Source organism: Streptomyces sp. NPDC030245, from assembly GCF_055572995.1.
On record NZ_JBVICF010000016.1, the window covers coordinates 115343 to 204830 of the forward strand.

Sequence of the window (89488 nt, forward strand, 5' to 3'; positions counted from 1 at the left end):
CTGATGTGCCGCACCACGGACATCAGGTCGGGCAGCAGCGCCTCGCGGAGCTTGTCACGCGCACCGGCGGGGATGTCGGTCCACTCGGCCGGGTCGTGCGCGTACCGCGCGAAGTAGTGCTGGGACAGCTGCTTGGCACGGAACGGCTTCTCGCCGATGGCGGCGACGGCTTCCTTGCGCTCGGCGGGCGTGAGGTCGGCGAGATGCCGCGGGGGCTTCTTGGCACCGCGGGGCGCGACAAAGGTGAGTTCTCCGGGTACAGGCATGGTCCTTCCAGTGTCGCAGACATACGACAAGGGGCTCGCCGCCCTGTGGACAACGAACCCCTCACGCGCATCTACGCAGGTCAGCCCAGGTGTCACCCGGAGCCGACGAAGACCACGAGCAGCAGCCAGACCACCGGCGCCGTCGGCAACAGCGAATCCAAGCGGTCCATGATGCCGCCGTGCCCCGGCAGCAGCGTGCCCATGTCCTTGATGCCGAGGTCCCGCTTGATCATCGACTCGCCGAGGTCGCCGAGCGTGGCGCTCGCCGCGACCGCGAGGCCGATCAGGAGCCCCTGCCACCAGCTCCCGCCGTCGATCAGGAACTCCATACACAGCGCGCCCGCGGCCATCGCGAAGGTGACCGCGCCGACCAGGCCCTCGCGGGTCTTGCCGGGGCTGATGCGCGGCGCCAGCTTGCGCTTGCCGAACCGCCAGCCGATCGCGTACGCACCGGTGTCGCTGACCACCGTCAGGAGCAGGAAGGTGAGCACCCGCCGCGGACCGTCGTCCGCGGCCAGCATCAGCGCCACGAACGTGGCGAGGAAGGGCACGTAGAAGGCGGCGAAGACGCCCGCCGTGACGTCCTTCAGATAGCCGTCGGGCGGCTCGGTCATCCGCCAGACCAGCACGGCGAGCGCGGTGAGCGCCATCGCGACCCACGCGCCCTCCGGCCCGCGCACGTACCCGGCGACGACCATCGCCGCGCCGCCCACCGCGAGCGGTACGAGCGGCGCCTTGATGCCCTTGCGCTCCGCCAGGCGGGAGGTCAGCTCCCACAGGCCCACCACGACGGCGACCGCTATGACGCCGACGAAGACGGCCTTCACGATGAACAGCGACGCGACGATCACCGCGCCGAGGCCCACGCCCACCCCTATGGCCGCCCCGAGATCCCGGCCCGCGCTCTTCTTCTGCGGTGGCGCCGGGGCGGGCTGCGGCTGTGGTGCGCTGGGCATGGGCTCCTGCGGAGGCTCGTCACGGAACAGGGGGCCGCCCATCCGAGTGGCCCCCCGGTCGTCGTCCTGGTCTCCGCCGTTCACGGGTACGTCGGGCACGATGGGCATGGGCTGCGTCTCAGATGGAAACAGCGCGTCCTGCGCATCGTACGCGGGACCTGGCGGGGTCGCCCCCTGACCAGGCCCCTGGTCGGGCGGCCCCCAATACCCGGCTCTGGGCGGCGCCTCCCAGGAAGAGTCGTTCACGGATCGGTTTCCTGATTCCTCGGACTCGAGCCTCGGCTCAGACTTCGAGCAGCTCGGCTTCCTTGTGCTTGAGCAGCTCGTCCACCTGGGTGGCGTACTTCGACGTGAGGTCGTCGAGGTCCTTCTCGGCACGACGGCCCTCGTCCTCACCGATGTCGCCGTCCTTGATCGCCTTGTCGAAGGCCTCCTTGGCCTTGCGGCGGATCGACCGGATCGAGATCTTGGAGTCCTCGGCCTTGGTCTTGGCGACCTTGATGAACTCCTTGCGGCGGTCCTGGGTGAGCTCCGGGAAGGTCACCCGAATGATGTTGCCGTCGTTGCTCGGGTTGACGCCGAGGTCCGAGTCCCGGATCGCCTGCTCGATGTTGCGCAGCGCGCTCTTGTCGAACGGGGTCACCACGGCCATCCGCGGCTCGGGCACCGAGAACGAGGCCAGCTGGTTGATCGGCGTCAGCGCGCCGTAGTAGTCAGCCACGATCTTGTTGAACATCGCCGGGTGCGCACGGCCGGTGCGGATCGCGGCGAAGTCCTCCTTGGCGACCACGACGGCCTTCTCCATCTTCTCCTCGGCCTCGAGGAGGGTCTCTTCGATCACCACTTGCTCCTGCGTGTCTTTGAGTGGCCCGGCTAGCACGGGGCGGCCGGCTGCGTCGCGTCTCTTTCCTGCACGGTGTCCGACCGGCAGGGCTTTGTCCATCCCTCTCAAGTGACGTCTCGCGCGCGTCCCTTGAGACTGGCCCAGGTCCCTCGGGTCAGGCCCGGTTTCCCTGGTCGCCCACGAGTGTGCCGATCTTCTCACCCTTGACGGCCCGGGCGATATTGCCCTCGGAGAGCAGCTCGAAGACCAGGATGGGCAGCTTGTTGTCCCGGCACAGCGTGATCGCCGTCATGTCGGCGACCTTCAGGTCGGCCGTGATGACCTCGCCGTAGCCGAGGGAGTCGAACTTCACCGCGTCGGGGTTGGTCTTCGGGTCGGAGTCGTAGACCCCGTCCACGCCGTTCTTCCCCATGAGCAGCGCCTCGGCGTCGATCTCCAGGGCACGCTGCGCGGCGGTGGTGTCGGTGGAGAAGTACGGCATGCCCATGCCCGCACCGAAGATGACCACACGGCCCTTCTCCAGGTGCCGCACGGCCCGCAGCGGGATGTACGGCTCCGCGACCTGCCCCATGGTGATGGCGGTCTGGACGCGGCAGTCGATGCCTTCCTTCTCCAGGAAGTCCTGCAACGCGAGACAGTTCATGACGGTACCGAGCATGCCCATGTAGTCGGAGCGGGCCCGGTCCATGCCGCGCTGCTGGAGCTCGGCGCCGCGGAAGAAGTTGCCGCCGCCGATGACGATGGCGATCTGGGCACCGTCACGGACGACGGCCGCGATCTCGCGGGCGATGGCGTGCACCACGTCGGGGTCGACACCGAGGCCGCCCCCACCGGCGAACGCCTCGCCGGAGAGCTTCAGCAGGAAGCGTCCGGCGACTTTGCCGTCGTCACTCTTCGAGTCGGCCTTGGTGGTCATGTGGTTCTCGCTTCTCTTACTAGGCACACATACGAAGAAGGCCACTGCCGGTGGGGTGTCGTTCGCATCCCATGCTCGGCAGTGGCCTCCTCGTCAGATCCTGCGGTCGTACGTCGCGCACGAGGACCGTGCGCGGGCGACCGCTGTCGACCCTAGCGGGGTCTACCGTCGATCGCGGTACGGACTCAGATGCCGACCTTGATGCGCGAGAAGCGCTTCAGGGTGACACCGGCCTCGGCGAGAACCTTCTCGACCGACTTCTTGTTGTCCAGCGCGTACGGCTGGCCGAGGAGGGTGGCCTCCTTGAAGAAGCCGTTGACGCGACCCTCGACGATCTTCGGGAGGGCGGCCTCGGGCTTGCCCTCGGCGCGGGTGGTCTCCTCGGCGACGCGACGCTCGGTCTCGACGACCTCGGCCGGGACGTCCTCACGGGAGAGGTACTTCGGCGCGAAGGCGGCGATGTGCTGGGCGATGCCCTTGGCGACGTCGGCGTCGGCCTTGTCCAGCTCGACGAGGACACCGATCTGCGGGGGCAGGTCGGGCATCGTGCGGTGCATGTACGCGGAGACGTAGGCGCCCGAGAACTGCGCGAAGCGGTCCAGGACGATCTTCTCGCCGAGGTTGGCGTTGGCCTCGTCGACGTACGCCTGGACGGTCTTGCCGGCCTCGATCTCGGAGGCGAGCAGCGCCTCGATGTCGGCCGGGGAGGTCTTGGCGATGTGGGCGGCGAGGTTGTTCGCCACGGCCTGGAACTTGTCACCCTTGGCGACGAAGTCCGTCTCGCACTTCAGCTCGACGATGACACCGGAGGTGTTGTCGTCGGCGATGAGGGAGACCACGGCGCCGTTCTCGGCGGAGCGGCCCTCGCGCTTGGCGACGCCCTTCTGGCCCTTGATGCGGAGCGCCTCGACGGCCTTGTCGACGTCGCCCTCGGCCTCGTCGAGCGCCTTCTTGCAGTCCATCATGCCGGCGCCCGTGAGCTCACGGAGCTTCTTGACGTCGGCGGCGGTGTAGTTCGCCATGATCGAAAATTCTCTCTCGAAGTCTGAAAGATCTACGGAGGTCTACGGGTGAACGGCGGGGGCCGACCGGGCCCCCGCCGTCAACTACCGAACCTGTGAGGTCAGGCCTGCTCGGCGTCCGCGGCCGGGGCGTCCGCGGCGGGAGCCTCGGCGGCCGGGGCGTCGGCGGCGGCCTCAGCCGGCTTCTCCTCGGCCTTGGGGGCCTCGGCGGCCTCCTCGGAGTCAGCCTTCTTCTCGCCCTCGAGCAGGTCGCGCTCCCACTCGGCGAGCGGCTCGCCCTGGGCCTTCTCGCCCGGCTTCGAGTCACCGGCGGCAACGCCGGAGCGGGCGATGAGGCCCTCGGCGACGGCGTCGGCGATCACGCGGGTGAGCAGGGTGACGGAGCGGATCGCGTCGTCGTTGCCCGGGATCTTGTAGTCGACCTCGTCGGGGTCGCAGTTGGTGTCGAGGATGGCGACGACCGGGATGTTGAGCTTCCGGGCCTCGCCGACCGCGATGTGCTCCTTCTTGGTGTCCACGATCCAGACGGCGCTGGGCACCTTCTGCATCTCGCGGATACCACCGAGGGTCTTCTCCAGCTTGGCCTTCTCGCGCGAGAGCACGAGAAGCTCCTTCTTGGTCAGACCGGAGGCGGCGACGTCCTCGAAGTCGATCTGCTCGAGCTCCTTGAGGCGCTGCAGACGCTTGTAGACCGTCGAGAAGTTGGTGAGCATGCCGCCCAGCCAGCGCTGGTTCACGTAGGGCATGCCGACGCGGGTGGCCTGCTCCGCGATGGCCTCCTGCGCCTGCTTCTTCGTGCCGACGAACATGACCGTGCCGCCGTGGGCGACGGTCTCCTTGACGAACTCGTAGGCGCGGTCGATGTACGACAGCGACTGGAGCAGGTCGATGATGTAGATGCCGTTGCGCTCGGTGAAGATGAAGCGCTTCATCTTCGGGTTCCAGCGACGGGTCTGGTGACCGAAGTGGACGCCGCTTTCCAGCAGCTCCCGCATCGTGACGACGGCCATGGCCGTTCTCCTTGAGATTCTCGGTTGTGCCGCGGGTGCCGGACGGCACTCGCGCCTGACGCCCCGGTGCGCCTTGCCCACGAGGGACCGAGGGGCGCTGACACCGGCTTTTCAGACCTGGTGTCGGGGCGTGCGAAGTCGACCCGGTGACCCGGATCGCCACAAGAAGTGTACGGGACCCGCGGGGCGGCAGGTGACGCCACCGCCTCTGACCGGCGAGGCCGTATGTGCCGGGTCGGTGACGCCGTCGGCCTCGGCCGGGAGACGGGCGCCGACCTCGTTCGGGTGACGGCGTTCTCCACAACCGGTCGGCCGTCCACAGATCCGGTCCATGATCCCCGCGGATCCGCCCGGCGAGGGACGGTTCTCACATGTCTCACCTGCGCCTGGAACTGTTGCTGCCGACCTTGGCGGCCCTGCTCGCGACCGTCCTGCCCCCGTCACCCTTCACTCCCGCCCCCGTCGCCGTCCCCACTCCCGTCCCCGCTCCTGTTCCCGCGGTGGCGACGACGTGGCCGGTGGGCGCCCGCCCGCCGGTCGTGCGCGGCTGGGCTCCTCCCGCCACCGACTACGGCGCGGGTCACCGGGGTGTGGATCTCGCCGCCCCCGTGGGCTCCGCGGTGCGGGCGGTGGCCCGGGGCCGCGTCTCGTTCGCGGGCCGGGTGGCGGGGCGCGGCGTGGTCGCGGTGGAGCTGACCGGCAGCGGGGACCCGCCCCTGCGCACGACGTACGAACCGGTGCGGACGACCCTGAAGAAGGGCGACAAGGTCACGGCGGGCGCCCCGCTCGGCTTCCTGGAGCCCCCGACGGGCCACTGCCCGGCGAGCTGCCTGCACTGGGGCCTGCGCAGGGCCGAGACCTATCTGAACCCCATGGCGCTGCTCCCGCCGTGGCTGCTGCGCCCCGGCCCCGCGCGGCTGCTTCCCGCGCACGGACCGCTTCCGCCGTGGCCTCCGCCGAGGGGTCCGTACGGAGGAGGGGTCAGCCCCGGACCCCTCGCAGCGCCATGGCCACGGCCGCTTCGGTGATGGCGTCGGGCCGCTCGGCCGCCCCGAGCTCAATGCGCCGCACCGCGGCGTCGACAATGCCCTGCAACAGCATCGCCGCCATCCGGGGCTGCTCGTGGCCCAGCTCGTCGAGCGCCTCGACGATCATCGCGATGAGACCGCCGTGCGCGGCGCGGATCTTCTCGCGCGCCCCCGCGTCGAGCTCACTCGCGGAGATGGCGACCACGGCCCGGTGCCGCCGGTCCCCCACCAGGGCCAGCTGCCGCCGCACGTACGCCTCGACCTTGCCCTCGGCGGACTCCGCGCCCTCCATCGCCGCCGAGACCTCGGCCGCCCAGACGGGGAAGTCGACCTCGCACAGCTCTTCCACCACGGCCGCCCGCGACCTGAAGTACTCGTACACGGAGGACCGGGCGAGCCCGGTGCGCTCGGCGAGTGCGGGGAAGGTCAGCGCCTCCGTACCGCCTTCGGACAGCAGGGACCGCGCGGCGTCCAGCAGGGCGCCGCGCTGCATCGACCGGTGCTCGGCCACTGAGGCCGCTCGAATCCTTGGCACAGCTCCACTTTACGGACGGGACGCCGCGCACGGGAGCGGCTGCCGCGCTCGCGCCGCCGGGCAGGGACGATTCAGCGCCCTCAGCGTCCAAAACTCGCCAGCTTCGCCCGCAGCTGGAGCACGGACTTCGTGTGGATCTGGCTCACGCGGCTCTCCGTCACACCGAGTACGTTGCCGATCTCGGCGAGCGTGAGGCCCTCGTAGTAGTAGAGCGTGACGACGGTCTTCTCGCGCTCCGGGAGCGTGTTGATCGCCCGCGCCAGCAGCCTGCGCAGCTCCCGGTCCTCCGCGACCTCCACGGGATTGTCGGCCGCGTGGTCCTCAAGCGTGTCCATCAAGCTGAGCCGGTCGCCGCCGTCGCCTCCCACGTGCAGCAGCTCTTCGAGCGCCACCACGTTCGCCAGCGACAACTGGCTGAAAACCGCGTGCAGTTCCTCCAGCGCGATCCCCATCTCCGCGGCGACCTCGCCCTCCGAGGGGGTGCGCCGCAGCTGCGCCTCCAGCGTGGCGTAGGCCCGCTCGACGTTGCGCGCCTTCTGCCGCACCGACCGGGGGATCCAGTCGAGCGCCCGCAGCTCGTCGATCATCGCCCCGCGGATGCGCGTGATGGCGTAGGTCTCGAACTTGATGGACCGCTCGATGTCGAACTTCTCGATCGCGTCGATGAGCCCGAAGACCCCGGACGAGACGAAGTCGGCCTGCTCGACGTTGGGCGGCAGGCCCACGCTGACCCGGCCCGCTACATACTTCACCAGCGGCGAGTAGTGCAGGATCAGCTGCTCCCGCAGCCGTCCGTCGCCCGTCTCCTTGTACGACCGCCACAACTCGTCCAGCGACGAGGGCGCGGGGGGCCGCTCCTGCTCGCCGCTACGGGCGGCGGGGGGAACCGCTGCCCGGTCGGACCCTGAGGTGTGCTGGGGCATTCGTCGCCTTGAGCCGTTCTGCCGTGAACTGGTGAGGTCGTGCGAGCCGGGGAGGTCGCGTGCGTCGGGGAGGTCGTGCGAGCCGGTGGGATCGCCGGTGGCGCTCGCGCCGGAGCGTTGGAGTGCGTGCGTGGAATGAATGAGTTCGTCCGTCTGGTTGCCTGTCCGTGTCGGAATCCTTGTGAGCGTAGCGTGACTGAAGTGTCGCAGTGAGCGAAGAGTAGGGGATCGCGCGTGCGCAGATACGTTCCGCTGGACACCTCTGGGAGTCGGATTCGTCGCGCTGCGTGACGGCGTCGACGCGCCAACTCCGCGAATTCCCAAGGTCGTCGGGGGTCATCCGTCCGGCGGAACACGCTCGGTCACGATTCACCTCCATCGGGGACGACCGACTCAAACGCCTGGCGTGTCAACTGCCAGCCATCGCCGTGTCGTTCGACGAACCCCAACGACTGAAGCTCGTACAGTCGCCCGATCGCGTCGTCCTCGGTCGTCCCGGCGCCGAGCGCCACGTCCCGCGCCCCGGCGCACCCCCGCGCGGGCAGCGCGGCCAGAACGCGCCGCACCCCGGAAGCGAGCAGGTCACGCGGCACGACGGGCCCTCGGCGGGCCGGCGCGAGCTCCCCCATGTCCCCGACCAGTTCGACGACTTCGGCGGCATCGGTGACGAGGACGCCGTCACCCCTCAGCAGTTCGTGCACACCGGCCGAGAGACCGCTGGTCGCGGGCCCGGGCACCCCCATGGTGAAGCGCCCCAACTCCTGGGCGCTGCGGGCCGTGGCGAGCGCGCCGCTGCGGTGGGCGGCCTCGACCACCACGGTCCCGCGGGTCAGCGCCGCGATCACCCTGTTCCGCAGGATGAACCGGCTGGGCGTCGGATGATCGCCCGGCGGCAACTCGCCGATGACGAGGCCCTGTTCCGCGATCCGCCCGATCAGCTCGGCGTGCCCACGTGGATAGGGCCGGTCGACCCCGCAGGCGAGCACGGCCACGGTTGCACCGCCGGCCCCGAGCGCCCCTCGGTGTGCGGCGCCGTCCACGCCGTACGCCCCTCCGGAGATCACGACCCAGCCGCGCTCCGCGAGCCCCGCGGCGAGGCCGGCCGCCATGTGCGCGCCGTACTCCGTGCAGGCCCGCGCGCCGACCACCGCCACCGACCGCAGCGCCCATATCCGCAGGGACGGCCGCCCCCGCACCCAGAGCCCGAGCGGGCGCGCGTCGCCCAGATCGTCCAGAGTCACCGGCCACTCCGCGTCGCCCGGACACACGAACCTGCCCCCGGCCTCCCGCACCACCTCCAGATCCCGCTCCGGCCGCACCCTGGCCGCCCGCGCCCGCAGTCCCTCCCACCGCCGCCGGGTCGCCCCCGGCAACCGCTCCCGCTCATCCCCTCCGCCGAGCCGCCGCAGCACCTCCCCGGCCCCGACCTCGCGCAGCCACCGCCCACCGACGGCGTCCCCCGGCTCCAGCACCCTGGTCAGGGCGACCCTGGCGAGCCGCTCCCCCTCCGGGGGCGGGCCGGCCGTCACGCCGGCGCCCCGATCGCCGTCGGCACGCCGCGGGAGATGCCCGTGCGCAGTTGCAGCGCCAGGGCGACGTCCTGGGCGAGGGGCCGGTCGTGGCCCGCCAGGTCCGCGACGGTCCAGGCCACGCGCAGGACGCGGTCCAGGCCACGGGCGGTCAGGAAGCCCCGCTCCAGATCCCCTTCGGCCGCGTCCAGCGCGCCGAGGGCGGCGGGCCAGCGGGTGCGCAGCGCGTGCCCGGGGACCTCGCTGTTGGTGCGCCACCCGGTGCCCGCCAGCCTGGCGGCCGCCCTCTCCCGGGCGGTGCGCACCCGGTCGGCGACGGTCCGCGTGGACTCCCCGCGTGTGCCGTACCCGGCAAGTTCGGACCGGGTGACGGGTTCCACCTGGACCTTCAGGTCGACCCGGTCGAGCAGCGGGCCCGAGAGGCGGGCCTGATAGCGGCGGATGACGGACGCCGGGCATTCGCAGCCGTCGCCCAGCAAGGTGTGCCGACCGCAGGGACAGGGGTTGGCCGCGAGCACCATCAGGAACCTCGCCGGGAGCCGCACCACCCCCGCACTGCGGGCGATCACCACGTGCCCCGATTCGAGGGGCTGCCGCAAGGAGTCCAGTGTCTGGCTGCTGAACTCCGGCGCCTCGTCGAGAAAAAGCACTCCGCGGTGGGCGAGGGAGACCGCGCCCGGCCGTGCGATGCCCTTGCCGCCGCCCACGAGGGACTGCATGGTCGCGGAGTGGTGGGGCGCGCAGTACGGCGCGGTGTCCACCAGGGGCCTGCCCGGGGGCAGCATGCCCGCCACCGAGTGGACCGCCGTGACCTCCAGGGACTCCTCCCTGGTCAGCGGGGGCAGGACGGCGGGCAGCCGCTCCGCGAGCATGGTCTTACCCGCGCCCGGCGGGCCTTGCAGGAAGAGGTGGTGGGCGCCTGCCGCGGCCACCTCGACGGCGGTTCTCGCCGCCGCCTGTCCGACGACGTCGGCCAGGTCCAGGCCGTGGGTGTCGTCCAGGGGGCCGCCGAGGCCCGTGCCGACGCCGGTGCCGGGCACGCAGAGCCCCGCGAGCAGCGGGTCGGGCCGCCCCGGCTCGTCCGGCTCCTCCTCCGGCACGGGCTCGTCGGTCAGCACCGCGATGAGCTGTCGCAGGCTGCGCACTCCGAGGACCGAGACGCCCGGGACCAGCGAGGCCTCGGCCGCCGTGCACTCCGGCACGACCACCTGCTCATACCCCGCGTCGGCCGCCGCGAGGACCGCGGGCAGCACCCCGAGGACCGGTCGCACCCGGCCGTCGAGCCCGAGCTCACCGATCATCACGATGTCGGCGAGGACCCTCGGGTCGATCCGCTCGGCCGCCCCGAGGACCGCACAAGCGACAGCCAGATCGAATCCGCTGCCGCACTTCGGCACCGACGCCGGGCTCAGTCCGACCGTGAGCTTCTTCTGGGGCCACTCCCCGCCCGAGTTGACCACAGCCGCCCGGACCCGGTCTCGGCTCTCGGTGAGGCTCTTGTCCGGCAGGCCCACCAGCGTGAACGCCGCGACCCCCGGCTCCAGATCGGCCTGCACCTCGACGACCACGCCCTCGACGCCGACCAGCGCCACCGAACACGTACGCGCGAAGCCCATCAGGCCACCCCCCGCGCGTGCTCGACCACGGGAACGCCGCGCTGTGGGATCAGCACACCGACCAGATCGATGCGGACTCCGCCGGGTGGTGGGCCGCCGCGCTCCTCGATCCAGCGCTCGGCGAGCCTGCGCAGTCGCTCCGCCTTGATCCGGTCCACGGCCGCCATCGGATGCTCGAACGGCGTGGAGCCGGGCCGGCCCGCCCTGCGCGTCTTGACCTCGCAGACGACGAGGGCGTCGCCGTCCATGGCCACGATGTCGATCTCACCGGTCCTGCCCGCGCGCCAGTTGCGCTCCAGGACCGTCATCCCTGACTCGACCAGCCGCCGCGCGGCCAGATCTTCGCCGTACCTGCCGATTGCCTTCCGTGCGTTCATGTCGGCACCACCTCCGGCACCCACGGTCACGGATCAGGCCGCACCTATTGGATCTTGGTGCACAACCCGGCGATTGTGGAGAACTCCGCCACCCCCGCGAGTGAACCGTGCCGCACCGGCCGTGGCGCCTCAGCTGCCCGGCAGTTCGAGATCGCTCTTGTTGAGCTCCTCGATGTTCACGTCTTTGAACGTGAGGACCCGCACCTGCTTCACGAACCGAGCCGGCCGGTACATGTCCCACACCCAGGCGTCCGCCATGGACACCTCGAAGAAGACCTCGCCCTGGACCGAGTGCACCTGCATCTCGTAGTCATTGGTGAGGTAGAAACGCCGCTCGGTCTCGATCACGTATTTGAACAGACCGACGACGTCGCGGTACTCCCGGTAGAGCTTCAGCTCCATCTCGGTCTCGTACTTCTCGAGGTCCTCGGCGCTCATGGCATGTTCCCCTTCAGCCGTGCGTCCCCCTATTGTGCGTCAGCCCCGCGAGCCCCTACACGATTTCCGTGTCGAGGATCTCGGGCCTGTCCGGGGGCCCCTCGTCGAGCAGTCTGCGCAACAGCCCGGCGAGTCTGGTCGGGTACACCGTCTCATGCGCCTCGGTCAGTTCACGGCACGTCCACCAACGTGCTCCGGCGACACTGCGCCTTTCCAGCTCCGTGAGGCCCTCGGCGACGGTCGCGGTCTGCGACGTACGCGCCAGGTAGTACCACTCGTCCTGGTCCCAGCGCCGCCCGGCGAACGGGAACGAGCACAGGCGCCGCCACAGCACCGGGCCGAGCTCGACGGCCGTGATGCCGGTCTCCTCCCGCAGCTCGCGCAGCGCCGCCTGCTCCCGCGTCTCGTCGCCCTCGACCCCGCCGCCCGGCGTGAACCACCAGTCGTCCGCCGGATCTCCGGGCTCATGGCCGTGGAGCAGCAGGATGCGGTCGTCCGGATCGAGCAGGACCACCCGCGCCACCCGGCGCGGCGGCCGCCCCGACAGGGACGGCGCCTCAGCCGACACTCGCGGCCTCCCGAGCACTGTCGCTGCCGCGTCGGCGGCCCATGAGCCTGGCCACCGGCCCGTACGCCGCGCCGCCCAGGACGAGGACCATGCCTGCCACGACGGCGATCACCAGCATGCGCAGCGGTCCGGGCTCCGAGATGCCGCCCGGCAGGTCCGCGAAGCCCTCGGGCCGTGCCAGCATGCCGTACCTGTCCGTCGGCCAGGCCACCGCGTCGACCCGCGCCTGCACGGCGTCGCGCGGCACCGACCCGTTCTGCCCGTCGTCCAGGTGGACGGTGGAGTCCAGGGAGCCGCTGCGCTCGTCGCCGAGCAGGAACAGGCGGCCCTTGGGAACCGTCGTGGTGGGGATGCCGGAGGCGGCGAACTTGTCCTTGGGGAGATACGGTTCTGCGATCTCCTTGCCGTTGACGGTCAGCTTGCCGTTCTCGCAGCAGGCGATCCGGTCGCCTCCTATGCCGACGACACGCTTGACCATCGGCAGGTCGCCCCAGCTCTTCTGCTTGAAGACGACGACGTCACCGCGGCGCACCTCGTCGCCGTCGATGCGCTGTGCGAGCACGCGGTCGCCCGAGCCGATGGTCGGCGCCATCGAGCCGGTGGGGACGGTGTACGGCTGGTACAGGACGGCGCCCCAGACGAAGCCGCCGAGGAAGAGCACACAGCCGAGGGCCACGGCGGTGCCCGACAGCGTGCTGCCGAGCCGTCCGCGGCCCTCGTCCGTGCGTTGCGTCCTGCTCATCCCAGTGCTCCCCCGTCTCGGAGACGACCCCGCCGCCCGTGCGTACGGACGGCGGAAGATCAGCGATCTGGGACGGCACCCTACCCGGCGGTACTGCCGCCAGAAACCCTCGCGGCCCGGGCTGCGGCCACCGTGAGCCGCCGTCGGCGCCACAGCACGAGCGGCACGGCACCCGCGAGTCCGAGGGCGCCCGGCGCCGCACCGGCGAGCGCGTTGATGCCCGGCTGGTCGAAGGTGTCGGGCTTGGGCAGCGTGGCCCAGCGGGTGGGCGGCCAGGCGATGACGATGGCGCGGCCCACGACATTGTCCACGGGGACGGCGCCGCCGCCGGGCTGGTTCTGGTGGTAGCGGGAGTCCAGCGAGTTCTGCCGGTGGTCACCCATGACCCAGATTTTGCCCTTGGGCACGGTCTTCTTGAACTGGCCGCCCTGGTCGTCGACGCTGCACGGGGTGTTGCCCGCGAAGACGTACGGCTCGTTCAGCGCCTTGCCGTTGACCTTCACCGGGCCTGTGCCCTTGCACTCCACGGTGTCGCCGCCGACCGCGATGACGCGCTTGATGAGGTCCTTCTCGTCGGCGGAGGGCATCAGGCCGACCCAGCCGAGGACCCGCTGGATCGCGTTCGGGTCGGGGGTGGGCTCGCCGTCCAGCCAGTGGCCGGGGTCCCTGAAGACGACGACCTCGCCGCGCTCGGGCTCGGAGCCGAACCACGGCGTCAGCTTGTCGACGAGAACGCGGTCCCCTTGCTGCAGCGTGTTCTGCATCGAGTCCGAGGGGATCGAGAACGCCTGGACCAGGAAGGTCTTGATGAGCAGCGCCAGGACCAGCGCGATGCCGATGAGGAGCGGCAGCTCCTTCCAGAAGGAGCGGGGCTTCTTCGGCTGCTTGGTGCCCTGTCCGCTCGTCGCCCCCTCACCGCCGTCGCCGCCGCCGTCGACGGCGTCATTCCCAGGGGCCGCACCGTCCGCGACGGCGTCGACGCCCGGCTCGTCGGATCGTCCCGGCCGCTCTTCGGGCCCCTCGTGTCCGGATCGTGCGCCGACCGCCAAATCCCCCACATCCACTCCTCAGTCCGTGCCGCCGCCTGCCCCAGATGCGATGCAGGCCCACCACTCCCATAACGAGCGGGAGTTCCGCAGGGGTCGGGAGCCGGATCAATCCGTATCGATCGCCGGGGGCCACCCTATGCGACGCTCCTGTGGCCCTGTCCGATCCCGCACGCGCGTCGGGAACCGACGCATATGTCTCCGGCTTCTCCAGTTTGCGCCAATGGCCGAAGGGCCAGGCGATGACGACGGCGCGTCCGACCACCTCGTCCTCGGAGATGGTGCCGCTGAACTTCTCGGAGCGGTGGAAACGCGAGTCGGCGGAGTCGCTCCGGTGGTCGCCCATCATGAAGAGGCGTCCTTCGGGGACCTTCACCTCGAACTCGAAGGCCGACGGCTTGTCCCCCGGGTGGATGTACGGCTCGTCCAACGGCATCCCGTTGACCGTCACCTTGTCGTTCTTGTCACAGCACTTCACGGTGTCGCCGCCGACGCCGACCACCCGCTTGATCAGGTCCCGCTCGCTGTCGGAGGGCAGCAGCCCGATCTGGGTCAGCCCTTCCTTGACCTGCTTGACGACCACCGGGTCGTCCTTCTTCTTGCCCTGTTCCTCTTCCAGCCAGTTTCCGGGGTCCTTGAAGACGACGACTTCGCCGCGCTCCGGCTTCGAGCCGAACCAGGGGGTGAGCTTGTCGACCAGGACCCGGTCGCCGATCCGGATGGTCTGCTCCATGGAGCCGGACGGGATGACGAAGGCCTGCACCAGGAACGTCTTCAGGACGAGGGCTATCAGCAGCGCCACGCCTATGAGGAGGGGTATCTCCTTGATGGCCGAACGCTGTCTGCGCCGCTTGACCTTCTTCGCGAGCTTCCGCCGCTCCGCCCGGCCCGGCAGTACGGGCCCTTCGGTCGGCCGGGACCCGGTGGGGAGCCTGGTGTCGGCGTGGTGGCCGGCGGCCCGTGTCCGCCCGCGGCTACCCATGCGCGCCGCCGGGTGCGGGCACGCGCGCGTAGCTGTCGGGGCGCTTCAGGGACGCCCAGCGGCCGATCGGCCAGACGATCCAGTCGGCCCTGCCGATGACCGCGTCGACGGGGATCATGCCGCCGCCGGGCTGCCCGAGGTGGTCGCGGGAGTCACGGGAGTCACTGCGGTGGTCGCCGAGGAGGAAGAGGCTGTCCTCGGGGACGACGACGTCGAAGGGCACCTTGGAGGCGGCGTCCCCGGGGTACAGGTACGGCTCGTCGACGGGCTCGCCGTTCACCTTGATCCTCCCCCGCTTGTCGCAGCAGACCACCCGGTCTCCCCCGGTGCCCACGACCCGCTTGATGTAGTCGGCATCTCCGAAGTAACCGCTGCCGTCGAAGACGACCGCGTCACCCCGCTGCGGCTCGGAACCGAAACGGTACGCCAACTTGTTGACGAGCACCCGGTCCCCGGAGCGGAACGCGGGCTGCATGGAGCCGCTCGGGATCTGGAAGGGCTGCACGACGAAGGTGCTGACCAGGAGGAGGGCTGCCGCGCACAGCAGGAACGTCAGCGTGAGCCGGCCGCCCGGCAGCCACTCGACGAATGACGCAAAAACGGAGCGCGACCGTTCCTCCGTCTCCTCGGATGCTTCGGCGACGTGCGGGACGTCTCCGGAATCGGAGGGTGTGGAGGAGCGGTCGCGCTCCGTGTGCTGTGCTTCGGTGTCCATCGGGGCCAGATGCTATCCGGCCCCGCCGCGGACCCGCGCGGGAGCTCAGCTCTCGCGCTTCTCCTTGATCTTCGCGGCCTTGCCGCGCAGGTCACGGAGGTAGTACAGCTTCGCGCGACGCACGTCACCGCGGGTGATGAGCTCGATCTTCTCGACGATCGGGGTGTGCACCGGGAAGGTGCGCTCGACGCCCACGGAGAAGGAGACCTTGCGGACCGTGAAGGTCTCGCGCACGCCGGCACCCTGGCGGCGGATGACTACGCCCTTGAACTGCTGCACACGGGAGCGGTTGCCCTCGATGACGCGGACGTGGACGTTGACGGTGTCACCCGGGCGGAAGGCCGGGATGTCGCTGCGCAGCGACGCGCTGTCGACGGAGTCGAGCAGGTTAGCCATGATCGTCTGCTTTCTTCACTGATGCCACAGGTCATCAGCGGAACGTGGTGATGAGGATTCGGTAGCTGATCGCGTCGGGCGGGCGTCATTCCCCCTGTGGCAGGGGCGCACGCTGGACGTACAGCAGCGGCCTATTCTTCCACGGCCTCGGGGTCTCGCCCAAATCGGCCGTCGGGCCCCGGCCGCCACCCCAGGATCGAGAGCATCTCGCGGTCCTTCTTGTCGAAGGCGGCGGGGTCGCAGCGCTCGATGAGATCGGGCCTGTTGCGGGTGGTGCGCCGGAGCGCCTCGTCCCGCCGCCAGCGGGCGATCTTGCCGTGGTGGCCGCTGAGCAGGACGTCGGGGATGCCGTGCCCGCGCCACTGGGGAGGCTTGGTGTACACCGGGCCCTCCAGGAGGTTGGCCATGGCTCCGGGGGCGAAGGAGTCGTCCTGGTGGGACTCGGCGTTGCCGAGGACGCCGGGCAGGAGCCTGGCCACCGCCTCGGTGACGACCAGGACGGCGGCTTCCCCGCCCGCGAGGACGTAGTCGCCGATGGAGACCTCGTAGACGGGCATGCGGGTCGCGTACTCGTCGGTGACGCGGCGGTCGATGCCTTCGTAGCGCGCGGGTGTGAAGACCAGCCAGGGGCGCTCGGAGAGCTCCACGGCGAGTTCCTGCGTGAAGGGGCGGCCGCTGGGCGTGGGGACGACCAGGACGGGCCCGTGGGCCCCCGCCTCGTACCCGTCCGCGAGCACGTCGTCGAGGGCCGCGCCCCAGGGGTCGGTCTTCATGACCATGCCGGGGCCGCCGCCGTAGGGGGTGTCGTCGACCGTGTTGTGCCGGTCGTACGTCCACTCCCTCAGGTCGTGCACCTGGACGTCGAGCTGTCCACGCGCGCGTGCCTTGCCCACGAGGGAGACGTTGAGCGGTTCCAGGTACTCGGGAAAGATCGTGACGACGTCGATCCGCATTACGCCTCGTCCCGGGTGGAGGCGATCTCGGCGCGGTCGTCGATGAGGCCGGGGGGCGGGGCGATGACCGCCCGCTGCTCCTCCAGGTCGATCTCGACGACGATCTCCTCGACGAAGGGGATCATCACCTCGCTGCCGTCGGGCCGCTCCACGATGAACAGGTCCTGCGAGGGCAGGTGCGAGATCTCGGTGATGCGGCCGACCTCGGTGCCGTCCTCCAGGACGACGTCGAGGTCCATGAGCTGGTGGTCGTAGAACTCGTCCTCTTCCTCGGGGAGCTCCGTGGGGTCCACCTCGGCGATCAGGAGGGTGTTGCGCAGGGCTTCGGCACCGGTGCGGTCGCGCACGCCCTCGAAGCGCAGCAGGAGACGGCCGCTGTGCACCCGGCCGGACTCGATGGTCAGCGGGCCGGCGGAGGCGGGGTCCGTGGCGAGTACGGCGCCGGGGCCGAGCCGCAGCTCCGGCTCGTCGGTGCGGACCTCGACGGTGACCTCACCCTTGATGCCGTGCGCACGGCCGATGCGGGCGACTACCAACTGCACTGCTTTTCTCCTCGTTCACGACTACGGGCCGGGGAAGGCCCTGAAGCCCTCCCCGGCCCGAGCCGGTGCTGCTGTGGTTCTACGAACCCGGTTCAGCGAACCTGGTCCACGTCGACGAGGTCGACGCGGACACCGCGGCCGCCGATGGCGCCCACGACCGTGCGCAGAGCGCGTGCGGTACGGCCGTTGCGGCCGATCACCTTGCCGAGGTCGTCGGGGTGGACCCGGACCTCGAGAACGCGTCCACGGCGCAGGTTGCGCGAGGCCACCTGCACGTCGTCGGGGTTGTCGACGATGCCCTTCACGAGGTGCTCGAGAGCCTCCTCGAGCATGCTCAGGCCTCGGTGGACTCGGTGGACGCGGCCTCGGCCTCGTCCGCCTTCTTGTCCGACTTCTTGGCCTTCTGGGTGATGGCCTCACCCTTGGCGTCGTCGCCCTCGAGACCCTTGGTGAAGGCCTCGAACGCAGCGCGCTTGTCCTTGGGCTCGGCGACCTTCAGCGGCGCCGGGGCGGGCAGACCCTTGTGCTTCTGCCAGTCACCGGTGAGCTTCAGGATGGCCATGACCGGCTCGGTCGGCTGGGCGCCGACGGACAGCCAGTACTGGGCGCGCTCCGAGTCGACCTCGATGCGCGACGGGTTCTGCACCGGGTGGTACAGGCCGATCTCCTCGATGGCCCGGCCGTCACGGCGGGTACGGGAGTCGGCGACGACGATGCGGTAGTGAGGCGAACGGATCTTGCCCAGACGCTTCAGCTTGATCTTGACTGCCACGGGAGTGGTGTCTCCTGGTCTTGACGTGGGTGGGCACAACGGTGATGCCGCGTGGGGTTGCGGTACTCGAGTGCCCGATGGACGCGTCAGCCGGAGGAGAGAGGGGTCCTGTGCGACTGTCGAGTACAGCTAGCCATTGTGCCATACGCCGCCGGGGCACCCGAACCCGGTCCGGGCGCCCCGCACCGGCTCAGCCCACGCCCACCCCGACCACTTCCGGGATCCGGAAGGGCTTGCCGCAGCCGCCGCACATGATGGGCGCCTGGGCCAGCACGGAGGGCACGACGCGGACGTTGCGCCCGCAGTCGCAGACGGCCTTTACTCGCACGCCTCCGCCGGAGGAGCCGTGCCGGGCGGCAGGTCCCCGGAAACTGCGTGCGGTGTCCGCCGTCGTCGCCGCGCTGTGCGCCTTCAGGGCGCGGTGCAGACGGTCGATCGTCGGGCGGTAGCGCTTCTTGGCCTCGGGGTTGAGCGTGACCAGCGAGAAGCCGCTGCTGGGATGTGGCTCCTCGGGATGGTCCAGGCCCAGCTCCTCGGCGATCGCGAGAAATCTGCGGTTGTGATAGCGGCCGGCGCGTGAGGTGTCGCGTACGCCGCGCGAGGCGGCGATGCCATGGACTGCCTCGTGAAGCAGTCGCTCGAAGGAGAGCTCGGCGCCGCAGGCGGACGACGACTCTCCGATCAGGGATTCGGGCGCGGCAAGGTCGGGCAGCTCGGGGTGGTGCCGCTGAATGTCGGCCCACGCCTGTGCCAGCTCTGCGGCGAGAACAGGTGGTGTCGTGCTCACGTCGTGACAACGAGCCGGATGCCCCGGGGGTTCCATTCCGGGGCATCCCAAATAATTTGCACGTACCCGTCAGTTGCCGTTGATGCGTCCGGACGAGGGCGGGTGCGCTGATCTGCGGAGAAGCCTCACAGCTCGCACCAAGCCGGTACGTAGCGGCGCGTACGCCCCAGCGCGTAGAGCAGCTCCTCGCGCCGGGGCTCGTGTTGCCCGGGGCCGCGCGCGAGCCGAGAACCGCGCGCCGGTACCGGAGCCGCGCTCCTCAGTAGGCGCGGGCGACAAGAGCGACGTTACCCGGGGTCTCATCGGCGTCCGGCACCGCCCCGTCCTCGGCGACCAGACACCGTACGGACACGGCGTGCTCGGCCAGCGCCGCCTCGCCCTCTTCGCCGAGCGCGGCCCACGGGAGGCGCGCCCAGCCGCCCGCGGCGGTGGCCTCCACGGCCTCGTCGACCGTGCGGACGTCCGAGGTGCGGGACTCGCGGCGCTCGCGGGCCCGGGTCAGGAGCAGCGCCTGGTCCTCTTCGAGGACGGTGGGCAGCAGGGCGGCGAGTGCGCCGATCGATACGGGTTCCTTGCCTCCCCTGATGCGGCGGGCCAGCATCGCGGTGCCGTTCTCCAGGTCGCGCGGGCCGACCTCGACGCGCACCGGCACGCCCTTCAGCTCCCAGTCCACGGCGCGCCTGCCGAAGGGGATGTCCGTGCGGTCGTCGACCTGGACGCGTACGCCCGCGGCCTTCAGGGTCTCGCCGATCGCGCGGACCTCGGCCAGTACGGCGTCATCGCCCTTGACGGCGAGGACGACGGCCTGGACGGGGGCGAGGCGGGGCGGCACGCAGAGGCCGTTGTCGTCGCCGTGCATCATCACCAGGGCGCCGATCAGCCGTGTCGTGCTGCCCCAGGAGGTCTGCCAGACCAGCTCCTGGTTGCCGTCCTTGGACAGGTACCTGGTGTGGAAGGCCTTGGCGAAGTTCTGTCCGAGTTCGTGGCTGGTGCCGAGCTGGAGAGCTTTGCCGTCGCCCATCATGCCTTCGAGGGTGAGGGTGTTGATGGCGCCCGCGAAGCGCTCCTTGGCGGTCTTGCGGCCGAGCACGAAGTCCATGGCGAGGACGTCGCGCATGAAGTCTCCGTAGACGTGGCGGTGGATGTGGGCGGCGAAGTCGCGGGCCTCTTCGTACGTCGCGTGGGCCGTGTGGCCCTCCTGCCAGAGGAATTCCGACGTACGCAGGAACAGCCGCGGGCGCATCTCCCAGCGGACGACGTTCGCCCACTGGTTGATCAGCAACGGAAGGTCGCGGTAGCTCTGCACCCACTTGGAGAAGTACTCGTTGACGATCGTCTCCGAAGTGGGGCGGACGACGGCCGGCTCCTCCAACTCCTTGCCGCCGCCGTGGGTGACGACGGCGAGCTCCGGAGCGAAGCCTTCGACGTGTTCGGCCTCCCTGGTCAGGTACGACTGCGGGATGAGGAGGGGGAAGTAGGCGTTCTGGGTGCCTGTCGCCTTGATGCGGGCGTCCATGTCCTGCTGCATCCGCTCCCACAGGCCGTAGCCGTACGGTCGGATCACCATGGTGCCGCGCACCGGGCCGTTGTCGGCCAGCTCGGCCTTGTTGATCAGGTCCTGGTACCAGCGCGGAAAGTCGTCCGCCTGGGGCGTGAGCACAGGTGTCTTGGCCATGGCGCGCATGGTAGAGGCGGGCTTCCGGAGAGTGCGCGTTTTTATCGTCCTGGGGGCGCACGACGGTGGAACACAAGCATTGGCCCACAACCTCTGGACTCCACGACGGATGCGGAGTTCTCTGGCATACGGGGGGAGTGCGAGCGCACTGCACGGGGGCGGACGAACCGTTTGGATTACGGCACGGCACTAACTCTCGGCTGATTGGGGCGCATTCGATGACACCAACACTCGCGCAGCCGCACCGCTCCCCCGCGGGCGCCACGCCCCGCGTGGACCGGTGTGCACGCGCGCGTGACTGGGCGGAGATCCAGGAACGGATGCTGGTTCCGCTCTACGAAGCGGTGTACGAACGGCTCGAAGTGGGTGGCACCACCCGGCTCCTGGGACTCGGCTGCGGTTCCGGACTCGCTCTGCTGATGGCGGCCTCGCGGGGGGCCGTGGTCACCGGCGTCGATCCGGCGCAGCCCGAACGGCTCGCTCTCGCGCGAGAACGCCTCCTGCCGGACGCCGCGGGGGAGACACGCGCGCGTACCGGCACACGTCTCATCGAGGGCGGGCCCGCGGACGCGGCGGACCCCGACCTGCCGGCGTACAACCTCGTCACCGCCTTCCAGCCGATCGGCTGCACGGCGGGCGACTCCGAAGGACTCTCCGGGCTCCTGGAGGCGGCGGCTCCGCTCGCCGGGCGCGGTACTCCTGTGGTGCTCGTCGGCTGGGGTCCTCCGGAGCGCTGTGCGACCTCCTCCGTGCTGCGGGTGGCGACGAAGCTCGCCGACCCGCTGCGCTCCACGGGCAGTTGGCGTCCCGCGCTCCGGGACGACCTGGAGGAGGTCGCCCACCGGGCGGGGCTCAAGCCGGACGGGTCGGGCCGGGTCGCGTGCCCCTTCGGGTACGCGGACGTGGAGAGCGCGGCACGCGGGCTGCTCTCGACGGGGCTGTTCGACGCGGCGGCGCGGGCGACGGACCAGGTGCAGGTGGACAAGGAGCTGACGGAGGCACTGCATCAGCATCGGCGCGGGGACGGGACGGTGTGGATGCCGAACGTCTTCCGGTATCTGATCGCTCTTACTCCTTAAACGTCCACTCCTTAGACGTCCACTCCTTGGTCGTCTACTCCTTGGTCATCCGTGTGATGCCCGCGATCCGGTACGCCGCGGCCTCCTCCAGCGTCTCGTTCTCCAGCAGGGCCGCGGCGAGCGCGTCCAGCTGGTCCCGGTGCTCGCGCAGTTGCCGGCAGGCGCTCTCGTAGCACTCGTCGACGATCCGCCGCATCTCGCCGTCGATCGTGTCGAGGGTCTGCGGGGCCGCCGCGAGCCCGTAGGCCTGCTGGGCGTCGTTGGGCAGGGCCGAGAGGCGGCCCACCCGGGCGCTCATGCCCCACCGGCCGACCATGCCGCGTGCGATGTTGGTGACCTGCTCCAGGTCGTTCTCGGCTCCGGTGGTGATGACTTCGTAGACGACGTGTTCGGCGGCCATGCCTCCCAGGGCGCCGATGATGCGGCCCCGGAGGTACTCCTCGGTGTAGGCGTATTTGTCGGAGTCCGGGGTCGAGAGCGTCACGCCCAGCGCGCGCCCGCGCGGCACGATCGTGATCTTGCGGACCGGGTCGGCGCCGGGCTGGAGCATGCCGAGCAGGGCGTGCCCGCTCTCGTGGTAGGCCGTGCGCCGGCGCTCGTCCTCCGGCATCACCAGGGGCCGTTCGGCGCCGAGCTGCACCTTCTCCATGGCTTCGGAGAGGTCGGACTGCGTGACCGTCGTCTGCTTGCGCTTGACGGCGATGAGAGCGGCTTCGTTGGCGAGGTTGGCGAGTTCGGCGCCGGTCATGCCCGGTGTCGTGCGGGCGACCTGGGCGAGGTCGACGTCGTCGGCCAGCGGGATGGGCCTCGTGTGGATCTTGAGGATGGCCTCGCGTCCTCCCCGGTCGGGCGGCGAGACGTTGACGACCCGGTCGAAGCGGCCGGGACGGGTGAGGGCGGGGTCGAGGATGTCGGCGCGGTTGGTGGCGGCGAGCACGATGACCCCCTCGGCGCCCGAGAAACCATCCATCTCGGTGAGGATCTGGTTCAGTGTCTGTTCACGTTCGTCGTGCCCTCCCATCCCGCTGCCGCCGCCGCGCGCGCGTCCGATGGTGTCGATCTCGTCGATGAAGATGATCGACGGGGCGACCTTGCGGGCCTCGGCGAAGAGCTCCCGTACGCGTGAGGCGCCCACGCCCACGATCATCTCGATGAAGCCCGAGGCGGAGGCCGAGAAGAAGGGCACGCCCGCCTCGCCGGCGACGGCGCGCGCGAGCAGTGTCTTGCCGGTGCCGGGCGGCCCCGCGAGGAGCACGCCGCGCGGCATCTTGGCGCCCATCGCCCGGTAGGCGTCGGGGTTCTTGAGGAAGTCGACGACGTCGTTGAGCTCGCCCTCGACCTCGTCGATCCCCGCCACGTCCTCGAACGTGGTCCGCTTCGCGCCCGGCTCCAGCTCGACCGGCTTGGGCGGCGTCTTGCGCCCGAGCATGCCGCCACCGCCGCCCATCCCCGCGCTCATGCGCCGGGCGATGAAGATCCACAGCACGACGAGCAGCAGCATCGGGGCGAGGGAGATGAGGAGGTTCGAGAGGAAGCTGCGCTCCTGTACGACGGGCTCGGCGGTGACGGTGACGTCGTGCTTGGTCAGGTCGTCCCAGAGCTTGTCGTCGGCGAAGGCGGGCCGCTGGGTCGTGAACTTGGTGTAGTTCCCCTTGTCCTTGCCGGGCTTGGGCTGCTCCTTCTTGAGCTGGCCCTGGATCGCGTCGCCCTTGGAGTAGATCTTCGTGACGTTGCCGGAGTCGACCTGCTTGCTGAACTCCGTGTACGAGATCGTCGGCTCGTCACCGTCGCTGAAGAAGGACAGCACGAGGTTGGCGATGACGAAGACGACCAGTGCCGTCACGATGAGGCCGCCCCAGCCGCCAGGCATCTTCTTCCTCTGCGGCGGCGTGGGGGCGGGCGGGGGCGCGCCCTCGGAGCGCCAGGGCGGGTCGGGGGCCTGGCGCGGCGGCACAGGGTTGCTCATATGCGGACGTTACGTCAGAAATCTGTCCCCGGCACTCGCTCCGGGCGTCGCCGCTCGCTCCGGGTATCAGCACTGGGCCCGGGTGCAGGGAACGCTCCGGATGCGGGGAGCGCTCCGGGTCCACGCAATGCTCCGCCTCCGGAAAACGTGCAGGGCGCCCCTCCACAGAGGGGCGCCCTGCACGGCATACGTGCTGCTCTCAGCCCATGAACTTCTTGAACTCGTCCGGCAGCTCGAAGTCCTGCGGGGCCTTGCCGCCCGGCAGGCCGAGGGCGCCCCCGGCCTGGGCGGCGGCCTCGCGGCGGGCGGCCTCCTCCTGCTCCTCCTGCTTGCGCTTCATCGGGTTGCCGGAGCGGCGCTTGCCCTTGGCCTGCTTCTGCTTCTTCTTCTGCTTGCCGGGGCCGCCACCCATGCCCGGCATGCCGGGCATGCCCGGCATGCCGCCGCCCTGGGCCATGCGGGACATCATCTTGCGCGCCTCGAAGAACCGCTCCACGAGGTTCTTGACCGCGCTGACGTCGACACCGGAACCCTTGGCGATACGGGCACGGCGCGAGCCGTTGATGATCGTCGGCTCCTGACGCTCGGCGGGCGTCATCGACTTGATGATGGCGGCCGTGCGGTCGACGTCCCGCTCGTCGAGGTTGTTGATCTGGTCCTTGATCTGCCCCATGCCGGGCATCATCCCGAGCAGCTTGCTGATGCTGCCCATCTTCCTGACCTGCTCCATCTGGGCCAGGAAGTCGTCGAGCGTGAAGTCCTGGCCCTTCTTGGAGGCCAGCTTCGAGGCCATCTTCTCGGCCTCTTGCTGCGAGAAGGTCTGCTCGGCCTTCTCGATGAGCGTGAGCATGTCGCCCATGCCGAGGATGCGCGACGCCATGCGGTCCGGGTGGAACGCGTCGAAGTCGTCCAGCTTCTCGCCGTTCGACGCGAACATGATCTGGCGCCCGGTGACCTGCGCGATCGACAGGGCGGCACCACCACGGGCGTCACCGTCGAGCTTCGACAGCACGACGCCGTCGAAACCGACGCCGTCGCGGAAGGCCTCCGCCGTGTTGACGGCGTCCTGGCCGATCATGGCGTCGACGACGAAGAGGACCTCGTCCGGGCCGACCGCGTCCCGGATGTCGGCGGCCTGCTGCATGAGCTCCTGGTCGATGCCCAGGCGGCCGGCGGTGTCGACGATGACGACGTCGTACTGCTTCGTCCGCGCGAACTCGACGGAGTCCTTGGCGACCTGCACGGGGTCGCCGACGCCGTTGCCCGGCTCGGGTGCGTACACCCCGACGCCGGCGCGCTCGGCGACCACGCTCAGCTGGTTGACGGCGTTGGGACGCTGGAGGTCGCACGCCACCAGGAGCGGCGAGTGGCCCTGCCCCTTCAGCCAGAGGCCGAGCTTTCCGGCGAGGGTCGTCTTACCGGCACCCTGGAGACCCGCCAGCATGATGACGGTCGGCGCGGTCTTGGCGAACCGGAGGCGGCGCGTCTCGCCACCGAGGATGCCGATGAGCTCCTCGTTGACGATCTTGATGACCTGCTGGGCCGGGTTGAGGGCCTGGGAGACCTCGGCACCGGCCGCGCGCTCCTTGACCTGCTTGATGAACGCGCGGACGACGGGCAGGGCCACGTCCGCCTCGAGCAGGGCGATGCGGATCTCGCGCGCCGTGGCGTCGATGTCCGCCTCGGACAGGCGGCCCTTGCCCCGGAGGTTCTTGAATGTCGCTGCGAGGCGGTCGGAGAGAGTATCGAACACGGCGGTCGCGAATCCTCGGGTCGGGGAAAGGGGACAGGTCGCCTTCCAGAGTATCTGGCGAGTGCGGGTACCTGGGGCGCCGGTCACGACTTCCCCGCCCCGGACGGGTGGTTACGGCTCGCCCTGCCCCGTACCGCCGGGGCAGCGGAAGAACAACAGGCGGCCCCCCGGACAGACCTAGCCCCGCAGCGCCTCCTCCACCCCCCGGGCCACCCCCGCGGCCCGCTCCCCCGTCAAGGGAGCCCCCTCCACACCCGTCACATAGAACGCGTCCACCGCATTCGCCCCCAGCGTCGACACATGCGCACTCCGCACCACCACCCCCGCCTCCTCCAGCGCGCGGCCGATCCGGTGCAGGAGGCCGGGTGCGTCCTGGGCCCGGACCTCGATCACCGTCGCGAGGCGCGAGCCCGCCGGCGCGACCGTCACCCGGGGCGGCGGCGCGACGGTGCCCCGGCGCCGCGGATACGCCGCCTCCCGTTCCGCCAGCCGCGCCTCGATGCGCAGCGAGCCGTCCAGTGCCCGTACGAGGTCGGCCCGCAACCGTGCCGCCTGCGGCAGCGACCCGTACTCCGCGGCGACCCGCCAGCTGAGCAGCAGCACCGACGCCCCCATGCCCGCCGGCAGCGTCACCTCCCGCAGCTCCGCCGTCCGCACGGTGAGCCGATGCAGCGCCAGCACCCCGGCCACTGAGGGCAGCACCCCCGGCTGGTCCGGCACCGCGACCACCAGCTCCACGCCGAGCGGCTCCGACCCCTCCCCGGCAGACTCCCCCGCCCCCTCCGCCCGCGTCCGCAGCGAAAGCACCGGCCCGCCCGTACGGAACGCCTCCACCGCCAGCCGTTCCTGCTCGGCCGTCGGCACCGCGTCCCCCTCGGCCGTCTCCTCGGCCACGTCCCCGGACAGCACGGCCGCCACCCGCTTCACGAGGTCGGCGACCAGCGCCCCCCGCCACGTCGACCAGGCCGCGGGCCCGGTGGCCAGCGCGTCCGCCTCGGTCAGCGCGTGCAGCAGCTCCAGCGTCCCCTCGGACCGCACCGCCTCGGCGACGCCCCGCACCGTCGCCGGGTCGTCGAGGTCGCGCCGTGTGGCCGTCTCGACGAGGAGCAGATGGTGGCGGACCAGGCACGCGACGACCGCCACGTCCGCCGGGTCGAAGCCGATCCGGGCCGCGACGTCCCTGGCGATGATCTCCCCGGCCACCGAGTGGTCCCCCGGCCAGCCCTTCCCGATGTCGTGCAGCAGCGCGGCGACGAGCAGCAGGTCGGGCCGTCCGACCCGCCGGGTGAGCGCGGACGCCCGCACCGCCGTCTCGACCAGGTGCCGGTCGACCGTCCACGTGTGGACGGCGTTGCGCTGCGGCCGGCACCGCACCCGCTCCCAGTCCGGCAGGAGCCGGGTGATGAGTCCCTCCGCCTCCAGCGCCTCCCACACGGGGACCGTGGGTCGTCCCGCGCCGAGCAGTGTCACGAGCTGTTCGCGTGCCTCGGCGGGCCACGGCGTGGGCAGGCTCCCCGCCGTGGCGGCCAGGCGCCGCACGGCGTGCAGGGAGAGCGGAAGCCCGGCCTGGGCGGCCGCCGCGGCGGCGCGCAGCGGCAGCACGGGGTCCCGTTCGGGCCGGGCGGCCCGGGCGAGCACGGCCTCCCCTTCGTGCTCCACGACCCCCTCGGCCAGCGGCGACCGCTCGGCCACACTCCCCCGGCCGTCCCCGCGGCCGCCCGCCCGGCCCGCCCCGCGGCCCCCGAGCATCGCCCGCAGCCGCGGCCGCCCGGACCGCGCCCGCAGCACGCGCCCCACCTCGCGCCAGGTGACGTCACCGGCGTACGAGACGACGCGCGCGGCCTCGTACACCTGCCGCAGCAGGGTGTCCGCGTCGAGCAGGCCCAGCTCGGCGGCGACCTGGTCCTGTTCCTGGAGGGCGAGCCGGTCGGTGGCGCGGCCCGTCGCCAGGTGCAGCGCGTCGCGCACGTCGAGGAGGCGCCGCCGGGCGTCGGCGAGTCCTTCGCGGGGCGCGTCCGCCAGCCACGACGCGGCGACGGCCCGCAGCGCGGTGACGTCGCGCAGCCCGCCCCTGGCCTCCTTCAGGTCGGGTTCGAGCAGATGGCCCAACTCACCGTGGCGCTCGGCGTGTTCGTCGCAGAGTTCGCGCAGCTCGGGCAGGCGTTTCGGCGCCTGGTTGCGCCAGTCGGCGAGCACGGCCGTGCGGAGCGCGGAGGTCAGGCCGAGGTCGCCTGCGACATGCCGCGCGTCGAGGAGGCCGAGGTGCACCTTGAGGTCTTCGCCCGCGGTCCTCCTGGCCTCCGCGGGTGTGCGGACGGAGTGGTCGAGGGCGATCCCGAGGTCCCAGACGGGGTACCAGAGGCGGTCGGCGAGCGCGGCCACCTCGGCCGGGTCCGCGCTCCCGTCGTGCAGGAGCAGGAGGTCGAGGTCGCTGCGCGGCGACAGCTCACCGCGCCCGTAGCCGCCCACCGCGACGAGCGCGGCGCCCCCGCCCCCGGCCCGGCTCCCCGCGTGGAAGAGCCCGGCCAGCCAGTCGTCCGTCAGTTCGGCGAGGGCGGAACGGCGCGGCGGCCCGGACCGCGACTTCTCCTGGAGGAGCCGCAGCCGGGCCGCCGCGTAGCCGCTGGGTCCGGAGTCTTCCGTTTCTGCTTCCGTGTCCACATCCACACTCGTCACCCAGCAGCTCCTGTTCAGTCCCGCTCAGTCCCGCACGTTTCCGTTCCGTCCCGCCCCGTCAGTTGTCGATCCCGCGCGCCTCACAGCGCGTCGGGCCCCCGCTCCCCCGTGCGCACCCGGACCGCCGTGTCGACCGGCACGCTCCAGACCTTGCCGTCCCCGATCTTGCCGGTGCGGGCGGCCTTCACGACGACCTCCATGAGCTCCTCGGCGTCGTCGTCCTCCACGAGCACCTCGATGCGGATCTTCGGCACGAGGTCGACGGTGTACTCGGCGCCCCGGTAGACCTCGGTGTGTCCGCGCTGCCGTCCGTAGCCGCTGGCCTCGGTGACGGTCAGGCCCTGGACACCGAAGGCCTGGAGCGCTTCCTTGATCTCGTCGAGCCGGTGCGGCTTGACGACCGCGGTGATGAGCTTCATGCGTCCACCTTCTTGTTCTTCCGATCCTGAGCCGCCTGCCCCGCCGTCGCGCCGGGGACCGGTCCCGGGACGGAGGTACGCGGAGCCGTACCGCCGCCCGCCCCGCTGAAGTCGTACGCCGTCTCGGCGTGTTCGACCTGGTCGATGCCGCCGACCTCGTCGTCCTCAGTGACCCGCATGCCGATCGTCTTGTCGATGAGGAGGGCGAGGACCGCGGAGGCGATCAGGGAGTACGCGAAGACCGCCCCGACGCCCGCGAGCTGCTTCCACAGTTGTTCGAGGCCGCCTCCGTAGAACAGGCCCTGCGCCTTCGACTGGCCGCCGCCGGTGGCGAAGAAGCCGACGAGGACGGAGCCCGCGACGCCGCCGACCAGGTGGACGCCGACGACGTCGAGGGAGTCGTCGTAGCCGAACCGGAACTTGAGTCCGACGGCCATGGCGCACAGCAGACCGGCGATGGCGCCGATGGCGATGGCGCCGAGCGGCGAGCAGGAGCCGCCGGACGGGGTGATGGCGACGAGGCCCGCGACGGCGCCCGACGCGGCGCCCAGCGTGGTGAACGCGCCGTGCCGGATCTTCTCGTAGATGAGCCAGGCGAGCATCGCCGCGGCCGTGGCGACCTGCGTGTTGACGAACATGAGCGCGCCGACGCCGTCGTCGTTGCCGAGCCACGATCCGGCGTTGAAGCCGAACCAGCCGAACCACAGCAGGGCCGCGCCGAGCATCACGAGCGGCAGCGAGTGGGGCCGCATCGGGTCCTTCTTGAAGCCGACGCGCTTGCCGATGACGAGGATGACGCCGAGCGCCGCGGCTCCGGCGTTGATGTGCACGGCCGTGCCGCCGGCGAAGTCGATGACGCCGAGCTCGAAGGCCCAGCCGCCGGTGCCCCACACCCAGTGCGCCACCGGGAAGTACACGATGGTGGCCCAGAGGGCGACGAACAGCGCCCAGGCGGTGAACTTGACGCGGTCCGCGAGGGCGCCGCTGATCAGCGCCGGGGTGATGATCGCGAACATCAGTTGGAAGACGGCGAAGACGTAGACCGGGATGGTGTAGCCGTCCCAGAGCTGGTTGATGCCGAGACCGCTGAGTCCTACGTAGTCGCCCTCCCAGCCGAGAAGGCTGCCGTGGTCGGTGCCGAACGCGACGGAGAAGCCGTACAGCACCCAGAGGACGGTGACGATTCCCAGGCTGATGAAGCTCATCATCAGCATGTTGAGGGTGCTCTTGACGCGGACCATGCCTCCGTAGAAGAAGGCGAGTCCGGGCGTCATGAGCATCACCAGGGCGGAGCAGATGAGCATGAACCCGGTATTGGCGGCAGACAGCTCGGGGGCGTCTGCGGCGATCGTGATGCCTGGGGGCATCGGCGTCTCCTCGCTGTGGGGCCGGTTGTGCGCCAGACATTGGCGCAGCGCGGTTTCGGCGGGGGCCCCTGGGTGTTTCGCCGCAGTGACGAAGAGGTCGTACGTGTTACGCGGCCATGAACTGGCGGGTCGCGCGGGGTGCGGTTGCCTACCCTGCGCGGGGCATGAGAACCGGCCGCGGCGGCCATCCGGCTGACCTGGCATGGGGGGAGCCGAGTCGGGCTGTAAGGGATGGTCCGGCCGCGGCCGGGGCCGGTCGTGCCGGGTTTCAGACCGCCTCCGCGGTCTCCGGCATCTCGATGGCGAGCCGCTCGGTGAGCTGGACGACCTCGGCGACGTCGCCGAAGTCCCGGACGGCCGTGTCGACGGTTTTGCGCAGGCGGGTGTTGACCCGCTCGGAGCGGACCTTCTTGGCGATGTCGAGGGCCTGTCCGGCGAGGACCGTGCTCTGCTCGGGCTCGCGTTGCAGCAGGTGGACGGTGGCTTTGCCGATGAGGTTCAACGCGTACGAACGCTGGTGCTCGGTGTCCGACTCGAAGAGCCGCACCGCGCGCTCCATGACGGGCTCGGCGAGCGAGGCGTAGGTGGGGCTGCGGCCTGCCACGTAGGCCAGGTCGCGGTACGAGTGGGCGTTCTCGCCGTTCAGCTCGGCCTCGGAGAAGAAGCGGATCCAGTCCGGCTCGGGCTCGGTGAAGTCCTCGGCGTCGGCGAAGGTGTCCTCGGCCATCCGCACGGCCCGCTTGCACTTGCCGGGCTGCCCCATGCTGGCGTACGCCCGGGCCTCCATCGCATACAGCATGGCCTGGGTGCGCGGGCCGGCGCAGTCCCGGCTGCCGTACTGCGCGAGGTGGATCAGTTCGAGTGCGTCCTCCGGGCGGCCGAGGTGGATCATCTGGCGGCTCATGCTGGAGAGGATGTACGACCCGAGGGGCTTCTCGCCCGCTTCCTTGGCGGCGTGCAGGGCGAGGACGAAGTACTTCTGGGCGGTGGGCTGGAGTCCCACGTCATAGCTCATCCAGCCGGCCAGCTCGGCGAGCTCGCCCGCGACCTTGAAGAGGCGCTTGGAGGTGGCTTCGGGCTGGGGCTCCTGGAGCAGGTCCGTCACTTCGTGCAGCTGTCCCACGACGGCCTTGCGCCGGAGCCCTCCCCCGCATTGGGCGTCCCACTGGCGGAACATCACCGTCGTGGACTCCAGGAGGTCCAGCTCCGGCTTGGAGAGCCGCGCCGGGCGGCGCGACACGGCGGGCTCGGGGTCCTGCCGCGGGGACGAGGGCGAGGGCACGAGCCAGCGCTGCATGGGCTCGATGAGGGCGGGCCCCGCGGAGAGCGCGAGCGAGGTGCCGAGGAAGCCGCGACGGGCGAGCATCAGGTCGCTGCGCGAGAACTCACTGATGAGGGCGACCGTCTGCGGGCCGGTCCAGGGCAGGTCGACCCCGGAGGAGGCGGGCGTGCGGTGGGCCGCGCGAAGGCCCAGGTCCTCGACGGCGACGACGCAGCCGAACCGCTCGGAGAACAGCTCCGAAAGGATGCGGGGAATCGGCTCGCGGGGATTCTCGCCGTCCAGCCAGCGGCGCACCCGCGAGGTGTCGGTGGAAATGTGATGAGCGCCCAACTGCCGCGCCCTGCGGTTCACTTGCCGGGCCAGCTCGCCCTTCGACCAGCCGCTGCGCACGAACCAGGAGGTGAGCATGGAGTTCGGGCGCTTCTCGGCGCCTGTGGCGTGCGTGCCGCCTCCACCGTTGCCGCTCACTGGAACGCCCCCATCCCTCATGACACTTGCGCGCTGTCCACGCCAAGCCCTAACAGAATGCCGCGCCTTACGGCCGCCCGTCCGGAGAATGTCACCCGTCGAACAGGAAACCGACTTGCCTCCGGCATACCCGCGAGTGCTCGAACTCCCAGGGTCATGTACCGAAAGTAATCCCACGATCACGCACCCGGCGAGGGCGATTGCAGAAACGCCACCATTCGCCACCCCTTCGAATGAACTCCCCTGCGTCGACAAGCGATTCACTTGACATAGGTCGACGGAAAGTGGGCGGAGCGGAGTACGCCGGGGCGCACAACGACTGGCGCACCACCGCGAATGCGTCGAGCGCCGCCTCAAGGACAGACGGTAACGAACCGATTCCGTGTCGTAACCGCTGTACGCGCGACACGTTGGAGGGGGCATGGGCTTCACGATCGGCGGCATCCGGGGAACCGACAGGCCCCGGACCGGATCACGGCGGCGCGGCCGCACATCGGACTGCACTGCGGTGGCGGAGTACACCGGCCTGTGGGGCTGGGCCGCGGTGCCCGGCGCGCGGGCCCTGGACGGCGCCTGCTCGTGCGGAGCCACCGCCTGCCCGGCCCCCGGCGCCCATCCGCTGGGCTTCGCGCCCGAGGTCCCGGCCGGGGCCACGCTCGACGAAGTGGCGGACGCCTGGGCGGAGTTCCCCGGCGCCGCCGTGCTGCTGCCGGTGGGCCGCGCCTTCGACGTGCTGGAGGTGGCGGAGGCCGCGGGGCGGCGCGCCCTGGTCCGGCTGGAGCGGATGGGCGTCCCGCTCGGCCCCGTGGCGGTCACGCCCGACGGCCGGGCGCAGTTCTTCGTCGCCCCCGGCGCCGCGGCCGGACTCCCCCAGCTGCTCTACCGCATGGGCTGGGACGGCGCCGACCTCGACCTGCGCGGCCTGGGCCGCGGCGACCACATCACCGCGCCCCCGTCCGACCGCGGCGGCCTCGGCCCGGTCCGCTGGCTCCGCTCCCCGGCCCTCGACACGGCGACGAACCCGCCCGAGGCGCGGCTCCTCCTCGGGACCCTGGCGTACGCGGCACACCGCTCCCCCGCATAGCGCCGCACGACGACGGCGCTGCCGCACCGAAGCCGAAGGGCCCCTTCGCATCTGCACCGTGCGAGGGGGCCCTTCACCTGCGTACGAGAGTCCGTGTACGACGCCTCAGTCGCCGATGAGCGCGTCCACGAACGCCTCCGGCTCGAACGGCGCCAGGTCGTCCGCGCCCTCGCCGAGGCCGATCAGCTTGACCGGCACGCCCAGTTCGCGCTGGACGGCGACGACGATGCCGCCCTTGGCGGTGCCGTCCAGCTTGGTGAGGACGATACCGGTGATGTCGACGACCTCGGCGAAGACCCGCGCCTGCACCAGGCCGTTCTGCCCGGTCGTGGCGTCGAGGACGAGCAGCACCTCGTCGAGCGGGGCGTGCTTCTCGACGACGCGCTTGACCTTGCCGAGCTCGTCCATGAGGCCCGTCTTGGTGTGCAGCCGGCCCGCGGTGTCGATGAGGACGACGTCCGCTCCCTCGGCGATGCCCTCCTTGACCGCGTCGAAGGCGATGGAGGCGGGGTCGCCGCCCTCGGGGCCGCGGACCGTGCGGGCGCCGACGCGCTCGCCCCAGGTCTGCAACTGGTCGGCGGCGGCGGCGCGGAAGGTGTCGGCGGCGCCGAGGACGACCGAGCGGCCGTCGGCGACGAGGACGCGCGCGAGCTTGCCGGTGGTGGTGGTCTTGCCGGTGCCGTTGACCCCGACGACCATCACGATGCCCGGCGTCTCCAGGCCGGACTCGGTCTTCACGGTGCGGTCGAAGTCCGTGCCCGCGCCCGTGCCGAGGAGCGTGATGAGCTCCTCGCGGAGCAGGGTGCGCAGCTCGTCGGGGGTGCGGGTGCCGAGGACGCGGACGCGCTCGCGCAGCCGCTCCACGAGCTCCTGGGTGGGCGCGACACCGACGTCCGCGGTGAGCAGGGTGTCCTCGATCTCCTCCCAGGTGTCCTCGTCGAGGTGCTCACGGGACAGCAGCGTGAGCAGCCCCTTGCCGAGCGCGTTCTGCGAGCGGGAGAGCCGGGCGCGCAGCCGGACCAGGCGTCCCGCGGTGGGCTCGGGGGTCTCGATCTCCGGCGCGGCCGGCGCTTCGACGACCGGCTCCTCGACGACGACCGGCGCGGTCGCCGACGGCTCGACGAGCGGGAGTTCCACCTCCTCGATCGTGCGGCGCGGTTCGTCGCGCGGCGTCTCGGCCTCGTCGCCGACCTTCGGTTCGGCGGGAGGGGCGGTGATGGTGGGCGCGGCGGGCGGGGCCTGCGGCGGCAGCTGCTTCTTCTTGCGGCTGCCGATCACGAGCCCGCCGAGCGCGCCGATCACGACCACGGCGATGACTACAGCAAGGATGACGATTTCCATAACCCGTCCAGTATCGGCCATGGCCCCCGGAGAGGCCCAGATTGTGTTTTCCTCCAAAGAACATATGCCCCGGGAAGGCACTACTCGGATTAAAGTACGATGGAGCTCTCTGCATCAACGCGCGTAGAGTCCATCGCGATCAACCCCCACCGACGGATCGCGACGATGCGAGCCGAGCGAGAGGCACGGACCCACCCCCATGAGCACCACCGCCGAATCCGAAGGCGCCCTCGAGACGCGCGGCCTTGAGCCCGTCCCGGACGCCGAGCGCACGGGCAAGACCCGCGAACTCTTCCCCACGTGGGTCGCGGCCAACATCAGCGTCCTGCTGCTCACCATGGGCGCCGGTCTGATCGTGTCCAACGGCCTGAACTTCTGGCAGGTCCTGGTCGTCGCGCTCGTCTCGCCCCTGCTGAGCTACGGCATGGTCGGCCTGATCTCCGTCGCCGGCAAGCGCGGCGGCTCGCCGGGCATGACGCTCTCGCGCGCGGTCTTCGGCCAGCGCGGCAACCTCTTCCCGGGCGCCCTGATCTGGGTGGCCCGCTGGGGCTGGGAGACGATCAACGCGGTCACGGGCGCGTACGCGATCATCACGGTCCTGGACATCTGCTTCGGTGTGAAGTCGAGCACCTGGCTGACCGTCGTCACGCTTGTCGCCTTCGTCACCTGCACGTTCCTGATCAGCGGCCTCGGCCGGAAGATCCTGCACATTTGCAGCACCTGGTCGACGTACGCCTTCGGCGCGTTCAGCGTGCTCGTGCTCGTCTACCTCCTCGCCGAGACCGACTGGTCCGCCGTCTTCGACAAGCCCGCGGGCTCCACCGCGATGATGGTCGCGGGCGTCGGCACCATCGCGGCGGGCGGCATCAGCTGGGTCCCCACCGGCCCCGACTTCACCCGCTACCTGCCGCGCAACGCCTCCAACAAGCCGCTGGTCGGCCACGCCATCGGCGGCGCCGGAATCGTCGTCGTGCCGATGGTCCTGATGGGTGCCGTCATGGCGGTCTCCGACCCCAAGCTCTCCTCGGCGCAGGACCCGGTCTCCTTCCTCGGCGAGCTGCTGCCGATGTGGATCGCCGTGCCGTACCTGCTGATGGCCCTCATCGGCATGCTGCTGATCAACTCGATGTCGATGTACTCCGCGGGCTTCACCGCCATGACGCTCGGCATCAAGGTCCCCCGCGCGTGGGCCGTCAGCGTGAACGCGATCATCAGCCTGATCTTCGGCTACATCCTGATGAACGTGGCGACGAGCTTCATGGGCTCGTTCATCTCCTTCCTCACCCTCCTCGCGGTCGCGTTCTCCGCCTGGATCGGCGTCTTCGGCATCGACATGCTGCGCCGCAAGACGTACGACGGCGAGGCCCTGATGGACACCAAGCGCACCAGCGCCTACTGGTACAAGGCCGGCTTCGCCTGGCAGGCCATGACGGCGTGGGCGATCGCCCTGGTGGTGGGCCTGCTCTTCACCAAGGTCGACTGGTTCAGCGGCCCGCTCGCCACGTCCTGGCCCGGCCGCCACGGCCTGGGCTGGCTGATCACGATCATCGTCGCCGCCGTGCTGTACGCGGTCCTGCCGAAGTCGCCGCTGGTGGAGAAGGACGCGGCGGCCGGCAAGGGCGGGGACGACACCGAGCTGGTCTCCGCCTGATCCTCGCCAACTTCCGTATGGGGTGACTCAACTCCCGTACGAGGGTATCCATCTGATTTCGCGTCAGCTAACGTCCCCCTTCGCCGCCCACGCACGGTGAAGGGGGACGTTTCCATGCCCGCCACAGTCGTACGTTTCAACCTCGTCGATCCCGCGGCGACGCCCGCCTCGCTGAGTGAGCGCTATCGCACCGCCCTGGAGATGGCCGCGTACGCGGACGACCGCGGCATCTCCACGGTCCAGACGGAGGAGCACCACGGCGCGGAGAACAACTGGATCTCCTCGCCCTTCACGTTCGCGGGCGCGGTCTTCGGCGCCACCCGGCGCATCTCGGTGACGGTGTCCGCGGTCATCGGGCCGCTGCACGACCCGCTGCGGCTCGCCGAGGACATCGCCGTACTCGACCTGCTGAGCGCGGGCCGTCTGGTCACGGTGGCGGGGATCGGCTACCGGCCGGAGGAGTACGAGCAGGCGGGGGTCGACTGGCGAAGCCGCGGAAAGCTCCAGGACGAGCTCTTGGAGACGCTGCTCAAGGCGTGGACCGGCGAGCCCTTCGACTTCCGCGGCCGCACGGTGCGCGTCACGCCGCGCCCCTTCACCCGGCCCCACCCGCTGCTGCTGGTCGGCGGCTCCTCGAAGGCGGCGGCCCGGCGGGCGGCCCGGCTCGGCCTGCCGTTCTTTCCGAGCGCCCACCTGCCGGACCTCGAGGCGTACTACAACGAACAGCTCGCGGCGCACGGCACCGAGGGCTGGACGATGATGCCCGCCGCCGAGACCCATCTGCTGCACATCGCCGACGACCCGGACGACACCTGGGCCAAGCACGGCGAGCACTTCCTGCACGAGGCCCGTACGTATGCCTCCTGGCAGTCCCGCGACATCCGCTCGGCGGTGAAGTCGGCGGCCACCACGGTGGAGGAGCTGCGCGCCGAGGGGGTCTACCGGATCCTGACGCCCGACGAGTGCGTGGCGTACGCGAAGGGCGGCGCCGAGAGCCTCATCCTGCATCCGCTCTCCGGCGGCATGCCCGTCGACGAGGGCTGGCGCAGCCTGCACCACTTCTGCGAAAACGTACTGCCCCGGCTGAAGGACAAGTGAGCACGAGTCCTTCGGCCGGGGCAGCTTCCTGAAGAGGAGGGGGCAGCGGGGGTTTAGCCCATCTCCTCCAGGGCCTTGCCCTTCGTCTCCTTGACGAACTTCATGACGAAGGGGATCGAGATCGCGGCGAAGGCGCCGTAGATGATGTACGAGCCGGTCAGGGACCACTCGGACATGCTCGGGAAGGTCTTGGTGATCGCGAAGTTGGCGAGCCACTGGGCGGAGGCGGCCACACCGAGCGCGGCGGCGCGGATGCGGTTCGGGAAGATCTCGCCGAGCAGCACCCAGACGACCACACCCCAGGACAGGGCGAAGAAGAGCACGAAGGCGTTGGCGGCGATGATCGCGGTCAGGCCCTGCGCGTTCGGCAGCGAGACGCTGTCACCGGAGCCGGTCTTGTACGAGAACGCCCACGCCATGGTGAACAGGGCCGCCGCCATGCCCGCGGAGCCGATGATGGCGAGGGGCTTGCGGCCGATGCGGTCGACGAAGATCATCGCGATGACCGTGCCGACGATGTTCACGATCGACGTCTCGAACGAGTACAGGAACGAGCTGGACGGGTCCTTGCCGATCGACTGCCACAGCTGGTTCGAGTAGTAGAAGATCACGTTGATGCCGACGAGCTGCTGGAAGACCGAGAGCCCGATGCCGATCCACACGATCGGCAGGAAGCCGACCTTGCCGAGCAGGTCCTTGAAGGACGGCTTGTGCTCGCGGTGCAGGCCACGCTCGATCTCGTCGACGCGGGCGTCCAGGTCGATGGAGGTGCCCTCGACCTCGCCGAGGACCTTCTTGGCCTCGGAGTGGCGTCCCGCCGAGATCAGGAAGCGCGGCGACTCCGGGATGATGAAGGACAGCAGGCCGTAGAGCAGCGCCGGGACGACCATGACGCCGAGCATCCACTGCCAGGCCTCCAGGCCCGCCAGCTTGCCGCGCTGGTCGCCGTCGGCCATGTTCAGGATGCCCCAGTTGACCAGCTGGGAGACGGCGATGCCGATGACGATGGCCGCCTGCTGGAACGAGGCGAGCCGGCCGCGGTAGGCGGGCGGGGCGACCTCGGCGATGTACGCCGGGCCGATCACCGAGGCCATGCCGATGCCGATGCCGCCGATGAGCCGCCACATCGTGAGGTCCCAGGCCGCGAAGGGCAGGGCCGAGCCGACGGCGCTGGCCGCGAAGAGGACGGCGGCGATCTGCATGCAGCGGATGCGGCCGATGCGGTCGGCGATGCGTCCGGCGACCGCGGCACCGACGGCGCAGCCGAGGAGTGCGGTGGCGATGATCCAGCCGAGCATGTTGGCGTCGACGTCGAAGCGGTGCTGGATGGCGACGGTCGCGCCGTTGATCACCGAACTGTCGTAGCCGAAGAGGAAGCCACCCATCGCGGCGGCCGCCGTAATGAAGATGACATGGCCGAGATGGTCCGGGTGGGCCTCTCTGGCTCCGGACTGGGGCGCCTGCGATGTGCTGGTCACGTGTACTCCTCGGGCCACCGGCAGCGCTGCCGGGGGTGGGGGCGAGCTCTTCAAGTGGCGCACAACTTCGCGCCGCCCACCACCTGAAGGTAAAAGCAACGTTGCAGAGACTATGCCTTCAAGTTTCGAAGTCAATAGGTGGGCTGCTGTGAGTTTGCGGGCACTCTGAGGCCGCTTGTGTTCAAGTCTTGAAGTTCTGAAGGGTGGGCTAGCGGAGGCGCTGGCTGATGACCTTGGAGACGCCGTCACCCTGCATCGAGACGCCGTACAGCGCGTCGGCGACCTCCATCGTGCGCTTCTGGTGCGTGATCACGATGAGCTGCGAGGCCTCCTGGAGCTCCTGCATGATGCGGATGAGCCGCTGGAGGTTGGTGTCGTCGAGGGCCGCCTCGACCTCGTCCATCACGTAGAACGGGCTGGGCCGCGCCTTGAAGATCGAGACGAGCAGCGCCACGGCCGTCAGCGAACGCTCGCCGCCCGACAGCAGCGAGAGCCTCTTGACCTTCTTGCCCGGCGGCCGGGCCTCGACGTCGATGCCCGTGGTGAGCATGTTGTCGGGGTCGGTCAGGACGAGCCGCCCCTCACCGCCCGGGAAGAGCCGCGAGAAGACACCCTCGAACTCCCGCGCCGTGTCGTAGTAGGCCTCCGTGAAGACCTGCTCGACGCGTTCGTCGACCTCCTTCACCACCTGGAGGAGGTCGGTCCGTGTCTTCTTCAGGTCTTCGAGCTGCTCGCTCAGGAACTTGTGGCGCTCCTCCAGCGCCGCGAACTCCTCAAGGGCCAGCGGATTCACTTTTCCGAGCTGCTGATACGCCCGTTCGGCTGACCTGAGCCGCTTCTCCTGCTCCGCGCGGACGAACGGCACCGGCTGGTTGCGCGGATGCTCCGGGTCGTCGGGCAGCTCCTCCCCGTCGGCGGGGGGCGAGGGCGGCACGGGCTGATCGGGGCCGTAGTCGGCGACGAGTCCCGCCGGTTCCACACCGAGTTCCTCCAGCGCCTTGGTCTCCAGCTGCTCGATCCGCAGCCTCTTCTCAGCCCCTAGTACCTCGCCGCGGTGAACGTAATCCGTCAGTTTGTCGAGTTCGGCCTTGAGGTCGCGGCCCCGGCCGCGCTCGGCGGCCAGCTCCCGCTCCCGCACCTCCTTGGCGCGCTCGGCGGCGGTCCGCTCCTCCTGCGCGCGTACGAGGGAGACCTCGACGTGGGCGAGCAGCTGACGCCCGCCGGACGCGACGGCCTCGGCGACCGCCGCCTCGTGGCGCAGCCGCGCCCTGCGCCGCTCGGCACGCGCGCGTGCCTCGCGCTCGGCCCGCACGGCGCGGTCGAGGGAGTCGGCGCGGCCCGCGAGGGCCTTCACCCGCTCCTCGTGCGTACGGGCCTGGAGCCTGGCCTCCATCTCGGTCTGCCGGGCGTTGGCGCCGTCGGCGGCGAGCCGGTCCCGCACGGAGGTGTCGGGCTCCTCGTCCGCACCGGACGGGGACGCCTCCTCGGCGACGGCGAGCCGCTCGGCGAGCTCCTCGGCCTCCTCGACGGCCTTGTCCAGCGCGTCCTGGGCCTTCGCCGCGGCCGCGGTGCTGCGCTCGGCCTCGCCCGCGGCGCCCCGCGCCTGCCCGGCGAGCCTCCCCAACTGCTGTGCCACGGAAGACTTCTCGCGGTCGGCGGCCCTGCGCCGCTCCCCCAACTCCTCGACCAGCGCGGCGCATTCCTTGCGCCGCTCCCCCGCGGCCCGCTGCGCCTCCGCCAACTCCTCGCACTGCGCCGCCAGTTGCTCCAGCTCGGCGGCGGCCTCGTCGACGGACGCCTGCACTTCGAGGAGGCTGGGCGCGCCGGCGGACCCGCCCTGCGCGAAGTGCGCCCCGAGCAGATCCCCTTCGGCGGTGACGGCGGTCAGCTCCGGGTGCGCGTAGACGAGGTCCTCGGCGTCCTCCAGCGTGCCGACGGCGACGATCCCGCGCAGCAGCCGCCGCACCGCGGGCATCAGCTCGTCGGGGCCCCGCACGAGATCGGCGACGTAGGGCGGCCCGCCGGGGCGCTCCTGCCGCACGTCCTCGGGGGCGCCGCCGAGCAGCAGCGCCGCCCGGCCCGCGTCCTGCTTGCGGAGCAGCCGGATGGCGTCGGCGGCCGTGCCGGGCCCGTGCACGGCGACGGCGTCGGCACCGGCGCCGAGCGCGGCCGCGACGGGCACCTCGTAGCCGGGGGCGACGGTGAGCAGGGTGGCGGCGGGGCCGAGCAGGCCGGTGAGCTGGTCCTTGGCGGCGAGCAGCGCGCCGGTGCCGTCCTTGCGGCGCAGACCGAGCGCGAGCGCCTCGTGCCGGGCGGCGACCGCGGCCCGCTTGCGCTCGGCGCCGGTCGCCGCCTCCCGCGCCGCGGTGAGCGCCGCTTCGGCCTCGGCGAGCTCCCGCTTCGCCGCGTCGTGCCGCTCGCCGAGCTCCGCGTCGTCCGCGCCGAGCCCGTCGACCTCGGCCTTGAGCTGCTCGTACTCCTCCTGGGCGGCGACCGCGCGCTCCGCGGCCTCGTCCCGGGCCACGGCGAGCCGGTCGATCTCGGCCTGGGCGGACGCGGCACGCGAGCGGGCCGCGTTGACCTGTCCGGTCAGCCGTGCCAGGCCCTCGCGCCGGTCGGCGATGGCCCGTGCCGCGTCCTTGAGGCGGCGCTCCTCGGCCGCCAGCTGCCGTTCCAGTTCGGCCCGGTGGGCGACCGTGTCCTCCAGGGCGTGCTCGGCGGCCTCCAGGGCGGCTTCGAGCTCGGCCTCCTGTTCGCGGATCCGGGCGGCCTCGCGCTCCATGTCCTCGGGGTCGCGGCCGCGCCGCTCCTCGGGGGGCGCGGCGGTGGCGCTCTTGACCCGGGCCTCCGCCAGCGAGACGGTGCCGCGCACGCGCTCGGCGAGCTGGGACAGCTCGTACCAGGTCTGCTGCGCCCGCTGAAGGCGCGGTGTGAGGCGCCGCACCTCCTCTTCCAGCTGGGCCTCGCGCTGCACGGCGGCCTTCAGCTCGGCCTCGGCGCTGTCCTTGCGCTCCTTGAGCGCGGCCTCGTCGGCGATCTCGGCGTTCAGCGCCGCGCGCAGCCGTACGAGGTCGTCGGCGAGCAGCCGCAGCCGGGCGTCGCGCAGGTCGGCCTGGATGACGGCGGCCCTGCGGGCGACGGCGGCCTGCCGGCCGAGCGGTTTGAGCTGGCGCCGCAGCTCGTCGGTGAGGTCCTGCACGCGCGCGAGGTTGGCCTGCATCGCGTCGAGCTTGCGCAGGGCCTTCTCCTTGCGCTTGCGGTGCTTGAGGACGCCGGCGGCCTCCTCGATGAACGCGCGGCGCCCCATCGGGTCGGCGTGCAGCACCCCGTCGAGCTGCCCCTGGCCGACGATGACGTGCATCTCCCGGCCGATGCCGGAGTCGGAGAGGAGCTCCTGGATGTCGAGGAGGCGGCAGGTGTCGCCGTTGATCTGGTACTCGCTGCCGCCGTTGCGGAACATGATCCGCGTGATGGTGACCTCGGCGTACTCGATGGGCAGGGCGCCGTCGGAGTTGTCGATGGTGAGGGAGACCTCGGCGCGGCCGAGCGGGGGCCGCCCGGTGGTGCCGGCGAAGATGACGTCTTCCATCTTGCCGCCGCGCAGCGACTTGGCGCCCTGCTCGCCCATGACCCAGCTGAGCGCGTCCACGACGTTCGACTTGCCGGAGCCGTTGGGTCCGACGACACAGGTGATGCCCGGTTCGAACTTCAGCGTCGTCGCCGACGCGAAGGACTTGAAGCCGCGCAGGGTCAGGGCCTTGAGATGCACGCCGTCGGACTCTACCTTTCGCTGACAGTTTCACCGATGAAGGTGCAGGGCACATCAGACGGTAAAGAGACCACGGTAAAGAGAGCAGCGTACGCCGGGGCACAGCAGGCCCGAGCCGGGCTCCGGGCAAGAAAGAAGGGACGCCGAAGCGTCCCTTGCAGATCTGGACAGGCGGCTGACACGACAGCCTGACCACTTGCTTAGTACGGGCCGTTGCGGAAAGGCGAGGCCCATGTGCTCGTCATCGGATAGGGATCAGGTGAGCGCAGGCTCCGCCTGGGGTACGTCGATGCTCTCCAGGAGCGATTCGTGAGAAGCGGCAGCCGCCAGCGCGTCGTTCTCCGCCTGGATCCGAACGAGCTCGGATTCCAGGTCCTGGACGCGCTGCTGGAGCCGTCGCATCTCGGCGAGGAGTCGCGGGTCGCTGCCGCCGACGTAACCGAGAAGCGCCTTTGCCATGATGGATGGTCCTCCACACTGAGTGACCGACCGAAGCGGTGTGGGTCGTGAGGGATTCGCACCCGCGGTGCTTGGCACTTGTTGTTTCGCTGGGTCTTGCTGGCCGTTCTCACATGCCAAACAGCTAAGGTGCGCGGGGCTTCCAGAGTCTCACCAAAAAGTTTGACGGTCAACACGATCACGCCCCGTATTGCCGGGCGGCCCGGGGGCGCGCGGCCTCTGAACGGGCGGCGCTGCTACTCCTTCGGGGCCCTGGGGGCGTGGAGATCATCCTTACCCGGGGAGCCTGCCACGGCAAGCCCTTCTTGGCAACCACCAGGCTTTTTCTGCCTCAGGCAGTTGCCCCGGACACACGTCCGGCGCCGTGGCACTCCGTCCCCACCGCGTTCGCGCCGGTCACGGTCAGCGGATGGCGAACGTCTCGTATATGCCACGCGGTGTGTCCCAGATCTCGGTGACACCGTCCACCCGCCCGGGTGTGTCGCCCTCGCGGAGCCAGTCGAGCAGCGCCTGGCAGCCGATCCGGGGCCCCTCGGCGACGACCTGCACGCGGCCGTCCTCCAGATTGAGAGCAAAACCACTCAGGCCGCCGATCTCCAGCGCCTTGGCCCGCGTGAACCAGCGGAATCCCACGGCCTGCACGCGTCCCCGCACCCAGGCGGTGAGTCGCACGTCATCGTTCATGGGTGCACGCTAACCGGCCAATTGCTCTGGGAGCACTTCGTCCCCATCCGTCATCGCGTACAGTCCCGAATCGATGAGCCTCACTCATACGAGTGAGTCACGTTGACCGCAGGACGAAAGGCCAGGAGATGGGACGCCACCGACGCTCCGGCGCCGGCCGCGCCGCCGCCACCCCCGAGGGACACACGGGGACGGTGTCGCACCGCCGCAGGGGCCGCGCCGCCGCCCCGGTGCGCACGGGGCTGCTCGGGGTCTCCGCGGCCGTCGCGATGGGCGCCGTCGCCGTCGCCGCGGGCGTGCTGCCGGGCAGCGACAACTATCGGCTGGGTGGCGGGGGCGAGCCGGGCGAGGTGCGTTCCGCGGCCGTTCCGACCGAGCTGGACGCCCAGGGCGGCTCGGGCGCCGAGGCCGACCGCGGCAAGCCGTCGCCGAGCCGTGGCACCCACCGCTCCGAGACGCCGCGGCCCACCCCCTCCAAGACCGCCCCGAAGCCCTCGAAGAAGCCGTCCGAGGAACCGTCGAAGCAGGCCCCGAAGAAGCCGGCCCCCGCGAAGAAGCCGACGCCGCCCCCGTCCCGTGCGCCCGAGGAGAAGCCGAAGGCTCCCCCGGCGGGCTCGCAGTCGTCGTCCGGCGAGAGCGCCGCGGAGGCCGCGGTGCTCACGCTGGTCAACCAGGAGCGGGCCAAGGCCGGCTGCCGGCCGGTGCGGGCCGACGACCGGCTCGCGGCGCTGGCCGGCGACTTCAGCGCCGACATGGCGGAGCGGGACTTCTTCGACCACACGGACCCGGACGGCGCGACGCCGTGGGACCGCGCGGAGAAGGCCGGCATACCGGACCTGGGCGGCGAGAACATCGCCCGCGGCCAGGCCGACGCCCGGTCCGTGATGGACGCCTGGATGAACAGCGAGGGCCACCGCGCCAACATCCTCAACTGCGACTACAAGACCTTGGGTGTCGGCGTGCACTTCGCACCGGGCGGCCCGTGGTGGACGCAGGACTTCGGCTTCTGAGCCTGCCGGGCAGGCCCGCCCCCGTCGACCCGGGCGCTAACTATTCGAAAGCGCTGTCCGGGCGTATCGTGTGGGCATGGAATCCACCGACCTGGCGTACGACGTGTTCTCCCGGCAGTGTCCGTCGCGGGGCACGCTGGAGCACGTCACCGGACGCTGGGGCGCCCTCACCCTCGGGGCGCTGCACGACGGCACCTTCCGCTTCAACGAGCTGCGCCGCCGCGTCGACGGCGTGAGCGAGAAGATGCTCTCCCAGACCCTGCACGCGCTGGAGCGCGACGGTCTCGTCCACCGCGACGCGCAGCCGACCAACCCGCCGCGCGTGGACTACCGGCTCACCCCGCTGGGACGCGAGGTCGCCGAGCGTCTGCTCGCCCTGATCCGCTGCGTGGAGGACCGGCAGGACGAGGTGCTGCGGGCCCGGGAGCGCTACGACGCGACGCGCGGCGGCCGCTGACAGCGCGGGCAGAAGTAGCTGGACCGGTTCATCCAGGGGCGCCGGCGGATCGGGGTGCCGCAGCGGCGGCACGGCTCGTTCTCCCGGCCGTAGGCGTCCAGCGACCGGTCGAAATAGCCTGATTCACCGTTCACGTTGACGTAGAGGCTGTCGAAGCTGGTGCCGCCGACGGCGAGGGCCGCGTGCATCACGTCCCGTACGTGGCCGAGGAGTTCGGCGGTGCGCGGGCGCGTGAGGGTGCCGGTGGGCCGTTCGTAGTGCAGCTTCGCGCGCCACAGCGCCTCGTCCGCGTAGATGTTGCCGACGCCGCTGATCAGCGACTGGTCGAGCAGCGCCCGCTTGATCGTCGTACGGCGGCGGCGCAGCGCGACGTGGAAGGCTTCGTCGTCGAACGCGTCGTCCAGCGGGTCCCGCGCGATGTGCGCGATGACGTCCGGGAGTCCGTCGGCGGTGTTGTCGTGGAGCGAGAGCCCGCCGAAGGTGCGCTGGTCGACGAAGCGGAGCTCGGTGCCCTGCGCGTCGTCGAAGCGGACGCGGATCCGCAGGTGCTTCTCGTCGGCGGCGTCGTGCGGCTGCACCAGCAGCTGGCCGCTCATGCCCAGATGGGCGAGGACCGACTGCGCGGAGTCGGCGAGCGGCAGCCACAGATACTTGCCGCGCCGCTGCGCGAGCCCGATCCGGTGCCCGGTCAGCCGGTCGCCGAAGTCGGTGCCTCCCGCCACGTGCCGCCGGACCGCACGCGGATGCAGCACCTGCACGTCCGAGACGACCCGTCCGCTGACCCAGCGCTCAAGGCCGCGCCGGACGACTTCGACTTCGGGCAGCTCGGGCACGGGGCTCCTCATCGGGTGTGCGGGGGCGGGGATCGGCAGCGTACCGCGTGACCTGCACGTGAGCCCCCGCGGGACCGAAGTCCCGCGGGGGCTCACGTGGAAAGAAAGGAAAGAAGGTGTCAGGCCGGAGCTGCGTCCGAAGCCGAGGGGGTGTCGGCGGTCCCCTCCGCTTCCGCCGCGGCCTCGGCGGCCTTGGCGCGCTCGTCCGCAGCCGCGCGAATGGCGCGCCAGGCGGACTCGGCGGCCTGCTGCTCCGCTTCCTTTTTGCTGCGGCCGGTGCCGGTGCCGTACGAGACGCCTCCGACGCGGGCGGCAGCAGTGAAGGTCTTCTCGTGGTCGGGGCCGCTCTCCGTGACGAGGTACTCGGGCACGCCGAGGCTCTCCGTCGCGGTGAGCTCCTGGAGGCTGGTCTTCCAGTCCAGGCCCGCGCCCAGGTTCGAGGACTTCTCGATCAGCGGGTCGAAGAGCCGGTGCACCAGCTCACCCGCAGCGTCCAGACCCTGGTCCAGATAGACCGCGCCGATCACCGCTTCAAGGGTGTCGGCGAGGATGGATGCCTTGTCCCGGCCTCCCGTGCCCTCTTCGCCCCGGCCGAGCCGGATGAAGGAGCCGAGTTCGAGGCCGCGGCTGACCTCCGCCAGCGCACGCGAATTGACCACCGCGGCCCGCAACTTGGCCAGCTGGCCTTCGGGCAGGTCGGGGTGGGTGCGGTACAGCGTGTCCGTGACGACGAGGCCGAGCACGGAGTCACCGAGGAACTCCAGACGCTCGTTCGTCGGCAGGCCGCCGTTCTCGTACGCGTACGAACGGTGGGTCAGTGCGCGCACCAGAAGGGCGGACTCGAGCTTGTACCCGAGCCGCCCTTCCAGAAGCGTGTGGGACGAGGCCGTTGTCTCCGCCAATTTCTTGGCGTCTTCCGCCTTCTTGGGGCTAGACACGGTGCCTCTCACCAGCCGCTCAGACCTCGAGGACCTGGCGCTTGTTGTAGGTGCCGCAGCTCGGGCACGCGATGTGCTGCTGCTTGGGCTCCTGGCAACGCTCACACGAAACCAGGGTGGGGACCGCAGCCTTCCACTGCGACCGGCGGTGGCGCGTGTTGCTGCGCGACATCTTCCGCTTCGGAACAGCCACGGCTACTTCTCCTGCTTCTCGTCGACGCCCGCTTCCGCTTCGGCGCCGCTCATCTCGTCCTTCTCGCCGTCCTGGATGGTGCCAGCGAGTCCCTGCAAAGCCGCCCAACGGATGTCGACGGCGTCATGGTGGTGGTCCGGGTCGTCCGCGAGCCGCACCCCGCACTGGGAGCACAGGCCCGGACAGTCTTCCTGGCACACCGGCTGCATCGGCAGTGCGAGCACCACCGCATCACGCAGCACAGGCTCGAGGTCGAACATGCCGTCCTCGAGAAAGAGCCTGCCCTCGTCTTCCTCGGCGTCGTCGGCCGGTTCCGCGGTGCGGCCCCGGTCGTCGGCGTCAGGGTACGAGAACATCTCCTGGAAGTCCGCGTCGAGCTCCAGCTCGAGCGGCTCCAGACACCTTACGCACTCCCCCTCGGCCGTTGCACGGGCGGTGCCTGTGACAAGCACCCCTTCCATGACCGACTCGAGCCGGACCTCCAGCTGGACCGGGGCGCCCTGCGGCACTCCGACGACCCCTTCGATACCGAAGGCGCTCGGCGGGCCGGGCGCCTCGATCTCGCGGGTCACCCGCTGCATGGCACCAGGACGCCGACCCAGCTCGTGTGTGTCGAACACGAGGGGGTTCCGGTGGTCGAGGCGCGTGCTCAGGGCTTCTCCTGCTTTCAAATCCGGGGAGTTCAAGGGGGCCACCGCACTGATGCCGCAAATCAGAGGCTCGGGTGGGCAGCCTGGGTCGCGGACGTATGCGCGACCGAAGAGCCAGGATACTTGACCTTTCGCTCTCGGCCCAATCCGGTCCGGGCGGCCGCTAGCGCCCCTGTTCGTACTGGCGCAGTTGCTCGGCGCTGATCATGGTCGTGTCGAAGAGGCTGGCCTCTTCCAGCGCGGCGGGGGCCTGCGCCGTCGGCGCCTCGTACCGGGGCTGCTCGTAGCCCTGCTGCGGGTAGCCGTACTGATCGTGCTGCTGGTACGCGTACGGGTCCTGCTGGCCGTACGGCTGCTGGTACGCGTACTGGTCCTGCTGCTGGTACCCGTACGGGTCGGGCTGCTGCTGCGGTGGCGCGTAGGGCTGCTGGGGCGGGATCGACGGGGCCTGGGCCGGGGGTGACTGGACCGGCGGCGTCGGGGTCTGGGCCGGCCGCGGCGGTACGGCCTCCGCGGGGCCCGCGAGGTCCGCCAGGTACTCCGCGTCGGTGGTGTGGCCCTGGGTGGCGGTGCCCTCGCCCAGAGTGCCGAGCTCGTCGGCGGGGGCCCGGCCGTGCAGGGTCTGGCGGCCGCGGCCGACGGCTTCGAGGGTCTTGGCGAGGACGGCCTCGAAGGCGGCGAGCTTGGCGTCCACGTACGCGTCGGCGTTGCGGCGCAGGGTCTCGGGATCGTGGCTGCGCTCGGGGGCGTCCTCGTCCTCGTAGCCGTTCTCGTCGAGGCCGGGTCCGGTGCCGAGGAGCTTCTCGCGGCCGCGGCCCACCGAGCCGAGGGTCTTGGTGAGGACGACCTCGAAGTTGGCGAGCTTGCTGTCCACGTAGTCGTCGGCCTCGACGCGGACCTCCTCGGCGGCCTGGCGGGCCTCGGCGAGGATGCGGTCGGCCTCGCCCTGGGAGCGGCGGGCGACCTCGGTGTCGGAGATCAGGGAGCCGCGCTCGGCGTGCGCGGACTCGATGATCCGCTCGGCCTCCTGGCGGGCCTGCTCGACCAGCTGCTCGCGGCCGCCGATGAGCTCCTGGGCCTGGGCGAGGGAGCCCGGCAGGGCCTGGCGCACCTCTTCGAGCATCGAGAGCAGATCGGCGCGGTTGACCACGCACGAGGCCGACATGGGCATGGACCGGGCGCTGCCGACCGCCTGGACGATCTCGTCGATCTTCTTCTGCACGTCCACCGTGTGCTCGCCACTCTCTACAGCTGGTTGGGAGACGGACGGGACGACTGTAAGGCCAGTGGCCGCCCGCCCGACACCGGGTGACGAACTGTCAGCGTCCGTGCGGGTGGGTCACTTCTTGCCCAGGCGTTCGACCAGGGCGTCGTGGACGATCGGCGGCAGCAGGTGCGCCACGTCGCCGCCCCAGGCCGCGACCTCCTTGACCAGCGAGGAGGAGAGGAAGCTGTAGGTGGGGTTGGTCGGGACGAACAGGGTCTCGACGCCCGAGAGGCCGTTGTTCATCTGGGCCATCTGGAGTTCGTAGTCGAAGTCGCTGACCGCGCGGAGGCCCTTGACGATGGCGGGGATGTCGCGCTGCTTGCAGAAGTCGACGAGGAGGCCGTGGAAGGACTCCACCTCCACGTTGCCGAAGTCGGCGGTGACCTGGCGGATCAGTTCGATCCGCTCCTCGATCCCGAAGAGGCCCTTCTTCGACTGGTTGATCATCACCGCGACGTGTACCACGTCGTACAGCTTGGAGGCGCGGGCGATGATGTCGAGGTGTCCATTGGTGATGGGGTCGAAAGACCCCGGACAGACGGCGCGGCGCATCGTGAGTCCCTCGCTCTCCGGTCCGGTCATGGCGCGATCACTGAGTCGTCGCACGTAGAGGCGGCGCGACCGTACCAAAACGTCCCTTCGCCGTAGCGACGGGACCTGAGGGCCTCGAAACCCTCCGGCCAGCCGAAGACACCGCCTCTTGTACTGCGTTCAACGGTGACGAGCGCGTCCTCGGTGAGCCAGCGTTCCGAGCGGAGTGTGAGCAGGATCTCCCGAAGATCGTCATCGGTGACCGCGTACGGCGGGTCGAGGAAGACCAGGTCGTACGGGGTGGTGGGGGCGCCGCCCCGGACGATCTGGGCGGCTTTGCCCGCCCGCACCTCGGCGCCGGGCAGGCCGACCGCCTTCGCGTTCTCGCGGATGGTGCGCGCCGCCCGGGCGTCGGACTCGACGAGCAGGGTGTGGGCGGCGCCGCGGGACAGCGCCTCCAGGCCGACGGCTCCGGAGCCCGCGTACAGGTCGAGGACGCGCGCCCCGTCGAGCGTGCCCTGGAGTGCCTGCCAGGTGGAGAAGAGGCCCTCGCGCGCGCGGTCGGACGTGGGGCGGGTGCCGTTGCCCGGCGGGACGGCCAGGCGGCGTCCGCCGGCCGTGCCGGCGATCACGCGGGTCATCTGATTCCTTCTGGCTGGACGGTGGTCACTCCACGATATGGCGTACGTCCGGGTCAGCCCTTGTCGAGGTACTGCTCGCGCTCCGCGTCGAGGAGGGCGTCCAGGGCGGTGCGCAGGGCGGGCAGGCGCTCCAGGTCGGGGTCGTCGGCGACCACGGTGACCGCCTCCTCGCGGGCGGCGGCGATGACCTCCTCGTCCTCGATGACGGCGAGCATGCGCAGGCTGGAGCGGAGGCCGGACTGGGCCTGGCCGAGGACGTCGCCCTCGCGGCGCTGCTCCAGGTCGATGCGGGACAGCTCGAAGCCGTCGAGTGTGGAGGCGACGGCGCCGAGCCGGCCGCGGGCGGGGCTGGCCTCGGGCATGTCGGTGACCAGGAGGCAGAGGCCGGGGGCCGAGCCGCGGCCGACGCGGCCGCGGAGCTGGTGCAGCTGGGAGACGCCGAAGCGGTCCGCGTCCATGATCACCATGGCGGTGGCGTTCGGGACGTTCACCCCGACTTCGATGACTGTCGTCGCGACGAGGACCTGGGTCTCGCCCGCGGCGAAGCGGCGCATCACCGCGTCCTTGTCGTCGGGCTGCATGCGGCCGTGCAGGACCTCGACCCGCAGCCCCTGGAGGGGGCCGTGCGCCAGCTGCTCGGCGACGTCGAGGACGGCGAGCGGCGGCCGCTTCTCGGCGGTGGCCTCTTCCTCCGCCTTCTTCTTGGCCTTCTTGGGGTCGGCGGCTTCGTCGGCGTCGTCGCCGATGCGGGGGCAGACCACGTACGCCTGGTGGCCGTTCTCCACCTCTTCGCGCACGCGCTCCCAGGCGCGGGCGAGGAAGTGGGGCTTGTCCTGGGCGGGGACGACGTGGCTGGCGATCGGCGAGCGGCCCGCGGGGAGCTGGTCGAGGACGGATGTCTCCAGGTCGCCGAAGACCGTCATCGCGACGGTGCGCGGGATGGGGGTGGCCGTCATGACCAGGAGGTGCGGGGGCTGCTTGCCCTTGCCGCGCAGGGCGTCGCGCTGCTCCACGCCGAAGCGGTGCTGCTCGTCGACGACGACGAGGCCCAGGTCGTGGAACTGGACCTTGTCCTCGATCAGGGCGTGGGTGCCGATGACGATCCCGGCCTCGCCGGTGACGAGGTCGAGCAGGGCCTGGCGGCGGGCGGCCGCGCCCATGGAGCCGGTGAGCAGCGTGACCTTGGTGGCCTGGTCGGCGCCGCCCAGCATGCCGCCCTCGGCCAGCTCGCCCATCATCTCCACGATGGAGCGGTGGTGCTGCTGGGCGAGGACTTCGGTGGGCGCGAGCATCGCGGCCTGCCCGCCCGCGTCCACGACGGCGAGCATGGCGCGCAGGGCGACCATCGTCTTGCCGGAGCCGACCTCTCCCTGAAGGAGGCGGTGCATCGGGTGCTCGGTCGCGAGGTCGTCGAAGATCTCCTTGGAGACCTTCTCCTGGCCCTCGGTGAGCGTGAAGGGCAGCTTGGCGTCGAAGGCGTCGAGGAGGCCGCCGGGCTTCGGCCTGCGGGCGACGGCGGGCAGCTGGGCGTCCGCGAACCGCCGTCGGGCCAGGGCCACCTGGAGCACGAAGGCCTCGTCCCACTTGAGGCGGTCGCGGGCCGCGGCGATGTCCGCCTTGGAGTGCGGCCGGTGGATCTTCAGGAGGGCCTCGGGGAGCGGGATGAGGCCGCGGCCGTCGCGGAGGGCGGGGGGCAGCGGGTCCTCGGCCTCCTGGGCGCTGGGCAGGACCATGTCGACCGACTTGGCGATCTTCCAGGACTCCAGCTTGGCGGTGGCCGGGTAGATCGGCAGCTGGGCGCCGGCCCAGGAACCGACGGTCTCGCCCGCCTCGTCGCCGTCGCCCCTCAGCAGTTCGTACGCCGGGTGGGCGAGCTGCATCTTGCGGTTGAAGACCGACACCTTGCCCGCGAACATCGCGCGGGTGCCGGGGAGCAGGTCCTTGTGCGGCTTGTGGATGCCGCGGCCGAAGAAGACGAGCTGGACCTGACCGCTGCCGTCGGTGATCGTGACCTCGAGGCGCTGGCCACGGCCTCCGTTGAACTTCAGGATGCGTGCGCTCGCGACCTGGGCGACCACCGTGACGTGCTCGTCCAGCGGGAGCTCGGCGAGGCGGGTGAGCTCGCCGCGCTCGGCATAGCGCCGGGGGTAGTGGTGCAGGAGGTCGCCGACCGTGTGCAGGTCGAGGTGCTCGGCCATCACCTTCGCGGTGGCGGGGCCGACCACTTTCTTCAGAGGTTCTTCGAGCGCAGGCACGAGATCCATTGCACACCACGGCACTGACAATGCGGTGCAGGTCCCCGGGATCCGCCCGGCTACTCCACGCCGATCAGCAGCAGCGCCGACTGGCGGCCGCCGCGGTAGACGACGGTGTCGACGGCCAGGAACGTCTCGCGCACGTGCTTCTCCAGCTGCTCCGCGACGGTGTCGGGCACGGACTCGCCGAGCACGAGCGTGACCATCTCGCCGCCCGCCGACAGCATCCGGTCGAGGACCGATGCGGCGGTGCGGGCTACTTCGGAGCCGATGACCGCGACATCGCCGTCGATCAGGCCGAGCACGTCACCGGCCTGGCAGATGCCCGCCATGGTCCAGGACTGCCGCTCGGCGACGGCCAGTTCGCCGTACCGGGTCGCGCCGGCCGCCGAGGTCATCGCGACGACGTCCTCGTCGAAGCGCCGGTCCGGCTCGTGCACGGCGAGCGCCGCGATGCCCTGGACCGGGGAGCGGGTGGGGATCAGCGCGACCCGCACGCCTTCCGTGCGGGCCTGTTCCGCCGCGGCGGCCGCGGTGTGCCGCAGCTCCGCGTCGTTGGGCAGGAGGACCACTTCGCGCGCGTGGGCCCGCCGGATCGCGTCGACGAGTTCGCCGCTGGCGGGCGGCTCCCCCACGCGCGTGGGCACGGTGGTCGCCCCCGCCTCCGCGTAGAGCCCGGCGAGGCCCTCACCCGGCACGACGGCGACGATGGCCCGCTGCGCGCGCTCCCGGGGCGGCTGGGCCGTGGTGTGTGCGTCGCCCACCCCGAAGTGGGTGATCCGGATGCGGTGGGGGCGGCCCGCCTCCACGCCCGCCTCGACGGCCGCTCCCGCGTCGTCGGCATGGACGTGGACGTTCCAGAGACCGTCGCCGCCGACCACGACGAGCGAGTCGCCGAGCCGGTCGAGCCGGTCCCGCAGGCGGGCGACGGCGGCGTCGTCCGCCTCCAGGAGGTAGATCACCTCGAAGGCGGGGCCGCCTTCCTCGCCCCGCTCCTCGCCGGGCGGGTCCTCACACTCGACGGCCTCCACTTCGACGGCCTCCACGCGCGCGTGGGCGGATGCCGTGCTCCTGGGGGCGACGGTCCGGCCCGACAGGGCGCCGACCAGCGCTCCCAGGACCGCGACGAGTCCCCGGCCACCGGCGTCCACCACCCCGGCGCGGCCGAGCACCGCCAGTTGGCCGGGCGTCGCGTCCAGGGCCGCGCAGGCTCCGTCGTACGCGGCCCTGGCCACGGCCCCGCAGTCCCCGTCCGCACCGGCCGCCGCATCGGCCGCCGCCGTGGCCACCGTCAGGACCGTGCCCTCGACCGGGTGGGCGACCGCCTGGTAGGCGGCCTCGGCGGCCTGCCGCAGGGCACGCTCCAGGGTCCGGCCGTCGGCGTGATCGGCACGGCTGGTGGGATCGGCGTGATCCACGTCACCTCGCGGGTCGCCGTCATCGGCTGCCCCGCCCCGCCCGCCCTCGTCGCCGCCGATGACCTGCGCCATGCCCCGCAGCAGTTGCGACAGGATGGTGCCCGAGTTCCCCCGGGCCCCGAGGAGCGCCCCGTGGGCCATCGCGCGCACGGTCTCGGCCAGCGAGGGAAGGGCCGGCTCATGGCCGGTGAAGGCCGCGTCGACGGCCTGTGAGGCGGACTCCACGGTCAGATAGAGGTTCGTTCCGGTGTCCCCGTCGGCGACCGGATAGACGTTGATGGAGTCGATCTCCTCGCGGGCCCTGCCGAGGGCGTCCAGAGCCAGCCGGCACCAGGCGCGCACCGCGACCGCGTCGAGGTTCTGCGGCACCTGTTCGCCTCCTTGACCATGCGGAATGGACGCAGCGTAGACCCACGGTGAACACGGGGCCGGGGGCGGGGGCCGGGCCGGTCGTGGTAGTTTCGTGGAACCGAAGCAGTCGTTGTATGCTGCTTCGGTTGCCCGATACGCATCGGGCCATTCCTCCTGGCAACGCCACTTCGATCATTGCACTGATCCCGGCATGCCGGGTTTAACCGTAAGTGCATCTGAAGTCTTTGGAGTGACCCGTGGCTGCCAACTGCGACGTCTGTGGCAAGGGGCCGGGCTTCGGCAACAACATCTCGCACTCGCACCGCCGTACGCCCCGTCGCTGGAACCCGAACATCCAGCGTGTGCGTGCCGTGGTGAGCGGGACGCCGAAGCGCCTCAACGCCTGCACCTCGTGCATCAAGGCCGGCAAGGTCTCGCGCTGACGCCAGCGCGGCCACCTAGCTGGTTGCTGAAGAAGCCGGTCCCCCAGGGGGCCGGCTTTTTCGTCTGCCCCCGTACGCGGGGCTGCCAGAATCTGGCGGATGCGCTTCGGCATCCTCGGCCCCCTCGACGTACGCTCCCCCGACGGCACCCCTGTGGACCCCGGCGGGCCGCGCCCGAGAGCGCTGCTCACCCTGCTGCTCCTGGATCCCGGCCGTACCGTCCCGGTGGCCGCGCTGACCGACGGGCTGTACGGCGACGAGCCGCCCGCGGGCGCGGCGAACGCGCTGCAATCGCAGATCTCCCGGCTGCGCAAGCGCCTGGGCCTCGCCATCGAGGCCACCCCCGCCGGCTACCGCATCGCCGTCCGTCCCGACGACGTCGACCTGCACCGCTTCGAACGGCTGGCCCGTGAGGGACGTGCGGCCCTTCGCTCCGGGGACCCCGCGCGGGCGGCCGGTCTCCTGAGGGAGGCGCTCGGCCTGTGGCGCGGGGCCCCACTCGCCGATCTGCCGGACGCCCACCCCCTCGCCGCACGCCTGGAGGAGACGCGCCTGGCCGCCGTGCAGGACCGCGTCGATGCGGACCTCGCGCTGGGCGGCGGAGCCGAGCTCGTGCCCGAGTTGCGCGGGCTGCTGGCCGGGCACCCGTTGAGCGAGCGGCTGCACGGACAGCTGATGCGGGCGCTGCACGCCGACGGCAGGCCCGCGGAGGCGCTCACCGTCTACGAGGAGGCGCGGCGCACCCTCGCGGACGAGCTCGGCACCGATCCCTCCGCCGAGCTGGCCGCGCTCCACCTCGAACTGCTGAAGGGCCGGGAGCCGGCACGGCAGCGCGGCGTGCCCGCGCAGCTGACGCGGTTCATCGGGCGGGCCGACGAGCTCACGCGGATCGGCGCCCTGCTCTCGGAGGCTCGGCTCGTGACGCTCACCGGGCCGGGCGGGGCGGGCAAGACCCGGCTCGCGGTCGAGGCCGCCCGCGCGCTGCCCGACGTCTGCTTCGTGGAGCTGGCTCCGCTCGCCGACGGCGCCCGGGTGACGTACGCGATCCTCATCGCCCTCGGGGTGCGCGACGGCTTCCGCGGCCAGGGCGGCGACGCCACGGAGCGGCTGCTCACCGCGTTGCGCGGCCGTGAGCTGCTCCTCGTCCTCGACAACTGCGAGCACGTCGTGGACGAGGCGGCCCGCGTCGCGGCGCTGCTCCTCGGGGCCTGCCCGGGTGTGCGGGTCCTCGCCACCAGCCGGGAGGGGCTGGGGATCACGGGGGAAGTCCTGTGGCCGGTGCCGCCGCTGGCCGCCGGGCCCGCCGCCCGGCTCTTCGCGGACCGGGCGGCCGCCGTGCGCCCCGACCTCGCGGGCCCTCGTGACGAGCACGCCCGACAGCCGACCGACCAGCACGCCCGACAGCCGACCGTCGAGCACACCCGGCGGCTGACCGACGAGATCTGCGCGGCGCTCGACGGCCTGCCCCTCGCGATCGAGCTGGCCGCGGCCCGTCTGCGCACCCTCACGCTGGACGAGCTCGCCGCCCGCCTCGGCGACCGCTTCCGGCTGCTCTCGCGCGGCGACCGCACGAAGGCCCCGCGGCACCGCACGCTGCACGCGGTCGTGGAGTGGAGCTGGGAACTGCTCGACGACGAGGAGCGGAAGCTGGCCCGGCGGCTGACCGTCTTCTCCGGAGGGGCCACGCACGAAGCCGTGGAGGCCGTCTGCGGGGTCCCGTACCCGGATGACCTGCTCGCCTCCCTCGCGGAGAAGTCGTTCCTCGACGTGACCGAGGGGCGCTACGCCATGTTGCGGACGATCCGCGCGTTCTGCGCCCGGGAGCTGGCCGCGGCGGGCGAGGAGGAGCGGCTGCGGGCCGCGCACGCCGGATACTTCCTGCGCCTGGCCGAGGCGGCCGAGCCCCGGCTGCGCGGCGGTGAGCAGCTGCGCGGCCTTGCGGAGCTCGACGCCGAGCAGCCGAACCTGGACGCGGCGCTGCGCCACCTGATCCGCACCGCGCCGCGCGACGGTCTCCGGCTGATGGCCGCGCTCGCCTGGTTCTGGCTGCTGCGCGGCCGCTACGGAGAGCGCAGGGAGCTGGCCGTCGACCTCCTTGCCGCGGTGGGCGCCGAGCCGCCGGACGGCCTCTTGGAGGAGTACGTCCTGTGTCTGATCAACACGATCGCGGGGGACGGCACCGACCCGGCCGAACCGGACCGCCTCGCGCGCGCGGACGCTCTGTTCGGCGACCTGAAGGGGCCGCTGCGGCTGCCGTACCTGGTGGTGCTGTGGTCGATCGCGGGCGGTCCGGCGCGGGGCATGGAGGACCAGGTGCGGGAGCAGGTCGACGGTCACCCCTGGGGCGTGGCCCTCCTCGATCTCGGGCTGGGGTTCCAGGACCTGTTCACGGGCCGTGCCGAGGCCTCGGAGGCGGCCTTCGCCCGGGCGCTGGAGGGGTTCAGGACGGCCGGGGACCGCTGGGGCATGGCCAACTGCCTCGATCCGCTGGGCATGTTCGCCGACTGGCGGGGCGAGCGCGGGCGGGCCCTCGAACTGCTCGACGAAGGGCTCGCGCACGTGCGGGAGTTGGCGGCGCCCGAGGAGACCGCGGACCTGCTGCACCGGCGCGCCACGGTCCTCATGCACGGGGGCGACCTCGACGCGGCGGCCGCCCAGTACACGCACTCCGCCGACCTCGCCCGGACCGTCGGCGTCCCCGACAAGGTGGCGACCGCGCGGCGCGGGCTCGGGGACGTGGCCCGGCTCCGCGGCGACACGGCACGCGCGCGTGCACAGTACGAAGCGGCTCTGGAGGCGTGCGCCGCCAACTGGTTCAGCCTCGGGGAGAGCGTGCGGATCCTGATCGGCCTGGGCCGCACCGCGCTCGCCGACTCCCGCGCGGCGGAGGCCGCCGACTGGTTCGAGCAGGCCCGGGTACTGGCCGCCGGCTCCGACGTGCGGGCCCCGGGCGTCGGCGGCGGCGCGCCCGGCACCGGAGAACTGGCCGAGGTGGCCGAGGCGTTGGCCGCCGTCGCCCCGGGCCCCGAGGAAGCCGTGCGGCTCCTGGGCGCCGCCCACGGCCTGCGCGGCACCCTGATCGCCGGTGACCCCGACGTCGTACCCCTCGTGGAGGCGGCCCGCGCGGAGCTCTCCCCCGAGGCGTACGAGAAGGCCTTCGAGGAGGGGCGGCGCCTGCGGTCGGCGGCGGTCAGGGACGGTGGGCCGAGGGCCAGGGACGGTGGGCCGGCGGTCAGGGAACGGTAGGCGGACGGTCAGCGGCCGCCGCAAGGCTTGCCGCATGACACATCCGACGCGTACGAACACCGAATCGGCCCCTACGAAGAGCCCGCGCCGCACCGCCACCCGCAGCCTCGCCCACTTGGACGTCCTCATCTCGGGCGCCAGTGTCGCGGGGCCCGCGCTCGCCCTGTGGCTGGCCCGCCACGGAGCCCGGGTCACGGTCGTGGAGAAGGCGCCCGCCCTGCGCGAGGGCGGTTTCGCGGTCGACTTCCGGGGCGATGTGCACCGCACCGTGCTGCGGCGCATGGGCATCTGGGACGAGGTCCACCGCCGTCAGACGCACATGGGCCGCCAGACCGTCGTGGACGCCGACGACACGGAGCGGGTGGCCCTGCCCGCGTTCTTCATGAGCGGCGACGTGGAGATCTTCCGCGGCGACCTCTCCAAGATCCTGTACGAGCGCACCGCGGACCGGGTCGAGTACGTCTTCGGAGACTCCGTCGCCACACTGACGGAGGACTCCGAAGGCGTCGACGTGACCTTCGACCACGGCGCGCCCCGCCGCTTCGACCTGGTCGTCGGCGCGGACGGGCTGCACTCGCACACCCGTCGTCTGGTCTTCGGTGACGAATCGCGGTACCTGCGCTTCCTGGGCCACTACGTGGCGGGCTTCGGCATCCCCAACCACCTCGGCCTCGACCGCACCGCCCGCCTCTACAGCGAGCCCGGCCGCACCGTCGTGATCAGCAACTACGACGGTGACCCGGACAGGGCGGGCGTGGGCCTGTTCTTCAGGTCCGAGCGGCTCGATCACGACCGGCACGACATCGACCGGCAGAAGAAGATCCTCGCCGACCGGTTCGCGGACATGCGCTGGAAGCACGCCCCCAAGGCCCTGGAAGGCCTGGAGAGCGCCGACGACCTCTACTTCGACGCCATCGCGCGGATCCACGTCGACCGGCTCTCCAAGGGCCGTGTGGTGCTCCTGGGCGACGCGGGGTACGGCGCCACGATGGGCGGCATCGGGACGGGCACGGCGCTGGTCTCCGCGTACGTCCTGGCCGGTGAGCTCGCGGCCGCCGGGGGTGACCACCGGGTGGGCTTCGCCGCGTACGAGGCGGAGATCCGCGACTACGCCAAGGGCTGCCAGAAGACCGCGGACAACGCGGGGCCCTTCCTCGCCCCGCCGACCGGGAAGAAGATCCGCAGCCGCGACCGGGCGTACCGGGTGCTCGGCTCCCGGCCGCTGGCGGGCCTCTTCAAGAAGCTGACGGAGAGGGCCGCGAGCGACCTCGTCCTCAAGGACTACGCGCCCGTGGACCGCCAGCCGTGATCCACCGGGCCGATCCCGCCGCCGAGGGCGAACCCGGCGGCGATCGCCCCCGTCACGTACTCCTTGGCCGCCGTGACGGCCTCCGGGACGCTCCGCCCCTTGGCCAGCTGCGCCGCTATGGCACTGGCCAGGGTGCAGCCCGTGCCGTGCGTGTGCCGGTTGTCGTGGCGCGGGGCGCGCAGCACGTGCTCTTCGGAGCCGTCGGTCAGCAGGTCCACGGCGTCGCCGCTGAGGTGGCCGCCCTTGATGAGCACCCACTTCGGGCCGAAGGCGAGGACGGCGGCGGCCGCGCGCCGCAGGCCGTCCTCCGAGTCGACGACGACACCGGTGAGTTGGGCGACCTCGTCGAGGTTGGGGGTCGCGACCGTGGCGACCGGGAGGAGTTTCGTGCGCACCGAGTCCAGCGCGGAGACCGCGAGCAGCGAGTCGCCGTGTTTGGAGACGCCGACCGGGTCGACGACCGCGGGGGCGTCCGTGCCGGCGAGCAAGTCGGCGACCTCCTCGACCAGTTCGGCCGAGGCGAGCATGCCGGTCTTCACCGCCTGTACGCCGATGTCGTCGACGACGCTGCGGTACTGGGCCCGCACCGCCTCCACCGGCAGCTCCCAGAAGCCCTGCACGCCCAGTGAGTTCTGCGCGGTGACGGCCGTGACGACGCTCATGCCGTGCGTGCCGAGGGCGAGCATCGTCTTCAGGTCGGCCTGGATGCCCGCGCCGCCGCCCGAGTCGGACCCGGCGACGGTGAGCACCCGCGGCGGCGCCGCGCTCACTCCGCGTCCCCGTTGTCCCCGAAGTGGTCCCAGCCCTTGCTGGTCCACGGGGCGCCGTCCACGGTCACCTGGGGCAGCGCGGAGGGGTTGAGGACCTCGCCGATGACCTTCCAGCGGGCGGGCAGCTTCACGTCCGGCGGGAACGTCGCGACGATCGCGTGGTCCTCGCCGCCGTTCAGCACCCACTGGAGCGGGTCGACGCCGACGGCCTGCCCGATGTCGTTCATCTGCGAGGGCACGTCGACGTCTCCGGAGCGGATGTCGATGCGCACCTTGCTGGACTCGGCGATGTGTCCGAGGTCGGCGATGAGGCCGTCGCTGACGTCCGTCATGGAGGTCGCGCCGAGACCGGCGGCCGCGGGGCCCGCGTGGTAGGGCGGCTCGGGCCTGCGGTGGGCCTCCACGAAGGCGCGCGGCGAGCGGAAGCCGCGGGAGAGCACCGCGTGCCCGGCGGCGGACCAGCCGAGCCAGCCCGTCACGGCGACGACGTCGCCGGGCTGCGCGCCCGCGCGCGTGACGGGTTCGTGGTTGCGCAGGTCGCCCAGTGCGGTGATCGCGACGGTGATGGTGTCGCCGCGCACGACGTCGCCGCCCACGACGGCGGCGCCCGCGACCTGGCACTCGTCCCTGAGGCCGTCCATCAGCTCGGTGGGCCAGCTCGCGGGGAGCTCCGCGGGCACGACGAGGCCGAGCAGCAGCGCGGTCGGCACGGCGCCCATGGCCGCGATGTCGGCGAGGTTCTGCGCGGCGGCCTTGCGGCCCACGTCGTACGCGGTGGACCAGTCGCGGCGGAAGTGCCGCCCCTCCAGGAGGATGTCGGTGCTCGCCACGACCCTGCGGTCCGGAGCGGACACGACCGCGGCGTCATCGCCCGGGCCGAGCCGTACGGCCGGTGTGGTGGTGAGCCGCGAGGTGAGCTCTCTGATGAGCCCGAACTCCCCCAACTCGCCCACGGATCCCTTCACCGAGTCTCACCATGCCCTTTCACGCTGCCCGGCCCCCGGTCGCGAGCCGTCTCTGTCATCGGTACGGTCGACGTGACCGTCGACTTCTGCTGTCCGTCCGCCATGATGTGCGCGCCACAGGTCACGCGGGTCTCCCCGTGACGAGCGGCGACGCGGTACCGTGGCGTCCCTTTCTCCCCCCACATGATCCTCGTGGCCGCCCTGGAGGTTCCGTGGTACAGGCGTACATCCTGATCCAAACAGAGGTCGGCAAGGCGTCGACCGTCGCCGAGCTGATCGGCAAGATCCCGGGAGTGATCCAGGCCGAGGACGTGACCGGACCCTACGATGTCATCGTGCGCGCGCAGGCGGACACGGTCGACGAACTCGGCCGCATGGTGGTCGCCAAGGTCCAGCAAGTGGACGGCATCACCCGAACCCTGACCTGCCCGGTCGTGCACTTGTAGCCCCCGTCTACCCTGGCCCGGTGAACCTCCCCCGTCTCCGGCGCCGCTGCCTCACAGGAACGTCCGCCCTCGCCCTGCTGCTCACGACGGCGGCCTGCTCATCTTCGGACGACGAGGCGTCAGTGGTGGTTCCGTCCCCGGCCGCGAAGGCCGCGGGACTCTGCCGGGACCTGCACGACAAGCTCCCGGAGAAGGTCGACGGTCTCGGCCGGACCGACCCCGGGCCGAAGTCCGAGCTGACCGCGGGGTGGGGAGACCCGGCGATCATACTGCGCTGCGGTGTGGAGCGGCCCCCGGAGATGATCGACCCCGCGTACGCCGGGGAGAACAGCGTGAACGTGAACGGTGTCGCCTGGCTGCTCCAGAAGCGCGACGACGGCTCGTACACCTTCACCACCGGGGCGCGCCTCGCCTACGTGGAGGTGACGCTGCCGGCGGAGCGGGCGGGGGGCGGCCTGAGTCCGCTCACGGACTTCTCCGCCCCCATCAAGAAGACCATCCCCAAGGGGGTCGCCCCCTGACGGGGGCGGCACCCTCGGGCGTGGGTCAGCGCAGGCCCGTGGAGCGGTTCAGGGCCGCCTGGATGAGGCGGTCCACCAGCTCCGGATAGCTGACGCCGCTCTTCTCCCACATCTGCGGGTACATCGAGATGGGCGTGAAGCCGGGCATCGTGTTGATCTCGTTGATCACGAACCGGCCGTCCTCGGTGAGGAAGAAGTCCGCGCGCACCAGGCCCTCGCAGGACGCCGCCTCGAACGCCTCGACGGCGAGCCGCTGGATCTCCGCGGTCTGCTCGGGCGTCAGCGGCGCGGGCACGATGCCGGGCGTCGAGTCGATGTACTTCGCCTCGAAGTCGTAGTAGTCGTGCGTCTGCACGGGCGGGATCTCGGCCGGGACGCTCGCGCGGGGGCCGTCCTCGAACTCCAGGACGCCGCACTCGATCTCGCGGCCGCGCAGCAGCGCCTCAATGATGATCTTGGGGTCGTGGCGCTGCGCCTCGGCGATGGCCTCGTCGAGACCGTCGAAGGAGTCGACCTTCGTGATGCCGATCGAGGAGCCGGCGCGCGCGGGCTTGATGAACAGCGGCCACCCGTGTTCGCCGGCGAACTCCGCGATGCGCTGCCGGGCGCCCGCCTCGTCCTGCCGCCACTCGCGCGGACGGATCACCAGGTACGGGCCGACGTTCAGCCCGAAGGAGGCGAACACCCGCTTCATGTAGTCCTTGTCCTGGCCGACGGCCGAGGCGAGGACTCCGGAGCCGACGTAGGGCACTCCGGAGAGTTCGAGCAGACCCTGGAGGGTGCCGTCCTCTCCGTAGGGACCGTGCAGCATCGGGAAGACGACGTCGACCTCGCCGAGCGCCTTGGGCACGGAGCCGGGCTCGCTGTAGACGACCTCGCGGTTGCCGGGGTCGACCGGGAGCACGACACCGCCCTCCACGGAGTCGGCGATCTCGGCGACGTTCGGCATCCGGCGGTCGGCGATGGCCATCCGCTCCGGCTCGTCGGCGGTCAGCGCCCAACGGCCGTCCGTGGTGATGCCGATCGGCAGGACGTCGTACTTGGAGCGGTCGATCGCGCGCAGCACGGCGCCGGCCGTGACGACGGAGATGCCGTGCTCCGAGCTGCGGCCGCCGAACACGACGGCCACACGCGGCTTGCGGAGCGGCTGCTCAGGGCTCTGGGGGAGGTTCTCGCTGCTCATATCGCGTTGAGAGTACCCGTTGGTACCGCAGGAGTCAGGCGACGCCCGTCAGCGGCGCTCCGGCTTGGCGCTGCGCGACATGAGGTCCTTGAGGGCGACCACCGGGGGCGTGCCCTCGTGCACGATGCCCACGACCGTCTCGGTGATCGGCATGTCGACGCCGTGCCTGCGGGCCAGATCCAGCACGGACTCGCAGGACTTGACACCCTCGGCGGTCTGCTTGGTGACCGCGATGGTCTCCTGGAGGGTCATGCCCTTGCCGAGGTTGGTGCCGAAGGTGTGGTTGCGCGACAGCGGCGACGAGCAGGTGGCCACCAGGTCGCCGAGGCCCGCGAGTCCGGAGAACGTGAGCGGGTCGGCGCCCATGGCGAGCCCGAGCCGGGTGGTCTCGGCGAGGCCGCGCGTGATGAGCGAGCCCTTGGCGTTGTCACCGAGGCCCATGCCGTCCGCGATGCCCACGGCGAGGCCGATGACGTTCTTCACGGCGCCGCCGAGCTCGCAGCCGACCACGTCGGTGTTGGTGTACGGGCGGAAGTACGGCGTGTGGCAGGCCGTCTGGAGGCGCTGCGCGACGGCTTCGTCCCGGCAGGCGACCACGGCGGCGGCGGGCTGCCGCGCGGCGATCTCACGGGCGAGGTTGGGCCCTGTGACGACGGCGATCCGGTCGGTGGGGACCTTCGTGACGTCCTCGATCACCTCGCTCATCCGCATGGCGGAGCCCAGTTCGACGCCCTTCATGAGGGAGACGAGGACGGTGCCGGGGGCGAGCAGCGGCGCCCACTCGGCGAGGTTGGCGCGCAGCGTCTGCGACGGCACGGCGAGGACCGTGAAGTCGGCCTCCGCTGCGGCCTCGGCCGGATCGGTGGTCGCCCGAAGGTTCTCCGGGAGCCGCACGCCGGGGAGGTAGTCCGGGTTGGTCCGCGTGGAGTTGACCGCGTCGGCGAGTTCGGCGCGGCGGCCCCACAGGGTGACGTCACAGCCCGCGTCGGCGAGCACCATGCCGAAGGCCGTGCCCCAGGAGCCCGTTCCGAAGACGGCGGCCTTCGCGGGCCGTGCCGCGTTCACGGGGGTCGCGGGGTTCGTCACTTGCTGTCCTCCGAGGTGCTCTCTGTGGTGCTGTCCGTGCCGCCCTGTGCGGCGCCGCGGCGCGCTGCCTTGCGTCGTTGTTCCTGCCGCGCCCTGCGCGGGTCGTACGGCGTCTCAGGGGCCTTCTCGCCCCTGACCTCCTCGAGGAGTTCGGTGATCGCGGCCATGATGGTCTCGGTCACCTCGCGCAGCACCTCGGGCGTCGGCTCCTTGTCGTAGAAGCGCGACAGGTCGACGGCCGGTCCCGCCTTCACCTGGAGGGTCTTGCGCGGGAAGAAGGCGGGCTTCTTGCTGTACGGCGGAAGAGCGAGGTTGGCGCCCCACTGTGCGACGGGAATCACCGGGCACTTGGTCTCCAGGGCGACCCGCGCGGCGCCGGACTTGGCGGTCATCGGCCACATGTCGGGGTCCCTGGTGAGGGTGCCCTCGGGGTAGAAGGCGACGCACTCGCCGCGCGCGATGGCGTCGACGGCGGCGCGGAAGGCGTCGAGCGCGTTCGTCGTCTCGCGGTAGACCGGGATCTGGCCCGTGCCCTTCATCACCTTGGCGACAAAGCCACGCTTGAAAAGGCCGTCCTTCGCCAGGAATCGCGGCACTCGCCCCGTGTTGTACTGGAAGTGCGCGTACGAGAACGGGTCGATATGCGAGTTGTGATTCACCGCGGTGATGAATCCACCGTCGGCCGGAATGTGCTCCATTCCACGCCAGTCCCGCTTGAACAGAACCAAGAGCGGCGGTTTAGCAATGACCGCCGCAAGGCGGTACCAGAAGCCGATTCTGCGGCGGGACACTCGGACACCTTCCTCCATGAACCTGGCCGGCCGCACAAGTGTCGCCCCAGGCTGCCGGTCTGTCGAGAACACCGTACGCCCACCCGTCCGCGGCCACCGCCCCTCGTCCGTGGGCAGGTCACAATGGGCCCGACGCGAAGGACGGAGCGCCCGTGCAATGGACCCTGGTCATACCCGTTAAATCGCTGGCGCGCGCCAAAAGCAGGCTCGCCGCCGCGTCCGGGGACGGTCTGCGCCCGGGTCTCGCCCTGGCATTCGCGCAGGACACCCTGGCCGCCGCGCTGGCGTGCCCGGCGGTGCGGGATGTGGCGGTCGTCACGGACGACCCCCTGGCGGGCCGGGAGCTCGCCGCGCTGGGCGCCCGGGTCCTCGCCGACGAGCCCGGCGGAGGCCTGAACACCGCGCTGGCGCACGGGGCGGCCCGGGTGCGCGCCGAGCGGCCCGACGCGGCCGTCGCGGCCCTGAACGCCGACCTGCCCGCGCTGCGCCCCGAGGAATTGGCCCGCGCCCTCGACAGCGCCGCCGCATTTCCCCGCGCATTCATGCCGGATGCCGCAGGAATGGGGACGACACTGCTGTGCGCGACGCCGGGGACGCAATTGCATCCCGCTTTCGGGGTGGCCTCAAGGGCCCGGCATTCGGCGTCCGGGGCCGTGGAACTGGCGCTCGACGGCGTCGATTCCGTACGCCAGGACGTGGACACCGGAGAGGACCTGCGGGCCGCCCTCGCACTCGGCGTGGGACCGCGCACCGCCGCGGCCGCGGCGCGCCTGCTCATCGCCGACTGAGTACGCTGCTTTCCATGCAGGCGACCGCGTACACGTACGACTCCGAGACCCGCAGCGGCAGTGTGCTGCTCGACGACGGGACTCCCGTCTCCTTCGAGGCGCCCGCGTTCGACGCGGGCGGGCTGCGGCTGCTGCGCCCGGGGCAGCGCGTGCGCATCGAGGTGGACGGCGAGGGCGACGCGCGCCGCATCACCCTGGTGACCCTCCAGACGTTCTGAGGAACCCGGCGCGGAAGTGCCGCGCCCGGGGCTCAAGCGCCGTCCGGGCGCACGACGCGGGCCGGGCTCCCCCGTGGGAGCCCGGCCCGGCGCGTGAGTGCCCTCGTGCCCCTACTTCTTGCGGGCCGTGGTCTTCTTGGCGGTCGTCTTGCGCGTCGTGGCCTTCTTGGCGGGCGCGGTCTTCTTCGCCGTGGCCTTCTTGGCGGCGGGCGCGGTCTTCTTCGCCGTCGTCTTCTTGGCGGCCGGCGTGGCCTTCTTGGCGGTGGCGGTGGCCTTCTTCGCCGGCGTGGCCTTCTTGGCCGTCGCCTTCGTAGCGGTCTTCTTCGCCGTCGCCGTCGCCTTCTTGGCGGTCGCCGTGGTCTTCTTCGCGGCGCCCGTCGTCTTCTTCGCGGTGGCCTTCTTCGCCGTCGCGGTGGTCTTCTTGGCGGCCGGCGTGGCCTTCTTCGCGGTGGCCTTCTTGGCCGCGGCCTTCTTGACCGTCGCCGAAGCGCCGCCGGTCAGGCTGCCCTTGGGCGCCTTCTTGACCGCGACGTCGTTCTTCGGGAGCTTCTTCGAGCCGCTCACCAGGTCCTTGAAGCCCTGACCGGCGCGGAAGCGCGGCACCGAGGTCTTCTTGACGCGCACGCGCTCCCCGGTCTGGGGGTTGCGGGCGTAACGGGCCGGGCGGTCGACCTTCTCGAACGAGCCGAAGCCGGTGACCGAAACACGGTCCCCGCCGACAACGGCACGGACGACGGCGTCCAGGACCGCGTCGACGGCGTCGGCGGCCTGCTGGCGGCCTCCGACCTTGTCGGCAATCGCTTCTACGAGCTGCGCCTTGTTCACGTCTTCCCCTTCGGAGACATTGCCGGAGCGAAATACTCCGGCTTTTTCGCACGTTAGGCAGATATATACCGCAAATCAAACACGAAACGGGCTAATCACCCTTGTGCCGCAACGAAGTGGCCCATCTCGGAACTCCTCGAAGGCCCGTTGAGGCTGCGACTCAGGGGTCTTGGGGGAATCGGCCCTCGTCTGCTTCGTCGAGGGACGCCATCAATCGCTCCAGACGCCTTGCCGCATCGGCGAGATCGTGTTTGGCCGCGGCCGTAATGACCAGCAGCTTCCGGGTCAGCGCCATCCGTACGCCCTCCGGGACTTGCAGTGCGCGCACTCGGGAGTGCGCTTCCTTCAGTTGGTCCGCGACGAGCCCGTAGAGCTCGAGTTGGCTGTCACGTCCCATGCACCGATTGTGCCATCTGGGGCGAGTTGTCGCCTCCGCAGGGGGTAACTGCCGCCGTCCGCCGCCTTCCTGAGGGTACCCCGTCGCGCCGAGTACAAGGGGATTTCCAGCCTCTTCTTCCGTCGCGGCCAAGGGAGTTGAGACCACCCGTTCAGGTCACCGGGCACCTCTCGGAAGGCACACACAGATGTACCCCCAACCGTCCACGATTGGGGGTACATCAGGTTGGTGCGGGGTGTTGCGGGCTGTCAGACCCGCACGGTCCGCGGCTTGTACGAGGGGCGCCCGGACTCGTACGCGGCGATGTCCGGCTCGTTCCGCAGCGTGATGCTGATGTCGTCCAGGCCGTTCAGGAGTCGCCAGCGGGCGTTCTCGTCGAGTTCGAAGTCGGCGGTGATGCCCTCCGCGCGGACCTGGCGGTCCTCCAGGTCGACCGTGACCTCCGCCTGCGGGTCCCGCTCCGTCAGCTCCCAGAGCGCGTCCACGACCTTCTGGTCGAGCACGACGGTGAGCAGGCCGTTCTTCAGCGAGTTGCCGCGGAAGATGTCGGCGAAGCGGGACGAGATGACCGCCTTGAAGCCGAAGTTCTGCAACGCCCACACGGCGTGCTCGCGGGAGGATCCGGTGCCGAAGTCGGGTCCGGCGACCAGGACCGTGGAGCCCTGCCGCTCGGGGCGGTTGAGGACGAACTCGGGGTCCTTGCGCCAGGCCTCGAAGAGCCCGTCCTCGAAGCCGTCCCTGGTGACCTTCTTCAGCCAGTGGGCGGGGATGATCTGGTCGGTGTCCACGTTGCTGCGGCGCAGCGGGACGGCCCGGCCGGTGTGCTTGGTGAATGCTTCCATGGTTATCGGACTCCGGCGGTCACGGGGGCGTCGGACAGGTCGGCGGGCGAGGCGAGGTGGCCGGTGACCGCGGTGGCGGCGGCGACCTGCGGGGAGACCAGATGGGTGCGTCCGCCCTTGCCCTGCCTGCCTTCGAAGTTGCGGTTCGAGGTGGAGGCCGAGCGCTCGCCGGGCGCCAGTTGGTCGGGGTTCATGCCCAGACACATCGAGCAGCCCGCGTGCCGCCATTCGGCCCCGGCGGCGACGAAGACCTTGTCCAGGCCCTCCTCGACGGCCTGGAGGGCGACCCGGACCGAGCCGGGGACGACCAGCATCCGCACGCCGTCGGCGACCTTGCGGCCCTCGACGACGGAGGCCGCCGCGCGCAGGTCCTCGATGCGGCCGTTGGTGCAGGAGCCTACGAAGACGGTGTCGACCTTGATGTCGCGCAGCGGCTGCCCCGCGGTCAACCCCATGTACTCCAGGGCCTTTTCGGCGGCGTGGCGCTCCGAAGCGTCTTCGTACGAAGCCGGGTCGGGGACGCTCGCCGAAAGCGGCGCTCCCTGGCCGGGGTTGGTGCCCCAGGTGACGAACGGCGCCAGCGAGGCGGCGTCGATGTAGACCTCGGCGTCGAAGACCGCGTCGTCATCGGTCCTCAACGTCTTCCAGTACGCGACCGCGGCGTCCCACTCCTCGCCCTCCGGCGCGTGGGCGCGGCCCTTCAGGTACGCGAAGGTGGTCTCGTCCGGGGCGATCATCCCGGCGCGGGCGCCCGCCTCGATGGACATGTTGCAGATGGTCATACGCGCCTCCATCGAGAGCTTCTCGATGGCGGAGCCGCGGTACTCCAGGACGTAGCCCTGGCCGCCGCCGGTGCCGATCTTCGTGATGATGGCGAGGATCAGGTCCTTGGCCGTGACGTCGTCGGGCAGTTCGCCGTCGACGGTGATGGCCATGGTCTTGGGACGGGCCATCGGCAGCGTCTGGGTGGCGAGGACGTGCTCGACCTGGGAGGTGCCGATGCCGAACGCCAGCGCGCCGAAGGCGCCATGGGTGGAGGTGTGCGAGTCGCCGCAGACCACGGTGGTGCCGGGCTGGGTCAGTCCCAGCTGCGGTCCCACCACGTGGACGACGCCCTGCTCGACGTCGCCCAGCGGGTGCAGGCGCACACCGAAGTCGGCGCAGTTCTTGCGCAGCGTCTCCAGCTGCGCCCGCGAGACCGGGTCGGCGATGGGCTTGTCGATGTCGAGGGTCGGGGTGTTGTGATCCTCGGTCGCGATGGTGAGGTCGAGCCGCCGCACCTGACGGCCGGCCTGGCGGAGGCCGTCGAAGGCCTGGGGGCTGGTCACCTCGTGCAGCAGGTGCAGATCGATGTAGAGGAGGTCGGGCTCGCCCTCGGCGCGCCGGACGACGTGGTCGTCCCAGACCTTCTCCGCGAGTGTCCTACCCATCGCTTTCCCTCCGACCGGCCGCTCGTGCCGGCCTCACTAGAGATCTGTTCGCCGACGCGCGTACCCCTCGTGCCGCACGTCGGCTGCGAAATCCGTTGGTCCGCGGATCGCTCGTACAGAGTGGCGCGTCTCGCAGAAAATTGAACTTGCGTTTCACAGAGTGAGACGCGAGTATCGACGCATGGACAACTCTAGCGGCGTCGGCGTTCTGGACAAGGCGGCCCTTGTCTTGAGCGCTCTGGAGTCCGGTCCGGCCACCCTCGCGGGCTTGGTCGCGGCCACCGGGCTCGCACGACCCACGGCTCACCGACTCGCCGTGGCACTGGAACACCACCGGATGGTGGCGCGGGACATGCAGGGCCGTTTCATTCTCGGCCCGCGCCTCGCCGAGCTCGCGGCGGCGGCGGGCGAGGACCGCCTGCTCGCCACGGCCGGCCCGGTCCTCACGCACCTGCGCGACGTCACGGGCGAGAGCGCGCAGCTCTACCGCAGGCAGGGCGACATGCGCATCTGCGTGGCCGCGGCCGAGCGCCTCTCGGGCCTGCGGGACACCGTCCCCGTCGGCTCGACGCTCACGATGAAGGCGGGCTCGTCCGCGCAGATCCTGATGGCCTGGGAGGAGCCGGAGCGCCTGCACCGCGGCCTCCAGGGCGCCCGCTTCACGGCCACGGCCCTTTCGGGTGTGCGCCGGCGGGGCTGGGCCCAGTCGATCGGCGAGCGCGAGCCGGGCGTCGCGTCCGTCTCCGCGCCGGTGCGGGGCCCCTCCAACCGCGTGGTGGCCGCCGTCTCGGTCTCCGGACCGATCGAGCGCCTGACCCGCCACCCGGGCCGTATGCACGCGCAGGCGGTCATCGACGCCGCCGGACGCCTCTCGGAGGCCCTGCGCCGCTCCGGCGGCTGACGCTCCCGGCGCCGGGAGCGCCGATCCACGCACAGCGCCGGAAGGAACTGCCTCAACGCCGCGGCAGCCCCTTCCGGCGCTTTTCTGTGCCTTACGCCATGTGCCCTTACGCCATGCGCCTTTACGACATGTGCCTCACGGCAGCCGGCGTCAGGCCACTGTCAGACGGTCGGCGGCCCGCTCCCCGCGCCGGGCGACCGGGAGGACGCCGGTGGCCGCGGCGAGTCCGAACGGCGGCATGTTCACGTACACCTGCTCATGGGCACCGGCCGGCACCACGAACGTCTCGTGCCAGAAGCCGACCTTGCCCCGCCCGTTCCTGAGGCGCCGGTTGAAGGCCGTCCACGCGGGCCGGTGGGCCTTGTCCGGTGCGGTCGAGTACGCGAGCAGCTTCTCCTGCGACTCCCAGTACTGGACCACGTACACCAGGCGCGGCCCGCCGAGCAGCAGCCGGTAGCCCAGCATTCCGCTCTCGGGGTCCCGCGCCAGCTCCCTCAGCATGCGGGGCATCGCCATGAAGACGGGCCACCAGCTGCGGACGGCACGGAACGCGTTGATGCGCATCCCGATGTGGAAGACGACCACGCCGCCCTCCGCCTCCGCGGTCATGCGTCCTTCGACCGGCTTGCTGCCCATGATTTTTCCCCCTCGTCCTGGCTCTTTCCGATGTTGGATAGTCGAACTATCCATGCTTGGATAGTGCCACTCCCCAAAGGGGGGCGCAAGAGGAGGCACCATCCGATGAAACTGGCGGAGCTGAGCAGGCTCAGCGGGATCCCCACGGCCACGATCAAGTACTACCTGCGGGAGGGGCTGCTGCCGCCCGGCCACCGCGTGACGGCGACGCAGGCCGAGTACGACGACTCGCATCTACAGCGGCTCCGGCTCGTGCGGGCGCTGATCCAGGTGGGGCGGGTGCCGATCGCGTCGGCGCGCGATGTCCTGACCGCCCTGGAGGACGAGTCCCTCGACCACAACTCCCGTCTGGGGACGGCGGTCTCGGCGCTGCCGCACGGCCGGGAGTCGACCGAGGACGACGCGGCGATGCGGGAGGCGCGCTCCACGGTCGACCTGCTGCTGGCCCGGCTCAACTGGGAACACACCCGTGACCGCCCGGACGACTCACCGGCCTACCGGGTGCTGGTGACCGCCGTCGCCACCCTGGCCCGGCTCGGATATCCGTGCGGCGTCGACGACTTGGCGCCCTACGCGCACGCGGGACGCCAACTGGCCGTGACCGACCTGGACTTGATCGAGCGGTACGAGACGCCCGACCGGCAGCTGGAGGCGGCGGTGGCGCTCACGGTGCTGTACGAGCCGGTGCTGCTGAGCCTGCGCCGCATCGCACAGGCGGAGGAGTCCACGAGCCGCTACGGGCAGTGGAGTACGGAGGAATGACGAAGGGGCCCTCCCTCGCGGGAAGGCCCCTTGCCGTTTCTGTACCCCCGACCGGATTCGAACCGGCGCTACCGCCTTGAGAGGGCGGCGTGCTAGGCCGCTACACAACGGGGGCGAGGATCTTGCGTCACCACACGATCCAGCTGGGCTACCAGGACTCGAACCTAAACTAACGGAACCAGAAACCGTCGTGCTGCCAATTACACCATAGCCCAATGTGGTCTAGACCATGTCTAGTACCTACAGTACCCCCGACCGGATTCGAACCGGCGCTACCGCCTTGAGAGGGCGGCGTGCTAGGCCGCTACACAACGGGGGCCCTAGCGATCCTGCATCAGTGACAGTGGGTGCGACCCGATCTGTCCCCGCGGGAAGGATCTGTACCCCCGACCGGATTCGAACCGGCGCTACCGCCTTGAGAGGGCGGCGTGCTAGGCCGCTACACAACGGGGGCATTGTGGATGAGATCCACAGGTTGCAGATGAGCTCTGCGAGCTGGCCTACCAGGACTCGAACCTAGACTAACGGAACCAGAAACCGTCGTGCTGCCAATTACACCATAGGCCATCAAAGCGCCACCCCGGGAAGGGGTTTTGTTTGACTTGCGCTTCCCGGCCGGACCTTTCGGCCCTCTCGGGCGGCGCAGGAAGAACATTACCCGAAGGTGGACGGCGCTCCAAAACGGGTATCCGCCCGCAGCAGCGCGGGGAGCTCGGAGAGGTCCCTGATGCGGTGGACGCCGGTGGGGCCGTCCCCCGCCGTGCCGCTGCGGTCGAGCCATATCCCGAGCAGGCCGGCGTCCCTGGCGCCCCTGGCGTCGATCTCCGGCTGGTCGCCGACGTAGGCGATCTCGGCGGGCGCGAGGCCCAGGTGGGCGCAGACGGCGAGGAAGGCCTCGGCGGCGGGCTTGGAGACGCCCAGGTCGGCGGCGCACAGCACGGCCTCGAAGCGGTCGCGGACGCCGAGGAGGCGCAGCTTGCGGTCCTGGACGAAGAGAGCCGAGTTGGAGAGCACCGCGTGCCGGTAACCGTCGGCAAGGGCGTCCAGGGTGGGGACGGTGTCGGGGAAGAGGGACCAGGCCGATTCGTAGTGACCGACGTAACGGTCGAACCAGGCGTCGGCGTCGGCGTCGCTCAGCCCCGGGGCGTCGAGGAAGTCCCGCACCCGGTCGCGGCGCTGCTCCTCGAAGGTCACCCCGCCGGCGCCGAAGCGGGCCCAGTGGAGCTCGGTGAGCTCCCGCCACCGGCCGAGGGCACGCTCGGCGGACTCGTACCGCTCCAGGAGCCCCTCGGCGGTGAGATGCGCGTGCATGCCGGCGCTGTCGGCGCGCGCGTAGTCGAAGATGGTGTCGTCGATGTCCCAGACCACGGCTTTGATCGGCATGCTTTTGAAGCTACGCCAAGGGCCCGGGAGCCGTCTCGGCTTCCGGGCCCTTGTGTGCGTACCGGCGGATCAGGCGGTCAGCTTCGCCAGCGCCGCGTCGATGCGGGTCAGGGTCTTCTCCTTGCCCAGGATCTCCAGGGACTCGAAGAGGGGCAGGCCGATGGTGCGGCCGGTGACGGCGACGCGGACCGGGGCCTGGGCCTTGCCGAGCTTCAGGCCGTGCTCCTCGCCGGCGGCCAGGACGGCCTCCTTGAGGGACTCGGGGGAGGTCCAGTCGGCCGCCTCCAGCTTGGTGCGGGCCGTGCGCAGGAGGGCGTCGGAGCCCTCCTTCATGGCCTTCGTCCAGCTCGGCTCGTCGAAGACCGGCTCCGGCAGGAAGAGGAAGTCGACGTTGTCGGTGATCTCGGAGAGGACCTTGAGGCGGGTCTGCGCGTGCGGCGCGATGGCCTGCCAGGCGGCCTCGTCGAAGTCCTCGGGCGCCCAGTTGGCGTGCGGGGCGCGCAGCCAGGGCTCGCAGGCCTCGGCGAAGGCCTTCACGTCCAGCATGCGGATGTGGTCGGCGTTGATCGCCTCGGCCTTCTTGAGGTCGAAGCGGGCCGGGTTCGCGTTCACGTCGGCGAGGTCGAACTTCGCGACCATGTCGGAGATCGAGAAGACGTCCTGGTCCGCCGAGAACGACCAGCCGAGGAGCGACAGGTAGTTCAGGAGGCCCTCGGGGAGGAAGCCGCGCTCGCGGTAGAGGTTGAGCGACGCCTGCGGGTCGCGCTTGCTCAGCTTCTTGTTGCCCTCGCCCATGACGTACGGGAGGTGGCCGAACTCGGGGATGCCCTTGGCGATGCCCAGCTCGATCAGCGCCTTGTAGAGGGCGATCTGGCGTGGGGTGGAGGAGAGCAGGTCCTCGCCGCGCAGGACGTGGGTGATCTCCATCAGCGCGTCGTCGACCGGGTTGACGAGGGTGTAGAGCGGGGCGCCGTTCGCGCGGACGATGCCGTAGTCCGTGACGTTCTCCGCCTGGACGGTGATCTCGCCGCGGACCAGGTCGGTGAAGGTGGTGGCCTCGTCGGGCATCCGGAAGCGGATGATGTGCTTGCGGCCCTCGGCCTCGTACGCCTCGATCTGCTCGGCGGTGAGGTCGCGGCAGTGGCCGTCGTAACCGGACGGCTTGCCGGCGGCACGGGCGGCCTCGCGGCGGGCGTCCAGCTCCTCGGTGGTGCAGTAGCAGGGGTAGGCGTAGCCGCCGTCGATCAGCTTGGCGGCGACGTCCTTGTAGATGTCCATGCGCTGCGACTGGCGGTAGGGCGCGTGCGGGCCGCCGATCTCGGGGCCCTCGTCCCAGTCGAAGCCCAGCCAGCGCATCGAGTCGAGGAGCTGCTCGTACGACTCCTCGGAGTCGCGCGCGGCGTCGGTGTCCTCGATGCGGAAGACCAGGGTGCCCTCGTTGTGCCGGGCGTAGGCCCAGTTGAAGAGGGCGGTGCGGACCAGGCCCACGTGGGGGTTGCCGGTCGGCGAGGGACAGAACCGTACGCGTACGGGGGTCGCGTTAGCCACGCTTGATCACCTTGTTGGTGAGAGTGCCGATGCCTTCGATGGTGACGGCGACCTCGTCGCCGACGTTGAGCGGTCCGACGCCTGCCGGGGTGCCCGTGAGGATGACGTCGCCGGGGAGCAGCGTCATGGCCTCGGAGATGTGCACGATCAGGTCCTCGACGGAGCGGACCATCTCGGCCGTGCGCCCCAGCTGGCGCTGTTCGCCGTTGACCGTGCACTGGATGGTGAGGTCGGAGGGGTCGAGGTCGGTCTCCACCCAGGGGCCGAGCGGGCAGGCGGTGTCGAAGCCCTTGGCCCTCGCCCACTGCTTCTCGCGCTTCTGCACGTCACGCGCGGTGACGTCGTTGGCGCAGGTGTAGCCGAGGATGACGTCGCGGGCGCGCTCGCGCGGGACCTCGCGGCACATCCGGCCGATGACCACGGCCAGCTCGGCCTCGTGGTGCACTTCCTGCGAGAAGGACGGGTACACGATGGCGTCGCCGGGGCCCGCCACCGAGGTGGACGGCTTGAAGAAGGCGACCGGGACGTCGGGGACCTCGTTGCCGAGCTCCGCCGCGTGGTCCGCGTAGTTGCGGCCGATGCCCACGACCTTGTTGGGGAGCACCGGGGGCAGCAGCCTGACCTTGCTCACCGGGACCTTCGTGCCGGAGAGCTCGAAGTCCGCGAACGGGATGCCCTTGATGATGTCGAGGACGAGCCCATCGGTCGTTCCGGGGGGGCTTTCGCCCTCGACCGCGCCGAAGGCGACGTTGCCGTCGATGGAGAACCTGGCGATGCGCACGTGTGCCTTGGCCCCTTGCTGGAATGGGTGGAGTCTGACACTCCAGGCTAACGCGGCACAGGGGGCCGGCCTCGCGCCATTAACCCGCTACGGGGGCGGGCTGCTCCGGCGCGTCCATCAGGATCGTGCGCTTGGGGTTGGCGGTCTGCGTCGGCAGTTCCACGGCGTGCGCCGGCTGCTCGGGCGCGGCCTGGACGTCGTCGGCGTCCTTGAGGTGCGCGAGAGTGGTGCGGCGCGGGTTGGCTATGTTGCGGAACATCGTCGACTTCACAGTCTTCATCTGCTGTTCGGACCTTGTCGGTTGGGGCGTCACGCGGTGGACGCGGCTTGTCGGATTCGCCATCCCTGTAAAGCGTCAGGCTAAACATCCAATTCCCGGCCAAAGTCCGGAAGACGCCTTGATCTTCATGTGAGTTTGCTCACGAGAGGGCGGACAAAAGGGTCAATCCAGGCCCGGGGTCAGACCATTGGAAACGGACATTGCGCCACTGAAGGCACCATTCCGCTCCTGATCATGAAGTCTGGGACACCCCCCGCCGGTAGGCGCTTTGCGGGGATGGGTCCGTTTTTTACTAGATCACTTTCTACGTCTGGTGACTCCCCACTCACAACGCGTCACGTGGGCCGTGGCGCGACACACGGGCCTTGTTGGAGATCCGGCACTGTGCTGGAATTCCCGGGACCGCCGCGGGATCGAACCGGCGCGCAGGGGCGCAACGCAGCGCCGAGTGGCGGCGGGGAGGGGGAGCAAGCGCCGGTCACTCACGACCACATAGGGGGCGCTTGCCGCCCCACGACGCCGACACCGTCCCGCCGTTATCCGGCAGGACGCCTGGTCCAGAGGTTGCGACGCTAGTGCAGGGACGTTTCAAGAGGGATGGCAAGGGGTCTCCCCAGGCCGACCGCGGCCGAGGGGATGCTCCGGCGGAGCCGGAGCGCGGCTCCTCGCCCCAGCACGCCCAGAACCCCGGACCGGGTGCACCCGGCGACAGCGGCCCCGGCGCCGCCCGCCAGGGCACCGTCGGCAGCGGCTCGACGGCCGCCCCGGCCAAGAGCCAGGGCAAGGGACCGGCCGGCGGCAAGACGCCCAGCACCGGCTCGCGAATAGCCCTGCGCAACTGGCGCATCTCCACCCGTCTGGTCTCGCTGCTCGCGCTCCCCGTGATCACCGCGACCTCGCTCGGCGCGCTCCGCATCAACTCGTCCCTGGACGAGATCCAGCAGCTCGACAACATGAAGCTGCTGACCGAGATGACCAAGCAGGCCACGGAGCTGGCCGCGGCGCTCCAGGAGGAGCGCGACAAGTCGGCGGGGCCCCTCGCGCACGGCGCGAAGGCCTCGGACTACACGGTCAAGGGCGCTCGCGAGAAGACCGACCGGGTCTACCGGAACTTCCTCCAGGGCACCCAGGACCTCAACGACACCGACGGCGAGAAGGGCCTCCTCGGCGTCCGGCACAGCGCCGTCCAGATCACCCAGCAGCTCCAGGGCATCAACGACGTCCGCAAGAAGGCCTTCGCCGACAAGGGCTCCACCTCGCAGACCGTCGAGGCCTACAGCCAGCTCGTCGAGCAGCTCCTCAAGCTGTCGCAGGACATGGCGCAGGCGACGAGCAACCCGGACATGATCCAGCGCACGCGCTCGCTGGCCGCCTTCTCCTCGGCCAAGGAGTACGCGTCCGTACAGCGCGCGATCATCGCCGCGGCCCTGCCGGCCAACGACAGCGAGTACGGCAAGATCTCCGAGACCGACCGCACCTTCGGCCTCAGCGCCAACGAGAAGGAGCGCTCGGAGCTCCAGACGTTCAGCAAGATCTACGCGGGCAACGCCGGTGAGCTGACCAAGCCCATCGACGGCGCCAACCCCGCCGTCAAGGCCGCCAACGAGTACGCCAAGCGCGTCCTCGAGCAGGAGGGCGGCATCAAGCTCCAGGACAAGCGGTCCTACAAGGACTGGATCGACGCCGACACCACCAAGATCGACGCGATGTCCAAGATCGAGCTGACGCTGCTCGGCGAGATGGAGCAGAAGGCGCGCGAGCTGCGCAACGAGTCGGAGCAGTCGGCCATCCTCAACGGTGCGCTGATCCTGCTCGTGCTCGGCGTCTCGCTCGTCGGCGCGTTCGTCGTGGCCCGGTCCATGATCCGTTCGCTGCGCCGCCTCCAGGACACCGCGACCAAGGTCGCCCAGGACCGCCTGCCCGAGCTGGTCAAGCAGCTCTCGGAGTCGGACCCGCAGGACGTGGACACCTCGGTGGAGTCCGTGGGTGTGCACTCGCGCGACGAGATCGGCCAGGTGGCCGCGGCCTTCGACGACGTGCACCGCGAGGCCGTCCGCCTCGCCGCCGAGCAGGCCCTTCTGCGGGGCAACGTCAACGCGATGTTCACCAACCTCTCGCGCCGCTCGCAGGGCCTCATCCAGCGCCAGCTCTCGCTCATCTCCGAGCTGGAGTCGCGCGAGGCCGACCCGGACCAGCTCTCCTCGCTCTTCAAGCTCGACCACCTCGCGACCCGCATGCGCCGTAACGGTGAGAACCTGCTGGTTCTGGCCGGTGAAGAGCCCGGTCGCCGGTGGACCCGCCCCGTCCCGCTCGTCGACGTGCTGCGTGCCGCCGCGTCCGAGGTGGAGCAGTACGAGCGCATCGAGCTCTCCTCGGTGCCCGCGACCGAGGTCGCCGGACGCGTCGTCAACGACCTCGTGCACCTCCTCGCCGAGCTCCTCGAGAACGCGACGTCGTTCTCCTCGCCGCAGACCAAGGTCAAGGTCACCGGTCACGCGCTGCCCGACGGCCGCGTCCTCATCGAGATCCACGACACCGGCATCGGCCTCTCCCCCGAGGACCTCGCCGCGATCAACGAGCGGCTCGCCTCGCCGCCCACCGTGGACGTCTCGGTCTCGCGCCGCATGGGTCTGTTCGTGGTCGGCCGTCTGTCGCAGCGCCACGGCATCCGCATCCAGCTCCGCCCGTCCGACTCCGGTGGTACGACCGCGCTGGTCATGCTCCCCGTCGACGTCGCCCAGGGCGGCAAGAAGATGCCGGGCAAGCCCGGTGCGCCCTCCCCCACCGGCGGTCCCGCGGCGGCTCAGGCCGCGGCCGGTGCCGCGGCCGCGCGACGCGGTGTCGGTGCGGGCGGCAACGGTCCCGGTCTGACCGGTGGCCCCGGCCGCGGCGGTCCCGCGCTCGGCGGCGGCCCCGGTGCCGGCGCCCAGGGCGGCCCCGGGCTGCTCGGCGCCGGTGCGCCGCGCCAGCAGGTCGCGGGCTCGGGTCCGCGGGCCGCGCTGCCTTCCCGTGACACGGGTCAGGGGCAGGGTCCCGCTCAGGGTCAGGGCCCGGCTCAGGGCCGGGGACCGGCGCAGGGTCCGGGTCAGTCTCAGGGACCGGGTCAGGGTCCGGGCCAGGGCCCCGGGCTGGGTCTCGGTCAGGCCCCCGGCCAGGGTCAGCGTCCGCAGGCCGCTCCGCAGGGCGGTCAGCCGCAGGCGCCGCGCCGCGGCCGCGGCGGCAACGCGCCGCAGCCTCCGGTGCCCCAGCAGCGTACGAACGCGATGCAGCCCCCGGCGAACTCCCAGGCTGACGCCGGTGACCAGGGGCGCAGGCCCCAGCTGCCGCCCCGCGGCGGCCCGCGCGCCGAGCTGCCCGGGGGCAACCCGCAGCCGCGCGTGCCCAGTTGGAGCGACGAGAACGCGCAGCCGCAGGTGGCGCGCGAGCCCTTCGACACCCCTCGGGGCCACGAGGAGCACGAGTCCACCGGCCAGTTCCCCCAGGCTTCGGCGGGCGCGGACGACCGGCAGGGCCCCGGCTCCACCGCGGAGTTCGCCCGTCCGGACTTCGACGCCCCGCCGCCCGGCACCCCGGCGCACGGCACCCCGGCACCGCAGGACAGCGGCTCCACCGGCCAGTTCGTCCGCTCGGACGTCTTCGGCGGCACGGGCGCGCCCCGGCGCGGCCAGCAGCCCGGCCGCCCGGCCGCGCCGCAGCATCAGAACCAGAACCAGAACCAGCAGAACCCGAACCCCGGTCAGCAGCAGGACCAGGGCAACGGCTTCGCGCAGCAGGGCGGTCGGGAGAACCCCGACTACACCGTGCCGCGCCCGCCGGCCCCCCGCCGCGGCCAGGGCGACCCCCACCAGGGCCTCCCGCAGCAGCAGGGCCAGGGGCAGGGCCAGGGCGTGGGCCAGACGCCGCAGCAGGACGCGCTGAACCAGCACGAGGACCCGCTGAACCCGCAGCAGCCCCTGCCCCCGGCCGGCCCCGGCGACGGCCGTACGCCGCTGTTCGACACGCTGGAGACCAACTGGTTCCAGCAGCAGCAGAACCAGCAGGCGGCCCAGCAGCAGGCGGCCCAGCAGCAGCCGGCCCAGCAGGAGCAGCAGCACCGGCAGGCCGCGCCGCAGGAGCAGCAGGCCCCCGAGGCCCCGCAGCGCCCGCTCCCCTCGCGCCCCCAGCGCCAGGACCCGAACGCCGCGCCCGCGGGCGGCGGTGGCACCAACGGCGCCGGTGTGCCCGGCGGTTGGCGCTCCTCCCCCAACGACGAGCTGGGCCGCCAGGCCGAGCGCGTCCGGCAGCCCACGGCGGGCGGCGTCACCACATCCGGACTGCCGCGCCGCGTCCCGCGCGCCAACCTGGTCGCGGGCACGGCCCAGCAGCAGCAGGACAGCACAGGTCCGCAGGTCTCGCGTGCGCCCGATGACGTACGCGGCCGGCTGACGAATCTCCGTCGGGGCATCCAGCAGGGTCGCCAGGCCGGTACCGGCCAGACCGGCAGTTTCCCTCGCCCCACTCACCAGCAGGAGCGTTAGTTGAGCCCGATGAGCCAGGCGGCACAGAATCTGAACTGGTTGATCACCAACTTCGTGGACAACACCCCCGGGGTGTCCCACACCGTGGTGGTCTCCGCCGACGGACTCCTTCTGGCGATGTCCGAAGGCTTCCCGCGCGACCGCGCCGACCAGCTGGCCGCGGTCGCCTCCGGCCTGACCTCGCTGACCGCCGGGGCCTCCCGGATCTTCGAGGGCGGCACCGTCACGCAGACCGTGGTGGAGATGGAGCGGGGGTTCCTCTTCATCATGTCCGTCTCCGACGGCTCGTCCCTGGCCGTGCTCGCGCACCCCGAGTGCGACATCGGCCTCGTCGGCTACGAGATGGCCCTCCTCGTCGACCGCGCGGGCGCCGTCCTCACCCCGGACCTCCGCGCCGAGCTGCAGGGCAGCCTGCTCCACTAGCCCGGAGCACGCTCCGAAGCCTTACCCCTTCGGCCGCCCCACCGACCGAACGTACTGACCAACCGTCCGGCCGCCACACTGCCCCCACCGGCTCTGTCAGACGGCACACGCAGATGACCTGCTGTCCCGCCCGGAGGATCCATGACCCCGCCCACCGCCTCTCACAACCCGTACGGCGATGCCTCGTACGGAATGGAGGGCGACCAGCCGCTGGTGCGGCCCTACGCGATGACCGGCGGCCGGACCCGGCCCCGCTACCAGCTCGCCATCGAGGCGCTGGTGAGCACCACGGCCGACCCGGCCCAGCTGATGGGGCTGCTCCCCGAGCACCAGCGGATCTGCCACCTGTGCCGTGAGGTCAAGTCGGTGGCCGAGGTCTCCGCGCTCCTGTCGATGCCGCTGGGTGTGGCCCGGATCCTCGTAGCCGACCTGGCGGAGGCCGGGCTCGTCGCCATCCACCAGCCCGGCGGCGACGAGAGCGCCGGCGGCCAGCCAGACGTGACACTGCTCGAAAGGGTGCTCAGTGGACTTCGCCAGCTCTAGTGACTCGGGCTCGACCCGGTCCACCACCTCCGCGAAGATCGTGGTGGCGGGCGGCTTCGGCGTGGGCAAGACCACGTTCGTCGGGGCGGTCTCCGAGATCAACCCGCTGCGCACCGAGGCCGTCATGACGTCCGCATCCGCGGGCATCGACGACCTGACCCACACCGGGGACAAGACGACGACCACCGTAGCCATGGACTTCGGCCGCATCACCCTGGACCAGGACCTGATCCTGTACCTCTTCGGTACGCCGGGACAGGACCGTTTCTGGTTCATGTGGGACGACCTCGTGCGCGGCGCCATCGGCGCGGTCGTGCTCGTGGACACCCGCCGGCTCGCCGACTGCTTCCCGGCCGTCGACTACTTCGAGAACAGCGGGCTGCCGTTCGTCATCGCCCTCAACGGCTTCGACGGCCACCAGCCGTACACTCCGGACGAGGTGCGCGAGGCGCTTCAGATCGGTCCGGGAACGCCGATCATCACGACCGACGCGCGACACCGTGCGGACGCAAAGAGTGGCCTGATCACGCTGGTCGAACACGCACTTATGGCACGTCTCAAGTAAGCAGGTCCGTACGGCAGTTGTCGTAGTACACCCGGAGCGGGCTGTGTCCTTTGACACGGCCGCGCGCCGTGTTCATAACGTTTCGACAGAGAATTGCAAGGTGACCGCCACGCGTCGCGGTCACCTGGTGTCGCTGTGCTCACAAGAGCCCCGCCTTTTGGCGGGGCTCGCTCTTTATGACCGATTTATCTGAGGCTTACACCACTCGGAACCAGCCCTTCCTACTGTTTGGAAGAGCAGCCCCTGACGTGCTGGAATGCGCTGAACTGCCCAGTAGCACGGGCCTTGGAGACGACAGCGGCACGACGTGAGTGCCGCCGCCGAGAGGTTGTTGGTCGAGTGAGGCGAAGCAAGCCGAGTCCCGCGGCATCCCCCACCGGGGACGCGCGGGGCAACTTCACCCCGCCGCCGCGCACAGCGGCGTCCCCCGTTGATGTGAGCGCCGCCTCCGGCAACGAGTCCCCGGCTCCCTCCGGCGGACGGATGTCGCCCCGCAACTGGCGTGTGCCGACCAGACTGAACGCGATCCTCCTCATACCCGTGCTCGTCGGTCTCGTCATGGGCGGCTTCCAGGTGAAGGGCTCGATCGACACCTGGAGCGAGGCCCAGGACGCCGAGAGCACCGCCCGCCTGGTGCGGGCGTCCCTGGACTACGGCAACCGCCTCATCGAGGAGCGCGACCTCACCGCCGCTCCCCTCCTGCGCGGCAAGCGGAACGACCCGGTCGTCGTCAAGGCCCGCAAGGCCACCGACCGGGCCGCCGCCGAGTTCAAGTCCGCGACGGAGAGCATGCCGGACAAGGAAGGCCTCAACCGTCGTCTCGACGCCTTCCGCAAGGTCGAGCCGAAGCTCGCCCCGCTGCGCCAGGCCGCGTACACCACCAAGCTTCCCGGTGTGAAGACCGAAGAGGGCTACGTCGCCATCCAGCACCCGCTGATGGAGTTCGCCAACGAGCTCGGTCTGGGCACCGGCAACATCACCAGCTACGGCCGCACCGTCTACGCGATCTCGCTCTCCAAGGCAGCGCTCTCCCTTCAGCGGTCCATCGGCACGCACCTCCTGGTCGAGCCGGGCCCCGGCACCGGTTCCTTCACGCTCCAGCGCACCTCGTTCTCCTCGTACGCCTACCTGGAGCGCATCGCCATCGAGGAGTACACCGGCGGTGGCACCCCCGAGGACGTCGCCAAGCTGGAGGAGGCCAAGAAGGAGCTGGCGGCCGCCGCCGAGAAGGAGGGCGGCCCGGCCCTCACGCAGGACAAGATGGTCGCGGCCATCGCCACCATGCCGAGCACCCAGCCGAGCGCGCGCGTCGAGCTGGCCGGCAAGGGCATCACGCCCAAGGCCTGGTGGGCCATCACCACCGCCAAGTTCGACGCCTACCGCACCATCGAGTCGGACCTCGCCGACAAGGCCGTGGACGAGGCGTCCGACATCGCCGCCACCGCCCAGCGCAACGCGTACATCACCGGTGCCATCGTGGTGCTCGCGCTGCTCGCCGCCTTCATCCTGGCCGGGATGATGGCGCGCCAGATGTCCAAGTCGATGCGCCAGCTGCGTACCGCCGCCTTCGGCATCGCCGAGCAGCGCCTGCCGATGCTGGTCGACCAGCTGTCGCGCACCGACCCGGGCCGCGTCGACACCCGCGTGGAGCCCATCCCGATCTCCTCCACGGACGAGATCGGCGAGGTCGCCCGCGCCTTCGACCAGGTGCACCGCGAGGCCGTGCGGCTCGCCGCCGAGCAGGCGCTGCTCCGCGGCAACATCAACGCGATCTTCACCAACCTGTCGCGCCGCAACCAGTCGCTGATCGAGGGCCAGCTGACCCTCATCACCGACCTGGAGAACAACGAGGCCGACCCGGACCAGCTGGAGAACCTCTTCCGCCTGGACCACCTGGCGACCCGTATGCGCCGCAACGGCGAGAACCTCCTGGTCCTCTCCGGCGAGGAGCCGGGCCGCCGCTGGGACCAGCCGGTCCCGCTGGTCGACGTGTTGCGCGCCGCCTCCTCCGAGGTGGAGCAGTACGAGCGCATCGAGCTGGAGGGCGTCCCGGAGGCCGAGATCCACGGCCTGGCCGTGACCGACCTCGTGCACCTGCTCGCCGAGCTCCTGGAGAACGCCACCACGTTCTCCTCGCCGCAGACCAAGGTCCGCGTCACCGCGACGCGACTGCCCGACGGCCGCGTCATGGTCGAGATCCACGACAAGGGCATCGGCCTCACCGCCGAGGACTTCGCGGACATCAACCACAAGCTGGCCAACCCGCCGACCGTGGACGCCGCGATCTCGCAGCGCATGGGTCTGTTCGTGGTCGGCCGGCTCTCCGACCGGCACGGCATCCGCGTGCAGCTGCGCCCCTCGGGCGAGCAGGCGGGCACCACGTCGCTGGTCATGCTGCCGGACGCGATCACGCACGGTGGCGGTGGCGACCAGGCCGCGCAGGACGAGTTCACCGTCTCCTCGATCATCCCGGAGCAGCAGGTCCTGGAGGCCGAGCCGCTGCGCACGGCCGCGGAGCTCGGCTTCGACGACAGCCGCTACCACGGCGACGGCGGCGAGGCGCAGCCGGGCCTCGACCCGGTCGGCCGTTCGCTGATGCGCGAGGAGCGCCGCGCGGCCCTGGAGGCGCAGGCCCAGCAGCCCGGCGCCCACCGCCCGCTCTTCCGCGACGAGGTCGAGCCGCAGCAGCAGGCACAGCAGCAGCCGCAGCCGGGCGCGTACGAGCAGCAGGGCGGCTACGACCAGCAGGCCCCCGCGTACGACGAGCACCAGCAGGCCGCTTACGACCAGGGCGGTGCGTACGAGAACGACCAGTACGCCACCGGGCAGTACGCCGAAGCGCAGTACACCGACGGGCAGTACGCCGAGAACGGCTACGGCGCCGAGCAGTACGCGCCCGGTCAGTACGCCGCCGAGCAGCCCTACCAGGGCGGCCACCAGGACCCGCAGCTCCCCTATCCGGAGCGGTCGGGTCAGGACGACTGGCCCGGCGCCGACGGTTACCGCACCGAGTACGGCCAGGAAACGGAATCCGCGCAGGCGGCCCCCGCGGCCGACGACGAGCGCGTAGGCTTCGACCGGCCGGGACCGACTCCGTCCGTCGTCCACGAGATGACCGACGCGGGCCTCCCCCGCAGGGGCTCCTCCGGTGCGAACGGGAACGAGAGTTCCCCCGCCCCGAGCGAGGGCAAGGACGACTGGCGTTCGTCCAACGACGAGCGCTGGCAGCGAGCCGAGCGCCTCAAGGAGCCGAAGGCGGGCGGGGTCACCTCGTCCGGGCTCCCGCGGCGGGTGCCCAAGGCCAATCTGGTCGAGGGCACCGCGGAACAGACCCCACAGGGCGGCCCCCAGGTCTCCCGCGACCCCGAGGACGTGCGGGGCAGGCTGAGCAACCTGCGCCGCGGCGTCCAGCGGGGACGCAACACGAGCAGTGACACGAATGGCCAGGGCTTCAGCCCTGATAGCACCTACAACCAGGAGCGTTAGTGTGAGCCCGATGAGCCAGGCGGCACAGAACCTGAACTGGTTGATCACCAACTTCGTGGACAACACCCCCGGGGTGTCCCACACCGTGGTGGTCTCCGCCGACGGACTCCTTCTGGCGATGTCCGAAGGCTTCCCCCGCGACCGCGCCGACCAGCTCGCGGCCGTCGCCTCCGGTCTGACCTCGCTGACCGCCGGGGCCTCCCGGATCTTCGAGGGCGGCTCCGTGACCCAGACCGTTGTGGAGATGGAGCGAGGATTTCTCTTCATCATGTCCATTTCCGACGGTTCCTCGCTCGCCGTTCTCGCCCACCCGGATGCGGACATCGGTCTCATTGGGTACGAGATGGCACTTCTTGTCGACCGCGCGGGCACGGTTCTCACGCCGGACCTGCGCGCGGAGCTCCAGGGGAGCCTTCTCAACTAACAGACAGACGGTGCGTTTTCGCGTCTTGTGCCCGTAAGGTTTCGGGACGCGGCTCCACAGTGATGGGCCCGGCACAGTTGGAGGAGGAAGAAACGTGGCAACACCCCCAGACGGTTCGTCATCGGCGAACTGGTCCCCTGGTCATGGCCAGGGTGGTCAGCACGACGGCGGGCCGAACAGGTACAACTTCCCCTCCGCGCCGAGCCACCGCCGCCAGCCGTACGCGCAGCCCCAGCAGCCGGGGCCGCGCCCGTACGACCAGGGCACTCCGGGGCGCGCGCCCCGTATCCAGCCGGTGCACCCCCAGCGGCGCGCCCCTGAACCGGCGCCCGCCGGATCGGCGAACAACCCCCTGGTGCGCCCGTACGCCATGACGGGCGGCCGCACCAGGCCGCGCTACCAGCTCGCCATCGAGGCGCTGGTGCACACCACCGCACAACCGCACCAGTTGCAGGGCCAGTTGCCCGAGCATCAGCGCATCTGCAACCTGTGCCGGGAGATCAAGTCGGTCGCCGAGATCTCGGCGCTCCTCTCGATCCCCCTCGGCGTCGCCCGGATCCTCGTAGCCGACCTGGCGGAGGCCGGACTTGTCGCCATCCATCAGCCCGGCGGCGACGAGTCCGCCGGCGGCCAGCCAGACGTGACACTGCTCGAAAGGGTGCTCAGTGGACTTCGCAAGCTCTAGCGGCGGAGCAACAGCCCGCTCCACCACCAGCGCGAAAATCGTGGTGGCGGGCGGCTTCGGCGTGGGCAAGACCACGTTCGTCGGGGCGGTCTCTGAGATCAACCCGCTGCGCACCGAGGCCGTCATGACGTCCGCGTCCGCGGGCATCGACGACCTCACCCACACCGGAGACAAGACCACCACGACGGTGGCCATGGACTTCGGTCGCATCACCCTGGACCAGGACCTGATCCTGTACCTCTTCGGTACGCCGGGACAGGACCGCTTCTGGTTCATGTGGGACGACTTGGTCCGTGGCGCCATCGGCGCGGTCGTCCTGGTCGACACGAGGCGGCTCGCCGACTGCTTCCCCGCCGTCGACTACTTCGAGAACTCCGGACTGCCCTTCGTCATCGCCCTCAACGGCTTCGACGGCCACCAGCCGTACACGCCCGACGAGGTGCGCGAGGCGCTTCAGATCGGCCCGGACACCCCGATCATCACGACCGACGCGCGGCACCGCGCGGACGCGAAGAGCGCGCTGATCACCCTGGTCGAGCACGCGCTGATGGCGCGGCTGCGTTAACGCTCCTCCTTGTTGCCCGTACGCGCATGACGGCCCGCACGCTTCGGCGTGCGGGCCGCGCTCAGTTCATGCGGTAGTGGGCGAACTGCGTCACGCCCTGGTAGCCGTAGCTCTCCGGGTGCAGTTCGTGCAGGGCGACGCCGCCGCGGGCGAGCGGGCCGAGGAGCTCCGCCAGGAGCGCGGTTGACCCGGTGATGAAGGCGGCCTTCTCCGCGGCGCTGTTGGTGCCCGCCGTGATGCTGACCTCCAGGTGCGCGTCGCGGCCGGCGGTCAGGAGCCGCCCCGCGACGTAGTAGCGGTCGGCGGGGACGAGGTCGAGGTGGACGATGGTGCGCTCGGGGGACTTGCCGAGCGCGGAGACCGCCAGGCCGGTCAGCCCCTCGGCGAGGGCGCGGGCGGTGGCGGCGGGCAGCTCGGGACCGGTGACGGTGGCCCTGATGTGGGGCATGGCTCTCCTCACGTCGTTCTTCGGTGATCCGCCGGGATCCTGGCGGCACGGGCAACTCTGGCCCGCCCTGGCACCATTGATCCAACGCATAGCTGTCATAGACCTATGAGGCCGCCTCATGACCGTGAACCTGCCGCAGCTCAGGGCCTTCCTCGCCGTCGTCGACGCGGGCGGGTTCAGCGCGGCCGCCGCCGAGCTCGGCCTGAGCCAGTCGGCGGTGTCGCACGCCGTGGCCTCGCTCGAACGCGAGCTGGCGGCCCCGCTGCTCATCCGGTCGGGGCCGGTGCGGACGACGGCGCTCGGGGAGCGGGTCCTGCCGCACGCCCGAGCCGCGCTGGCGGCGGTCGGCTCCGTGGCCGAGCTCGCCGCCGACGCCGGGGCGGTGAGCGGCACCGTGCGGCTCGCCTCGACCCCCACGGTCTGCCAGGGCCTGCTGCCCGGACTGCTGCGGCACTGGCGGCGGGACCGGCCACGGATCACCGTGCGCGTCTTCGAGGGCGACAGCGCCGAGGTCGCGGAGTGGCTGGAGAACGGCACGGCCGACGCCGCCGTCCTGATCGACCCGCCCCCCGGCCCCGGCACCCAGCTCGCCCTGGACGGCTACCGGGCCCTGCTCCCCCGCGACCACCCCCTGGCGGGCGAGGCGGCCGTCGACGTCCGCGACCTGGAGGACGACGAGTTCCTGATCTCCCCCAACGGCTGCGAGGACCGGGTCCGCGCGCTCCACGACCTGGCCGGGCTGCGCTTCACCCCCGCGCACCGGGTCAGGGACCTGGCCACCCTGATCAGCATGGTGCAGGCGGGCCTCGGCGTGACCGTCCTGTCCGAGGTCTCACGCTCCCTGGTCCCGCCCGACCTGGTGCTGCTCCCGGTGGAGCCGCGGGTCGCACGGCGCCTGGTCCTGAGCGGGCCGCGGAGCCGCCCCTGGCATCCGGCGGTCCGCCCGCTGGCGGAGTCGGCGGTGACGCATCTGACGCTGCCCCTTGAGGAACGTTAGGAACGCTCGCGGGCCCCGCCCTCCCGAAGGAGAGCGGGGCCCGAGGCGGAGAGCGGCGGGGCTCAGCCCTGCCAGCTGTGGGGGGCGCGGAAGCCCGGGGTGCGCTCCAGGCGGCGCCAGCCGGCCTTGTCGCGGCCGCGGCGGGCGGTGGGAGCGGCGGGCTGGGCGGCGGCGCGGGCCAGCAGGATCGCCGTGATGGCCGCGACTTCCTCGGGCTCGGCGTGGCCCTTCTCTACGCGAATGTCAGGGGGTGTCATCTGGCAGCTTCTCCTTGTGGGCTACTGCGGCGCGGGTGCGGTGGTGACCGCTACTGCGGAGGGTTGCCGTGCTTGCGCGAGGGCAGGTCGGCGTGCTTGTTGCGGAGCATCGCGAGGGACTTGACGAGGACCTCGCGGGTCTGGGCCGGGTCGATGACGTCGTCGACCAGACCGCGCTCGGCGGCGTAGTAGGGATGCATCAGCTCGGCCTTGTACTCCTTGACCATGCGCGCGCGCATCGCCTCGGGGTCCTCGGCGGCCGCGATCTGCCGCCGGAAGATCACGTTCGCGGCGCCTTCCGCGCCCATCACCGCGATCTCGTTGGTCGGCCACGCGTAGGTCAGGTCGGCGCCGATGGACTGGCTGTCCATCACGATGTACGCACCGCCGTACGCCTTCCTGAGAATCAGCGAGATCCGCGGGACGGTGGCGTTGCAGTACGCGTACAGCAGCTTGGCGCCGTGGCGGATGATGCCGCCGTGCTCCTGGTCCACGCCCGGCAGGAAGCCGGGCACGTCCAGCAGGGTGAGGATCGGGATGTTGAACGCGTCGCACATCTGCACGAACCGCGCGGCCTTCTCCGAGGCCTCGATGTCCAGCACACCGGCTAGGGCCTGCGGCTGGTTGGCGACGATGCCCACCACCTGCCCGTCCAGGCGGGCCAGCGCGCAGATGATGTTGCGCGCCCAGCGCTCGTGGACCTCCAGGTAGTCGCCGTCGTCGACGAGCTCCTCGATGACCTTGGCCATGTCGTAGGGCCGGTTGCCGTCGGCCGGGACCAGGTCGAGCAGGACGTCCGAGCGGCGCCCGGCCGGGTCCTCGCACGCGTGGACCGGGGGGTTCTCCCGGTTGTTGGAGGGCAGCATCGAGATCAGGTAGCGGACCTCGGCCAGGCAGGTCTCTTCGTCGTCGTAGGCGAAGTGGCACACGCCCGAGGTCTCGGCGTGCACGTCCGCGCCGCCCAGCCCGTTCTGGCTGATCTCCTCACCGGTCACCGCGCGCACCACGTCGGGGCCGGTGATGAACATCTGCGAGGTCTCGCGGACCATGAACACGAAGTCGGTCAGGGCCGGGCTGTAGGCCGCGCCGCCCGCGCACGGGCCCAGCATCACACTGATCTGCGGAATGACGCCGGAGGCCTTGGTGTTGCGCTGGAAGATCCCGCCATAGCCGGCCAGCGCCGAGACGCCCTCCTGGATCCGGGCGCCCGCACCGTCGTTCAGCGAGACCAGCGGCGCACCGGCCGCAATCGCCATGTCCATGATCTTGTG

Annotated in this window: 86 protein-coding genes and 5 tRNA genes (1 of these 91 only partly in view); 25 read left to right on the forward strand and 66 right to left on the reverse strand. The window is 71.1% G+C overall.

Annotated elements, in window-relative coordinates; genetic code table 11:
* The 6 genes from rlmN to rpsB all read right to left on the reverse strand — a co-directional run.
* Positions 1-266 carry the beginning of a dual-specificity RNA methyltransferase RlmN gene (gene rlmN / locus ACZ4Z4_RS34545; protein WP_468336506.1) on the reverse strand. Its footprint begins 841 nt before the window's first position, so the window shows 266 of its 1107 coding nt (coding positions 1-266); the start codon lies at positions 264-266; its stop codon lies beyond the left edge, outside the window.
* A 92-nt stretch (positions 267-358) separates the two neighbouring features.
* Entirely contained in the window at positions 359-1468 is a 1110-nt protein-coding gene (locus tag ACZ4Z4_RS34550) for a phosphatidate cytidylyltransferase (RefSeq protein ID WP_468336509.1), read from the reverse strand.
* Between the two features lie 37 nt (positions 1469-1505).
* Positions 1506-2063: a ribosome recycling factor gene (gene frr / locus ACZ4Z4_RS34555; protein ID WP_398308653.1), complete on the reverse strand. Its 558-nt coding sequence runs from the start codon at positions 2061-2063 to the stop codon at positions 1506-1508.
* Between the two features lie 157 nt (positions 2064-2220).
* Positions 2221-2982, reverse strand: coding sequence for a UMP kinase (gene pyrH, locus ACZ4Z4_RS34560; protein WP_362994202.1), 762 nt, complete (start codon positions 2980-2982; stop codon positions 2221-2223).
* 185 nt (positions 2983-3167) lie between these two features.
* Positions 3168-4004, reverse strand: a complete 837-nt coding sequence (gene tsf / locus ACZ4Z4_RS34565) for a translation elongation factor Ts (protein WP_150172735.1) — start codon at positions 4002-4004, stop codon at positions 3168-3170.
* A 101-nt stretch (positions 4005-4105) separates the two neighbouring features.
* Positions 4106-5014 carry a 30S ribosomal protein S2 gene (rpsB, locus tag ACZ4Z4_RS34570; protein WP_468336512.1) on the reverse strand — a complete coding sequence of 303 codons (909 nt, stop codon included), beginning with the start codon at positions 5012-5014 and terminating at the stop codon, positions 4106-4108.
* Between the two features lie 371 nt (positions 5015-5385).
* On the opposite strand from rpsB, the gene ACZ4Z4_RS34575 reads away from it, so the two are divergent.
* The gene (locus tag ACZ4Z4_RS34575; protein WP_468336515.1) at positions 5386-6042 is read left to right on the forward strand and encodes a M23 family metallopeptidase; all 657 of its coding nucleotides are present in this window, start codon (positions 5386-5388) and stop codon (positions 6040-6042) included.
* On the opposite strand, the gene ACZ4Z4_RS34580 is transcribed toward ACZ4Z4_RS34575, so the two are convergent.
* The 18 genes from ACZ4Z4_RS34580 to proS form a co-directional block, all read right to left on the reverse strand.
* Entirely contained in the window at positions 5996-6553 is a 558-nt protein-coding gene (locus ACZ4Z4_RS34580) for a TetR/AcrR family transcriptional regulator (RefSeq protein ID WP_362994267.1), read from the reverse strand. The two genes, ACZ4Z4_RS34575 and ACZ4Z4_RS34580, sit on opposite strands and share 47 nt — an antisense overlap.
* Positions 6554-6657: 104 nt before the next feature.
* Positions 6658-7500: an RNA polymerase sigma factor WhiG gene (whiG, locus tag ACZ4Z4_RS34585; RefSeq protein WP_362994207.1), complete on the reverse strand. Its 843-nt coding sequence runs from the start codon at positions 7498-7500 to the stop codon at positions 6658-6660.
* A 362-nt stretch (positions 7501-7862) separates the two neighbouring features.
* Positions 7863-9029, reverse strand: coding sequence for a DNA-processing protein DprA (dprA, locus tag ACZ4Z4_RS34590; protein WP_468336518.1), 1167 nt, complete (start codon positions 9027-9029; stop codon positions 7863-7865).
* A complete protein-coding gene (locus tag ACZ4Z4_RS34595; RefSeq protein ID WP_468336521.1) occupies positions 9026-10645 on the reverse strand; it encodes a YifB family Mg chelatase-like AAA ATPase in 1620 nt (539 codons plus the stop codon). The genes dprA and ACZ4Z4_RS34595 overlap by 4 nt, the downstream gene beginning before the upstream one ends.
* A complete protein-coding gene (locus ACZ4Z4_RS34600; protein WP_468336524.1) occupies positions 10645-11052 on the reverse strand; it encodes a YraN family protein in 408 nt (135 codons plus the stop codon). The genes ACZ4Z4_RS34595 and ACZ4Z4_RS34600 overlap by 1 nt, the downstream gene beginning before the upstream one ends.
* Positions 11053-11151: 99 nt before the next feature.
* Complete coding sequence (locus ACZ4Z4_RS34605) at positions 11152-11460, reverse strand: DUF2469 domain-containing protein (RefSeq protein WP_005311352.1); 309 nt, start codon at positions 11458-11460, stop codon at positions 11152-11154.
* 55 nt (positions 11461-11515) lie between these two features.
* Positions 11516-12028 (reverse strand): NUDIX hydrolase, encoded by a 513-nt coding sequence (locus tag ACZ4Z4_RS34610; RefSeq protein WP_468336527.1) that lies wholly within the window; start codon positions 12026-12028, stop codon positions 11516-11518.
* Positions 12018-12770 (reverse strand): signal peptidase I, encoded by a 753-nt coding sequence (gene lepB, locus ACZ4Z4_RS34615; protein WP_468336530.1) that lies wholly within the window; start codon positions 12768-12770, stop codon positions 12018-12020. Before lepB (ACZ4Z4_RS34615) ends, ACZ4Z4_RS34610 begins: the two co-directional genes overlap by 11 nt.
* Before the next feature lie 80 nt (positions 12771-12850).
* On the reverse strand, positions 12851-13828 hold the full coding sequence (gene lepB, locus ACZ4Z4_RS34620; RefSeq protein ID WP_468336532.1) for a signal peptidase I: 978 nt from the start codon (positions 13826-13828) through the stop codon (positions 12851-12853).
* A complete protein-coding gene (gene lepB / locus ACZ4Z4_RS34625) occupies positions 13713-14798 on the reverse strand; it encodes a signal peptidase I (RefSeq protein ID WP_468336535.1) in 1086 nt (361 codons plus the stop codon). The genes lepB (ACZ4Z4_RS34620) and lepB (ACZ4Z4_RS34625) overlap by 116 nt, the downstream gene beginning before the upstream one ends.
* Positions 14791-15513 carry a signal peptidase I gene (gene lepB / locus ACZ4Z4_RS34630; RefSeq protein ID WP_468336537.1) on the reverse strand — a complete coding sequence of 241 codons (723 nt, stop codon included), beginning with the start codon at positions 15511-15513 and terminating at the stop codon, positions 14791-14793. The genes lepB (ACZ4Z4_RS34625) and lepB (ACZ4Z4_RS34630) overlap by 8 nt, the downstream gene beginning before the upstream one ends.
* Before the next feature lie 45 nt (positions 15514-15558).
* On the reverse strand, positions 15559-15909 hold the full coding sequence (gene rplS / locus ACZ4Z4_RS34635) for a 50S ribosomal protein L19 (RefSeq protein WP_150172712.1): 351 nt from the start codon (positions 15907-15909) through the stop codon (positions 15559-15561).
* 131 nt (positions 15910-16040) lie between these two features.
* Positions 16041-16862, reverse strand: a complete 822-nt coding sequence (gene trmD / locus ACZ4Z4_RS34640) for a tRNA (guanosine(37)-N1)-methyltransferase TrmD (RefSeq protein ID WP_468336540.1) — start codon at positions 16860-16862, stop codon at positions 16041-16043.
* Entirely contained in the window at positions 16862-17404 is a 543-nt protein-coding gene (gene rimM, locus ACZ4Z4_RS34645) for a ribosome maturation factor RimM (protein WP_468336543.1), read from the reverse strand. The genes trmD and rimM overlap by 1 nt, the downstream gene beginning before the upstream one ends.
* Before the next feature lie 92 nt (positions 17405-17496).
* A complete protein-coding gene (locus ACZ4Z4_RS34650) occupies positions 17497-17736 on the reverse strand; it encodes an RNA-binding protein (RefSeq protein WP_014176063.1) in 240 nt (79 codons plus the stop codon).
* Positions 17737-17738: 2 nt separating this feature from the next.
* Positions 17739-18176, reverse strand: a complete 438-nt coding sequence (gene rpsP, locus ACZ4Z4_RS34655) for a 30S ribosomal protein S16 (RefSeq protein ID WP_355811727.1) — start codon at positions 18174-18176, stop codon at positions 17739-17741.
* A gap of 190 nt (positions 18177-18366) precedes the next feature.
* Complete coding sequence (locus ACZ4Z4_RS34660; RefSeq protein WP_362994255.1) at positions 18367-18963, reverse strand: hypothetical protein; 597 nt, start codon at positions 18961-18963, stop codon at positions 18367-18369.
* 259 nt (positions 18964-19222) lie between these two features.
* Positions 19223-20638 (reverse strand): proline--tRNA ligase, encoded by a 1416-nt coding sequence (gene proS / locus ACZ4Z4_RS34665; protein WP_468336547.1) that lies wholly within the window; start codon positions 20636-20638, stop codon positions 19223-19225.
* 218 nt (positions 20639-20856) lie between these two features.
* On the opposite strand from proS, the gene ACZ4Z4_RS34670 reads away from it, so the two are divergent.
* Entirely contained in the window at positions 20857-21717 is an 861-nt protein-coding gene (locus ACZ4Z4_RS34670) for an SAM-dependent methyltransferase (protein WP_468336550.1), read from the forward strand.
* A gap of 34 nt (positions 21718-21751) precedes the next feature.
* Here the strand turns inward: ACZ4Z4_RS34670 and ftsH are convergent, their stop codons facing one another.
* The 6 genes from ftsH to nsdA all read right to left on the reverse strand — a co-directional run bounded on the left by ftsH (position 21752) and on the right by nsdA (position 31648).
* The gene (gene ftsH, locus ACZ4Z4_RS34675; protein ID WP_468336553.1) at positions 21752-23683 is read right to left on the reverse strand and encodes an ATP-dependent zinc metalloprotease FtsH; all 1932 of its coding nucleotides are present in this window, start codon (positions 23681-23683) and stop codon (positions 21752-21754) included.
* 199 nt (positions 23684-23882) lie between these two features.
* Positions 23883-25436, reverse strand: a complete 1554-nt coding sequence (gene ffh / locus ACZ4Z4_RS34680) for a signal recognition particle protein (protein ID WP_468336557.1) — start codon at positions 25434-25436, stop codon at positions 23883-23885.
* 177 nt (positions 25437-25613) lie between these two features.
* Positions 25614-28112, reverse strand: coding sequence for a [protein-PII] uridylyltransferase (locus tag ACZ4Z4_RS34685; RefSeq protein ID WP_468336560.1), 2499 nt, complete (start codon positions 28110-28112; stop codon positions 25614-25616).
* Positions 28113-28192: 80 nt separating this feature from the next.
* Entirely contained in the window at positions 28193-28531 is a 339-nt protein-coding gene (locus ACZ4Z4_RS34690; RefSeq protein WP_468336563.1) for a P-II family nitrogen regulator, read from the reverse strand.
* Positions 28528-29898 carry an ammonium transporter gene (locus ACZ4Z4_RS34695; protein WP_468336566.1) on the reverse strand — a complete coding sequence of 457 codons (1371 nt, stop codon included), beginning with the start codon at positions 29896-29898 and terminating at the stop codon, positions 28528-28530. Before ACZ4Z4_RS34695 ends, ACZ4Z4_RS34690 begins: the two co-directional genes overlap by 4 nt.
* Positions 29899-30166: 268 nt before the next feature.
* Entirely contained in the window at positions 30167-31648 is a 1482-nt protein-coding gene (gene nsdA / locus ACZ4Z4_RS34700; protein ID WP_468336569.1) for a transcriptional repressor NsdA, read from the reverse strand.
* Between the two features lie 421 nt (positions 31649-32069).
* Here nsdA and ACZ4Z4_RS34705 point away from each other — a divergent pair, with 421 nt between their 5' ends.
* A complete protein-coding gene (locus tag ACZ4Z4_RS34705) occupies positions 32070-32732 on the forward strand; it encodes a bifunctional DNA primase/polymerase (RefSeq protein WP_468336572.1) in 663 nt (220 codons plus the stop codon).
* A 105-nt stretch (positions 32733-32837) separates the two neighbouring features.
* Here the strand turns inward: ACZ4Z4_RS34705 and ftsY are convergent, their stop codons facing one another.
* Complete coding sequence (ftsY, locus tag ACZ4Z4_RS34710; RefSeq protein ID WP_468336575.1) at positions 32838-34073, reverse strand: signal recognition particle-docking protein FtsY; 1236 nt, start codon at positions 34071-34073, stop codon at positions 32838-32840.
* A gap of 199 nt (positions 34074-34272) precedes the next feature.
* Here ftsY and ACZ4Z4_RS34715 point away from each other — a divergent pair, with 199 nt between their 5' ends.
* Positions 34273-35724, forward strand: coding sequence for a purine-cytosine permease family protein (locus ACZ4Z4_RS34715; protein WP_468336578.1), 1452 nt, complete (start codon positions 34273-34275; stop codon positions 35722-35724).
* A gap of 114 nt (positions 35725-35838) precedes the next feature.
* Positions 35839-36822 (forward strand): LLM class flavin-dependent oxidoreductase, encoded by a 984-nt coding sequence (locus ACZ4Z4_RS34720; RefSeq protein WP_468336581.1) that lies wholly within the window; start codon positions 35839-35841, stop codon positions 36820-36822.
* Between the two features lie 53 nt (positions 36823-36875).
* Here ACZ4Z4_RS34720 and ACZ4Z4_RS34725 read toward each other — a convergent pair whose 3' ends face one another.
* The 4 genes from ACZ4Z4_RS34725 to ACZ4Z4_RS34740 all read right to left on the reverse strand — a co-directional run bounded on the left by ACZ4Z4_RS34725 (position 36876) and on the right by ACZ4Z4_RS34740 (position 43212).
* Complete coding sequence (locus ACZ4Z4_RS34725) at positions 36876-38300, reverse strand: sugar porter family MFS transporter (protein ID WP_468336584.1); 1425 nt, start codon at positions 38298-38300, stop codon at positions 36876-36878.
* A gap of 208 nt (positions 38301-38508) precedes the next feature.
* Positions 38509-42069, reverse strand: a complete 3561-nt coding sequence (gene smc / locus ACZ4Z4_RS34730) for a chromosome segregation protein SMC (RefSeq protein WP_468336587.1) — start codon at positions 42067-42069, stop codon at positions 38509-38511.
* A 255-nt stretch (positions 42070-42324) separates the two neighbouring features.
* Positions 42325-42528: a hypothetical protein gene (locus ACZ4Z4_RS34735; RefSeq protein WP_098245029.1), complete on the reverse strand. Its 204-nt coding sequence runs from the start codon at positions 42526-42528 to the stop codon at positions 42325-42327.
* Between the two features lie 402 nt (positions 42529-42930).
* The gene (locus ACZ4Z4_RS34740; RefSeq protein ID WP_468336590.1) at positions 42931-43212 is read right to left on the reverse strand and encodes an acylphosphatase; all 282 of its coding nucleotides are present in this window, start codon (positions 43210-43212) and stop codon (positions 42931-42933) included.
* 128 nt (positions 43213-43340) lie between these two features.
* Here ACZ4Z4_RS34740 and ACZ4Z4_RS34745 point away from each other — a divergent pair, with 128 nt between their 5' ends.
* Both ACZ4Z4_RS34745 and ACZ4Z4_RS34750 read left to right on the forward strand, forming a co-directional pair.
* Entirely contained in the window at positions 43341-44222 is an 882-nt protein-coding gene (locus ACZ4Z4_RS34745) for a CAP domain-containing protein (RefSeq protein ID WP_468336593.1), read from the forward strand.
* Positions 44223-44298: 76 nt separating this feature from the next.
* The gene (locus ACZ4Z4_RS34750; protein ID WP_468336596.1) at positions 44299-44679 is read left to right on the forward strand and encodes a winged helix-turn-helix transcriptional regulator; all 381 of its coding nucleotides are present in this window, start codon (positions 44299-44301) and stop codon (positions 44677-44679) included.
* Here ACZ4Z4_RS34750 and mutM read toward each other — a convergent pair.
* From mutM to ACZ4Z4_RS34795, 9 genes are all read right to left on the reverse strand, one after another.
* Positions 44652-45512, reverse strand: a complete 861-nt coding sequence (gene mutM / locus ACZ4Z4_RS34755; RefSeq protein ID WP_468336599.1) for a bifunctional DNA-formamidopyrimidine glycosylase/DNA-(apurinic or apyrimidinic site) lyase — start codon at positions 45510-45512, stop codon at positions 44652-44654. The two genes, ACZ4Z4_RS34750 and mutM, sit on opposite strands and share 28 nt — an antisense overlap.
* 119 nt (positions 45513-45631) lie before the next feature.
* Positions 45632-46462, reverse strand: coding sequence for a ribonuclease III (gene rnc, locus ACZ4Z4_RS34760; protein WP_362998121.1), 831 nt, complete (start codon positions 46460-46462; stop codon positions 45632-45634).
* A gap of 7 nt (positions 46463-46469) precedes the next feature.
* Positions 46470-46643: a 50S ribosomal protein L32 gene (gene rpmF / locus ACZ4Z4_RS34765; protein WP_026165248.1), complete on the reverse strand. Its 174-nt coding sequence runs from the start codon at positions 46641-46643 to the stop codon at positions 46470-46472.
* 2 nt (positions 46644-46645) lie between these two features.
* On the reverse strand, positions 46646-47314 hold the full coding sequence (locus tag ACZ4Z4_RS34770) for a YceD family protein (protein ID WP_468336701.1): 669 nt from the start codon (positions 47312-47314) through the stop codon (positions 46646-46648).
* A 142-nt stretch (positions 47315-47456) separates the two neighbouring features.
* Entirely contained in the window at positions 47457-48521 is a 1065-nt protein-coding gene (locus ACZ4Z4_RS34775; protein WP_468336602.1) for a cell division initiation protein, read from the reverse strand.
* 111 nt (positions 48522-48632) lie between these two features.
* Positions 48633-49112, reverse strand: coding sequence for a pantetheine-phosphate adenylyltransferase (coaD, locus tag ACZ4Z4_RS34780; RefSeq protein ID WP_468336704.1), 480 nt, complete (start codon positions 49110-49112; stop codon positions 48633-48635).
* A gap of 26 nt (positions 49113-49138) precedes the next feature.
* Positions 49139-49732, reverse strand: coding sequence for a 16S rRNA (guanine(966)-N(2))-methyltransferase RsmD (gene rsmD / locus ACZ4Z4_RS34785; RefSeq protein WP_468336605.1), 594 nt, complete (start codon positions 49730-49732; stop codon positions 49139-49141).
* A gap of 53 nt (positions 49733-49785) precedes the next feature.
* The gene (gene recG, locus ACZ4Z4_RS34790) at positions 49786-51996 is read right to left on the reverse strand and encodes an ATP-dependent DNA helicase RecG (RefSeq protein ID WP_468336608.1); all 2211 of its coding nucleotides are present in this window, start codon (positions 51994-51996) and stop codon (positions 49786-49788) included.
* A 50-nt stretch (positions 51997-52046) separates the two neighbouring features.
* A complete protein-coding gene (locus ACZ4Z4_RS34795; RefSeq protein ID WP_468336707.1) occupies positions 52047-53801 on the reverse strand; it encodes a DAK2 domain-containing protein in 1755 nt (584 codons plus the stop codon).
* Positions 53802-54013: 212 nt separating this feature from the next.
* On the opposite strand from ACZ4Z4_RS34795, the gene rpmB reads away from it, so the two are divergent.
* The 3 genes from rpmB (at position 54014) to ACZ4Z4_RS34810 (ending at position 58754) form a co-directional block, all read left to right on the forward strand.
* Positions 54014-54199, forward strand: a complete 186-nt coding sequence (rpmB, locus tag ACZ4Z4_RS34800; protein ID WP_016642993.1) for a 50S ribosomal protein L28 — start codon at positions 54014-54016, stop codon at positions 54197-54199.
* 99 nt (positions 54200-54298) lie between these two features.
* Positions 54299-57445, forward strand: coding sequence for an AfsR/SARP family transcriptional regulator (locus ACZ4Z4_RS34805; RefSeq protein WP_468336611.1), 3147 nt, complete (start codon positions 54299-54301; stop codon positions 57443-57445).
* Between the two features lie 34 nt (positions 57446-57479).
* Positions 57480-58754: an FAD-dependent monooxygenase gene (locus tag ACZ4Z4_RS34810; protein ID WP_468336614.1), complete on the forward strand. Its 1275-nt coding sequence runs from the start codon at positions 57480-57482 to the stop codon at positions 58752-58754.
* On the opposite strand, the gene thiD is transcribed toward ACZ4Z4_RS34810, so the two are convergent.
* Positions 58727-59524: a bifunctional hydroxymethylpyrimidine kinase/phosphomethylpyrimidine kinase gene (gene thiD, locus ACZ4Z4_RS34815; protein WP_468336617.1), complete on the reverse strand. Its 798-nt coding sequence runs from the start codon at positions 59522-59524 to the stop codon at positions 58727-58729. The genes ACZ4Z4_RS34810 and thiD overlap by 28 nt on opposite strands.
* Positions 59521-60489, reverse strand: coding sequence for a thiamine-phosphate kinase (locus ACZ4Z4_RS34820; RefSeq protein WP_468336620.1), 969 nt, complete (start codon positions 60487-60489; stop codon positions 59521-59523). Before ACZ4Z4_RS34820 ends, thiD begins: the two co-directional genes overlap by 4 nt.
* A 212-nt stretch (positions 60490-60701) precedes the next feature.
* On the opposite strand from ACZ4Z4_RS34820, the gene ACZ4Z4_RS34825 reads away from it, so the two are divergent.
* Together ACZ4Z4_RS34825 and ACZ4Z4_RS34830 are read left to right on the forward strand one after the other, a co-directional pair.
* A complete protein-coding gene (locus ACZ4Z4_RS34825) occupies positions 60702-60935 on the forward strand; it encodes an Lrp/AsnC family transcriptional regulator (protein ID WP_016642988.1) in 234 nt (77 codons plus the stop codon).
* 20 nt (positions 60936-60955) lie between these two features.
* Positions 60956-61456: a DUF3515 domain-containing protein gene (locus tag ACZ4Z4_RS34830; protein WP_468336623.1), complete on the forward strand. Its 501-nt coding sequence runs from the start codon at positions 60956-60958 to the stop codon at positions 61454-61456.
* 25 nt (positions 61457-61481) lie between these two features.
* Here ACZ4Z4_RS34830 and ACZ4Z4_RS34835 read toward each other — a convergent pair whose 3' ends face one another.
* From ACZ4Z4_RS34835 to ACZ4Z4_RS34845, 3 genes are read right to left on the reverse strand one after another with little or no spacing between them, the layout of a single operon-like run.
* On the reverse strand, positions 61482-62639 hold the full coding sequence (locus ACZ4Z4_RS34835) for a D-alanine--D-alanine ligase family protein (protein WP_468336626.1): 1158 nt from the start codon (positions 62637-62639) through the stop codon (positions 61482-61484).
* 48 nt (positions 62640-62687) lie between these two features.
* Positions 62688-63704, reverse strand: a complete 1017-nt coding sequence (locus ACZ4Z4_RS34840; protein ID WP_468336710.1) for an NAD(P)H-dependent glycerol-3-phosphate dehydrogenase — start codon at positions 63702-63704, stop codon at positions 62688-62690.
* Between the two features lie 17 nt (positions 63705-63721).
* Positions 63722-64516 (reverse strand): lysophospholipid acyltransferase family protein, encoded by a 795-nt coding sequence (locus tag ACZ4Z4_RS34845; RefSeq protein WP_468336629.1) that lies wholly within the window; start codon positions 64514-64516, stop codon positions 63722-63724.
* Between the two features lie 152 nt (positions 64517-64668).
* Here ACZ4Z4_RS34845 and cofC point away from each other — a divergent pair, with 152 nt between their 5' ends.
* Together cofC and ACZ4Z4_RS34855 are read left to right on the forward strand one after the other, a co-directional pair.
* The gene (gene cofC, locus ACZ4Z4_RS34850) at positions 64669-65304 is read left to right on the forward strand and encodes a 2-phospho-L-lactate guanylyltransferase (RefSeq protein WP_468336632.1); all 636 of its coding nucleotides are present in this window, start codon (positions 64669-64671) and stop codon (positions 65302-65304) included.
* A 14-nt stretch (positions 65305-65318) separates the two neighbouring features.
* A complete protein-coding gene (locus tag ACZ4Z4_RS34855; protein ID WP_468336635.1) occupies positions 65319-65522 on the forward strand; it encodes a hypothetical protein in 204 nt (67 codons plus the stop codon).
* Positions 65523-65633: 111 nt separating this feature from the next.
* Here the strand turns inward: ACZ4Z4_RS34855 and ACZ4Z4_RS34860 are convergent, their stop codons facing one another.
* The 4 genes from ACZ4Z4_RS34860 to leuC form a co-directional block, all read right to left on the reverse strand.
* Entirely contained in the window at positions 65634-66347 is a 714-nt protein-coding gene (locus tag ACZ4Z4_RS34860) for an HU family DNA-binding protein (RefSeq protein WP_468336638.1), read from the reverse strand.
* A 160-nt stretch (positions 66348-66507) separates the two neighbouring features.
* The gene (locus ACZ4Z4_RS34865; RefSeq protein ID WP_362998149.1) at positions 66508-66744 is read right to left on the reverse strand and encodes an SCO5555 family protein; all 237 of its coding nucleotides are present in this window, start codon (positions 66742-66744) and stop codon (positions 66508-66510) included.
* A 248-nt stretch (positions 66745-66992) separates the two neighbouring features.
* A complete protein-coding gene (leuD, locus tag ACZ4Z4_RS34870; protein ID WP_468336641.1) occupies positions 66993-67586 on the reverse strand; it encodes a 3-isopropylmalate dehydratase small subunit in 594 nt (197 codons plus the stop codon).
* A 2-nt stretch (positions 67587-67588) separates the two neighbouring features.
* Positions 67589-69016, reverse strand: a complete 1428-nt coding sequence (gene leuC, locus ACZ4Z4_RS34875) for a 3-isopropylmalate dehydratase large subunit (protein WP_468336644.1) — start codon at positions 69014-69016, stop codon at positions 67589-67591.
* A 181-nt stretch (positions 69017-69197) separates the two neighbouring features.
* On the opposite strand from leuC, the gene ndgR reads away from it, so the two are divergent.
* Positions 69198-69917 (forward strand): IclR family transcriptional regulator NdgR, encoded by a 720-nt coding sequence (gene ndgR, locus ACZ4Z4_RS34880; RefSeq protein WP_468336647.1) that lies wholly within the window; start codon positions 69198-69200, stop codon positions 69915-69917.
* A 150-nt stretch (positions 69918-70067) separates the two neighbouring features.
* Here the strand turns inward: ndgR and ACZ4Z4_RS34885 are convergent, their stop codons facing one another.
* Entirely contained in the window at positions 70068-70553 is a 486-nt protein-coding gene (locus tag ACZ4Z4_RS34885) for a DUF4188 domain-containing protein (protein ID WP_468336650.1), read from the reverse strand.
* Positions 70554-70658: 105 nt separating this feature from the next.
* Here ACZ4Z4_RS34885 and ACZ4Z4_RS34890 point away from each other — a divergent pair, with 105 nt between their 5' ends.
* The gene (locus ACZ4Z4_RS34890; protein WP_468336653.1) at positions 70659-71315 is read left to right on the forward strand and encodes a MerR family transcriptional regulator; all 657 of its coding nucleotides are present in this window, start codon (positions 70659-70661) and stop codon (positions 71313-71315) included.
* A gap of 42 nt (positions 71316-71357) precedes the next feature.
* Here ACZ4Z4_RS34890 and ACZ4Z4_RS34895 read toward each other — a convergent pair.
* From ACZ4Z4_RS34895 to ACZ4Z4_RS34935, 9 genes are all read right to left on the reverse strand, one after another.
* A tRNA-Glu gene (locus ACZ4Z4_RS34895) sits at positions 71358-71430 on the reverse strand.
* A gap of 28 nt (positions 71431-71458) precedes the next feature.
* Positions 71459-71530, reverse strand: a tRNA-Gln gene (locus ACZ4Z4_RS34900).
* Positions 71531-71561: 31 nt separating this feature from the next.
* Positions 71562-71634: transfer RNA gene (locus tag ACZ4Z4_RS34905), tRNA-Glu, on the reverse strand.
* Positions 71635-71696: 62 nt separating this feature from the next.
* Positions 71697-71769 (reverse strand) — tRNA-Glu (locus ACZ4Z4_RS34910).
* A 41-nt stretch (positions 71770-71810) separates the two neighbouring features.
* Positions 71811-71882 (reverse strand) — tRNA-Gln (locus ACZ4Z4_RS34915).
* 87 nt (positions 71883-71969) lie between these two features.
* A complete protein-coding gene (locus ACZ4Z4_RS34920; RefSeq protein WP_468336656.1) occupies positions 71970-72698 on the reverse strand; it encodes an HAD family hydrolase in 729 nt (242 codons plus the stop codon).
* 69 nt (positions 72699-72767) lie between these two features.
* Entirely contained in the window at positions 72768-74246 is a 1479-nt protein-coding gene (gene gltX / locus ACZ4Z4_RS34925) for a glutamate--tRNA ligase (protein WP_468336659.1), read from the reverse strand.
* Positions 74239-75027, reverse strand: a complete 789-nt coding sequence (locus ACZ4Z4_RS34930) for a fumarylacetoacetate hydrolase family protein (protein ID WP_468336662.1) — start codon at positions 75025-75027, stop codon at positions 74239-74241. The genes gltX and ACZ4Z4_RS34930 overlap by 8 nt, the downstream gene beginning before the upstream one ends.
* A 79-nt stretch (positions 75028-75106) precedes the next feature.
* Positions 75107-75307: a hypothetical protein gene (locus ACZ4Z4_RS34935; protein ID WP_468336664.1), complete on the reverse strand. Its 201-nt coding sequence runs from the start codon at positions 75305-75307 to the stop codon at positions 75107-75109.
* A 575-nt stretch (positions 75308-75882) separates the two neighbouring features.
* Here ACZ4Z4_RS34935 and ACZ4Z4_RS34940 point away from each other — a divergent pair.
* The 8 genes from ACZ4Z4_RS34940 to ACZ4Z4_RS34975 all read left to right on the forward strand — a co-directional run bounded on the left by ACZ4Z4_RS34940 (position 75883) and on the right by ACZ4Z4_RS34975 (position 86515).
* Entirely contained in the window at positions 75883-79824 is a 3942-nt protein-coding gene (locus ACZ4Z4_RS34940; protein WP_468336667.1) for a sensor histidine kinase, read from the forward strand.
* Positions 79825-79833: 9 nt separating this feature from the next.
* Positions 79834-80247 (forward strand): roadblock/LC7 domain-containing protein, encoded by a 414-nt coding sequence (locus tag ACZ4Z4_RS34945; RefSeq protein ID WP_030787430.1) that lies wholly within the window; start codon positions 79834-79836, stop codon positions 80245-80247.
* 141 nt (positions 80248-80388) lie between these two features.
* Entirely contained in the window at positions 80389-80790 is a 402-nt protein-coding gene (locus ACZ4Z4_RS34950; RefSeq protein WP_362998167.1) for a DUF742 domain-containing protein, read from the forward strand.
* Positions 80771-81355 (forward strand): GTP-binding protein, encoded by a 585-nt coding sequence (locus ACZ4Z4_RS34955; RefSeq protein WP_468336671.1) that lies wholly within the window; start codon positions 80771-80773, stop codon positions 81353-81355. The genes ACZ4Z4_RS34950 and ACZ4Z4_RS34955 overlap by 20 nt, the downstream gene beginning before the upstream one ends.
* 339 nt (positions 81356-81694) lie before the next feature.
* Positions 81695-84841 carry a sensor histidine kinase gene (locus tag ACZ4Z4_RS34960; RefSeq protein WP_468336674.1) on the forward strand — a complete coding sequence of 1049 codons (3147 nt, stop codon included), beginning with the start codon at positions 81695-81697 and terminating at the stop codon, positions 84839-84841.
* A gap of 10 nt (positions 84842-84851) precedes the next feature.
* A complete protein-coding gene (locus ACZ4Z4_RS34965) occupies positions 84852-85265 on the forward strand; it encodes a roadblock/LC7 domain-containing protein (RefSeq protein WP_030787419.1) in 414 nt (137 codons plus the stop codon).
* Between the two features lie 94 nt (positions 85266-85359).
* Positions 85360-85950, forward strand: coding sequence for a DUF742 domain-containing protein (locus tag ACZ4Z4_RS34970; protein ID WP_468336677.1), 591 nt, complete (start codon positions 85360-85362; stop codon positions 85948-85950).
* Positions 85931-86515 (forward strand): GTP-binding protein, encoded by a 585-nt coding sequence (locus tag ACZ4Z4_RS34975; RefSeq protein ID WP_030361923.1) that lies wholly within the window; start codon positions 85931-85933, stop codon positions 86513-86515. Before ACZ4Z4_RS34970 ends, ACZ4Z4_RS34975 begins: the two co-directional genes overlap by 20 nt.
* A 61-nt stretch (positions 86516-86576) precedes the next feature.
* On the opposite strand, the gene ACZ4Z4_RS34980 is transcribed toward ACZ4Z4_RS34975, so the two are convergent.
* A complete protein-coding gene (locus ACZ4Z4_RS34980; protein WP_468336680.1) occupies positions 86577-86963 on the reverse strand; it encodes a tautomerase family protein in 387 nt (128 codons plus the stop codon).
* Positions 86964-87081: 118 nt separating this feature from the next.
* Here ACZ4Z4_RS34980 and ACZ4Z4_RS34985 point away from each other — a divergent pair, with 118 nt between their 5' ends.
* A complete protein-coding gene (locus ACZ4Z4_RS34985; RefSeq protein WP_468336683.1) occupies positions 87082-87960 on the forward strand; it encodes a LysR family transcriptional regulator in 879 nt (292 codons plus the stop codon).
* Positions 87961-88022: 62 nt separating this feature from the next.
* Here ACZ4Z4_RS34985 and ACZ4Z4_RS34990 read toward each other — a convergent pair whose 3' ends face one another.
* Both ACZ4Z4_RS34990 and ACZ4Z4_RS34995 read right to left on the reverse strand, forming a co-directional pair.
* Positions 88023-88217: an acyl-CoA carboxylase subunit epsilon gene (locus ACZ4Z4_RS34990; RefSeq protein WP_398308774.1), complete on the reverse strand. Its 195-nt coding sequence runs from the start codon at positions 88215-88217 to the stop codon at positions 88023-88025.
* A gap of 50 nt (positions 88218-88267) precedes the next feature.
* Positions 88268-89488: acyl-CoA carboxylase subunit beta (locus ACZ4Z4_RS34995; RefSeq protein ID WP_468336686.1), on the reverse strand; the 1221-nt coding region annotated here is incomplete at its 5' end.

Bases quoted from the DNA above. Each gene is read 5' to 3' on its own strand.
- pyrH (WP_362994202.1), bottom strand. From the start codon at position 2,982: ATGACCACCAAGGCCGACTCGAAGAGTGACGACGGCAAAGTCGCCGGA.
- tsf (WP_150172735.1), bottom strand. From the start codon at position 4,004: ATGGCGAACTACACCGCCGCCGACGTCAAGAAGCTCCGTGAGCTCACG.
- rpsB (WP_468336512.1), bottom strand. From the start codon at position 5,014: ATGGCCGTCGTCACGATGCGGGAGCTGCTGGAAAGCGGCGTCCACTTC.
- ACZ4Z4_RS34575 (WP_468336515.1), top strand. From the start codon at position 5,386: ATGTCTCACCTGCGCCTGGAACTGTTGCTGCCGACCTTGGCGGCCCTG.
- whiG (WP_362994207.1), bottom strand. From the start codon at position 7,500: ATGCCCCAGCACACCTCAGGGTCCGACCGGGCAGCGGTTCCCCCCGCC.
- ACZ4Z4_RS34595 (WP_468336521.1), bottom strand. From the start codon at position 10,645: ATGGGCTTCGCGCGTACGTGTTCGGTGGCGCTGGTCGGCGTCGAGGGC.
- ACZ4Z4_RS34605 (WP_005311352.1), bottom strand. From the start codon at position 11,460: ATGAGCGCCGAGGACCTCGAGAAGTACGAGACCGAGATGGAGCTGAAG.
- lepB (WP_468336530.1), bottom strand. From the start codon at position 12,770: ATGAGCAGGACGCAACGCACGGACGAGGGCCGCGGACGGCTCGGCAGC.
- lepB (WP_468336535.1), bottom strand. From the start codon at position 14,798: ATGGGTAGCCGCGGGCGGACACGGGCCGCCGGCCACCACGCCGACACC.
- lepB (WP_468336537.1), bottom strand. From the start codon at position 15,513: ATGGACACCGAAGCACAGCACACGGAGCGCGACCGCTCCTCCACACCC.
- rplS (WP_150172712.1), bottom strand. From the start codon at position 15,909: ATGGCTAACCTGCTCGACTCCGTCGACAGCGCGTCGCTGCGCAGCGAC.
- trmD (WP_468336540.1), bottom strand. From the start codon at position 16,862: ATGCGGATCGACGTCGTCACGATCTTTCCCGAGTACCTGGAACCGCTC.
- ACZ4Z4_RS34650 (WP_014176063.1), bottom strand. From the start codon at position 17,736: ATGCTCGAGGAGGCTCTCGAGCACCTCGTGAAGGGCATCGTCGACAAC.
- proS (WP_468336547.1), bottom strand. From the start codon at position 20,638: ATGGCCAAGACACCTGTGCTCACGCCCCAGGCGGACGACTTTCCGCGC.
- ACZ4Z4_RS34670 (WP_468336550.1), top strand. From the start codon at position 20,857: ATGACACCAACACTCGCGCAGCCGCACCGCTCCCCCGCGGGCGCCACG.
- ftsH (WP_468336553.1), bottom strand. From the start codon at position 23,683: ATGAGCAACCCTGTGCCGCCGCGCCAGGCCCCCGACCCGCCCTGGCGC.
- ACZ4Z4_RS34690 (WP_468336563.1), bottom strand. From the start codon at position 28,531: ATGAAGCTCATCACCGCGGTCGTCAAGCCGCACCGGCTCGACGAGATC.
- ACZ4Z4_RS34695 (WP_468336566.1), bottom strand. From the start codon at position 29,898: ATGCCCCCAGGCATCACGATCGCCGCAGACGCCCCCGAGCTGTCTGCC.
- ACZ4Z4_RS34705 (WP_468336572.1), top strand. From the start codon at position 32,070: ATGGGCTTCACGATCGGCGGCATCCGGGGAACCGACAGGCCCCGGACC.
- ftsY (WP_468336575.1), bottom strand. From the start codon at position 34,073: ATGGAAATCGTCATCCTTGCTGTAGTCATCGCCGTGGTCGTGATCGGC.
- ACZ4Z4_RS34715 (WP_468336578.1), top strand. From the start codon at position 34,273: ATGAGCACCACCGCCGAATCCGAAGGCGCCCTCGAGACGCGCGGCCTT.
- ACZ4Z4_RS34720 (WP_468336581.1), top strand. From the start codon at position 35,839: ATGCCCGCCACAGTCGTACGTTTCAACCTCGTCGATCCCGCGGCGACG.
- ACZ4Z4_RS34735 (WP_098245029.1), bottom strand. From the start codon at position 42,528: ATGGCAAAGGCGCTTCTCGGTTACGTCGGCGGCAGCGACCCGCGACTC.
- ACZ4Z4_RS34740 (WP_468336590.1), bottom strand. From the start codon at position 43,212: ATGAACGATGACGTGCGACTCACCGCCTGGGTGCGGGGACGCGTGCAG.
- ACZ4Z4_RS34745 (WP_468336593.1), top strand. From the start codon at position 43,341: ATGGGACGCCACCGACGCTCCGGCGCCGGCCGCGCCGCCGCCACCCCC.
- ACZ4Z4_RS34750 (WP_468336596.1), top strand. From the start codon at position 44,299: ATGGAATCCACCGACCTGGCGTACGACGTGTTCTCCCGGCAGTGTCCG.
- coaD (WP_468336704.1), bottom strand. From the start codon at position 49,112: ATGCGCCGCGCCGTCTGTCCGGGGTCTTTCGACCCCATCACCAATGGA.
- rsmD (WP_468336605.1), bottom strand. From the start codon at position 49,732: ATGACCCGCGTGATCGCCGGCACGGCCGGCGGACGCCGCCTGGCCGTC.
- recG (WP_468336608.1), bottom strand. From the start codon at position 51,996: ATGGATCTCGTGCCTGCGCTCGAAGAACCTCTGAAGAAAGTGGTCGGC.
- ACZ4Z4_RS34805 (WP_468336611.1), top strand. From the start codon at position 54,299: ATGCGCTTCGGCATCCTCGGCCCCCTCGACGTACGCTCCCCCGACGGC.
- ACZ4Z4_RS34810 (WP_468336614.1), top strand. From the start codon at position 57,480: ATGACACATCCGACGCGTACGAACACCGAATCGGCCCCTACGAAGAGC.
- ACZ4Z4_RS34835 (WP_468336626.1), bottom strand. From the start codon at position 62,639: ATGAGCAGCGAGAACCTCCCCCAGAGCCCTGAGCAGCCGCTCCGCAAG.
- ACZ4Z4_RS34855 (WP_468336635.1), top strand. From the start codon at position 65,319: ATGCAGGCGACCGCGTACACGTACGACTCCGAGACCCGCAGCGGCAGT.
- ACZ4Z4_RS34865 (WP_362998149.1), bottom strand. From the start codon at position 66,744: ATGGGACGTGACAGCCAACTCGAGCTCTACGGGCTCGTCGCGGACCAA.
- leuD (WP_468336641.1), bottom strand. From the start codon at position 67,586: ATGGAAGCATTCACCAAGCACACCGGCCGGGCCGTCCCGCTGCGCCGC.
- leuC (WP_468336644.1), bottom strand. From the start codon at position 69,016: ATGGGTAGGACACTCGCGGAGAAGGTCTGGGACGACCACGTCGTCCGG.
- ndgR (WP_468336647.1), top strand. From the start codon at position 69,198: ATGGACAACTCTAGCGGCGTCGGCGTTCTGGACAAGGCGGCCCTTGTC.
- ACZ4Z4_RS34885 (WP_468336650.1), bottom strand. From the start codon at position 70,553: ATGGGCAGCAAGCCGGTCGAAGGACGCATGACCGCGGAGGCGGAGGGC.
- ACZ4Z4_RS34890 (WP_468336653.1), top strand. From the start codon at position 70,659: ATGAAACTGGCGGAGCTGAGCAGGCTCAGCGGGATCCCCACGGCCACG.
- ACZ4Z4_RS34920 (WP_468336656.1), bottom strand. From the start codon at position 72,698: ATGCCGATCAAAGCCGTGGTCTGGGACATCGACGACACCATCTTCGAC.
- ACZ4Z4_RS34935 (WP_468336664.1), bottom strand. From the start codon at position 75,307: ATGAAGACTGTGAAGTCGACGATGTTCCGCAACATAGCCAACCCGCGC.
- ACZ4Z4_RS34945 (WP_030787430.1), top strand. From the start codon at position 79,834: ATGAGCCAGGCGGCACAGAATCTGAACTGGTTGATCACCAACTTCGTG.
- ACZ4Z4_RS34950 (WP_362998167.1), top strand. From the start codon at position 80,389: ATGACCCCGCCCACCGCCTCTCACAACCCGTACGGCGATGCCTCGTAC.
- ACZ4Z4_RS34965 (WP_030787419.1), top strand. From the start codon at position 84,852: ATGAGCCAGGCGGCACAGAACCTGAACTGGTTGATCACCAACTTCGTG.
- ACZ4Z4_RS34980 (WP_468336680.1), bottom strand. From the start codon at position 86,963: ATGCCCCACATCAGGGCCACCGTCACCGGTCCCGAGCTGCCCGCCGCC.
- ACZ4Z4_RS34985 (WP_468336683.1), top strand. From the start codon at position 87,082: ATGACCGTGAACCTGCCGCAGCTCAGGGCCTTCCTCGCCGTCGTCGAC.
- ACZ4Z4_RS34990 (WP_398308774.1), bottom strand. From the start codon at position 88,217: ATGACACCCCCTGACATTCGCGTAGAGAAGGGCCACGCCGAGCCCGAG.